Below are 112,045 nucleotides of genomic sequence, written 5' to 3'. Positions count from 1 at the left end.
GCGAGGAACTGCGCGACCAGCCCAGCACGGCCCGCACGCAAACCCCCACAGAGACCACCCCACAGGGGCGCGGGGAACTGCGCTACCGGCCCAGGGCGCATCATGGGTTCATGCGCGCCGCCCGGCTGATCAAGATGGTGCTGCTCCTTCAGGCACACCCCACCCTCACCGCCCCCGAGCTGGCCCGGGAGCTGGAGGTGTCCGAGCGGACCGTCACCCGGGACGCCCAGGCCCTGGCCGAGGCCGGGGTTCCGGTGTACGCGGACCGGGGCCGGGCCGGCGGCTACCGGCTGGTCGGCGGGTACCGGACGCGTCTGACGGGGCTCGCCCGCTCCGAGGCCGAGGCCCTGTTCCTGTCCGGGGTGCCGGGCGCGCTGCGCGGCATGGGCCTGGAAGACGCCGCCTCCGCCGCCCGCCTGAAGGTGTCGGCGGCCCTGCTCCCCTCCCTCAAGGACGCCCCCTCCTCCGCCGCCCGGCGCTTCCACCTGGACGCCCCCGGCTGGTGGCAGGAGCCCGAGACCCCCGAGCTGCTGCCCTCCGTGGCCGAGGCGGTGTGGGACGACCGGCGGGTACGGGTCGGCTACCGCCGCCCGGGCCGCGCCACCGTGGAGCGGGACCTGGAACCGTACGGCCTGGTCCTGAAGGCGGGCGTCTGGTACCTGTGCGCACGGGCCACGGGCGAGCCCGGCAGCGGGGACGAGGACAGGGCCGAGGGCGGCGAGAGCGCGTTCCGGGTGTACCGGCTCGACCGGATCACCGCCGTCGCCTCCGGCGAGGACCGCTTCGTACGGGACGAGGCGTTCGACCTGCCGCGGTTCTGGGCGGAGCGGGCCGAGGAGTTCGCCCGGGCGGTGCTCACCGAGACCGTGGTCGTACGGGTCTCCCGGGCAGGCGCCGCCCGCCTCCCGCACGTCACCGGCGACCGGGGCCCCGTGCGCGAGGCCCTGGAGCGGGCCGGCGAGCCGGACGCCGAAGGCCGGCTCACCGTGACCGTACCGGTCGAGTCGCAGGACGTCGCCTACGCGCAACTCCTGTCGCTCGGGCCGGAGTTGGAGGTTCTGGCGCCCCCGGAACTGCGGGAGCGGTTCGCCGGGGCGGCGCGCGGGTTGCGCCAACTCTACGGCTGAGACGGCCCATTGGCGGATACTGGCAGTTCGCCGCAGACAACTCGCCGTCATTGGCAGGCCGTTGTACGCTGGCGGGGTGCCTGGAATCAGCGCTTCGACCGATGGACAGCGCCGTCCGCGGGATGTGGTCGCCGACGGCCTGCGTGCCCTCATCCGCGGCGGCGAGCTGCGGGTCGGCGAGCACCTGCCGACCCAGGCCCAGCTCAGCGAGCGGTTCTCGGTGCCGCGCGGCGCGGTCCGTGGCGCCGTCGAGCTGCTCGAACGGGAAGGCCTGATCAGGCGGGCCCAGCAGGGCACCCCGCCGACGGTGGCCCGCCCCACGCCGCTCCCGGTCCCGGCCGGCCCGCGCGAGACGTCGGAGCCGCGCCGCCAGTCCCCCCGCCCCGCCGGGGTCTTCCTGGGCGAGCGGGTGGCGCACTGCTTCCGCCAGGACGAGGTGACCATCGACGCGTACTGCCTCAATGGCGAGACGCTGGCATCGGCGCTGGCGGGCCCGTTGGTCGCCGTGCAAGCGGCGGGCGCGGGGCCGCGCCGGGTGGCGGTGCGCATCCTGCTGCCCGACGCCGAGGCCCCGCTGGCCCTGCCCCAGGTGATCGGTGACCTGGGGAACGTCCGGCCGCGCGAGCGCCTGCGCATCACCAGCAACCACATCTACGGCTCGCTGCGCCACTCGCTGCGGATGCTCAAGGTGCGCGATCTGGTCCCGGACGTGACGGTCGAGGCGCGCAAGGTGTCGATCACCCCGACGCAGAAGGTCTACATCCTCAACGGCCGCGAGGTGCTGGCCGGCCACTACCAGGTGACCGAGCGCACGGTGGACCTCGACCGGAACCCCATCGAGATCTACGACATGCTCGGCGTCGAGGGCATGCTCTTCCGGCACGCCGTGGTGGACGACGACCAGGTCACCCGCGGTTACGTGGAGCAGACCCAGCAGTGGTTCGACTCGCTGTGGAACACCATCGCCCGCCCCATGGACCCGAACTGAGCCCGGCCCATGGACCCGAACTGAGCCCGCCCCATGGACCCGAACTGAGCCCGGCCCGCTGAGCCGAACCGAGCCGGTCCGCGGTCCCGCTCAGCGGGCGGCGAGCAGCATGAGCACCAGGAGTACGGCCACCACGCACACGAGCCGGGTGCGCGGCGCGGCCGGAACGGCCGGGGTCGGCGTGCGCTCCGCGCCGCCGCCCTTGGTGAGCAGCACCCCCAGGGCGAGCACCAGCAGGCCGGACGGGCCGAGCAGGGACACCACACCCGCGTTCGACAGCAGTTCGAGGACGATCTGCACGCGCGTCTCCAGTCCCATGGAACACCTCCTCCGGTAGTCGCCGCCGCGGACCGCCCGGACGGGCGACGTCCCGCTCCTGGGCAGGCGATTGTGTTCCCTCCTCCTACCCGGACTGAATGGCTGCCATCTAAGGTCAACCGCCTGCATATTGGGCAACACGCTTCTACCAATGGGTAGTTGATCGGCCAACACGTACAACCAACCGGTCAACAGCCTGAGTTGACCGTTCGTTGCATGCATCTGTCCTGTCCTGACCGCGAGTTGTAGCCTCGGTGGGTGACGACCCACACCACCGGGGCCGACCGGGACGACGCCGGGGAGACCCCCCGCTACCGATCGGTCGCCGACACGCTGCGCCGGGACATCCAGAACGGGGTGCCGGCGCCCGGCGAGGGGCTGCCCAAGCAGGAGCAGCTCATGCGCCGTTTCCGCTGCGGCCGCGGCACCGTGCAGAAGGCCCTCCAGCTACTGCGGGACGAGCAGCTCCTGGAGGAGGGCGTACCGGGCCGGGGCGCCCGGGTGGCGCGCCAGGCTGCCATCGGGCGGCCATTGGTCCATTACGTCTCGCGCGCCTTCGACGCCCCCCACGTCTCGCTCGACGTGTGGTCGCTGCACACCGAGGAACTGTCGCGCGCCGTCCAGCAGCAGGCCGAGCTCATCCGGCTGGGTGACCGCGCGGCCCCGCGCTCGATCCGGGTCCGGGTCCTCGTACCGGATCCGGACACCGCCCACCCCTACCCGCGCAACGTCGACGACCCCCAGGACCCGCGTCCGCTCAGGCGGCTGCGCCGGGTCATCCGGATGTACGCGGAGGCCCTGCACCACTCGCTCACCCAGCTGGCCGAGGAGGGCGCCGTGGGCTCGGTGTCCGTGGAGATCCGGGGGCTGCCGACGGTGCCGGGCGAGAAGCGCTACCTCGTCAACGGCACGCAGATGCTGACCGGCTACTACGTCCTGCGCAGGACCCGCATCCTGGTGGACGCGGCGTCGATAGAGGTCCTGGAACTGCACAGCGACACCCTGTTCCCGGCCACCGTGGAGGGCAACGGCGCCCGGCCCCTGGAGCGGGCGGAGCTGCGGCAGGCGCAGACGTGGTTCGACTCGCGCTGGGAGACGGCGGCGATGCCGCTGCGCCCGCTCGACGAGTAACGGCCGACGGCGGTGCGACAGATGTGCCAGGGGTGGGACGCGGTGGCAACCGGACGAATGGCGCGACTCCGCGTGCGCCGCCCTCCCCCACCCACGATGCTGGTTCCGTGATGGACGAGACGGAGTTCTGGCAGATCGTGGACCGTTCCCGCGAGGCCGCCGACGGCGACCCCGAGGAACAGGCCGAGCTGCTCGTGGACCGGCTGCTCCAGCTCGATCCCGACGCCGTGCTCGACTTCGCCCGGCACTTCGAGGCGCGCTACAACCGGGCCTACCGCTGGGACCTGTGGGGCGCGGCCGCGGTGCTGCTCGACGGGGCGAGCGACGACGCCTTCGACTATTTCCGCTGCTGGCTCATCGGTCAGGGACGCGAAGTCTTCGAGGGCGCGCTGCACGACCCGGACGCGCTCGCCGACCTCCTCGGCGCGTTCGACGAGGAGGTCGACGGCGACGGCGAGGAGCTGGGCTACGCGGCGGACGAGGCGTACGAGCAGCTCACCGGCGTGGAGGCGCCGGACCTCGGCATCGCGTCCCCGTCGGACGAGCCGGAGGGAACGCCGCTCGACCTGGAGGACGACGCGGCGCTCGCGGCCCGCTACCCGCGCCTGTGGGAGCGCTTCGGCACCGGCTGAGCCCGGCGGCAGACGCTCAGAAGTGCGTGCCGCCGTCGATGCGGACCTCGGTGCCGGTGATGAAGCGGCCGTCGTCGCTCGCCAGCATCGCGACCACCGACGCCACCGTCTCGGGGCCCGCGAAGCCCTGGCCGATGGCCGGGGCGAGCTTCGTGAAGAGCGACAGGTCGGCGTCGGCCGGCAGGCCGGGGCCCACGCTGGAGCGGGAGGCACCGCTGCCGTCGGTCATGCCGGAGGAGATCGAGCCGGGCTGGACGGCGGTGAACCGGATGCCCCGCTTGGCGTACTCGGCGGCGAGCGCGTGCGTCATGGACTGGATGCCGCCCTTGCTGGCCGCGTACGCCGCCATGTAGGGGTGGGCGAACATCGCCGAGGTGGAGCTGAAGTTGACGACGGCGGCGCCGTTGCCTTCGAGCAGCGCCGGGATCGCCTCGCGGATCATCAGGAAGGTGCCGGTCAGGTTGACCGCGACGACCTGGTTGAACTCGGCGAGGCTCGTCTCGTGGGTGTGCGAGGAGCGCAGGATGCCGGCCGCGTTCACCAGCACGTCCAGGCCGCCGAGCGCCGAGACCGCGGCGGCGACGCCCTCGCGCACCGACGCCTCGTCGGCTATGTCGACGACGAGGGTGGTGAGCCGGCCGATGCCCGCGCCCGCCCTGTCCGCGGTGTCCTTCAGGCCGGCCGCGCTCACATCGGCCGCGACCACGTGGCCGCCCTCGGCGAGCAGGCGCAGCACGGTGGCCTGGCCGATGCCGGAGCCGCCGCCGGTGACCAGGGCGCGGCGTCCTTCGTAGCGGGCGGTGACGGTGTTCGGGCTCATCGCGGTCTAGCTTTCTCGGTGTCGGTTCCGCGGCCGGGAGACTCCCCGGCCGACGCGACGTCCACCGTACGCCTTGATGGCACGTTTTGCCATGACGTCAATCCATGCACAGTGCCTGGTCCCGGGCGTAGGCTGGCGCGGTGACCCAGCACGTTCCCTCCTCCGGTCCCCCGCCCAAGGCCTCGCTCACCGAGCGCCGCAAGGCCGCCACCCAGCTCGACATCGCCCGCGCCGCGGCCGCCCTGTTCGCCGAGCACGGGCCCGACGGCACCACCGCCGAGGCCATCGCCCGGCACGCCGGAGTGGCGCTGCGCACCTTCTACCGCTACTTCCGCTCCAAGCAGGACGCGGTGGGTCCGCTGCTCTCCGGCGGCGCGGACCGCTGGCGGGCCCTGCTGGAGGCCGCCGAGCCCGGCCCCCTCGCCAGGACGCTGGAGGCCGCCGTGCGCGAGGCACTCGCGGCGCCCGACGCGGCCGCCGCCGAACAGCTGAGGTGGACCAGGGGGCTGCTGCGCGCGGCCGAGGACGACGCGGCCCTGCGCGCCGTCTGGTACCGGGTGAACCAGGACTCCGAGGACCGGCTGCGTCCGGTGCTCGCCCGCCTCGCGGGGCCGGGGGCGGACGCCCTGGAGGTACGCCTTGCGGCGGCCGCGGCCACCGCCGCGATCCGGGTGGCCCTGGAGGCCTGGGCCACCACCGACGCCCCGGCCTCGGGCCCGGGCTCCCCCGCCGAACTCGCGGTGCGCTGTCTGCGTGAACTGACCGGCGGGACACGCCTGTTGGGCCGCTGACCCGGCCCCATCCGTCAGGCCGATGCGGCCCGATCCGTCAGGCCGATACGGCCCGGCCCGTCAGCGCAGGTCGAGCCAGGCCAGTGCGGCCGTGGTGAGCGCCGTGACACCGGTGGTCAGGGTGGGTTCGACCAGCGGGGCGAAGAACGGCGAATGGTTGGAGGGGATGTCCCTGTCGAGGGTGCCGGCGGCGAGCGCGGCGCCGAACACGGCGGGGTCCGCTCCGCCGAACAGCCAGTAGCAGACCGGGACTTCGCCGTGCGTGCCGAACAGCCCGACGTCCTCGCTGCCGGTCACCGGACCCGGGTCCATCACCCGGTCCGCGCCGAGCACCTCGCCGACCGCGGCCATCGTGCGGGCCACCGCGCCGGCGTCGTTGACCAGCACCGGGAAGGAGCCGGTCTCGGTGATGTCGGGCTCGCGCCCGGCCCCCGCCACGGCCGCCTCGCCCCGGACGATCCGCTCGACGGCGGTCAGCACCCGGGTGCGCACGTCCTCGCTGTACGTACGGATGTTGAGCTTCAGCTCCGCCTCGTCCGGGATGATGTTGTCCTTGGTCCCGGCGTTCAGCGCGCCCACCGTGACGACGGCCGTCTCGCCGCCCGGGATCTCGCGCGAGACGATCGTCTGGAGCCGCAGCACCGTGGAGGCCGCCATCACCACCGGGTCGACGGACGTCTCGGGCCGCGAACCGTGCGCCCCCTTGCCGTGCAGGACGACCTTCAGGGAGTCGCTCGCGGCGAAGGCCGGGCCCGCGTGGGCGCCGACCGTGCCGGCCGGGAACGGCCCCACGTGCTGGCCGAGCACCACGTCCGGAGTGCCGAACCGCTCGTAGAGCCCGTCGTCGATCATGGCCTGGGCACCCTGCCCCAGCTCCTCGGCGGGCTGGAAGACGCCGAGGACGGTGCCGTGCCACGTCTCGCGCGCGTCCGCGAGCAGCTTGAGCGCGCCGAGGAGACAGCTGACGTGCATGTCGTGTCCGCAGGCGTGCATGACGCCCTCGGTGGTGGAGGCGTAGTCGAGGCCGGTGCGCTCGGTGACCGGCAGGGCGTCGAAGTCGGCGCGCAGCAGCACGGTCGGTCCCGGCCCGTTGCGCAGCGCGGCGACCACCCCGGTGCGCCCCACCCCGGTCGTCACCTCGTACCCGAACTCCCCCGCCCTGCGCGCCACTTCGGCGGCCGTGCGGTGCTCGGCGAAGGACAGCTCCGGGTGGGCGTGCAGATCGCGGTAGAGCGCGGCGAGGTCGTCGCGCAGTGCGCCGAGCCCGCGCAGGGCGGTCCGTGCGGCGTCGGCCGAGGCCTGGGCGGAGGGGGCGGGACGGGACACGGTGCTGCCCTGCTTTCGGGGTTCGGTGCGGTGCCGGGTGGTCAGTCGTCGAGCAGGGTCCGCCCCATGAGCACGTCGTCCACGTAGCGGCCCTCGATGAGGAACTCGCCGGGCAGCACGCCCTCCACGGCGAAGCCCTCGGCCTCGTACAGCGCGCGGGCCGGGACGTTGTGTCCCAGCACGCGCAGGGTGATGCGGGTGGCGCCCTGGCCGCGGGCCGCGTCGTACGCCGCGTGCAGCAGGGCCCGTGCGACGCCCCGGCCGCGAGCGGCCTCGGCGACTTCGAGCCCCTGGATCTGGCGGACGTGCCGGTTGCAGTCGAGCGGGGTGGCCGCGACCAGGCGCAGGAATCCGGCCACCTCGCCGTCCAGTTCGGCGACGAGGTAGTGCGCGGGCTCGTGCCGCGCGTCGAAGAACGGCGCGTACGGCTCCGTCGGGCGCGGCTGTACGGCGTGCAGCGGCGACCAGGCGGCCCGGGTCAGCTCGCCGAGGGTCTCGCCGTCGTCGGGCCGGGCGAACCGTATGTGGGGCGGGGGTGACACGCGGGACCGGGGGTGCGACTCGGACATGCGCCCACTGTGCCACGGCGGCCCGGGGGGCGAGGATGGCTCCATGAAGATCGCGGTGACGGGTTCGACGGGTCTGATCGGTGCGGCACTGGTGCGCTCGCTGCGGGCGGACGGGCACGAGGTGCTGCGTCTGGTACGGCGCACACCTGACGGGCCGGACGAGGTGGAGTGGGACCCCGTACGCCAGTACGTGGACGCGGCGGGCCTGGCCGGCTGCGAGGCGGTGGTGCACCTGGCGGGGGCGGCGGTGGCCGGGCGGCGCTGGACCGCGGCCTACCGGAAGGAGATCCGGGACAGCCGGGTGCTCGGCACGGCGGCGCTCGCCGAGGCGCTGACCTCCCTGGACACCCCGCCGAAGGTCCTGGTCAGCGGGTCGGCGATCGGCTACTACGGCGACACGGGCGACCGCTGGGTCGACGAGTCGGCGCCGCCCGGCGACGGCTTCCTGCCCTCGGTGTGCGTGGCGTGGGAGGAGGCGGCCGCCCCCGCCGAGGAGGCCGGCATCCGGACGGTGTTCGCCCGTACGGGACTGGTGATGGCCCGCGAGGGCGGCGCCTGGGCGAAGCTGATCCCGCTGTTCCGGGCGGGGCTCGGGGGGCGGCTCGGCGACGGGCGCCAGTACATGTCCTTCATCGCGCTGCACGACGAGGTGGCGGCGCTGCGGTTCCTCATCGACACGGAGTCGGTGTCCGGGCCGGTGAACCTGACGGCGCCGTCGCCGGTGACCAACCGGGAGATGACGGCGGCGATGTCGCGGGTGCTGGGGCGGCCGGCGCTGCTCCCGGTCCCGGCGCCGGCGCTCCGGGTCGCCCTGGGCGGGGCGGCGGACGAGGTGCTGGCCGGCCAACGGGTGCGCCCGGCCCGCCTCCTGGAAGCGGGCTTCCCGTTCGCCTTCCCGACCCCCGCCACGGCGCTCAGGTCGATCCTGTAGCGCCGGCGGCGGTGCCGCGTGCGCCCGCCGTGCCTCCACGCCCACCCCCGCGCGCGCGGCCCTCCCCCGCCGGAACGTCTCTACTCTCTCCCCGAACTCCGGCATTCCGTGGCCCAGTTGGGGGCATGAGGCCTCCACTCGACCGCGCCTACCTCGGGGAGGGCCACGTGCTCAGTACCGCACACCATGCGGACGTACTCATCGTGGGGGCCGGGCTCGCGGGCCTGTCAGCGGCTCATCAGCTGACCGGCGCGGGAGTCACGGTCAGCGTCCTGGAGGCCGCCCCGTCCGTGGGCGGCCGCATGTCGACCGCCACCGTCGACGGCTTCCGGCTCGACCGGATCGGCCAGCTGCTCTCGACCTCGTACCCGGAACTGACCCGCACTCCCGGCCTGGAGGACCTGTCGCTGCGGCCGTTCTCGCCCGGTGTCCTCGTGCACAGCGAGGGCCGGCACTACCGGGCCGGCACCACAGGGAGCGCGAGGGGCGCACTGGCCGCCGCGCGCGCCCGGGCGAGCGCCCCTCGCGGCACGGTCACCCCGCTCGGCGGCGCGCTGGACCAGGCCCGGCTCGGCAAGGCGCTGGCCCGGCTCGCCGCCACCCCGGTCGGGCGCATCACCGCGCGGCGCGAACTGCCCATCGGACAGGCCCTGTTGAGCCGCGGCCTGCCCGCCCGCACCCTGGACGGATTCGTCCGCCCGCTGCTGTCGGCCCTGCTCTGCGACCCCGACCTGACCACGTCGAGCCGGTGCGCCGACCTCGCGCTGCGCGGGTTCGCCCGGGGCCGGCTGTGCGTCCCGGCGGGCGGGGCCGCGACCCTGCCGGAGCTGCTCGCCGCCGCGCTGCCGCCGGGCACGGTGCGTACCGATGTGAAGGTCACCTCGGTGGCCACCACCTCGGTCACCACCGCCGACCACGGGGTGCTCGGCTGCCGCTCGGTGGTCCTGGCCACCGACGCCCGCGCCGCCGCCCAGCTCCTGCCGGGCCTGCGCATACCCGCCTTCCACCCGCTCACCGTGCTCCACCACACGGCGCCCCGCTCCCCGCTCGCGGACCCCGCGCTGCTCCTGGACGCCGACCGCAGCGGCCCGGTGGCGTACACGACGGTGATGAGCGAGGTCGACCCGGGCCGCGCGCCGCACGGCCGGGCGCTGATCACCTCGACCGTGCTCGGCACCCCGCCCGAGGACCTGGAGCGTGCCGTACGGCGCCATCTCGCGCGCCTGTACGCCACCTCCACGGACGGCTGGGACCTGCTCGCCGTGCACCACACCCCGCAGGCCGTCCCCGCCATGCCGGCCCCGCACGACCTGCGCCGCCCGGTCCGGCTGCTCGCCGGCCTGTACGTCTGCGGGGACCACCGCGACACCAGCACGGTGCAGGGCGCCCTGTACTCGGGCCGCCGCGCCGCCCGGGCGATCCTCGCCGACCTGGGCGTCCCGTCCTGGCGGGCGACGGCGGAGGTGGTGCACCGGGCCGCCTGAGGCCGGCGCCCTCAGCCGAGCGCGGCCACCCGGTCCCGGTAGGTGCGCACGGCCGCGGCGTCCCGGTACGGCTCCAGGCGCCGCTCGAAGTCACGGACGTACTCGACCGCGCGCGCCGAGCGCATCTCGCCGGCCTGCTGCGCCGCCTCCGCGCCCAGCGCACACGCCTGGTCGAGCTCGCCGAGCCCGAGCCGGGCGGTGGCGAGCACGACCCGGCAGAACAGCCGGGAGCGCGCGTAGCCCGGGGCGCGCAGTTGCAGCGAGCGCTCGGCGTGCTGGGCGGCGGCGCGGTACTGCTGGAGGTCGCGGTGGCAGTGGCCGAACTCGTCGGCGAGCTGCGCCTCGTCGAAGGGCCGCGCCCAGTGCGGCACGTCGTCACCGGGCCGGGCGCTCTCCAGGGCCCGCTCGGCCCGCACCAGCGAGGCCGTGCACGCGCGGACCTCGCCGAGCACCCCGTGCCCGCGCGCCTCCACCGCGTTGAGCAGCGACTGCACGACCGGCGGCGCCGCCGCGCCCACGCCCTGCTGGGCGACCCGGGCCAGCTGCACCGCCTCGCGGCCGTGCCCCAGGTAGACGGCCTGCCGGCTCATGGTGACCAGCACATAACTGCCGTACGCCCGGTCGCCCGCGGCCTGGGACAGCCGCAGCGCCTGCACGAAGTACCGCTGGGCGAGCCCGTGCGCGGCGATGTCGTACGAGGTCCAGCCGGCCAGTCTGGTCAGGTCGGCCGCCGCCGCGAACAGGCGGCGCCCCACGTTCTCGCCGTAGGTGCCGCGCAGCATGGGTTCGGCCTCGTGCTCCAGATAGCGCACCAGTGCCTGGCGCGCGTGCCCGCCGCCGTAGGCGTGGTCGAGGGTGCGGAACAGCTCGCCGACCGAGCGGAGCGCCGCGATGTCCCCGCTGGTCACCCGCTGCCCGGGGCCCCGGTCGGTGGTCCGCTGGCGGGGCACCGAGGGGCGGCCCTGGGCGGGAATGCGGGTCGCGGTGCTCTGCGGGGCCGGATCACCCCGGCCCACCCGGTCGTCGGCCCGCCCGATCAGCCAGTCCCGGCTCGGGACCACCAGGCCCGCCGGGGTGAAGGCGATCTTGCGGAGTTCGGCGTGACTGCCCGAGTCCTTGCGCCAGAGGCCGCTGACGATGTCGACGGCCTCCTCGGGTGTCGCCGCGAACTCAAGACCGGCGTACACCGGCGCGCAGGCGTCGAGTCCGAGGTCCTGCGCGGAGAGCCGGCGGCCCAGCCGGCGGGTGAACACCTCGGCGATCAGTGCGGGTGTGGTGCCGCGCGGCTGCTGGCCGCGCAGCCATCGGGTCACCGAGGTCTTGTCGTAGCGCAGGTCCAGGCCGTGCTCAAGTCCGAGCTGGTCAACGCGTCGGGCGAGCCCGGCATTGGAGAACCCGGCTTCTGCGATGAGTGCGGCGAGCTGGCGGTTGGGGGTGCGCTGCGAGGGTCGTTCCGTCATCAGCTCTGCGTTCTCCTGCCTTCCGGGCCTGACGTGCAGCCCTCATGGAACGGCGAGAATTTAGCGGTCAATACGGCCGGTGCCGCCACCTTCGCCCCGCATTCATCCGATCGTGTGGTGACGTGCCGTTTCTGCCGGGCTCCGGGGGGCGTGCGGGGTCACTCGAACGCGGTCGTACAGTGAGGGAGGGCGCGTGTCCATGGCATCCGAGAAGTGCGACAGGGGAGCTGGCGTGAACGAGCTGCGATTTGTCCGGCTGGGATTCGGCGGGGACGCGGTCGAGTACCAGGAGGCCTGGGACGAGCAGCGCCGGGTGCACGCGGCCCGGTTCGCCGACGAGGTTCCGGACACCTGTCTGCTCCTCGAGCACCCCCCGGTCTACACCGCGGGCCGGCGCACCGAGGAGAGCGAGCGCCCGCTGGACGGCACTCCGGTCATCGACGTCGACCGCGGCGGCAAGATCACCTGGCACGGCCCCGGCCAGCTGGTCGGCTACCCGATCCAGAAGCTCCCGCGCCCGGTCGACGTGGTCGCCCACGTACGCCGCCTCGAAGAGGCCCTGATCCGTACCGCCGCCGACTTCGGCCTCGCCACCACCCGCATCGAGGGCCGCAGCGGCGTCTGGGTGCTCGGCGACCCGGTCGAGCAGCGCCCGAAGCTCGGCGGCCTCTCCCTCGACTTCGACCCGCGCCTGAACGACGACGAGTTCGACGCCCGCCTCAACGGCCCCGAGTACGCGCCCTCCAACGCCGGCCAGCGCCGCGAGGACCGCAAGCTGGCGGCGATCGGCATCCGCGTCGCCAAGGGCGTCACGATGCACGGCTTCTCGTTCAACGTGAACCCGGACAACACCTGGTTCGACCGGATCGTCCCGTGCGGGATCCGCGACGCGGGTGTGACCTCGCTCTCGTACGAACTGGGCCGCGAGGTGACCATCGCGGAGGTGCTGCCCGTGGTGGAGCGCCACCTCAAGGACGTCCTGGAGCACGCGGAACTCGCCCCGCGCGAGATCGAGCGGGCCACCGCCTAGGACCCGCCCCGGGAATGCCGCCGCCCCGCGCGGGGTTGGCCCCGGCGGGAGCCGCACCTCACCAAGCAAACAACGGGCGTACCCTTGGGTTCGCCGAAGAATCGAAGTCACAGGGAGCCGGACGTGTCCGCAGTCGCACCCGACGGACGCAAGATGCTGCGCCTGGAGGTCCGGAACAGCCAGACCCCCATCGAGCGCAAGCCCGAGTGGATCAAGACCCGGGCGAAGATGGGCCCCGAGTACAACCAGCTGCAGAAGCTGGTGAAGAGCGAGGGGCTGCACACGGTCTGCCAGGAGGCGGGCTGTCCCAACATCTTCGAGTGCTGGGAGGACCGCGAGGCCACCTTCCTCATCGGCGGCGACCAGTGCACCAGGCGCTGCGACTTCTGCCAGATCGACACGGGCAAGCCCGAGGCGCTCGACCGCGACGAGCCCCGCCGCGTCGGCGAGTCCGTCGTCACGATGGACCTGAACTACGCCACCATCACCGGCGTCGCCCGCGACGACCTGGCCGACGGCGGCGCGTGGCTGTACGCCGAGACCGTGCGCCAGATCCACGCCCAGACCGAGGCGCGCGCCGAGGGCCGCACCAAGGTCGAGCTCCTGGCCCCCGACTTCAACGCGGTCCCCGAGCAGCTCCAGGAGGTCTTCTCCTCCCGCCCCGAGGTGTTCGCGCACAACGTCGAGACGGTGCCGCGGATCTTCAAGCGGATCCGCCCCGGCTTCCGCTACGAGCGCTCCCTCGACGTGATCACCCAGGCCCGCGACTACGGCCTGATCACCAAGTCGAACCTGATCCTCGGCATGGGCGAGACCCGCGAGGAGGTCAGCGAGGCGCTCCAGCACCTGCACGACGCGGGTTGCGAACTCATCACGATCACGCAGTACCTGCGGCCCTCCGTGCGCCACCACCCCGTGGAGCGCTGGGTGAAGCCGCAGGAGTTCGTTGAGCTGAAGGAGGAGGCCGACGAGATCGGCTTCTCCGGTGTGATGTCGGGCCCGCTGGTCCGCTCCTCCTACCGGGCCGGCCGCCTGTACCAGCAGGCGATGGAGGCCCGGAGCGCCGCCGCCACGGCATGACGCCGGGCGCCGGGCGGGCGCACGTGAGTCCGCTCACCCGCAGCTACTGATCGGTAATGGCCTCGTCGACGCGGCTCGTACCGTCCCCGCAGGTCGGGGTACGCGTATGGGCCGCGTCAGCGTTTGCGGGGTCCGCGTCAATGTTTCATGGGGGTTTGACCGTTCGGACACGCCCTGGTAACACCAATCAGTGACTCTGGCTTTACGCACCGCACACACCCCCACGCCCACCGTCCGTTCCGACTTCCCGTCCCGAGGGGGGACCTCGACGATGCAGGCCGCTACCGCTCCGCAGACCGTGCGAGCCACCACGCTTCCGTCCGTCACCGGCGCGCTGCGCGCTATGGAGTCGCTCATCATGGGCTCCGGGCAGCGCACCGCCCGCCGCAACGCCTGGACCGCGGTCCTGGAGGACCGGCGCCGGGCCAAGGACCGCGTCGAGGCCCAGCACGTACTGGAGGCCGTGGCCACCCGCCGCCCTTAGGCCACGTAAACTTCCTGGTATGGCGAGGAAGGCAACCGCAGAGAGCGCTGCGAACGATGCGAATGCGGGGCGACTGAAGCAGATCGCCCTGACCTACAAGATGACCCGCAAGGCCGATTCCAAGATCGGACTTGTCATCGCCGGCGTGGGAATCGTCGTCCTCGGCGTCTTCCTCGCGATCGGCTTCCTGCTCGGGCACCCGGTCTATCTCGGCATCCTGGGTCTCCTGGTGGCCGTGCTCGCGATGGCGATCGTCTTCGGGCGACGGGCCGAGCGCGCGGCGTTCGGGCAGATGGAGGGCCAGCCGGGCGCCGCGGCGGCCGTGCTCCAGAACATCGGGCGCGGCTGGACCACGACCCCGGCGGTGGCGATGAACCGCAGCCAGGACGTCGTGCACCGGGCCGTGGGCCGGGCCGGCGTGGTCCTGGTGGCCGAGGGCAACCCGAACCGGGTGAAGTCCCTGCTGGCCGCCGAGAAGAAGAAGATGGCCCGCATCGTGGTGGACGTCCCCGTGCACGACGTGATCGTCGGTGACGGCGAGGGCCAGGTGCCCCTGAAGAAGGTGCGCACCACGCTCCTGAAGTTCCCCCGCGTGCTCTCCGGCCCGCAGGTGACCGCGGCCAACGACCGGCTGCGCGCCATGGGCGACCTGATGAGCAACATGCCGCTGCCGAAGGGTCCGATGCCCAAGGGCTCCCGGATGCCGCGCGGCGGAAAGATGCGCTGACCTCACCTCGTACGCATACGAAGGCGGCCCGGACCGAGTTGGTCCGGGCCGCCTTCCGACGTTGCGGGGCCGTTCCTCAGATCCTGACCTGCACCGCGCGGGCCAGACGGTCGTGCAGGCCGCGGCCGTCGCGGTCCCAGATCAGCGCCGGGATCGCCAGGCACAGCAGCACGGTGCGCACCAGGACCCGGACGATGCCGAGCCGGCCGCCCTCCTCGGCGACCACGCGCAGCCCGAGCAGCCGCTTGCCCGGGGTGAACCCGACGGTGCCGACCGTCAGCACGCCGAGTACGAAGAACACCAGGAGCGCCCAGTTGTTGGCGGCCCGCGGGTCGCCGTGGGCGATGAGCTGGTAGGCGATCAGGGCGCACAGGCCCCAGTCGATGAAGATGGCGCCGAAGCGCCGGCCGAGGGGGGCCACGGAGCCGGGCCCGTCCTTCGGCAGACCGAGCCGCTGGCCCCGGTAGCCGAAGTCGACGCCCATCTCCTCGGCGGCCGCGCGGGGCCCCGAGAGCCACGATCCCATTGCTTGCCTGTTGTCCACGGATCCCACGGTACTGCGCCCGTTTTCGATCACTTCCGCCCGGGTCGGCCTTGGCGCCGTCGCCACCTGGCCGGTTAACTTGGGCGAAACAAACGGGTCACGCTTGAGAAATCCCGTCTGCCTATGGTCGGGTCCAGCGTGTGCCCCCGCACTGGCCGCACGACCGAGCTGCAACCCCGCCCCTCCCGGGTGGGAGTAGGAGGAGTTGGATGTTCCAGAACGGCGACGACGCGAAGAAGTTCATCGCGGACAACGACGTGAAGTTCGTCGACGTCCGGTTCTGCGACCTGCCGGGCGTGATGCAGCACTTCACGATTCCCGCGAAGGCGTTCGACGCGGACGAGGAGCTGGCCTTCGACGGTTCGTCGATCCGCGGCTTCCAGGCCATCCACGAGTCCGACATGGCCCTGCGTCCGGACCTGTCCACGGCCCGCCTCGACCCCTTCCGCCGTGACAAGACGCTGAACATCAACTTCTTCATCCACGACCCGATCACGGGCGAGCAGTACAGCCGCGACCCGCGCAACATCGCCAAGAAGGCCGAGGCCTACCTCGCCTCCACCGGCATCGCGGACACCGCGTTCTTCGGTCCCGAGGCCGAGTTCTACGTCTTCGACTCGGTACGTTTCGAGACGTCCGCGAACCAGGGCTTCTACCACATCGACTCCGAGGCCGGCGCCTGGAACACCGGTGCGGAGGAGAACAACCGCGGTTACAAGGTCCGCTACAAGGGCGGCTACTTCCCGGCCCCGCCGGTCGACCACTTCGCCGATCTGCGTGCCGAGATCTCCCTGGAGCTGGAGAACTCCGGCCTCCAGGTCGAGCGCCAGCACCACGAGGTCGGCACGGCCGGCCAGGCGGAGATCAACTACAAGTTCAACACGCTGCTCGCCGCGGCCGACGACCTGATGCTCTTCAAGTACATCGTGAAGAACGTCGCCTGGCGCAACGGCAAGACCGCCACCTTCATGCCGAAGCCGATCTTCGGCGACAACGGCTCGGGCATGCACGTCCACCAGTCCCTGTGGGCCGGCGGCGACCCGCTGTTCTACGACGAGCAGGGCTACGCGGGCCTCTCGGACATGGCGCGCTACTACATCGGCGGCATCCTCAAGCACGCCCCGTCGCTGCTCGCCTTCACCAACCCGACGGTGAACTCCTACCACCGCCTGGTGCCCGGCTTCGAGGCCCCGGTCAACATGGTGTACTCGCAGCGCAACCGCTCCGCCGCGATGCGCATCCCGATCACGGGCTCCAACCCGAAGGCCAAGCGCGTCGAGTTCCGCGCCCCGGACCCGTCCTCCAACCCGTACCTGGCCTTCTCCGCGCTGCTGCTCGCGGGCCTCGACGGCATCAAGAACAAGATCGAGCCGGCCGAGCCGATCGACAAGGACCTCTACGAGCTGGCCCCCGAGGAGCACGCCAACGTCCAGCAGGTCCCGACCTCGCTGCCGGCGGTCCTCGACGCCCTGGAGGCCGACAACGAGTACCTCCAGGCCGGCGGTGTCTTCACCTCCGACCTGATCGAGACGTGGATCGACTACAAGCGCACCCACGAGATCGCCCCGATCCAGCTCCGCCCGCACCCCCACGAGTTCGAGCTGTACTTCGACCTCTAGGCCCCCCGGCCGCACGGCCCCGCGCCACCGAGCCCCGCCGCCCCTCCCCGGGCGGCGGGGCTCGCCGCGTTCCGGTTCGCTCCCCGGCGTGCTCCCTCCCACCGGGTGGACCCCCGCCCACCCCGCCCCCGCCGGACGGCATCTGCGGGAAGGTGGGGGGATTCCTAGGGCTGGGGGCGGCATGGCGGAGGTTGTCGGGGAGCGCGGGGCCGGGGAGCAACTGCGGTACCGGTCGAGCTCGTTGGAGGATTCGCGGCGGCGGCCGGTCACCACCCGGACCATGGCGCGCAGGCTGCCGCAGCTCATGCGGCGGGCGCTGGCGCTCGGCTGGCGGGTGGACCGCAGGGCGGTGGTCCTGCTGCTGTGCTGCCAGGCGTTCTCGGGGTTCTTCGAGGCCTTCGGGCTGCTCGCCACGACCCGTACCATCACCGCCCTGATCGCGAGCGGCGACATCGCGCACCGGCTGCGCGACGCACTGCCCTCGATCGCGGTACTGGCCGGAGCGGCCGGGCTGCGGGCGCTGCTCGGGATCGTGGTGGCGAACATCTCCGGCCGGCTCTCGCCCCGGATCTCCCGCGAGGCCGAGATGCAGATGCTGGCCGCCGCCGTACGGGCCGAGCTGTCGGCGTACGACGAGCCGGGGTTCAACGACAAGCGCGAGGCCGCCGACCGGGGCGCCGAGGTGGCCCAGCAGCTCCTGACCGACTCGCAGGACCTGATGGCGTGCCTGGCCTCGCTCGTCGCGGCGGCCGGCGTGGTGACCGTACTGCACCCGGCCCTGCTGCCGCTGCTGCTGCTCGCCGCGCTCCCCCAGGGCATCGCCGGCGTACGGGCCGCGCGGGTGCACTACGAGGCGTCGCGGGCGATGAGCGCCGAGCGGCGCACCCTGAGCCTGCTGCGCTGGTTCGTGATCGACAAGGACACCGCCGACCAGCTGCGGGCCGGCACGATGGCCGACTTCCTGCTCGAACGCTACCGGGCCATCGGACGCCGGGTGGACGCCGCGACCGACCGGGCCGCTCACCAGGGCGCCCGCTACTCGGTGCTCGGCGCGCTGGCGGGCGGGCTCGCCGCGGGCGTGGTGTGGGCGGCGCTGGCCTGGCTGCTCGGCTCGGGACGGATGTCGGTGGCCTCGGCCGGCACCGCGGTGTTCGCGCTGCGTACCGTGTCCTCCTCGCTGCACGGCGCCGTCGGCTACGGCACCCGGCTGTTCCGCACCGGCCTCTACCTGGACGACTGGGCGGAGTTCATCGAGGAGGCCGGCGGCCACCGGATGGCGCGCGGCACCCTCGCCCCGCCCCCGCCCGAGGTGGTGCGGGCCGAGTCGCTCACGTACCGCTATCCCGGCAGCGAGCGGCCCGCCCTGGAGAAGGTCACGCTCCAGGTGCGCAGGGGCGAGGTGCTCGCGCTCGTGGGGGAGAACGGGTCGGGCAAGACCACCCTCAGCAAGCTGCTCACCGGGCTCTACCTGCCGAGCGAGGGCGCCGTGACCTGGGACGGCGTCGCGCTGGAGGAGTGCGATCCGCTCGCCCTGTGGCGCCGGACGGCCGTGGTGCCGCAGGACTTCGCGCACTGGCCGATGTCCGCCCGTGACAACATCACGCTCGGCCAGCCGCACGGCGGCGACGCGGCGGTGACCCGGGCGGCCGTCGCCTCCGGCGCCGCGGAGGTCGTCGACGGGCTCCGCAGCGGACTCGACACGCTGCTCGCGCGGGAGTGGTTCGGGGGCGTGGAGCTGTCCGGCGGGCAGTGGCAGCGGATCGCCATCGCCCGCGCCTTCCACCGGCCCGCCGGTCTGCTCGTGATGGACGAGCCGACGAGCGCCCTGGACGCCCGCGCCGAGCACCGCATCTTCACCGGCCTGCGGGCCGTCGCCCGCGACCGTGCGGTGGTCCTGGTGACCCACCGCCTGGCCAACGTCGCCGTCGCGGACCGCATCGTGGTGCTCGACCACGGCCGGGTCGTCCAGGAGGGCACCTTCCCCCAACTCGTCGCGCGGGAGGGCCTGTTCAGGGAGCTGTGGCTGCTGCAGAACGACCGGGGCACGAACGGGGCGAACGGCACGGGCAGCACGAGCGGCGCGGGCGGCGCGGGCGGCACGGGCGGCACGAACGGCACCGGCTGAGCCCGGGGCACCCGGTGCTCAGCCCCGCCCCGCCCCGGGGCACCCCGCGCTCACACCCGTCCCGCCGCCCACTTCTGCTCGACGTTCCCCAGCCGCCAGTACGCCAGCGCCGCCGCCCACACCACCACGAAAAGACCGACGATCACGAAGCCGACGTTGTCCAGGTCAAGGGCCGCGATCCAGCCGCTCACCGGGTCGGTGAGGTCGAACTTCTCGTGCATCACGCCGACGAGTTCGATGGTGCCGATGAAGAAGGCCACCGCGATCGACAGGCCGGTGATGGTGAGGTTGTAGTAAACCTTGCGGACCGGGTTGGAGAACGCCCACTGGTAGGCGAAGTTCATGAACGTGCCGTCGAGCGTGTCGAACAGGCTCATCCCCGCCGCGAACAGCAGCGGCAGGCACAGGATCGCGTACCAGGGCAGTCCGGCGGCGGCGCCCGTGCCGGCCATCACCATCAGGGTGACCTCGGTCGCGGTGTCGAAGCCGAGACCGAAGAGGAAGCCGAGCGGGAACATCTGGCCGGGCCGCGAGATGGACTTGGTGAAGCGGCCGAGGACGCGGTTCATGAACCCTCGTGAGTCCAGGTGCGCTTCGAGCTCCTTCTCGTCGTACGCTCCCGAGCGCATCGCACGGAACACCTTCAGGATGCCGAACAGGGCGACCAGGTTGAGCGCGGCGATGAGGTAGAGGAAGGAGCCGGACGCGGTGGTTCCGACGATGCCGAGCACCTGGTGGGCGCGGGAGTCCTCGTCCATCAGGGTGCCCGCGAGCTGGGCGCCCCCGGCGACGAGGCCGGCCATGACGACGACCACGCTGGAGTGGCCGAGCGCGAACCAGAAGCCGACGGAGACCGGCCGCTTGCCGTCGGCCATCAGCTTGCGGGTGGTGTTGTCGATGGCCGCTATGTGGTCGGCGTCGAAGGCGTGCCGCATACCGAGGGTGTACGCGGTGATGCCGAGTCCGATGCCGTACGTCTTGGTGCCCACCGCGTAGTGCGCGGGGGCGACGAGCAGGAACAGGACGCCGAAGGCGACGACGTGGAGGGCGGCTATCACCGCGAGGAGGACGGCGGTGCGGAGGGTGTCCTCGCGTCGCCAGCGGAAGGAGGGCACGGCGAGGGTGCCCGGGTCGGGGGACGTGCGAACGGGCAGGGTCATGCGGGTCACGCTCCAGCACCTCGTGGATCACTTCGTGAGATGCCGCGGCCGGTCTCCTGGCTGACGGGTGGGTGCCGTCGTCCCGGCCTTCCCGGTCAGGTGGATCCTGGCCAGTGGCGCGCTGGGGGACGACCGCTCCCCGGAACCCCGGGAAACCCGATCACAGTGGCGAGGGCCGCTCCGGTTTCGCACCGGTCTTCCCGAACACCACGGCCAGCCCACCCTAGACGCAGGGGAGTTGCCCGCACAGCTGCACAGCTGTGCAGGTATCGAAGATCACACATCACCGCCTCCCGCCCTCGCGCGGGCACGGGGAACGGCGGGAGGAAGCGGGCGGGAACCGCGGGAGGAAGCGGGCACGGACCGCACCCGGCCGGGAACCGGGGGCGGGCCCTGGAAGGATGGCCGCATGCATCTCGTCCCCGCCGACCGCGCAGGCCACCGCACCATCGACGGCCACCGGGTCTGCGAAGCCATCGCGGCCATCGGCGCCCCGGACCGGGTGCGGGCCTGGGCCGACCGGTTCGCCCTGCTCGCCGACGCCAACCGGCTCGCCCTGCTGCTCGCCCTGCACCGGGCGGGCCCGCTCGCCGTCTCCGACCTGGCGGTGGCCACCGGCATGCGCGACCCCGCCGTCTCGCAGGCGCTGCGGCTGCTGCGGGCGGCCGGGACGGTGGCCGGCGAGAAGGAGGGCCGGGTGGTGCGCTACCGCATCGTCGACGGAGCGACGGCGCGGCTGCTCGACGAGTACGGCGAGCAGGGCGGGTCGGACACATGGGACGCGCTGGACGAATAGGGCAACTGCCCCAAGTGGTTTGTCGGCAACGTCAGTTGAGGTAACCCCGGGAAGAGTTGGTCAGGGGCGTACCGCGGACGCGACGGCCCGGCCGGGGCCGGACCGCCGCTCGGCACTCCTCCTCACCCGGCGACGGACGCGAAGCCGCGCCCCGCCCGGCTCAGCGGCCGTCGTAGATGAGCGCACGCACCATGCGGCACGTCGCTTCCGAGGGCGGGTGGACGCCGATCAGCGCGGCCACCGCGCGTATCGCCCGGTCCGGCGCCTGCTCGGGCCGGTAGACGCCCGTGTCGAGCAGGGCGATGGCCAGGCGCATGGCCTTCAGACGCCGGTTGTGGGACTCGTACCACGCGCGCGGACGCCCGGCGGGCAGCGGCACCTTTCGCAGGGGCTGGAGGGACAGCTGTTTCGGGGCGTGCGAGGTGAGTACGGCAGCGGTCATGGGCATCCTCCTGGGCAGTCGGGAACCCTCACTTACTGCTTCGATTTTACTGGGGGGCACTGACAATCGCCCCTGGCCAGACCGGCTTTGGGGAGCGGGCCCGGGTACCCTGGCGGCCATGGAGATCTGGATCAACCCGGCCTGCTCGAAGTGCCGCAGCGCGGTGGACCTGCTGGACGCGGAGGGCGCCCGGTACACGGTGCGCCGCTATCTGGAGGACGTGCCCTCGCCCGACGAGATCCGCGCCGTGCTCGACCGGCTCGGCCTCGAACCGTGGGACATCACGCGTACACAGGAGGCCGACGCCAAGGAGCTCGGGGTCAAGGACTGGCCGCGGGACGCGGACGCCCGCGAGCGCTGGATCTCCGCGCTCGCCGAGCACCCCAAGCTGATCCAGCGCCCGATCATCACGGCGGACGACGGCACGGCGCTGGTGGCCCGCAGCGAAGAGGCCGTCCGCGACGCACTGTCCCGCTGAGGCGGGGCGGGGCTGGGGGGCTCGGCTGGGGGTGCGGCCCGGGGCGGCGGGGTGCGGTCCTGCCCGGGCCGCCCGGTACCGGCCGCCCGCACCGGCCCCCGCCGGCCCCGCCCCTCAGCGGCCCCGGCCCCGCCCCAACTGCGCCTCCGCGTCCGCCAGAAGCTCGGTCACCCGGGCGCCGAACCGGGCGTCGCACGGGTGCGGCACCCCCGTGCGGGCCGCTTCGAGCAGGGCGTCGATGGCGCTCGCGAACGCGTCGAGCGCACCGCCCCAGCCCGGCATGACCTCGTGGCCCGCCTCGCCCAGGAGCGACACCTCGACGCCCGCGGCGGCCGGCGGCGCGGTGAAACTCAGGTCGGCCGTGCTCGACGCGCCCGAGGCGTGCCGCAGGACCAGGTGGGCGGTGTCGCCCGGGCCCGCCGCGGCCGTCAGGCCGGTGACCTCGCCGAGCACGCCGGTCAGGACGGCCAGCGCGTGCGGGCCGACGTCCCAGAGCGCGCCCTTGTCGCCGCGCCAGGGCGAGGCCGCGTAGGGGCTGCGCTCGGCGCCCGGGGTGAACAGCGACCCGTACCAGCGGGCGTGGCCGGTGAACCAGCCGCCGGCGGCGGCCTGTCGGGCCACCCAGGCCGCGGTCTCCTCGGCGAAGCGCAGCGTGAAGAAGACGACGGAGGCGACACCGGCGCGCTCGGCCGCGTCCGCCACCTCGTGGGCGCCGGCCACCGTGGTGGCGACCGGCTTGTCCAGGAGCAGCTGGCAGCCCGCCGCGGCGGCGCGCACCGCGAGCGGGGCCTGGACGTCCGGCGGCAGGGCGAACGCGACCGCGTCGCAGTCCGCGAACAGCGCGTCCGCGTCCTCGTAGACCGCCACCCCGTGCTCGCGCGCGATCACCGCCGCCGCCTCCGGCCGCCTGCCCCACACCCCTGCGAACGCGACGCCCGGATGCCTGGCGAGCGCGGGGGCGTGGGTGGCCGCGGCCCAGGGGCCGGTGCCGAGGAGACCTATGCGAGGGGTGCTGGCGGTGTGGGTCATGGGACCAGTGTGCCCCGAGTGACGTACGGGGGCGCCGACGGCGGGACGGGGCCCGCGACGTATACGAACCGCCGAGACCTCCGGTGCCGTTCTCGGACGATCCGCACAGGAACGGGCCTCCGGGCCGCTTCCCGCGGCCCCAGGTAACACCGGGTTCACATACGGGCAACGGACGGGAAATCCCGGGGTGTGAGGCTGCGGGGCATACAGCAGCGCCGCAGCGTGGCAGCGCGCAGCACTCCCAGCTCCCGCAGCTCCCCGCAAAGGATGGCTTCCGTGACGTACAAGGCCGAGTACATCTGGATCGACGGCACCGAGCCGACCGCCAAGCTCCGTTCCAAGACGAAGATCATGGCCGGTTCGCCCGTCGCCGCCGAAGAGCTGCCCGTCTGGGGCTTCGACGGGTCCAGCACCAACCAGGCCGAGGGCCACGCATCGGACCGCGTCCTGAAGCCGGTCTTCTCCTGCCCGGACCCGATCCGCGGCGGTGCGAACGTCCTGGTGCTGTGCGAGGTCTTCGACATCGACGGCACGCCCCACGCCTCCAACACCCGTGCGCTGCTGCGCCCGGTGGCCGAGCGGTTCGCCGGCCAGGAGGCGATCTTCGGCATCGAGCAGGAGTACACCTTCTTCGACGGCGCCCGCCCGCTCGGCTTCCCCGTGGGCGGCTTCCCGGCCGCGCAGGGCGGCTACTACTGCGGCGTCGGCGCGGACGAGATCTTCGGCCGCGAGATCGTCGAGAAGCACCTCGACCACTGCCTGGCCGCGGGTCTGAGCATCTCCGGCATCAACGCCGAGGTCATGCCGGGCCAGTGGGAGTTCCAGGTCGGCCCGGTGGGCCCCCTCGAGGTCTCCGACCAGCTGTGGATCGCGCGCTGGCTGCTCTACCGCACCGCCGAGGACTTCAACGTCTCGGCCACCCTGGACCCCAAGCCGGTCAAGGGCGACTGGAACGGCGCGGGCGCGCACACCAACTTCTCCACGAAGGCGATGCGCGAGGGCTACGACGCGATCATCACCGCGTGCGAGGCGCTCGGCGAGGGCTCCAAGCCGATGGACCACGTCAAGAACTACGGCGCGGGCATCGACGACCGCCTGACCGGTCTGCACGAGACGGCGCCCTGGGACCAGTACAAGTACGGCGTCTCGGACCGCGGCGCCTCGGTGCGCATCCCCTGGCAGGTCGAGGTGGACAAGAAGGGGTACATCGAGGACCGGCGTCCCAACGCCAACGTCGACCCGTACGTGGTGACCCGCCTCATCGTCGACACCTGCTGCACCGGTCTGGAAAAGGCCGGCCAGGTCTGATCCGGAGCCCCAACTTCCGCAAGGGCGCCCGCCGTTGCCCGGCGGGCGCCCTTCGGCATGCCGGCGCCGGGGCGGGGGCGGATTCCGGTCACGCTGCGCCAGGAGTCCGTACCAGTCCGTGGGAGGGGGCTGCTGCGCCGGACGGATCGTCTGGTTGAATGGGGACATGACCAGCCTCCAGAGCCCCGCGACAGGTCGCACCGACCTCGAGCCGTTCTGGCCGTCCCGTCAGGACCACGACTTCGACCGGGTGTGTTGCCGCGCGACGAACGCGCCGGCCCTCTAACGCCTCGATCCACTCCAGGCCTTCGGCCCGCGCGCCACGACGTACGTCCCCGACGACTTCCTCGCGCGAAAGAGCTGACCCCTCATGGCGAACACCCGTACCCTCCCGACGCCCGACGCCACCACCCCCCTGCCCCTGGGCCGCAACCGGCTGCGAGCCGTGGACCGCGACGAGGTGGCCCGGCCGGCCGCCCCCCGCGTCGTCGACTTCCTGCCGCCGGGCGCCACCTGGCTGCCCGCCCCGCAGCACACCCTGCCCGCCGTGCCGGGCCGCCCCGCGATGGTGGGCTACCTGGTCCTGGTCCCCGCCGACCAGCAGCCCCCGCTGCTCGCCGCGGCCCCCGAACCCCTGACGCCCGTGCCGGTCGGGCCGGGACCGCAGGAGCCCGGCGCGAACGGCGGTGACGCGCTCGTACGGATCGACACCGTGCGCCGCACCGCCGAGGTGGACGGCGCGCGGCTCGACCTCACGTACCTCGAATTCGAGCTGCTGGCCCATCTGGTCGCCCACCCGCACCGGGTGCACACCCGCGACCAGCTGGTCACCACCGTGTGGGGCTACGGCCACGTCGGCGACGGCCGCACCGTGGACGTCCATGTGGCGCGCCTTCGCCGCAAGCTGGGCGCCCGGCACCGCGGCGCGATCCAGACCGTGCGCCGCGTGGGCTACAAGTACGCGCCCTGACACGGGAGTTGGCGGCGCGGGCGGGGCCGACTCGTCCGATCCCCCGCCGCGTGCCCTCCCCTCGCGCCGTGCGGCCCGCGCTCACGGGGTGTCGCCGGCACCACCCCCGGCCCGGGGGCGGAGCCCAGTGACCGCGGGCGCCGGGCCCGGCGACACTGGAGGCCGGCCACCGGCAGCGAGGAGACGGGGAAACCAATGAAGGCGACCAAGGCGCGGGAAGCGCTCCTGGCGGGTGCGCGGGGCCTGGCCCTCGCACCCGTCGCGATCACCGGCTCCGTCCTGCTGTTCACGCTGACCGTCGTCTCGATCGCCCTGGTCCCGGTCGGCGTCGGTGTGCTCGCGGCGCCGCTGGCCATCGAACGGGTCCGCGTCTACGCCGACCACCGGCGCTCGCTGGCCCTGCGCTGGAGCGGGGTGCGGATCGTCCCCGGCTACCGGCCGGTGCCGCGCGGGGCGGGCCTGGCCGGCTGGGCGGGGCGCTTCACCACGCTGCTGCGCGACCCGGCCACCTGGCGCGACCTGCGCTGGCTGTTCGTCGACATGTCGGCGGGCTTCGTCACCGCGCTCCTGCCGGCCGTCCTGCTCGCCTATCTCGCGTACGGCTGGGTCCTCGCGCTCGGCGTGTGGCGGCCGGTCGCTGCCGCGGGCGGCAACTGGTTCCTGTTCGTCAACGTCACCAGCCAGGGCAGCGCGATCGCCGCCGCGGCGCTCGGCACCGCACTGTTCGTGCTCGGCCTGTACGTGAATCCGGGCCTGCTGCGTGCCCACTTCCTCCTCGCCCGCACGCTCATGTCCCCTTCCCGCGAGGCCGAGTTGACCCGGCGCGTCGACCGCCTCACCCAGACCCGGCACGACGCGGTGGACACCTCGGCGGCCGAACTGCGCCGCATCGAGCGGGACCTGCACGACGGGGCGCAGGCCCGCCTGGTCGCCATGGGCATGAACCTCGGCACCATCGAGGCCCTCGTCGAGAAGGACCCGGCGCAGGCCAAGAAGCTCCTGGCGACGGCACGCGCCTCCTCCGCCGAGGCCCTGACCGAGCTGCGCGACCTGGTGCGCGGCATCCACCCCCCGGTGCTGGCCGAACGCGGACTCGCCGACGCGGTACGGGCGTTGGCGCTGCGCCTGCCGGTGCCGACCGAGGTCTCGGTGGACCTGCCGGACCGGGCGCGCGCCGATGCCCCCGTCGAGTCGGCGGCCTACTTCGCGGTGAGCGAGCTGCTCACCAACGCGGTCAAGCACGCGGCGGCGGACAGCATCTGGGTCGACCTGTCGTACGGGGCGGGCGCGCTGCGGGCCTCCGTCGGCGACAACGGCAGGGGCGGTGCGAGCACCGGGGCGGGCACCGGCCTGAGCGGCGTCGAGCGGCGGCTCGGTACATTCGACGGCGTCCTGGCCGTCAGCAGCCCCGTGGGCGGCCCCACCCTGGTCACCCTGGAGATCCCTTGCGAGTTGTCCTAGCCGAGGACCTGTTCCTGCTCCGCGACGGCCTGGTCAGGATGCTGGAGGCGTTCGACTTCGAGATCCTGGCCGCCGTGGAGAGCGGGCCCGAGCTGACCCGGGCCTTCGCCGAACTCGACCCGGACGTCGCGATCGTCGACGTCCGGCTCCCGCCGTCGCACACCGACGAGGGCCTGCAGTGCGCGCTCGCCGCCCGCCGCGCCCGGCCGGGCCTGCCGGTCCTGGTCCTGTCCCAGCACGTGGAGCAGCTGTACGCGCGCGAGCTCCTGGCGGACGGCGACGGCGGGGTGGGCTATCTGCTCAAGGACCGGGTGTTCGACGCGGCGCAGTTCATCGACGCGGTACGGCGGGTGGCGGGCGGCGGCACCGCGATGGACCCCCAGGTGATCCAGCAGCTGCTCTCGCGCAAGGCCAAGGACAAGCCGCTCGGCGGGCTCACCCCGCGCGAGCTCGAAGTGATGGAGCTGATGGCGCAGGGCCGCTCCAACACCGCGATCGCGGAGCGTCTGGTCGTCACGGAGCGGGCGATCGGCAAGCACACCTCCAACATCTTCGCCAAGCTCGGCCTGCCGGTCTCCGACGACGACAACCGCCGGGTCCTTGCGGTGCTCGCCTATCTCGACCGGGGCTGAGCGGGTTCGGCCTGCCGGGGTTCGGGCGGGGTTCGGGCGGGCCCGGGCCGCGCGGCGGCGGGCCGGCGGGCTGGGGCGGTCGTGGCGGGGCAGGCGGCGGGCGGGCCGGGGCGGGCGTGGCGGGGCGCGGGCGCCGTTTCGGGTTAGCCTGGCGGCAATGAACCGCATGACCACGCCCTGGGGCGAGCACCACCTGACCCGATTCCCCGAAGACCCCCGCGACCCGCTGCGGGCCTGGGACGCCGCCGACGAATATCTGCTGCGCCACCTCGCGGAGACCGGGGACGTGGACCTCTCGGGGACCGTCGTCGTCACCGGCGACCGCTGGGGCGCGCTCGCGACCGCGCTCGCGGAGCACCGGCCCGTCCAGATCAGCGACTCGTTCCTGGCCCAGGAGGCGACCCGGGCCAATCTGGCCCGCGCGGGCGCCGCGGCCGGCTCCGTCCCCCTCCTGTCGACCCGGGACGAGGTGCCCGGGCGCGTGGACGTGCTGCTCGTGCGGGTGCCCAAGAGCCTCGGGCTCCTGGAGGACCAGCTGCACCGGCTCGCGCCGTCGCTGCACGCGGGCACGGTCGTGGTGGGCACCGGCATGGTCAAGGAGATCCACACCTCGACCCTGAACCTGTTCGAGCGGATCCTCGGCCCGACCAAGACCTCGCTGGCCGAGAAGAAGGCCCGCCTGATCTTCACGACGCCCGACCCGGACCTCGTACGGCCCGCCAACCCCTGGCCGCTGACGTACTCCCTCGAGCTGGGCATCGGCCCCGCCTCCGGGCTCGCGGTGACCAACCACGCCGGGGTGTTCTGCGCCGACCGCCTCGACATGGGCACCCGCTTCCTGCTCCAGCACCTGCCCGAGCGCACCGGTCCGGACCGCGTGGTGGACCTGGGCTGCGGCAACGGCATCGTCGGCACCGCGGCGGCCCTCGCCAACCCCGAGGCCCACATCACCTTCGCCGACGAGTCGCACCCGGCGATGGCCTCGGCCGAGGCCACCTTCCGGATGTGCGCCGGATCCGCGCGCGAGGCCGACTTCCGGCTCGGCGACGGCCTGGCGGACTTCCCGCCCGGCACGGCCGACCTGGTCCTCAACAACCCGCCGTTCCACACCCACCAGGCGACGACGGACCGCACCTCCTCGCGCATGTTCGCGGACGCCCGCGCGGCGCTGCGCGAGGGCGGCGAGCTGTGGGTGGTCGGCAACCGCCACCTGGGCTATCACGAGAAGCTCCGCCGGATGTTCGGCAGCTGCGAACTCAAGGCGTCAGACCCGAAGTTCGTGGTGCTGCGCGCGGTGAAGCAGTCCCGCTGACCGGCGGTACGGGGCTCATCGGCCGCTCGGCCGGGGGCCCAACTCCCTTCAATCTCTTCGGGCGTTGAACGTCCCACCCTCCCCCTCCGTATGGAACTGCGCGCTTCTAGCGAAGGAGTTCCATGGGACGCAACGCACGCTCACCCCGAAAACGGCCGGCCCTCCCCCGCCGGATGACGCTGGCCGCGGCCGCCCTGCTCCTCGGCGGAGGGGGGCTCGCCGCGGTCAATGTCTACGCCTCCGCCAGCGAGGGCGGCCCGGACGGCCACGGCTCCGGGCACGACATGGCACAGATGCGGATGCTGTCGACCATCGACTGCCCGGACGTGGGCAACTCCCTTTCCACGGTGCCCGATACGGCGAAACCGCGGGTCGACCGGCAGCTGGCCGACCTCGATACCCAGATCACCGACGCGTATACGAAGTTCGCCGACAACAAGGACCGGATCGAGCGCGATCCGGGCCTCGCCGACTCGATGGTCCTGGATCCGCTGAAGCGGCTGCGCACCGATTCCATCGGCCGGATCGCGGACGCGACCGGGCAGCCGGACCTCAAGGCCGCGAACCTCGCGCCCTGCACGATGCGCGCCGCCGACGCCCCGTCGCCCGCCGACCAGAGCGACGGCCGGGGAAGCGACGGCCAGGCGGCCGGTGACCAGGGGGCCGATGACCAGGGCGGAGGCCAGGCCGACGCCCGGGGCCTGGGCGGTGACCGGGTCGCGGCCGCCTCCGCGGCCCGGCCCGCCCGCGGCGACTTCGTCGACATCCGCACCGTACGGCCGAACGTCGCCGCCCCCGCCCCCCGGCGGGGCGCCTCCACCGGCAGCTTCACCAGCGACTGCGGCCGCAACCAGAACGGCAAGCGCAACCCCGACAACGTGATCGTGGCGCCGGGCGTGGGCAATGGCGCCCACCACATGCACGACTACGTCGGCAACCAGGCAACGGACGCCTTCTCCAGCGACGCCGACCTCGCCCGCGGCCGCACGAGCTGCCGCGACCAGGGCGACAAATCCACCTACTACTGGCCGGTCGTGCGGGTCCTGAACCAGGGCAACGACAACGACGCCAGGGCGGACGGCGGCGGCAAGGACCTCAACGTCGGAAAGATCCAGACGCCCGTCCAGGCGACCATCCGGTTCGTCGGGAGTCCGGTCGGCAAGGTCACCGCGATGCCGCGGTTCCTGCGGATCATCACCGGGGACGCCAAGGCGTTCACCAATGGCAATGCCAACGCCAACGCGTCCTGGAGCTGCACCGGCTTCGAGAACCGCCAGCTCAAGGACAAGTACCCGCTGTGTCCGCAGGGCAGCAAAGTGGTGCGCACCTTCATGTTCCAGAGCTGCTGGGACGGCCGGAACACCGACAGCGCCAACCACCGCACCCACGTCGCCTTCGCGGACCGGCGGGGTGCGTGCCCCGCCGGGTTCAAGGCGATTCCCCAGCTCGTGCAGCGCATCGTCTACGACGTCCCGGCCAAGGCCGGCGCGTTCGCCGTGGACTCGTTCCCCGAGCAGCTCCACAAGCCCGTCACCGATCACGGTGACTTCATCGACGTCTTCAGCGATCAGCTGATGAGGAAGGCGGTGGACTGCATCAACACGGGGCGCTCCTGCGCCTGACCTCCGCGCCCGAGCGAGCGCGAGGAGGCACCTGCCGCTGCGCGGCCGACCCGATCAGTGTCCGGAATGCATGGTCCCGGTCTCGACACTGCCACCCAGCCGGCCGCGCAGTGCCGTGACCACCGGCTGCTCGCCGACCGCCACCCACTTGCGGCCCACCAGGTAGACGCCGCCGTAGTCCTTCGCCTCGTTGATCCACTCCCGCTGGCCGCGGTCGGTGGCGAAGGTGGCGAGTACGTAACGGCCGTCCTTCGTCGTGCAGTTGGCCCGGCGCAGTTCGGCCGAGTCCGTCGAGAGGACCGGGGTGCAGTCGGCCCGCGCGGCCAGCTGCTCCAGGCTGCCGCTCGCGGTCGCGGGCTCGTGCGGGGCGGACGCTCCGCAGCCGGTCGCCACCGCGATCGTCACTACCACCCCGAGGACCACTCGTGCATCGTTGCGCATCACCCCATCATCCACCCAACTCCCCTACGAATAAAGGTAGTTGGCGTTTCCATACCAGCCGCCACGCACACCGGCCCGGCATGCTGGATCATGGGCACATGCCTGTCCCCGTCCTCGCCCCCGCCTATGTCGGCGGCGTCCAGCTCCTCGCGTACGCGAGCCGCCGGCTGCTCGGCGACGCGGCCCGCCGGGACGTGCTGCGCGCGTGCTCGACCAATGTCGACAACCTCGCCGCGGGACGCCTGTCGACCCTGGCGACCAGCGCGCTGATGGTCGAGGAGCCCATGGAGCTGCCATACGCGCTGCTGCTGCTCGCCGTCCTCGGACACGCCGAGTACGCCCACGGCGCCTGGTGGGCGGCGGGGGTGTTCCTGTTCGGGCACGCGGGCGCCACGCTCCTGGTGTACGGCGGGCTGCGCGCCACCCGCCCGTCGCCCGCCACCCGGGCCGCACTCGACGTGGGCACCAGCTACGGCTTCTACGCGGTGCTCGGCGCCGTGACCTCGGCACTGCCGCGCGGCCCGCTGCGCTCCGGCGCCCGTCTCGCGCTGCTCGCGCAGGCGGTGCGACCGCTGCTCGGGCGCGGGCGCACCTTCACGGACGCCGGGCACCTGGCGGCACTGGGACTCGGTCTCGGGGTGGCGTGCGCGGTGGACTACCGTTCGGTTCCAAACCGGTAGATTCCCCCCGCCCAGGAGCCGCCCGCACATGATCGCGATCCCCGCCACCACCGTCGCCAACCTGCGCGACCTCGGCACCACCCCGCTCGCCGGCGGCCGCACGGTCCGTACGGGCCTGGTCTTCCGGGCCGGCCAGCTCGACCGCATGGACCCGGCCGCCGACCCGGCGGTGGCCGCGCTCGGCCTGCGCACGGTCCTGGACCTGCGCACCGACGCCGAGCGCGCCGACCACCCCGACCGGGTGCCGGACGGCGTCCGGCTGCTGATCGCCGACGCGCTCGCGGACAAGCTGTCCGGGGCCGGGGCGCCCGCCGCCGCCCAGCTCAAGCACGTCCTGGCCGACCCGGTCCTGGCCGAGCAGCACCTCGGCGGCGGCAAGGCGCAGGCCCTGTTCGCCGACACCTACCGCGCCCTGGTCTCCACCGGCTCGGCCCGCGCCGCCTACCGCACCCTGCTGACCGAACTCGCCGCGGAGGACGCGGGCCCGCTGCTCTTCCACTGCACCGCGGGCAAGGACCGCACGGGCTGGGGCGCGACGGTCGTCCTGGCGCTGCTCGGCGCGGGCGAGGAGACGCTGCGCGAGGCCTATCTGTCCGTCAATCCGGCGGTGCGCGCGGCCTTCGCCCCGCTGATCGAGGGCTTCGTCGCCCAGGGGGGTGACCCCGAGATCGCGCTCGCCGTCATCGGGGTGGTCCCGGAGTACCTGGCGGCGGCCCTGGACGAGGTCGACTCGGTGTACGGCTCGATGGAGAAGTACGTCCGCGAGGGGCTCGGGGTGCCGGACGAGGCGGTGGCGCGGCTGCGCGAACGGCTCATCGCGTGACCGGCCGTCGCCGGTGTCAACTCCCCTGAGCGACGCGCGGGTTGGGTCCGGGGTGACCATCTCCACATTCGCTCGTTTTGCTGAACGTGGCCCCAGAGCAGGACATCCTCAACCCACCCGCCCCCTCCGTCGGCGTCGAGCAGGCCGAGGCCGCGCTCGTCGAGCACTATCCGCGACTGGTGCGGCTCGCCTATCTCGTGCTCCCGCCGTCGCTCGGGCGCAACCGCCGGGTGCTGACCGCGCACGCGATCGTGCAGCGCTCGCTGCCGCGCGGGCGCGGCGGCCCCGGCGACGGCGCCGACCGCGGGCTGATCCCCGGGGCGAGGCGGCCCGGTGCCGGGGTCGACCCGGGGTATGTGTACGTGCGGCGGCGGGTGCTGCGCCAGGCGCTCGATGCGGGGCTCCCGCTGCGCCGGCGCGCCTGGCCCAAGCGGGCCCAGCTCCCGCCGCTGCTGCCGCAGGTGTGGGGGCTCAGGCTCTTCCCGCGCTCGGGCGGCGCCGATGAACTCGCCCTGGACCAGCGCCTTTCCGCCCTGTCCGGGGCGGCGCGCGCGGCCTGCGTGCTGCGCGGTCTGGAACGGCTCGGGGACGACGAGGTGTGCGCGGAGCTGACCGCGGCCGGGGTCACCGGGGCGCGCCAGGCACTCGCCGAGGCGAACGGCGTCGAGGCGGGCCGGGACCTCCTCGAATCCGCCGAGTTCGACCCCTGCTCGCTCCAGGCACGGCCCACCGATCTGATGCGCCGGCGCCAGCACGGCCGGGCCGCGCTCGCCGCCGTCGCGGCCCTCGTGGTGTGCGGGGCCCTGATCGGCCTGCCGGGCGACGGCTGGGGGCCCGACGGCGCGGCGGCCCCGTCCTACGCGCAGAACCCGGCGGCCCGCGCCGCGCTCGACCCGGGGCACCTGCTGCGGGTGGAGCCGACGGCCTGGACGACCGCGACGCGCACCGACTTCTCGGTGTGGCCGGCCCGGGGCGACCTGCTCGGCGACACCGGACTGTTGCGGCGGGCGCTCGCCGTGTGGGCGCGGCCAGGCCCGTCCGTGCAGGTCTCGGCGACGCCGGGCACACCGTCCGGTCCCCCGATGGGGGCGCCCCAGCTGCTGTTCGCCGGTGAGGTGGACCGGGCAAGGGTGGTGCTGCTCTACGACGGTCTGCGCGTCGCGCGCTACGCCGAGCCGCGCACCGGCACCGCGGGCGCGGCCCTGGACTTCGCGCGGGTCGACGCGGCGGACGCCGCGTCCGCGAGCGCGCTGGTGGTGGGCCGCACCGACGGCAATGTGCGCTATCTGACGGCGCCCTGGGTGCGGGAGGCCTCGGTGCGCGACCTGTTGACGCCCACCGCCCCGGCGCGACCGCTCGACCGCGACAGGTACGGGGTGAGCGCCCCGGTCGTGTCGCCCTCGCAGGCGCGCCAGTGCACCTCGTGGGAGGCGCTCGAATTCAAGGACGACAGCGGGGTGCGCCTGGTCACCGACCTCGGCGAGCTGGCCCCGGCCCGGCTGACCTGGGGTCCGCCCTCGGACCCGCGCGACGTCGGGGACCGCACGGCGCGCGAGGGCTGGGCGCGCACCGCCTGTCTGCTGCCCACCGTCCGCTCGCACGGGGTGCGCTCCGTCAACGACTGGCGCTTCGCGCAGCAGCCGCTGCCCGAGAACAACGGCACGGCCGACTGGATCTGCACCCGGGCCGAGACCTGGCGGGGCGCGGGCAGCCGGGTGTTCGCCCAGTTCCAAGCGCCGTCCACGCGGCTCGCGCCGGGCGCCATCGCGGCCCGCGCCGAGAACTCGGCGTCCTGCGGCGTCCGCGAGGCGCGGGTGCTCGCCGGGGTGCTGTGGAAGTCGCGCGTCGGCACGTGGTTCGTGCTCGCGGCGGGCAGCGGGCAGGTCTCGACGGTGACGCTCTCCGGCGGGATGTCCGCCACCGAGAAGGGCAATCTGCTCGCCGTGCGGGCCAAGGAGGGCGCACGCGCCGAGCTCAACGGACGGCTCGCGGACGGGAGTCCGATCGCCACCCTGCGCTGAGCGGTCCGCCGGGCCGCTCGGCGAACAAGTGGCTGCGGACCCCTGTCGCTGCGGCGTACCCGTCAGTACATTGACGCCATGTCTAATACGCCGCAGCCCGCTCCGGTCGCGGAGGAGCGCATCGAGCTCAAGGCCCGGAACGTCTCGTTCGCCTGGGAGAAGACGCCCCTGCACTGGATACCGGGCGACCCGTTCTCCGGCCACACCATCAATGTGCTGCACCTGTTGCTGCCGGCCGGTGAGCGCTGGTTCGTACACGTCTACCAGCAGGCGCTCCCGTACATCACGGACGACCGGCTGCGCGAGGACGTCATCGGCTTCATCGGGCAGGAGGCCATGCACTCCGCCGCCCACGACGACGTGCTGCCCCATCTCAAGGAGCTCGGCCTCGACCCGACGCCGTACACCGCGCAGGTGGACTGGCTGTTCGAGAAGCTGCTCGGCGACCGCACGCTGCCGCCCGGCCGGGCGCGCCAGTGGTGGCTGATGGAGCGGGTCGCCACGATCGCGGCGATCGAGCACTACACCGCCTTCCTCGGCGACTGGATCCTGAACGCCGAGACGCTGGACGAGCGCGGCGCCGACCCGATGATGCTGGACCTGCTGCGCTGGCACGGCGCCGAGGAGGTCGAGCACCGCTCGGTGGCCTTCGAGCTGTTCACGCACCTCGACGGCGGCTACCGGCGCCGGGTGCGCACCTGGGCGACCGCGTTCACCGCACTCGTCTTCCTGTGGCAGCGCGGGGCGCGGTTCTTCATGGACAACGACCCGACGCCCGGGGTCGGCAGGGCGAGCCTCGGGCAGTTCTACCGCGCGGGCCGCGCGGGGCTGCTGCCGTCCACGCCCGCCATGCTCAAGTCCATCCCGCGCTATCTCAGCCGCGCCTACCACCCCTCGCAGGAGGGCAGCACGGCGCAGGCGGTGGCCTATCTGGCCGGCTCGCCCGGCGCCAACGGAGGCCGCTGACATGCGCCGCGCCACCACCGTCGTACTGGCCGCCGGGGCCGCGCTGCTCACCCGGCGCGCCCTGCGGCGCCGTATCGAGGCCTCGCCGCTGTGGCCGATGCCCGCGCTCGAAGAGCCCGTGTCGGGGCGCGGGGCCCGCCGTTCCACCGTGACCCGCAGGCTCACCGTCACCGCCCGCACCGAGCCCGCCGAGGGCGTCGTGGCCCTGCGCCTCGCGGCGCTCGACGGCGCCGAACTGCCCGCGTGGGAGCCCGGCGCGCACCTCGATCTGGTGCTGCCCTCCGGGCTCGTACGGCAGTACTCGCTGTGCGGGGATCCGGCCGACCGCACCTCCTACACCGTGGCCACCCGGCTCATCGAGGACGGGCGGGGCGGTTCGCGGGAGGTGCACGAGCAGCTCAAGGAGTCCGCCGAACTCTCCGTGCGCGGCCCGCGCAACCGCTTCCCCCTGGTGGCGAGCGCGTCCTACGTGTTCGTCGCGGGCGGCATCGGGATCACCCCCGTCTTGCCGATGATCAGGACGGTCGAGGCCGCGGGCGTCCCGTGGCGGCTGCTCTACGGCGGGCGCTCCCGGGCCACCATGCCCTTCCTGGACGAGGTCGAGCGGTTCGGCGAGCGGGTCACCGTGGTCGCCGAGGACGAGTCGGGCCTGCCGGACCTCGCCGCGTACCTCGCCAACTCCCCCGGTGACGCGGCCGTTTACTGCTGCGGGCCCGAGCCGCTGATGCGGGCGGTGACCGCCGCGCTCGGGCCGGAGCGCACCGCGCACCTGGAGCGCTTCGCGCCCGGCGCGGCCGGGGTGGGCGCCGGATTCGAGGTGGAGCTGCGCCGTTCGGGGCGCACCCTCGCCGTCCCGGCGGACCGGTCGCTGCTCTCGGTGCTGCGGGCGCAGGTGCCGGGCGTGCCCTACTCGTGCGAGCAGGGCTTCTGCGGCACCTGTCAACAGCGGGTCCTGGAGGGCGAGATCGATCACCGCGACGAGCTGCTCACGGACGCGGAGCGCGACGGCTCGATGCTGATCTGTGTATCGCGCTGCCTCGGCAAGAAGCTGGTGCTCGACCTATAGGTACTCTGTTCGCATGACGACCGGGGTACGGCGCAGGATGGGCGTCGACGAGCGCAGGCAGCAGTTGATCGGGGTCGCCCTCGAACTGTTCAGCCACCGCTCGCCCGACGACGTGTCCATCGACGAAATAGCGGCGGCCGCGGGGATTTCACGGCCGCTGGTCTATCACTACTTCCCCGGCAAGCAGAGCCTGTACGAGGCGGCCCTGCGCCGGGCGGCGGACGAGCTCGCGGCCCGTTTCCAGGAGCCGCACGAGGGCCCGCTCGGCGCCCGGCTCCTGCGGGTGATGGGCCGGTTCTTCGACTTCGTCGACGATCACGGGCCCGGTTTCTCGGCACTGATGCGCGGCGGCCCGGCCGTCGGCTCGTCCACCGCGAACGCCATGATCGACGAGGTGCGCGACGCCGCCCGGCTACAGATCCTCGCGCACCTCGGCGTCCAACAGCCGCCCGCGCGCCTTGAGTTGGTGGTCAGGTCCTGGGTCTCGCTCGCCGAGTCGACGGCGTTGATCTGGCTGGACGGGCGCCGCATTCCCCGCGCCGAGCTGGAGTTGCAGCTGGTGCACGACTTCGCGGCGCTGGCCGCGGTGAGCGCGGCCCACGACCAGGAGATGGCCGCGATCGTGCTGCGGATGCTCGCGGACGAGCCGGCCGACGGCCCGTTCGGCGAGCTGCTGGACCGCCTGGGCGCCCTGCTCCCGCTGATCCCCTCGCCCCGCGTGGGCTGAGCCCCGCGTGGGCCGAGCCCCGCGGCACGGTCCCCGCGGCACGGCCCCCGCACCGCGAGGCCCGGGGCTCACTTCGACGGCGAGGACCACCGGCCCGCGCTGAGCCGGAGCGCGAGCAGGGCCACGTCGTCGTCCGGGTCGCCGCCGAAGCGGGCGAGCAGGCTGTCGCAGAGCGCCCCGGTCCCCGCGGGGGCGGCTGCCGCGGCACGCCTGAGCAGTTCCAGGGAGACGTCGAGGTCGGTGCCGCGCCGCTCGATGAGCCCGTCGGTGACCATCAACAGACCGTCGTGCGGCTCCAGTTGGATTCTGGTCGAGGGCGGGTGGGGCAGGCCGAGGCCGAGCAGCGGGCCCTGGGAGTCGACGTAACGGGCGCCGCCCCGGCCGGGGAGCAGCAGCGGTGGCAGGTGTCCGGCGTTGGCGATGCGGGCGGCGCCGGTGGCCGGATCGATGAGGGCCAGGCACAGCGTCGCGGTGGCCTCCGGGTGGTAGAGCTGGAGCATGCCGTCCAGGCGGCGCACTAGGGCGGCCGGTTCGTGCTGGTCGGTCGCGTACGCCCGTAAGGCGTGCCGGAGTTCGACCATGACGGTGGCCGCCTCCAGGGAGTGCCCCACGACATCGCCGACGCCGACGAGCAGACCGGCCGGGGTGGTGAGCGCGGTGTAGAAGTCGCCGCCGATCTCGGCGCGGCTGGAGGCCGGGACGTAGCGGAGCGCGATGTCGGCGCCGGGCAGCCGGGGCGCGCTGTGCGGCAGGAAGCTGTGCTGCAGGGTGAGCGCGATGTGGCGTTCCTCCGCATGGGTGCGCAGCGACTCGGCGGCGACGGCGAGGGACTGGGCGAGCCGGGAGAGCAGCGCCTCGGTCTCCCGGCCCCGGGCCAGCCTGGCCGGGACGGCCAGACACACCGGGGGCTGGTCGCCCGGGCCGCGCGCGAGCAGCAGCCGGGCCCCCTCCGGGCCGCAGAGTTCGGCCGGCCACAGCGGGGCGGGGGCGAGCACGGAGCGCACCCCGGTGCGGCCCGCCATGGCGCGGCGCAGCAGCACGGCGAGCGCGGGCACCTCGGCGGTCAGGCCCGGGCGGGCCGCGCCGCCCGCGTGCAGCAGGCCGTCCGCGCCGAACACGAAGGCGATGACGGGACCGGAGGTGAGCGGGATGGCCGCGGCTGCCGCCGCGTCCGCGAGTTCCTGCGGGCAGCGGGCCTCGTGCAGGGCGGTGGTCGCCTCGGCCAGGCGGCTGAGCCGGCCCGCCCGGGCGGCCGACTCCTCGCGCAGCCGGGCGCCGCGCAGGGCGGCCCGGATGACGGCCTGGATCTCCTCGGGTTCGACCGGCACGGTGAGGTAGGCCTCGGCGCCCGCGTCCAGGCCTCGGCTGCGGTCGCGCGGGGTGATGGAGGCGGCCGAGAAGTGCACGACGGGCATGGGGGCGATGCCGGGGTGGGCCTTGAGACGGCGGCACAGTTCGAAGCCGTCCATGTCGGGCAGGCCCACGTCGAGGACGGCGGCGTCCGGCAGGGTGCCCGCGCGCAGCCGGGTGTCGAGTTCGGCGAGTGCGGCGGAGGCGGTGGCCAGCGGGACGACGCGGTGCCCGGCCCGGCTCAGGACGGCGCCCATCGCACAGCGGTTGGCGTCCACGTCGTCCACCACCAGGACGGTCGTGTCCCAGGATCCGAACATGCCCGCGCTCACCGCCGTTCGTCCGCGGGGCCCACCCCCGGCCGGTCACTCCGCGAGAGCGACCCGTCGCCCACCGTAGCGTCGCACGGTGGCCGGGGGTGGTCACATGCCGTTTTCGTCAACTCCGCGCCGCGAAACCACTCTTGAGGGGAGCGGCGGTCCGTCGTCGCGACCGCTTCAGTCGCGACCGCTTCAGCGCCGCTGGAAGACCGCCACGGTGCGGGCGGGGACCGTGAAGCCTCCCGAAGCGCGGTCGTAGGCGGCTTCCTTGACCACGGGATCGGCTCCGCTCGCCTGCCGCGGGTGCAGCGAGTAGGCGGTGCCCGCGAGGGCGGCGACCCGCTGCGTCTGCGCCGCCGGTGTCGCGTTGAAGACCACGACGAGATCGCCGAGCCGCATGGTGATCACCCCGGGGGTCTCCCCCGCCCCCGACAGCGGGAAGGACAGCTGTGCCTGCACCTGCCCCGCGGTGGTGAGCCGGAAGGCGCTCTCCTCGGCGTGGATCGCCAGGAGGTCCTGGTAGGCGGCGGAGGTCCGCTTGATCTCCGTGCAGCCCGGGGTGAGCTGCGGAGCCGTCAACAGGGGCTTGGCGTAGGCCCACTTGGCGTGGTTGTCGGCGGCCGGGGGAAGCCCGCGCCCGAAGCCGTTGCCCGCCCGGCAGTCCCAGTGCAGCGCGTTGAACCAGTCGCCGCTGTCGAAGGAGTTGCGGTCGAGCGACTTGGAGCGCAGCAGGTCGCTCCCGGCCTGGGAGAGCGCCGGGCCCTGCGAGAGGGCGGCGGTGGCGAGCGCGAGGACCTGCATGCGGGAGCGGTCGGCGGGCGAGGTGCGCGCGGGCAGCTTGTAGGCGAGCGCGTCGTACAGCGACTCGTTGTCGTGGGCGTCCGCGTAGGCGAGCGCGTCGCCGGGGGCGACGGCGTACCCGGCGGGAGCGCCGTTGTAGTCGACGTCGGAGCCCTTGACGGTGCGGCCCGCGCTGTCGGTGAACGTGTAGCCGGCCAGATTTCCGCTCAGGCCCACCTTGAGGAGGTCCTGGTAGTGCAGGAGCCGGGCCTTCTGCTCGGCCGGAGTGCCGTTCGCCGCCGAGGAGTTGGGGTCGGTGTAGAGGCCGGAGGCGAAGCCCTGCACGCCCGGGTCGTCGTCGAAGGGCCCTCCCCCGCGCACCGCGTCGCGGGCCCGGTCGGAGAAGGTGGCGATCCCGGTGCCCGCCATGTTCGTCTGGGTGGCCTGCACGAAGCGGGCGTCGTCGGCGACCTCGCCGAAGTTCCAGCCCTCCCCGTACAGGACGATCTTCTTGCCGTCCACGCCGTCCCTGGCCGGGGTCAGCGCGTCGAGCGCCCTGCGCACGGCCAGGATGTTGGCCTTCGGGTGGTGGCCCATGAGGTCGAAGCGGAATCCGTCGACCTTGTACTGCTTGGCCCAGGTCACCACCGAGTCCACGACGAGCCGGCCCATCATGGCGTTCTCGGGGGCGGTGTTGGCGCAGCAGGTGGAGTTGGCGACGCTGCCGTCCGCGAGGAGCCGCTGGTAGTAGCCGGGCACGATCTTGTCGAGGACGGAGTCGTCCGCCTGGCCGCTCGCCGCGGTGTGGTTGTAGACGACGTCCATGACGGTGCGCAGCCCCGCCCCGTTGAGCCCCTGCACCATCTGCCGGAACTCGACGGTGCGCCGGGTCCCGTCCGGGTCGGAGGCGTAGGAGCCCTCGGGGACGGTGTAGTGCAGCGGGTCGTAGCCCCAGTTGTACGCGTCCTTCGCGGCGGAGCGGGCCACACAGGCCTGCTGCTCCTCGGAGTCCGGGGCGTACACCTTCAAGTCACAGGCAGGGGTGGCCTGTTGGCCGCGGCGCTCGGGGATGCCCGCGATGTCGAAGGCGGGCAGCAGATGGACGTAGGAGGTGCCGGACCTCGCCAGGTCGGCCAGGTGGCGCATGCCGTCGGACGCGGTGTCGGTGAAGGCCAGGTACTGGCCCGGGTGGTGCGACGTGGGGTCCGCGATGGAGAAGTCGCGGATGTGCAGCTCCTGGATGCGGGCCTGGCCGAGCGGCACGGCGGGCGGCTTCTTCAGGCCCGCCCAGCCCCGGGGGGCGAGCTTCGGATCGGCGAGGTCCACCACGAGGCTGCGGGCCGAGTCGGTGGTGAGGGCGGTGGAGTACGGATCGGTGACCAGGTTGGTGACCACGCGCCCCGCGCCCGGCGCCCACACCCGCACGGCGTACCGGTAGGGCTTGCCCGACCAGGAGGCGGGCCCGGTGACCGACCAGACGCCGGAGGCGTCGTCGCGGCGCATGGCGACGGTGCGTCCGTCGAGTTCCAGGGAGACCTGCCGCGCGGTCGGCGCCCATACGGACAGCGTGGGCCGGCCGTGGGTGAAGACGGGGCCGAGCGGGGCGCGGCCGGCGGCGCCGGCGTACAGGTCGTCGAGGACGCCCTGCGTCTGGACACCGGTCGCGGCGAGCAGGGCTCCGTTCGCGGCGCGCTGGGTGGCGATGAGCTGCCCGCGCAGGGACGCGCGGACGCGGGAGCGGTCGCGGGCGTCCACGGTGAACGCCGGATAGTCCTTCAGCTGGGGGTACTTGGCCTTCTGCGCCTCGGTGAGGGCGCCCGGCGCGAGCCGCAGCCACTGGCCCTCGGTGGACAGGGCGCCGTCCTTGACGGTGATGCCGCCGTCGGGTGCGTACACGAGCTGCTGGCTGGTGGCGGCGGTCGCCTTGACCTTCCAGACGACGGTGTCGCGGTCGATCCACTGCGCCTCGGACTTGCCGAGGTCGAGCGAGACGCCCGAGCCGGTCTGCGGCAGCAGGTACGGGGCGGCTCCGGCCAGCAGCCACGTCTCGTGCCCGAAGGTGGCGAGGTCGAGGGACTGGTCGTTGGGCAGGTCCTTCTGGTCGCCGTTGTGCAGGATGTAGCTGAGCGAGGTCGCGCCGGGGGCGAGCGGCACCTCGAAGGTCACCCCGTAGGCGTCGCGTCCGGTCGGCCGCAGCGGCTTGGCCCAGTCGGTGGGCGCGGCCGCCCCGGTCCAGGTGTGCAGGCCCCAGCCGTCGTAGTCGCCGTCGGGCCGGTAGTAGTGCAGCACCGCCTTGGAGGTGTCCTGCGGCGGGTAGGCACCGGCCGGGGCCCGGTCCAGCTGGCCGTCCTTGCCGGCCTCGACCCACACCTCTCCGGTGCGGCCGAGGTCGATGGTGCGCTGCGGGCCGTCGGCGCCGTCGCCCTTGGCGACCGTGTAGGCGAGGGAGCCGGCGCCCTGCGCGACCTTGACCCAGGCGAAGGCGCCGTAGGCGTCACGGCCGGTGAACGCCGCGCTCCGGCCCGCCGACTTCAGCTGCCAGCCGTCGTAGTCGCCGCCGGGGCGCCGGTAGTGCACGACGGCGTAGTCCCGTTCGACCGCCGTGGGCGGAGCGGGCACGGGGGTGGCGCCCGCCGTGGTCGCGGCGAGCGCGCTCGCGGTGCGGCCGAGGCTGTCGACCACAACGGCCTTGTAGCGCACGGGAGTTCCGGCCTTGAGGTCCAGGTACTGGGTGACCTTGTACGGGGCGTGGTCGGCGGAGCCGAGCGTCTGCCAGGCTCCGTTGCCGCTCTGCGCGGCGAAGACGACGCGGTCGAGCTGTCCACCGCTGACGTCGGCGGAGATCTCGACGGTGCCGGTGGCGCCGGCCTCGGGGGCCTTCAGGGTGAGGGCCGGCCGGGTGGCGGGGGCGGCCATCGGCGCGGACGCCTTGAGGACGAGGGAGGACAGGGCGGGCACGGTCACCGTGACGCGGCCGTCCGAGCTGCTGCGCACGGCACCCGATCCGCCGTACAGCACCGTGTAGCCGGCGTCGGCGGAGCCGACCGGAACGGACACCCGCGTCGCCTCGGTCGCGCTGTTCGCGGCCACGAGGTACTCGGTGCGCGTCCTGGCGTCGGTGCGCGAGAAGGCGTAGACGGAGTCCTTGGCGTAGCGCTCGGTCTGGACGCCGTCGCGCAGCGCGGGGTTGGCCCCGACCAGGCGGGAGAGGCCGGCGATGGCGCGGTAGAGTGGGTGGGTCTGGTCGTAGGCGTCGGCCGCGTGGGTGCGGTCGGTGCCCAGTTCGTCGTCGTCCAGGTAGTCCGCGACCTTGGAGGCGAACATCGTCTGGCGGGCGTCCTTGTCGCCGCCCGCGCCGGTGAAGCCCTGTTCGTCGCCGTAGTAGACGACCGGGTTGCCCCGGCTGAAGAACATCAACTCGTTCGCCAGCAGGTCGCGTTGGAGCAGCTCGGCCTCGCTCGCCTGCGGGTGGTCCTGCCGGAGGAAGGCGCCGATGCGGCCCATGTCGTGGTTGCCGAGGAAAGTGACCTGCTCGTAGGCGTTGGCCTTGTCGGTGGTGTAGCGGTAGTCGTCCGCGAACAGGGCGGCGAGCTTGGCGGCCGGGGCGCCCTGGGAGGCGAACTGGCGGGCCGCGTCCTGGAAGGGGAAGTCCAGGGTCGCGTCCAGCCGGCCCCGGGTGACGTACGGGGAGGTGACGGCGGGGTCGGCGGAGTAGGTCTCGCCGAACAGGAAGAAGTCCGGCCTCCCCCGCTTCTTGGCGTACGCGTCGAGCGCGGTGGCCCACTGGGTCCAGAAGTCCAGGTCGACGTTCTTGACGGTGTCGATGCGGAAGCCGTCCACGTCGAAGTCGCGGACCCAGCGCTCGTAGATCCGCTCCATGCCGGAGACGACCTCGGGGCGTTCGGTCCACAGGTCGTCGAGGCCGGAGAAGTCGCCGTATTCGCCGCTCTCGCCCGCGAACGTGGAATCGCCCCGGTTGTGGTACATCGTCGGGTCGTTGAGCCAGGCCGGGACCTTCTTCTCCTTCACGACGGGCGTGTAGGGGAAGGAGTTCGCGTCGACCTTGCGCACACCGGCGCGGTCGTCGAAGGGCCGGCCCTCGGTGTCGAGGTAGGGATAGGCACCCTTGGGCCGGTAGCCGTACTGCCGCTCGGCGTAGTCGACGGTGTCGGCGGTGTGGTTGGTGATGACGTCGAAGAAGACCTTCATGCCCTTGGCGTGGGCCCCGGCTATCAGCCGGGTGAGGTCGGCGTTGGTGCCGAAGTGCGGGTCGACCTGGGTGAAGTCGGTGATCCAGTACCCGTGGTATCCGGCGGAGGCGTTGTCGCCGGTGCCCTGGACGGGCTTGTTCTTGAAGATCGGGGCGAGCCAGATGGCGGTGGTGCCGAGGCCCTTGATGTAGTCGAGCTTCTGGGTGATCCCCTTGAGGTCGCCGCCCTGGTAGAAGCCCTTGTCCGTCGGGTCGTACCCGGTCTCCAGGCGCGAACCGGTCAGGCCGCCCCGGTTGTTGGAGCTGTCCCCGTCGGCGAACCGGTCCGGGAGCACGAAGTAGAACTGCTCGCGCGTCGCGTCGTGCCGGGCCGGTTCGGCGGCCAGCCGCGCGTCACCGGGCGGCGCGGGCGGCTTGGGCGCCGCGGTGGCGGGCAGCGCGGGGACGAGCGCCGCACACAGGGCGGCCGCGAGCGCGACCGCCATTCTTCGCAGGGGGATCACCGGGGGCTCCTCGGTCGTACCGACGCGGCTGAATGTTCTTGCTGCAAACTTGCAAGCGCTTCTCAGCAGGTGACCGTAGGAGGGAGGGCGGGATCCGGTCAACGGTTCGGGCGGAATCCGGCACGGTTGACGGTGAATCTGCAAGCAATTGCGAGGTGATGCGAGGTGATGGGCGCGAACGTCAGGCGGGCGCGTAGCCGCGCTCGCGCACCAGCTCCTCGGCGATCCGGGTGAACGCGCGGGCGGCGGCGCTGCGGTAGGCGCTGTCGCGCCGCAGCAGGACGACCGTGCGCGCGGGCAGCGACGGTTCGAGCGGGACGGGCACGAGGTGGGGGTGGTCGTGCGTGACGGCGTCGGGCAGGACGGTGGCGAGCGGGGTGCGGCGCATGATCTCGGTCAGGGCGTGGACGGAGTTGGCCTCGACGGCGATGCGCGGGGTCACCCGATGGCGTTCGAGGTAGGCGTCGATGTGCCCCCGGGTCGCGAAGTCGCCGTCGAGCAGAGCCAGTTGACGCTCGCCCAGCTCTCGCACGTCAAGCGGCGCGGGCCGGCCGTCCCCGGCGGCGGCGACGAGGGCGAGCGTCTCGGTGTAGAGGGGCGTCGCGTGGATGCCGGGCAGATGCGGCCGGGCAAAGGCGATGCCGAGGTCGAGCTCGTCGGCGAGCAGCTCCGACTCGATGCGGTCCTGCGCCGACTCCCGTACGTCCAGGGCGATATGGGGATGGCGGGAGTACAGCTCACCGGCGAGGGGGCCGACCAGGTACGCGGTGAAGGTCGGGGTCACCGCGAGGCGCAGGCTCCCGCGCGAGAGGTCGGCGACGTCCTGGAGCGCGCGTTCGGCCGCGGCGAGGTCGCGCAGGGCGCGCCGGGCGTAGTGCGCGTAGGTCTCCCCCGCGTCCGTGAGCCGCACGGCGCGTCCGCCGCGATCGAGCAGTTGCGCGCCGACGGCCCGCTCCAGCTGCTTGATCTGCTGGGAGAGGGTGGGCTGCGAGACTCGCAGCTCCTCGGCGGCGCGGGTGAAGTTGCCCTGCTCGGCGACGGCGAGCAGATAGCGCAGATGACGCAGTTCCGGGGCCATGACGTCGACTATAGGCGAGAGCTATAGCAGATATGGGCAGCGCGTCTTGGACGCTATAGGTGCTGTTCGTGCAGGGTGGATCTCGCCGGGCCGACCCCACGGTCCGGCAGCACACCGAGGGAGAAGCGACCCATGCCAGACACCCCGCACGTCCTCGCGGAAGGCGTCGAGCGCTTCCGGCGCGGCGCCTTTCCCGCCCGGGCGGACCTCTTCACCCGGCTCGCCACCACCCACCGGCCGGGCACGCTGTTCATCGGCTGCTCCGACGCCCGGGTGGTGCCCGAGCTGATCACCCAGAGCGAGCCGGGCGAGCTGTTCGTCATCCGCACGGCCGGGAACCTGGTGCCCGCTCACACGCCGGGCGCGGACGGCGTCGCGGCGAGCGTCGAGTACGCCGTCGCCGTCCTCGGAGTCGGGGACATCGTGGTGTGCGGCCACTCGGCCTGCGGCGCGATGACCGCGATCGCCGAGCGGCACGATCTCGGGGCGGCGCCCGCGGTGGCCGCATGGCTGCGGCATGCGGACGCGGCCCCGGCCCACGCGGACACCACGGACCTGGCCGCCCTGGTACGCGGCAACGTACGGGCCCAGCTGGCGAACCTGGCCACGCATCCCTCGGTGGCCCGCGCCGTGGCCCGGCGGCGTCTGACCCTGCACGGCTGGGTCTACGACATCCCGACCGGCACGGTCGAGGACGTCACCCCCTGATCCACCCCGCCCCCCTCAACTCACCCCATATACAAGGGAGTTACTCCATGATCCAGTCCCAGTTCGACACCACCGCCCGCCAGGACCTCGCCACCGCCGCCGTCGCGGCCAAGCTCCGCGAGGACCTGTCGTGGCAGCAGATCGCGGACGCGGCGGGCCTCTCCGTCGCCTTCGTCACCGCGGCCGTGCTCGGCCAGCACGCGCTGCCCGCCGACTCGGCGCGGGCGGTCGCGGCCCTACTGGGCCTCGACGACGACGCGGCGCTGCTCCTGACGACGGTCCCGAGCCGCGGCTCGATCCCGGGCGGCGTCCCCACCGACCCCACGATCTACCGCTTCTACGAGATGCTCCAGGTGTACGGCACGACGCTGAAGGCCCTGGTGCACGAGGAGTTCGGGGACGGGATCATCAGCGCGATCAACTTCCGGCTGGACGTGAAGAAGGTCGCCGACCCCGAAGGCGGCGAGCGCGCCGTGATCACCCTGGACGGCAAGTACCTGCCGACCAAGCCGTTCTGAGCGGCGGCGGGGCGGCCCCGCGGCCGCCCCGCGCCCTCAGCCCCGTACCGCCGCCGTGGACCCCCGCACCACCAGCTCCGGCTGGAAGACGAACTCCGTTCGCTGCACGGGGGTTCCGGCTATCTCCTCCAGGAGGGCCGAGACCGCCGCGGTCGCCATCGCCTGGACCGGCTGGCGGACCGTCGTCAGGGGCGGGTCGGTGAAGGCGATGAGCTGGGAGTCGTCGAAGCCGACAACCGAGACGTCCGCCGGCACCGCGAAGCCGCGCTCACGGGCGGCGCGGACCACCCCGAGCGCCATCATGTCGCTGCCGCACACGATGCCGGTGCAGCCCTGGTCCAACAGGGCGCCGGCCGCCACCTGCCCGCCCTCCACGCTGAACAGGGTGGGGCGGATGAGGGCCGCCGCCTCGGCCTCGCGCAGGCCGAGCCGTTCACCGAGCGCCGCGGTGAAGCCCTCGGCCTTGCGGCGCGACGGCACGTAGCGCAGCGGGCCGATCGCGAGGCCGATCCGGGTGTGGCCGAGGTCGGCCAGGTGGCCCACCGCCATCCGCATCGCCGCATGGTCGTCCGGCGAGACGAACGGGCCGCGCACGGCGTCGTTGTAGCCGTTGACCAGGACGTAGGGGACGCCCCGTTCGGCCAGGGCCAGGTAGCGGGACGGGTCGGTGGAGGTGTCGGCGTGCAGGCCGGAGAGGAACACGATGCCGTTGACGCCGCGCTCCTCCAGCTGCTCGACGAGTTCGTCCTCCGTTGCCCCGCCCGGCAGTTGGGTGCACAGCACGGGGGTGTAGCCGTGGCCGGCCAGGACCTGCTCCACCGCCTGGGCGAACGCGGGGAAGATCGGATTGGTGAGCTCGGGGGTGAGCAGTCCGATCAGGCCCTCGCTGCGCCGGCGGAGCCGGGCCGGGCGCTCCCAGCCGAGCACGTCGAGCGCCGCGAGCACCCGCTGGCGGGTGGCGTCGGCGACGCCGGGCCTGCCGTTGAGCACCCTGCTGACGGTGGCCTCGCTGACGGCGGCCTGGGCCGCTATGTCGGCGAGGCGCGGCCCGGCCGGCTGCACGGCATGGCTCACACCGTCCACCACACCGTCGTGTCACCGGGCAGCTCGAACACGTCGCCGTCCACCGCGAAGGGGGCGCTGGACAGGACGGCCCGGCCGGGCACCGGGAGCGACACCAGGCGGCCGGTCAGGTTGACCGTGCACACGAAGCCGTCGCGGGCGAAGGCGAGCACGCCGTCGGGGGCTTCCAGCCACCTCACGTCGTCCCCGGCACCCAGGCCCGGGTGGGCGCGGCGGGCCGCGATGGCCCGGCGGTAGAGCTCCAGGGTGGAGTCGGCGTCGCCGGTCTGCGCCTCGACGCTGAGCGCGCCCCAGCCGTCGGGCTGCGGGAGCCAGCTGCCGCCGCTGCCGAAGCCGTACGAACTGCCCCCGGACGTCCACGGGATCGGCACCCGGCAGCCGTCGCGGAAGCCGTCCTGGCCGGCCGCGCGGAAGAACGACGGGTCCTGGCGCACCTCGTCGGGCAGGTCGGTGACGTCCGGCAGGCCGAGCTCCTCGCCCTGGTAGACGTAGGCGGAGCCGGGCAGGGCCAGCATCAGGAGGGTGGCCGCGCGGGCCCGGCGCAGGCCGAGCTCGCGGTCGCCCGGGGTGCGCAGCTGGGTGCCGAGGCCGGGCGGGTTGGCGAAGCGGGTGGCGTGCCGGGTGACGTCGTGGTTGGACAGGACCCAGGTGGCCGGGGCCCCGACCGGGCGCATCGCGGCGAGCGAGGTGTCGATCACCTCGCGCAGCGCCTTGGCGTCCCAAGGGGCGCCCAGGTACTGGAAGTTGAAGGCCTGGTGCAGTTCGTCGGGGCGTACGTAGTTCGCGGTCCGCTCGACCGTCGGGGTCCACGCCTCGGCGACCGCGATGCGCTCGCCGTCGTACTCGTCGAGGATCGTCCGCCAGGAGCGGTAGATCTCGTGCACGCCGTCCTGGTCGAAGAACGGCATGACGTCCTGGCCGAGCAGCTTGAGCTGGTCGTGGCCGCCGATGTCGGGCAGGCCCGGTGCCTTGACGAGGCCGTGGGCGACGTCGATGCGGAAGCCGTCCACGCCCATGTCGAGCCAGAAGCGCAGGATGGAGCGGAACTCGTCGGCGACGGCCGGATGGTCCCAGTTGAAGTCGGGCTGCTCGGGGGCGAACAGGTGCAGGTACCACTCTCCGTCGGCGGTACGGGTCCAGGCGGGGCCGCCGAAGATGGACTCCCAGTCGTTGGGCGGCAGTTCACCGCTCTCGCCCCGGCCGGGGCGGAAGTGGTAGCGGGCCCGCAGCGGTGAGCCGGGGCCTTCGGCCAGGGCTCGCTTGAACCACTCGTGCTGGTCGGAGGAGTGGTTGGGCACGAGGTCGACGATGATGCGCAGGCCCAGTTCGTGCGCGTCGCGGATCAGCGCGTCCGCGTCGTGCAGGGTGCCGAACATCGGGTCGATGGCCCGGTAGTCGGCCACGTCGTAGCCGGCGTCGGCCTGCGGGGAGGCGTAGAAGGGCGAGAGCCAGACCGCGTCGACACCGAGGTCGCGCAGATAGGGCAGCCGGGCGCGGACGCCGTCGAGGTCGCCCATGCCGTCGCCGTTGCCGTCGGCGAAGCTGCGCGGATAGACCTGGTAGATCACGGCGTCCCGCCACCACTGGGTACCGGTCGTCCCGGTGAGGCGGTCGGGGGCGGTGAAGTGCTGGGTCATGTCGTCCTTAAGAGGAGGGTCCGAAGGCGGGTGCCCCCGGGCCTGTGCTGTTCCGGGGCCGGGCCGCAGCCCGGCTCAGCCCTTGGTGGCACCCGCGGTCATGCCGGTGACCAGGTGCTTCTGCACCAGGTAGAACACGGCCGATACGGGGATGGCGATGAGGACCGCGGTGGCGGCCATGTAGTTCCACTGGGCGTCGTGCTGGCTGACGAAGCTGGAGAGGCCCACGGCGAGCGTGTACTTGCCGTCGTCGAGCATGAAGGTGGAGGCGAAGGCCACCTCGCCCCACGCGGTGAGGCAGGTGTAGAACGCGGCGACCGCGAGGCCCGGCCGGGCGAGCGGCAGGATGAGGCGGAAGAAGGTGCCGAAGGGGGTGAGCCCGTCGACCCGTCCCGCCTCGTCGATCTCGATCGGGATGGAGTCGAAGTACCCCTTGAGCATCCACGCGCAGTACGGCACCGCGGTGGAGCAGTACACCAGGATCAGACCGCCGTAGGTGTCGATGAGGCCGAGGTCGCCGAGGATCTGGTACATCGGCACGATCAGCACGGCGATCGGGAACATCTGGGTGACGAGCAGCACCCACATCAGCTTGCGGTAGCCCGGGAAGCGCATCCGCGAGACGGCGTACCCGGTGGTGGCCGCGAACATCACGCCGATGACGCAGGTGGCGACCGCGATCAGGGCGGTGTTGCCGAGCCAGGTGAAGAACTTGGTGTGCTCGGTGACGAACGCGTAGTTGGAGAACGACATCGTGGACCAGATGCGGCCCGGGTGGAGGTAGTCGTCCTTGGCGGGCCCGAGCGAGAGGAAGACCAGCCAGGCGATCGGGAAGACGGCGACGAGGGATGCGACGCCCAGGGCCAGGTGCGACAGGACGGCGGTGCGGCGCCGGGTGTGGTCCCGGGAGACGGCCTTGGTAGTCATGAAGGCATCAGACCTGTTCATTGCGGGCCAGCCAGCGCCGGTAGAAGGAGGTGAAGACGATCAGGATGGAGAGCAGCAGCACGCCGTAGGTGGCGGACTGCGCGAAGTCGCGGGGCTGCTGTCCGAAGCCGAGGCGGTAGGCCCAGGTGACGAGGATCTGGGCGTCGGGGGCGCCGCCGTTGCCGAACAGCAGGAAGATGATCACGAACTGGTTGAACGTCCAGATGATGCCGAGCAGGACCACCGTGGCGCTGACCGGGCGCAGGCCCGGCAGGGTGACGTGGCGGAAGCGCTGCCAGGCGCTCGCGCCGTCCATCTCGGCGGCCTCGTACAGGTCGGCGGAGATCGACTGGAGCCCGCCGAGCAGCGACACCATCATGAAGGGGACGCCGACCCAGGTGTTGACGAGGATCGCAGCGAGCTGCTGGAAGTGCGGCTGCTCCAGCCACTCGGGCTGCGGCAGGTGGAGCGAGCCGAGCACGGTGTTCACGATGCCGGTGTCGCTGAGCATCAGGCGCCAGGAGAAGACGGTGACGAAGCTGGGCACCGCCCACGGCAGGATCAGCATCATCCGGTAGAAGGTGCGTCCGCGCAGCTTCTGGTTGAGCAGCAGCGCGAGCGCGAGCCCGATCACGTAGTGCAGGGTCACACAGGCGGCCGTCCACACGATGGTCCACAGGAAGTGCGACCAGAACCGGTCCCAGGCGGTCGGGCCCCACAGGATGTCCGCGTAGTTGTGCAGCCCGACGAACTCGTAGGTGGCGTCGATGTGGTTGGCGCCGATGGTGCGCGCCGAGTTGAGGCTGTTGGCGTCGGTGAGCGTGTAGTAGATGCCCTGGGCGAGCGGATAGAGCACCAGGGCGCCGAGCACCACGACGATCGGGGCGACCATCGCGTACGCGTACCAGTGCTTCTGCCAGGACCGCCTGAGGCGCTCCAGCGGCCCTTGGCGCGCGGTGGACGCGCTCTTCGGGGCCGCGCCATCGACGGCAACGGTCATCTCGACACCTTTTCCGGGAAGTTCGGCGGACGTGCGTGCGGCCGGGCCGCCCCCTGGGAGGAACGGCCCGGCTGCGGGGCTCACTTGGTGAAGTCGGGGACCAGCTTGGCCATGTCCTGCTGAAGGCTCTTGGTGGCGTCGGCGACGGACTCCTTGCCGTCGGCGACCTTCGGCAGGGTGGTGTCCATCGGGGTCCACAGCGAGCTGTACTCGGGCAGCTCGGGCCGCGGCTGGGCGGCGGCGAGCACGCCCTGGTAGCCGGCGATGCCCGGGTCGGCCTTGACCTGCGCGGTGTAGGCGTCCTCGCGGGTGGGCAGCGTGGAGTTCTTCAGGGCGATGGACTCCTGGCTCTTGGCCGAGGTCATGAAGTTCACGAACTTCATCGCGGCGGCCGCGTGCGCCTTGTCGGAGCCCGCGTACACGGACAGGTTGTGGCCGCCGGTCGGGGCGCCCGCCTTGCCGGCCGAGCCGGCCGGGACGGTGGCGATGCCGAGGTTGGCCTTGTCCTTGAACGCGGAACCCTTGTAGAAGTTGGTGATCTCCCACGGGCCCTGGATGATCGCGGCGACCTTGCCGTTGACGAAGGCGTCCTGGATGTGGGCGTAGGCGTCGGCGGTGACGTCCGCCTTGTGCAGGCCCGGGCCGTCGAACAGGCCCTTCCAGGTCTCAAGTCCCTTGACGGCGGGGGCACTTGCGATGGTGACCTTCTTGGCGGCCGCGTCCACCGTGTCGGTACCCTCGCCGTACAGGAACGGCTGGGCGTAGTAGCCGGCGGTGGAGCCCCAGTAGCCGTCGACGCCGGCCTTCTGCTTGACGAGCGCGGCGTCCGCCTTCAGCTCGTCCCAGGTGACCGGCGCCTTGGTGATGCCGGCCTGGGCGAACAGGGCCTTGTTGTAGACGAGCGCGAGGGTGTCGGTGACCAGCGGCACGCCGTAGGTCTTGCCCTCGAACTGGGCCTGCTTGATCAGGTTGGGCCGGAACTTGGCCTGGTCGGCGAGGGCCTCGGTGCCGTCCAGCGGCAGGAAGTAGCCCTTCTTGGCGAAGGCCGGCGTCCAGCCGACCTCGGCGCGCAGTACGTCCGGGGCGCCCTTGGCGCCGGCGGCGGTGTCGAACTTGTTCTGCGCCTGGTCGAAGGGGACGTTGACGTACTTGACCTTGATCGTCGGGTTCGCCTTCTCGAACTCCGTGACCAGCGCCTGGTACGTGGGTGCCTCGTTCGTGGCGTTCGAGGTGTCCCACCAGGTGATGGTGACGGGGCCGTCCGCCTTGCCGCCGTCACTGTCGCTGCCACCGCAGGCCGTCGCCGCGAGCGCGAGGGTCGCCGCGAGCGCGGTGGCCGCTATGCCACGTCGCATGAGAACTCCTTCACTGGGTGCCGTTCCATCACGGCGCCGGATCGCCAGGAACGTAACAAGGATGAAAGGCGACCGAAAGACCTTGCGAAGAATTTCTGCAAGCTCAGCCGATCGTTACATCAGTGTGTCCGCACGGTTGCCGTTGTGCGCCTTGTCAAAGGGGGTGCGCCCGGGCCATGGGCCCCCGGAGACCCGCTGCAAGGGTTCCGCAAGAGCTTGCAGGACGGTTACTTTCGGGAGCCATCGGCGTTGATCGGCACAGACGCAGGGTTTTCGAGAGGGACCACACATGACGCAGGAGCTGACGACGACGGCCACCACCGGGGAGCCCACTCCTTCCCGGCCCGGCTGGTGGCGCGAAGCGGTGATCTACCAGGTGTACGTGCGCTCCTTCGCGGACGGCGACGGCGACGGGATCGGGGACCTGCCCGGCATCCGCGCCCGGCTGCCGTACGTCAAGGAGCTCGGCGCCGACGCGGTCTGGCTCACCCCCTTCTACCTCTCCCCGCAGGCCGACGGCGGCTACGACGTCGCGGACTACCGCAGGGTCGACCCGCTCTTCGGCTCACTGTCCGACGCCGACGAGCTGGTGCGCGAGGCCCACCGGCTCGGCCTGCGGGTGATCGTCGACATCGTCCCCAACCACACCTCCGACCAGCACCCCTGGTTCCGCGCGGCGCTGGCCGGCGGCCCCGAGCGCGAGCGCTACCACTTCCGCCCGGGCCGGGGGGCGCGCGGCCAACTCCCGCCCAACGACTGGGAGTCGGTGTTCGGCGGCCCGGCCTGGACACGTGCCCCGGGCGGAGACTGGTACCTGCACCTGTTCGCCCCCGAGCAGCCCGACCTCGACTGGGACCACCCGGCGGTGCGGGCCGAGTTCGACTCGGTGCTGCGCTTCTGGCTCGACCTCGGCGTGGACGGCTTCCGCGTCGACGTCGCGCACGGCATGGTCAAGGCGGCGGGGCTGCCGGACATCGGGGCGAGCGAGCAGGCCAGCCTCATCGGCAGCCAGGTGCTCCCCTTCTTCGACCAGGACGGCGTCCACGAGATCCACCGCTCCTGGCGGACCCTGCTCGACTCCTACGGCGGTGAGCGCATCGCGGTCGCCGAGGCATGGGCCCCCTCCGCCGAGCGCCTGGCCCTGTACGTACGCCCCGACGAGCTGCACCAGGCCTTCAACTTCCAGTTCCTGACGTGCGATTGGGACGCGGAGGCGATGCGCGCCACGGTCGACGCCTCGCTCGCGGCGACCGGCGCGGTCGGCGCCCCCACCACCTGGGTGCTCTCCAACCACGACGTCGTGCGCCATGTGACCCGCTACGGCGGCGGCGCCCGGGGCCTGCGCCGGGCCCGCGCGGCGGCCCTGTTCACGCTGGCGCTGCCCGGCTCCGCCTACCTCTACCAGGGCGAGGAGCTGGGCCTTCCCGAGGTCACCGACCTGCCCGACGAGGTGCGCCAGGACCCGGCCTTCCACCGCGCGGCGGGCCAGGACGGCTTCCGCGACGGCTGCCGGGTGCCGATCCCCTGGACCCCCGACGAGCCGTCGTACGGGTTCGGCGGCGCGCGGCCGTGGCTGCCGCAGCCCGCGTCCTGGCGCCGGCTGAGCGTCGCCTCCCAGTCGGGCGACCCGCACTCGACGCTGGAGCTGTACCGCGCGGCCCTCGCCCTGCGCCGCGAGCTGCCGGGGCTCGGCGACGGCACGATGAGCTGGCTCCCCGCGCCCGAGGGCGTGCTCGCCTTCGCCAGGCCGGGCTTCGCGTGCACGGTCAACACCCTGGACCGCGCGGTCCAATTCCCCCTTCCGGGCCGGTTGTTGCTCGCCACCACGGCCGTCGAGTGCGGCGCGCGTGGCGTCCTGCTGCCCAGGGAATCCGCGGTCTGGTGGGCAATCTGACGTGCGACCGGTACAGTCCAATCCCGTGACCGCACGGCTCGCCGACATCGCAGCCCAGGCGGGGGTCAGCGAAGCCACAGTCAGCCGCGTGCTCAACGGCAAGCCCGGTGTGGCCGCGGGCACCCGTGAATCCGTTCTCGCCGCACTCGACGTGCTGGGGTACGAGCGGCCCGTACGACTGCGCCGCCGCAGCGCGGGGCTCGTCGGCCTGATAACGCCGGAGCTGGAGAACCCGATCTTCCCCGCCCTCGCCCAGGTCATCGGGCAGTCGCTGACGCGGCAGGGCTACACCCCGGTGCTCGCCACCCAGACCCCGGGCGGGTCCACCGAGGACGAGCTCACCGAGATGCTGGTGGACCGGGGCGTCGCGGGGATCATCTTCGTCTCCGGGCTGCACGCGGACACCACCGCCGACATGGAGCGCTACGAGCAGCTGCGCGCCCAGGGCGTCCCGTACGTCCTGGTGGACGGTTTCTCGCCCAAGGTGCAGGCGCCCTTCATCTCGCCCGACGACCGGGCCGCGATGCGGCTCGCGGTGACCCATCTCGCGGCCCTCGGCCACACCCGGATCGGCCTCGCGGTCGGCCCCAAGCGCTTCGTGCCGGTGCTGCGCAAGATCGAGGGGTTCACGGCCGGCATGCAGGACCGCCTCGGCCTGAGCCCCGCCGAGGCCGAGTCACTGATCCAGCACTCGCTGTACACCCTGGAGGGCGGTCAGGCCGCGGCCACCGCGCTCATCGCCCAGGGCTGCACCGCGGTGGTGTGCGCCAGCGACATGATGGCGCTCGGCGCGATCCGGGCCGCCCGCCAGGCGGGCCTCGACGTTCCGCGTGATGTCTCTGTGGTGGGCTTCGACGACTCTCCGTTGATAGCGTTCACCGACCCACCGCTGACCACGATCCGCAAGCCGGTGACGGCGATGGGCCAGGCCGCGGTCCGCGCACTGCTCGAAGAGGTGGGGGGAACCCCGGCTCCGCACAGCGAGTTCGTCTTCATGCCCGAACTGGTCGTCCGTGGTTCGACCTCGGGCGCCCGACCCCGAAGCCGACCCTGACCCACGCCGAAAAGCCTCGTCCTTGAGGACTAGCGGGTGCGCGGTGGACCCGACCGGAGGATGATCGGCGGGGGGTACGGGCATCTGGCAGACTCTCTTCCTATGGGTGACATGACCGTGAAGACTCTGGAAGGCCGGACGGCCGCTCCGACCAACGAGCCGTCGGCCACACCCTCCGCCACCGAACCGAAACGCAGCGCATGGGCCGCCCGGTTGCGGCGGGTACGCATGCCGCGCCGCCCGCGCATCTGGTTCGAAGTGCTTCTGATCGCGGTGAGTTACTGGGTGTACTCACTGATCCGCAACGCGGTGCCCGAGCAGAAGGCGCAGGCGCTCAAGAACGCCGACTGGATCTGGAGCGTCGAGCACCACCTCGGCATCGCGGTGGAGCAGTCGGTCAACCACGCCGTGAATTCGGTGACATGGCTCATCGTCGGCATGAACTACTACTACGCGACGCTGCACTTCATCATCACCATCAGTGTTCTCGTGTGGCTGTTCCGTAGTCACCCCGGGCGCTATGCCGCGTCACGCCTGGTGCTCTTCGCCACGACGGGCGTGGCCCTCGTCGGCTACTACTTCTTTCCGCTCGCCCCGCCCCGCCTGATGAACGGCGGGGGCTTCATCGACACGGTCCTGGTGCACCACACCTGGGGCTCGATGGCGTCGGGCGACCTGAAGAACATGTCGAACCAGTACGCGGCGATGCCGTCCATGCACATCGGGTGGTCGACCTGGTGCGGCCTGACGATATTCGCCCTCTCCTCCGCGCCCTGGGCCAAGATCCTCGGCCTGCTGTATCCGACGGCCACCCTGGTCGTGATCGTCTCCACGGCCAACCACTTCTGGCTGGACGCGGTGGGCGGGCTGCTGTGCCTCACCTTCGGCGTCCTGGTCTCCCGCACCTGGTACGGCAGCCTCCCGTACCAGCTGCCGAGGCTCGTGGAGTCCAGTCGCCCGGGGGCCGCCGCGCGCTAGAGGTGCGCCCCGTAGAACAGCTCCTCCACGATCCCCCGCGCCCTGCGCGTGAGGCGCCGGTAGTCCTCCAGCATGTCCCCGACGTGCCCCGGCTCGTACCCGAGGTACCGTCCGACCGCGGCCAGCTCTCGGCCGTCGGAGGGGAAGGTGTCCCCGGCCCGGCCGCGCACCAGCATGACCCCGTTGCGCACCCGCGTCGCCAGCACCCACGCCTCGTCCAGTATCGAGGCGTCCTCCGTGCTCACCAGCCCCGCCGCGTGGGCCGCGGCCAGCGCCCGGCGGGTCCGGGTGGTCCGCAGGCCCGGCACCTCCCAGCCGTGCCGCATCTGCATCAGCTGGACCGTCCACTCCACGTCCGACAGGCCGCCGCGGCCCAGCTTGGTGTGCAGGGTCGGATCCGCCCCGCGCGGCATCCGCTCGGACTCCATGCGGGCCTTGAGGCGGCGGATCTCGCGCACCGCGTCCTCGCCGAGACCCTCCGCGGGGTAGCGCAGCGGGTCGATGAGCGCGAGGAAGCGCTCGCCCAGCTCCGCGTCGCCCGCCATCACCTCGGCGCGCAGCAGCGCCTGGCTCTCCCAGACCAGCGACCAGCGCCGGTAGTACGCCTCGTACGACTTCAGGGTGCGCGCCATCGGGCCCGACTTGCCCTCCGGGCGCAGATCCGCGTCGATGATCAACGGCGGGTCCGCGGTGGGGAGTTGGAGCAGCCGGCGCATCTCGGTGACGACCCGGTTGGCGGCCCGGGCCGCCTCCTGCTCGTCGACGCCCGCGCGGGGCTCGTGCACGAACAGGACGTCGGCGTCCGAGCCGTAGCCCAGCTCGCGGCCGCCGAAGCGGCCCATGCCGATGACCGCGAACCGGGTCGGCAGGGTCTCGCCCCACTCGGCCCGTACGGCGGCGCGCAGGGCGCCCGCGATGGTGGCCGCGGTCAGATCGGTGAGCGCGTCGCCGACCCGGTCGACGAGCGCCCCCGGGTCCTCCTCGGCGGGGCTGTCCTCGGTGCCGTACGAGCCGATGATGTCGCCGGCGGTGGTGCGGAACAGCTCGCGGCGGCGCACGCCACGGGCCGCGGCGACCGCGCCCTCGGCGGTCTCGGCGCGGCCGACCGCTGCGAGCACCTCCTGCTCCAGGTGGTCCTGGCCGCGCGGCGTCAGCCCGTCCGGGTCGCCGAGGATGGCGACCGCCTCGGGGGCGCGGAGCAGCAGGTCCGGGGCGAGGCGCCCGGCCGACAGGACCCGGGCCAGGTTCTCGGCGGCGGCGCCCTCGTCGCGCAGCAGCCGCAGGTACCAGGGGGTCTTGCCGAGCGCGTCGGAGACCTTGCGGAAGCCGAGGAGGCCCGCGTCCGGGTCGGCCGAGTCCGCGAACCAGCCGAGCAGCACGGGCAGCAGGGTGCGCTGGATGGCGGCCTTGCGGCTCACGCCGGAGGACAGCGCCTCCAGGTGGCGCAGGGCGGCGGCCGGGTCGGCGTAGCCGAGCGCTTCGAGGCGGTGGGCGGCGGCGCGGGCGCTGAGCCGCGTCTCGCCGGGTGCGAGCTGGGCGACGGCGTCCAGGAGCGGGCGGTAGAAGAGCTTCTCGTGCAGCCGGCGCACGACGGAGGCGTGCCGCTTCCACTCCTTGTTCAGGCTGACCACGGGTTCGGTGCGCAGCCCGAGCGAGCGGCCGAGGCGGCGCAGGTCCGCCTCGTCCTCGGGCACCAGGTGGGTGCGGCGCAGCCGGTAGAGCTGGATGCGGTGCTCCATGGCCCGCAGGAACCGGTACGCCTCGTCCAGCTGAGCGGCGTCCGCGCGGCCCACGTAACCGCCGGCGGCGAGGGCGGCCAGCGCGTCCAGGGTGGTGCCGCTGTGCAGGGTCGCGTCACTGCGTCCGTGCACCAACTGCAGGAGCTGGACGGCGAATTCGACGTCGCGCAGCCCGCCGGGGCCGAGCTTCAGCTCGCGCTCCACCTGGGCGGCGGGGATGTTGTCGACGACCCTGCGCCGCATCTTCTGCACGTCGGCGACGAAGTTGTCCCGCTCGGCGGCCTGCCACACCAGGGGTGAGACGGCCTCCACGTAGGCCCGGCCGAGCTCCGGGTCGCCCGCCACCGGGCGGGCCTTGAGCAGCGCCTGGAACTCCCAGGTCTTGGCCCAGCGCTGGTAGTAGGCGAGGTGGCTGGAGAGGGTGCGCACCAGCGGGCCGTTGCGGCCCTCGGGGCGCAGGTTGGCGTCCACCGGCCAGATGACGCCCTCGACGGTGGTCTCCGAGCAGATCCGCATGAGGTGGGCGGCGAGCCGGCCCGCGGCCTGCATCGCCTTACCCTCCTCGAAGCCGTCGGCCGGCTCGGCCACGAAGATCACGTCGACGTCCGAGACGTAGTTGAGTTCGTGGCCGCCGCACTTGCCCATCGCGATCACCGCGAGCCGGCACTGGGCGGCGTCGGCGGGGGCCTCGGCGCGGGCGATGGCGAGGGCCGCGCGCAGGGTCGCGGTCGCGAGGTCGGCGAGCTCGGCGGCGCTCTCGGCCATGTCGGTGGTGCCGCACACGTCACGGGCCGCTATGGCCAGCAGGCAGCGCCGGTAGGCGATGCGCAGCGACACCGGGTCGGTGGCGTCCGCCAGGCACCGCTCGAACTCGGCGACCCCCGGGTGCAGGTCCGCCGCCTCGTAGGTGACCAGGGCGTGCCAGTCGTGCGGGTGGCGGGCCAGGTGGTCGCCGAGCGCCTCGGACGCGCCGAGCACCCCGAGCAGCCGGTCCCGCAGCGGCTTGGCGCCGATCAGCGTGTCCAGGAGGGTCCGGCGCTCGTCGGCGTCCTGCGCCTCGACGATGCGGACGAGGCCGGCGAGGGCCAGATCGGGGTCGGCGGTGGCGCCGAGCGCGTCCAGCAGCACCGGGTCGGACCGTACGGGTGCGAGCTCGGGCACCTCCAGGAGGCGCTCGGCCGCCGAGGGGTCGGTGAAGCCGTGCCGCACCAGCCGAGTGAAGGTGCTGCTCCTGCGCCCCGGCACGGTCATCTGGCCGCCTCCCGCTTCGTCCGTACACCCGCACGCCCGTCCGGGCGGCTTCCGCGGCCGACCGCCCGGCCAGGCCCCGAATTCCGAGCCTATCCGCACTCCGACCCCCCGGCCCCGCCGAGGGTTGGCGTGCGGCCGGAAGGGGGCGGGCCGAAGCCCTCCGGCACAGACCGGCACCGGCCCCGCCAGGGGCGCGGGGAACTGCGCGAGAAGCGGGCACGGTCCGCAGGCGACCGAGAGGACAGCGGCTCGGGGCACCCCACCCAGCCCGAGCGCAGATCAACCCCCCAGGGGCGCGGGGAACTGCGCGAACAGCGGGGGGCCCGCGCCCCGAACTCTCCTCACCCCACCCCCACTTCACACCACATATGCCGGACTTCTCCCGATATAGCGCCAATTCGGGGTGATCAAGGCCACATGATTTGCCCGGCCGCCCAAATGAACCCGATTATGGGACCTTTCGTCTTCCTTGCCGACCAGGCTCTGACCAGCGCTGATCGAGCCACTCACGACCGGGCCCGGCGCGGACGTGCTCACGCACCCTCCGGCCGCCCAGTCCGCCCGTACCGAAAGACCGCACTCATGATGTCCAGGATGCCGCTGCGCTCCGCGCTGCTCTCCCGCCGTGGCGCCGTCGCCGGCTCCGCGCTCGTCACCGCCCTCGTCCTGGGTGGTGTCTTCGCCGAGTTCGCCCTGTCCGACACCGAGGGCCAGGACGTCCCCGGTCACGCGACCGGCGCCCCGGCATCGGTCGCGTCGGGGCCGGTGCGGCCGGAGACCGGCTCCGTGATGCAGGTCATCGCGCACCCGGACGACGACCTCTTCTTCATGAACCCGGACACCGGCCAGTCGCTCCGCTCGGGCCGCCCCATGACCTCGGTCTACGTCACCGCGGGCGAGGCGGACGGCGTGAACGCCCCGCCGTCGAAGAAGCCCGGCGCACCCAAGCCCCTGGTCGACAAGGCCAAGTACTCCGAGGCCCGCCAGAACGGCATACGCGGGGCCTACGCGCAGATGGCGACCGGCGACCGGGCGAGCGCGTGGACCCGCTCCACCGTGCCCACCGCCGGCGGCGGCACCGCCGAGGTCGACACCCTCGACGCCCGCCCCGACATCCACCTCGTCTGGGTGCAGCTGCGCGAGGCCGGCTCGATCAACGGCAACCAGCCGCACAGCCTGCGCGGCCTGTGGAACGGCCAGGTCACGGCGCTCACCTCGGAGATCGCCTCCGGCAGCCCGGCCAAGCCCTTCACGTACACCAAGGACCAGGTCGTCAAGACGCTGGCCGGTCTGATGGAACGCTTCCGCCCGACCCATGTGCGCACCCTCGACCCGACCCCGGGCAAGGAGGGCAAGCTGCACCGCATCGTGGACCACCAGGACCACATCTACAGCGCCCGCTTCGCGCAGGCCGCCCTCCAGCTGTACGCGAAGTCCGCGAACCACCCGAACTTCAGCGTGCAGACCTACTTCGGCTACAACACCAGCTACCTGCCGCACACCTTCGCCAAGCCGGCCGCCGACGCCAAGGCCGACATCGTCAAGACGTACGCCTGGATGAACCCGAAGGACAACTACTGCGCCAGCGCGGCCGGCTGCGGCGACCGCAAGGTGTCGGTCCGCCCGTACGGCAACGGCTGGGCCCAGTCGGTCCGCTACGCCCGCACCAACTCCACCTCGTGGCTGCAGGCCGGCCGGGACGGGAGCCTGTGGGCGTTCGGCGTGCTCGACCAGCGGCTCGCCGTGTGGCACAAGGCGCCGGGCGCGGACGGCGCCTGGAGCGCGCCCAAGCTGCTGCCCGGCGACGGCATGGACTCCGGCGTGAGCGCGACCCGGCTGCCCGACGGCCGCCTCGCGGTGGTCGGCTCCCGCACCCTGTTCGGCGCGGGGCTCACCGACTACCACCGCGAGGTCGTGGTCTCGGTGCAGTCCGCCCCGGGCGGCTCCTTCGGCCCCTGGCGTTCGCTCGGCTCGCCCGACCACAGCGGCACCGACGGCGTCTTCGACATGTCCACGCCCAGTGCGGCGGTGGACGGCTCCAACAGGCTGTCGGTGTTCGTGCGCGGCGGCGACCGCCGGCTGCACTCCTCGTCCCTGGACGCGGCCGGCGCGTGGACCCCCTGGTCCGCGCACGGCGGCGCCGACATGGCGGGCGACCCGGTGGCCGCCACGGACGGCGCGGGCCGCGTCCACGTCTTCTCCAGCACCCCCAAGACCGTCCTCACCTGGGTGCAGCCCAAGGCCGGCGCCCCGCTGCCGGCCCGCGCCGAGGACACCAAGCTGCCCCCGAACACGACGAGCCTGTCGGCCCGTCCGGAGGGCACCGGGGTGCGGGTCTACTACCGCAAGGTGAACTCGGGCAACGTCCAGAGCGTGCTGTTCACCGGCGCGCGCCCCTCCGCGGTCACCGACCTCGGCGACACCTCCGGTTACGGCACGGTCGGCGCGGCGGGCCCGCTCCTGACCGGCCGCACCGCCTCCGGCGCGCTCGCCACCCTGGAGCCGGACGCCGAGGCCCCGCAGTGGAAGGCCGCGGGCATCCTGTTCACCGGCGCGCCCGCGGCCGTCCTCGACGGGCACGACACCGCCGCCGCGGTGATCGGCCTGGACGGCCGGCTGTACTGGACGCGGACGGCGGGCGCCGACGGCGCCGCCGCGCCGTGGACACCCGCCGGGAACTGACCGGGCCGGGCCCGGCGCCGCTCAGCGCGCCAGGGTCTTCTCCCGCTCCGCGGCGACCGTGGGCACGCCGGGGAGCGCGCCCACCGGCGGCGCGGGCACCAGCCTGCGCGGCATGCGCGGCTCCACCAGGGGCCGCAGCACCGCGCGCGCCGGCGGCGTGGACAGCAGCACGACCACGGCCACCGCGAGCCCGCTGAACACCAGCTGCCCCGCGAATCCCGAGACGCGTACGGCGTGCACGAGCCCGTAGTGCTCGGCCAGGCGGATCAGGATGCCGTGCACCAGGTACGGGTAGAGGGTGGCCGCGCCCAGCGCCGTGATCCACAGCCGGCGGCCCGGCACCAGCGCGAGGAACGACGCCACCAGCAGCGCGCTCACCGCGAACAGGGCCATCCTGAGCAGCAGGTAGCGCATCAGCGACACGTGCAGCACGCCGTGGCCGACGTCCATCGAGAGCCAGTCGTCGCTCGGGGCGGGCGACAGCCGGTAGGCGAGCGCGAAGGCGGCGACGAAGACCGGCACGGCCACCCGCCGCGCCGCCCGGGTGCGCAGCCGCGCGAAGTGCTCCGGCCGCAGCCGCAGGCCCAGCACGAACCAGGGCAGGAACATCAGGACGCGGGGCAGCGCCAGGTCCTCCCCGATCACGGTGGTTCCGGCGGCCAGCGAGATGACGACGGCGATGGGCACCGGGTGGCGCACCGCGTTCCAGATCGGGGTGGTCAGCCGCCAGACGAACAGGGCGATGAGGAACCACAGGAGATAGGTGGGCGACGTCGGCGTGATGGCGAACTCGGCGCCGCGCACCCAGTGGTAGACCAGCGTGTAGAGCGTCTCGAAGATCAGATAGGGCGCCAGCACCCCCGTGAGCAGCCGCCGGATCTGGTCGGGCCGTCCGGTGAAGCTGCGGGAGAAGTAGCCGGAGAGCAGGATGAAGGCCGGCATGTGGAAGCCGTAGACCAGGTTGTGCAGGGCTCTGAGCCCGTGCGTGTGCGGGGAGAACAACTGCTCCCAGCTGTGGCCGAGGGCGACCAGCACGATCAGCAGGAACTTGGCGTTGTCGAAGAACGGGCTGCGGTCAGCGGTGCGGGGGCTGCCGGGGCCGGAGTGAGGGGTGACGCTGATCATTCGATCCAACTTAGGGGATGGAACAGAATTTCGCAGGCACCTCCGTCTCCGGCACGGGACGTTCCCCGGGTCTTCACCCGCTTTCACCTTCCCGGTTGACATGGACACCCCTACTCTCCTGGGTGCACCACCCGGCCGGGTCCCCGCCCGTCGTCCCCCTCACCCCGGAGGTAGCCGTGTCCGGCGAGCCGAAACGCCGCTCCCGCACCGCCCTGTTGTCCGCCCTCGGCCTCGCGGCCGCGTCCGCAGGTCTGTGGGCCGGGCTCGGCGGCACATCAGCCGCGCAGAGCACGGCGAGCGTGCCCACCCCCGACCACGTGGTGGTCGTGGTCTTCGAGAACCACGCCTACAACCAGGTCATCGGCAGCTCCAGCGCCCCGTACATCAACGCGCTGAAGTCCGGCGGCGCGAGCCTGACGGCCTCGTACGCCGAGACGCACCCGAGCCAGCCGAACTACTACGCCCTCTTCTCCGGCTCGACGCAGGGCGTCACCGACGACAGCTGTGTGAAGGTCGGCTTCTCCTCCGCCCCCAACCTCGCCTCCGAACTCATCGCGGCCGGCAAGACGTGGGCGAGCTACAACGAGACGCTGCCCAGCCAGGGCTCCACCAAGTGCACCAGCGGCAAGTACGCGCAGAAGCACAACCCGTGGTTCGGCTTCTCCAACGTGCCGACCTCGTCGGCGTACACCTTCGCCCAGTTCCCCAGCGACTTCACCCGGCTGCCCCAGGTCTCCTTCGTCACCCCGAACCTGTGCAGCGACATGCACGACTGCTCGGTCTCCTCGGGCGACACCTGGCTCAAGAACAACCTGGGGGCCTACGCCACCTGGGCCAAGACCCACAAGAGCCTGCTCGTCATCACCTTCGACGAGGACAACCGGCTGGCCGGCAACAAGATCCCGACGGTCCTGTACGGCCAGCAGGTGACCCCGGGCGCGACCTCCTCGACCACGTACAACCACTACAACCTGCTGCGCACGATCGAGGACATGCACGGCACCGCGCACGCCGGCCAGGCCGCCAACTCCGCCGCCATCACGGGGATCTGGGCCAACTGACGTGTACGTGGCGGACAGTCGCGGCACTCCGGCCGCCCCCGCCGACGCCGCCCGGGCCCCCGGGCGGCGTTCGGCCGTCGCACCCACCGTGTTCGCCCTGGGCACGGTCAGCCTCATCACGGACGTCTCCTCGGAGATGGTCACCGCCGTGCTGCCGCTGTACCTGGTCACGGGCCTCGGCCTGTCCCCGCTCGGCTTCGGCCTGCTCGACGGGGTCTACAACGGGTTCAGCGCGCTGGTCCGGCTCGTCGGCGGCCACCTCGCCGACCGGGGCGGGCGGCACAAGGCGGTCGCGGTGCTGGGCTACGGGGTGTCCGCACTGTGCAAACCCCTGCTCCTGATCGCCGGTTCGCTCCCGGTGATCGGCGCGGTGCTCGCCGCGGACCGCACCGGCAAGGGCCTGCGCACCGCCCCGCGCGACGCCCTCATCTCCCTCGCCTCGGCGCCCGAGTCGCGCGGGCGGGCGTTCGGGGTGCACCGGGCGATGGACACGGCGGGCGCCATGCTCGGCCCGCTCACCGCGTTCCTGATTTTGCGTCAGGCGGCGGACGGCTATGACGCGGTGTTCACCGTGAGCTTCTGCGTGGCGGCCGTCGGCGTGCTCGTGCTCCTCCTCTTCGTCCCCTCCCGCACTCCCCTGGCCCCACCGGTGGAGGGCGCCCCGCGCGCCTCCCTGCGGGCCGCGCTCGCGCTGCTGCGGATCCGGGACGTCCGCCAACTCACGCTCTGCGCCTTCCTGTTGGGGCTCGCGACGGTGAGCGACTCCTTCGTCTACCTGCTCCTCCAGCACCGGCTCGGGGTGCCCGACCGCTGGTTCGCCCTGCTGCCGCTCGGCACGGCCGCCGCCTTCCTGGTCCTGGCCGTCCCGCTGGGGCGGCTCGCCGACCGGGTGGGGCGCCGCCGGGTGTTCCTCGGCGGCCACCTGGCCCTGCTCCTGGCGTACGCCCTGCTCCTGACCGGGTGGCACGGCGCGGCGCTGCCCTTCCTCGTGCTGGCCCTGCACGGCGGGTTCTACGCGGCCACCGACGGCGTCCTGATGGCCGCCGCCGCCGGGTCCGTTCCGGCCGCGCTCCGCTCCTCCGGGCTCGCCCTCCTCCAGACCGCCCAGGCGCTCGCCCGCTTCGCCTGCTCCCTCGCCTTCGGCGCCGCCTGGACGGCGTGGGGCGACCGGACCGCCCTCGGCACGGCAGCCGCCACCCTGACCGTGTGCGCGGCCGTCGCGTTCCTGCTCCGTCCCGTCAACTCCCCCGAGGTGGAACGGCCTTGACCCTGCGCAACAAGATCCTGGTGCTGTGCGCGGCCCTCGCGGTGCTCGCCTCCGTAGCCGCCGCGTCCGTGCTGCACGCGGCGGGCCGGGAGGACCGCAGGAACCAGGTCCAGGACGGCGGGCCCGAGGTGAACTCCGGGACCGTCTCGCTGGCTCCGGGCGGCAGCGCGCGCATCGTGTTCCGCACCATGGCGTGGGGCCCGCACCGAGACGAGCTGGCCACGGTGCCGGCCGCCGACCCGGCGGGTCCGCGCACCGCGTCCGGCGTCCACTGCCTGCGCTTCTACGCGGCGGCCGGCACCGGCATCTGCCTCCAGGCCGAGCGCGGCGCCATGACGGACACCTACCGCGCGGTCGTCCTCGACGCCGGCCTCAGGGAACGCGCCCACTACGCCCTCCCCGGCATCCCGACCCGCGCCAGGGTCTCGCCGAGCGGGCGCTGGGTGGCCTGGACGGTGTTCGTGGGCGGCGACTCGTACGCGGGCACCAACTTCTCCACCCGCACCGCGGTCCTCGACACCCGCACCGGCCGGCTCACCGCGTCCCTGGAGGACTTCACGGCGTACCTGGACGGCAAGGAGCACCACGCCGCCGACACCAACTACTGGGGCGTGACCTTCGCCGCCGACGACCGGCTCTTCTACGCCACGATGGCGACGGGCGGCCACACCCACCTCGTCCGCGGCGACCTCGCGGCGCGCACCGTGACCGCGCTGCACACCAACGTCGAGTGCCCCTCCCTGTCCCCCGACGGCACCCGGATCGTCTACAAGAAGCGGGTCGCCGGGCTGCCCGCGGACGCCCCGTGGCGGCTGTACGCGCTGGACCTGGCGACCGGGCGCGAGACTCCGCTCGCCGAGCCGCGCAGCGTGGACGACCAGGCGGTCTGGCAGGACGACCACACGGTGGTGTACGCCCTGCCCGGCGACTACGGCAGCGACCTGTACACCGTCCCGGCCGACGGCACGGGAAAGCCCCGCCGCCTGCTGACGGCGGGGCTCGCCCCGGCCTACCTGCGCTGACCCGCGCCGGGCGTCACTCCTTGTGGGCGCGGTAGAAGTCCCGCTCGATCTCGCGGGACTCGACCAGGACGTGCAGGCGCCGCCCCTCGGCCCCGCTCACATGCTTGCGGGCGATCTCCAGGACCGTCTCGGTCAGCACCTCGATGGCCCTCGGGGTGCGGCCCGAGGCGATGGCGACCTCGATGAACACGGCGTCGAGATCGTCCTCGGCGGCGCCGAAGTACGACTCCTCGATGCGGCGGAACCGGGTCTTGAAGGCCTCCGTCGAGGCGTTGATCAGCGCGGGCGCCACCTCGTGCACCTCATGAGCGAAGGCCCGCCGGTCGAAGGTGGCGGCGAGCCGCTCGGAGTACTCCACGGTGACGAAAGGCATGTCGATTCCCTTGCTGGGTGGGCGGATTGGCCTGGGGGCGGGGTGACCGGTGGGGCGGGTCGGCCGGTGCTCCGGTAGGCCGATGGGCGGTGCCCGGGCCGGTCGGTGCTCAGGGGGCGGGTCGGCCGGGGGGCGGATCGGCCGGGCTCTTGCGTGAGGCGTAGTGGCGGGCGGCGCGCACGCGGTTGCCGCACTTGGTGGTGCACCAGCGGCGGGCCGCGTGGGAGCGCAGGAACCAGCGGGTGCACCCCTGGGCGCCGCAGGGCGCGAGCCGTCCGGCGTCGGCCCCGGTGAGCAGTTCGGCACCGTCCTCGGCGAGCGCGCCGAGAGCGGCGCCGACCGGGTTCGCGGCGTCGGGCTCGTCGGCGCGGCGCGGTTCACGGCCGCTCCAGTCGAGCCGGGGCGTGGGGGGTGCGGCGGCGAGCGCCGCGTTGACCGTGTCCAGGGCGGCCGCCGGCGGCGCGGTGCCGGCCGCCCGCGCGGCGAAGAGCTCCCGCAGCGCCTCGCGCAGCGCGCGCAGCCGCGCGATGTGACGCCCCGTCAATTTCGTGCGATCCGGCAGCAGTTCGTGACGGACGAGCCAGAGGTGTGCGGCGCCCGGGTCCTCCAGGAGGTCGACCTGGCCATGACTGAGCGCGTACCGGGTGTTCACCAGCGCGAGGCAGAGGAAGCGTTCCTCGCCGGGCACCGGCTGCTGATGGAGGGAGTGGGGCGCGTCATGATCCACGTCCTCATGCTAACGCTTGCCGACAACCGTGAGAACCCTTACCGTCTCCTCACGGCAAATGAAATCATTTCGCGTGAGAGACGACAGGGGCGGGCCGACCATGAACACACCGAAGGACCTAGCAGGAGCCACCCACACGGCGAGCCTGGACGTGGAGCGGATCCGGGCGGACTTCCCGATCCTGGAGCGAACGCTCGACAGCGGGGCGCGCCTCGTCTACCTGGACTCGGGAGCCACGACGCACAAGCCCCTCCCCGTGCTGGACGCGGAGCGGGACTTCTATCTGCGCCACAACGCCGCCGTGCACCGCGGCGCCCACCAGCTCTCGGTGGAGGCGACCGACGCGTACGAGGGGGCGCGCCGCACGATCGCCTCGTTCATCGGCGCGGCCGACGACGAGATCGTCTTCACCAAGAACACGACGGAGGGCATCAACCTGGTCGCGTACGGGCTGGGCCACGCGGGGCGCGTCGGCCCCGGGGACACGATCGTGGTGACCGAGATGGAGCACCACGCGAACCTGGTGCCCTGGCAGCAGCTCGCCGAGCGGACCGGGGCGCGGCTCGCCTGGTTCGGCCTGACCGATGACGGCCGGCTGGACCTGAGCGGCCTGGACGAGCTGGTGGACGAGTCGACCAAGGTGGTCGCCCTGACCCACCAGTCGAACGTGCTCGGCACCCTCAATCCGGTCCGCGCCATTGCCGACCGGGCGCATGCGGTGGGGGCGCTCGTGGTGGTGGACGGCGCCCAGTCGGTGCCCCACCGCCCGGTCGACGTAGGGGAGTTGGGCGCGGACTTCGTCGCCTTCTCGGGCCACAAGATGCTGGGCCCGAGCGGCGTCGGGGTGCTGTGGGGCCGCGCGGCCCTGATGGAGGCGCTGCCGCCGTTCCTGACGGGCGGCTCGATGATCGAGGTGGTGGAGATGGAGCGCTCGACGTTCCTGCCCCCGCCGCAGCGCTTCGAGGCCGGCGTCCCGATGACCGCCCAGGCGGTGGGCCTCGCGGCGGCGGTCGACTACCTCCAGGCCCTCGGCATGCCTGCGGTCGCCGCCCACGAACACCGCCTGACCGAGCTGGCCCTCGGCCTCCTGGGCGAGATCGAGGGCGTACGCGTCATCGGCCCCGCCGACCTCACGGACCGGGGCTCGGCGGTGTCGTTCGTGGTGGACGGCATCCACCCGCACGACGTGGGCCAGATCCTGGACGACCGAGGGGTGGCCGTCCGCACCGGCCACCACTGCGCCCGCCCGCTGTCCCGCCGCTACGCCGTCCCGGCGACGACGCGGGCGAGCTTCTACGTCTACACCACGGAGGCCGAGGTGCACGCGCTGGCCGAGGGCGTACGGGCGGCCCAGCGCTACTTCGCTTGACCCCCGCGCACCCGGGCCGGCACTTGGCCCGCCAACTCCCTTACAGCACCGGCAGGTTCTTCCGCAGCTCGAACGCGGTGACCTCCGACCGGTACTCCTCCCACTCCTGCTTCTTGTTGCGCAGGAAGAAGTCGAAGACGTGCTCCCCCAGCGTCTCCGCCACCAGTTCGCTGCGCTCCATCAGGGCGATCGCCTCGCCCAGGTTCTGCGGGAGGGGCTCGATGCCCATCGCGCGGCGTTCTGCGTCGGTCAGGGCCCAGACGTCGTCGTCGGCGCCCGCCGGGAGTTCGTAGCCCTCCTCGATGCCCTTGAGGCCGGCCGCCAGGAGCAGGGCGTAGGCGAGGTAGGGGTTGCAGCCCGAGTCCAGGGAGCGGACCTCGATGCGCGAGGAGCCGGTCTTGCCGGGCTTGTACATCGGGACGCGGATGAGGGCCGAGCGGTTGTTGTGGCCCCAGCAGATGTACGAGGGGGCCTCGCCGCCCGCGCCGGCGGTGCGCTCCGAGCCGCCCCAGATGCGCTTGTAGGAGTTGACCCACTGGTTGGTGACCGCGGCGATCTCGGCGGCGTGCTTGAGCAGGCCGGCGATGAAGGAGCGGCCCACCTTGGAGAGCTGGTACTCGGCGCCCGATTCGTAGAACGCGTTGCGGTCGCCCTCGAAGAGGGAGAGGTGGGTGTGCATGCCCGAGCCCGGGTACTCCGAGAACGGCTTCGGCATGAACGTGGCCTGGACGCCCTGTTCGAGCGCGACCTGCTTCATGACCAGGCGGAACGTCATGATGTTGTCGGCCGTCGAGAGCGCGTCCGCGTACCGCAGGTCGATCTCCTGCTGGCCCGGCGCCCCCTCGTGGTGGCTGAACTCGACCGAGATGCCCATCGATTCGAGCATCGTGATCGCCTGGCGGCGGAAGTCCATGCCCACGTTCTGCGGGGTGTGGTCGAAGTAGCCCGAGTTGTCGGCCGGGACCGGGCGGGTGCCGTCGAGCGGCTTGTCCTTCAGGAGGAAGAACTCGATCTCGGGGTGGGTGTAGAAGGTGAACCCGAGGTCGGACGTCTTGGCCAGGATGCGCTTGAGGACGAAGCGGGGGTCGGCGAAGGACGGGGAGCCGTCGGGCATCCGGATGTCGCAGAACATCCGGGCCGTGCCGGGGGCCTCGGCGCGCCAGGGCAGGATCTGGAAGGTCGACGGGTCCGGGCGGGCGATCATGTCGGACTCGTAGACCCGGGCGAAGCCCTCGATGGCCGAGCCGTCGAAGCCGATCCCCTCGTCGAACGCCTGCTCCAGCTCGGCCGGGGCGACCGCCACCGACTTCAGGAAGCCCAGCACATCGGTGAACCACAGGCGCACGAACCGGATGTCGCGCTCCTCTAGAGTCCGGAGCACGAACTCCTGCTGCTTGTCCATAGCCACATCCTTGCAGTTCAGACGGCCTGTGCACCGCAACCCCGTCAGGAACGGGGACGGCGGGGGAATCCTCAGTATCGAGGCGCGGGATTACCTCCACATTACGCACCCGGTATGACCTGCGGCACGTCCCCTCCCCGCGGGTTCCCGCCGGATCGCGCCGCACCCGCCGCCACCCGGGCCGGCGTGTGTCCGCCCCCTCGTTCCGCTGCCCGCGGGCCCCCTTTCCGGCCGGTGTGCCACCCGGCCCGCCGTACACCGCGCCCTCTCGCCTACGATCGGCGCCCATGGGGGACTGCGCCTCTCGTGCATCACGTGTCCCATGGCTCCGCCGAGCGCCAGGGCGACGCCGCTCGCCGGCATGCGGGACGTCCGTGCCGCGGCGCTCCTCGCGGCGTCGGTATCCGTACGCGCCCGGTCTCCCCTCAGCAGAAGGACGTCGAGGACACATGACTTTCCAGAGCGATCCCACCCGCACGCCCAGAACCCACCTGGACGAGCTGCGCCGCGTCGAGGACGCCCGCCGCAGGCGCGGCCGGATCGTGGTGATCACCTCCGTCACGGCCGCCGCCGTCGCGCTCGCGGGCCTGGTCGGCTTCGGGGTGTACGAGTTCAGCGGGTCCGGCGACAACGGCGGGGGCACGCGCACGCAGGCCGCCGACGCCCCCGACCCCGGCGCGCCGATAGCGGGCGAGAAGGACTGGGACGCCCGGAAGCTGACCCGCAATCATGTGACGACCGAGGTCGCCTACCCGATGAAGCCCCCGGTCGGCGGCGACCACGCCCCGGTGTGGATGAACTGCGGCGGCGCCGTCTACGCCAAACCGGTCCCGGACGTGAACGCCGTGCACTCGCTGGAGCATGGCGCGGTGTGGGTGACGTACACCGGCAAGGCGTCCGCCGCCGATGTGCGGAAGCTGGCGGCCAAGGTGTCGACGACCCCGTACGCGCTGATGAGCCCGTACCAGGGCCAGACCGGTGCCATCGTCCTGAGCGCCTGGGGCAGGCAGGTCACGGTGGACGGCGCGGACGACCCCCGGGTCGACCAGTTCTTCACCCGGTACGTGCAGGGCCCGCAGACCCCCGAGCCGGGCGCCCCGTGCACGGGCGGGCTCGATCAGTGAGCCGGCGCTCCTGGGGGCTCGTCGCGGCGCTCGCGCTCGCGCTGGTCTGCGCGGCGGCGGCCGTGCTCGTGGCGGCGGGCGGCGACCGGGCCACCGCCGAGCCCAACTCCCGTACGCCGACGGCCGGTTCGCCGGACGCGGGGTTCGCGCGGGACATGGCGGCGCACCACCAACAGGCGGTGGAGATGTCCTTCGTCGTGCGGGACCGCACCTCCGACGAGGACGTGCGGCGGCTCGCCTACGACATCGCCAACACCCAGGCCAACCAGCGGGGCATGCTGCTCGGCTGGCTCGACCTGTGGGGGCTGCCGAAGAACGAGGCGGCGCGGCTGCCCATGGCCTGGATGGGCATGGGTACGGAGCCCGGCACCGACGGCGCCACGATGCCGGGCATGGCCACCCGCGCCGACCTGGACCGGCTGCGCGGGCTCAGCGGCAAGGACGCCGAGGTGCTCTACCTCCAGCTGATGACCGCCCACCACCGGGGCGGCATCCACATGGCCGAGGGCTGTGCGCGGCTGTGCACGGTGGGTCCGGAGAAGCGGCTCGCCCAGGGGATGGTCGACGCACAGCGGTCCGAAATCGACCTGATGGCACAAATGCTGAAGAAACGGGGTGCCGCGCCGCGTCCCAACTGAGCACGGGTAAACGCTCTTTGGCGTTTCTTGGTGATCACATGCCCCCCGCATGAACCGTTCCTGACAAGAGTGACGCCATACATGCGCGCATCAGACAGCGTGTGTACAGCAGGCGAAGACCTCACGCAGGGGGTTACATGACAACCAGCCGCGCCAGGCGGCGCGCCGGTGTGAGCATGGCAGCGACACTGCCTTTGCTCGCCGGCGCGCTCGCCCTCGGCATACCGTCCGCCCAGGCGGCCGATCCGGTCCCGAGCGGACGGGCGGCCCTCGCGGGCACCCAACCCGTATGGGCCACCGGCTCCGCCGACCAGGGCGCCACCGCCGCATCCGCCCAGGTCAACGCCCGGGTGTACCTCGCCGGGCGGGACGCGAAGGGCCTCGACGCATACGCCGCGGCCGTGTCCGACCCGCACTCGGCGTCGTACGGCAAGTACCTCAGCGCCGCTCAGGCGCAGCAGCGCTTCGGCGCGACCAAGGAGCAGATCGACGCGGTCACCCAGTGGCTGAAGTCGTCCGGACTGACCATCACGGGCTCCAACCAGCACTACATCTCGGTGTCGGGTGACGTTGCGGCGGCGCAGAAGGCGTTCGCCACGCAGCTGCACAACTACCGCAAGAGCGGCCGCACTTACCGGGCCCCGGCCAAGAACGCCTCCGCGCCGAACGCGCTCGCGGGCGCCGTGCTGACGGTGACCGGCCTGGACAACGCGCCCCACCGCTCGACGCACCAGGACACCCTTCCGGGTCCGGGCGCCGGCTTCCGCAACGCGGGCCCGTTCTCCACGTACTACGGCTCGAACATCGCCAAGAAGCTGCCGGACGCGTACGGCACGAAGGTTCCGTACGCCGTGCACGGCTACACCGGCGAGCAGCTGCGCGCCGCGTACGGCGCGGGCAAGTACACCGGCAAGGGCGTGACGGTGGCGATCACCGACGCGTACGCCTCGCCGACCATGGCGTCGGACGCCGCCAAGTACGCCAAGCGCAACGGCGACAAGGCCTACAAGACGGGCCAGTACACCGAGGTGCTCCCGACGGACTACAACAGCACGGAGGCGTGTGACGCGTCCGGCTGGTACGGCGAGGAGTCCCTCGACGTCGAGGCCGTGCACGCGGTCGCGCCCGACGCGAACATCGTGTACGTCGGCGGCGCGTCCTGCAACGACCCGGATCTGCTCGACGCCCTCAACAAGGTGGTCGACCGGCACCTGGCCGACATCGTCTCCAACTCGTGGGGCGACATCGAGGCCAACGAGACCCCGGAGATCGCGGCCGCGTACGACCAGACGTTCAAGCTCGGCGCGATCGAGGGCATCGGCTTCTACTTCTCCTCCGGCGACAACGGCGACGAGGTCGCCAACACCGGCAAGAAGCAGGTCGACACCCCGGCCAACTCGGCGTGGGTGACGGCGGTCGGCGGTACCTCGCTGGCGGTCGGCAAGCACGACAAGTACGAGTTCGAGACCGGCTGGGGCACCCAGAAGGCCGCCCTGTCCGCGGACGGCAAGAGCTGGACGAACTTCCCGGGCGCCTACACCGGCGGCGCGGGCGGCGGCACCAGCTCCACGGTGAAGCAGCCGTACTACCAGCGCGGCGTCGTGCCGGACTCGCTGGCGAAGGCGAACGGTGCGACCCGGATGCGTACGGTTCCGGACATCGCGGCCGTGGCCGACCCCAACACCGGGTTCCTGGTCGGCCAGACGCAGTCCTGGCCCGACAAGTCGGTGAAGTACGACGAGTACCGCATCGGCGGCACCTCGCTGGCCGCGCCGGTCACCGCGGGGATCCAGGCGCTGGCCCAGCAGGCCAAGCGCTCCCCGATCGGGTTCGCGAACCCGTCGATCTACGAGCGCTTCGACTCGCGCCTCTACCACGACGTGACGGACCACCCGCTGGGTGCGAGCCGTGACCTCGCGGTCGCCCGGGTCGACTTCGCCAACAGTGTGGACGCGTCCGGCGGGCTGCTGACTTCGGTCCGGTCCCTCGGGAAGGATGCCTCGCTGAAGGCGACGCGTGGTTACGACGACGTGACGGGCGTGGGCACGCCCGCCCCCGGCTACGTCGCCTCGTACACCAACCCGTTCCGCCGCTGACCCTCGCGGCCCCGCCCCGCCCCTGGGCCACCCTGGCCGGGGGCGGGGCACTTTCGTGCCGGGGCCGGGTTCTGGGCCCACCCGCAGTACTGTCCCGGCCTGGCCCCGGTCTGGCCCGGCCCCGGCCCGCGGTCTGGCCCCGGCCTGATCGTCTGCGGGCCGTGGTCGCTTCTCGCGCAGTTCCCCGCGCCCCTGGCGGTGCTGGGGGTGCTCGGGGTTTGCGCTGTTCCCCGCGCCCCTCAACCCCTCGGCCGTCTGCGGACCGTGCCCGCTTGCTCGCGCAGTTCCCCGCGCCCCTGGCAGGGTTGGTGCCGGCCCGCATGCGCATCCCAGCCTGCCTCGCGCAGTTCCCCGCGCCCCTTAGCCGGAACGGTGCTGGTCCGCACGCATACCCCAGCCTGCCTCGCGCAGTTCCCCGCGCCCCCAACCCGTCGGTCGTGTGCGGGCCGTGGTCGCTTCTCGCGCAGTTCCCCGCGCCCCTTAACTGCACCGGTGCCGGCCCGCGCTGGCCACCTCAGCCCGTCCGGCGATTGAGGACGAGCGCCGTTCAGGCGCGAAAGGGGGGTCCGGGGGCGCAGCCCCCGAAAGGGGTGCAGGGGACGCAGTCCCCGCCGGGGCCCGAGGGGCGGAGCCCCTCAGCGGGTCTGGGGCGCAGCCCCAGGGCTCAGCCGGTACAACCCGCTGCACGGGCGGGCGGGTGGGCAAACCCGCCGGGGTTCGAGGGGCGGAGCCCCTCAGCGGGTCTGGGGCGCAGCCCCAGGGCCAGGCACCCTCCAACCCCCGTCACGGGCGGGTGGGTGGGCAGCATCCTCGGGGTCTGGGGCGGAGCCCCAGGGGCCGGGCCCGTCCAACCCCCCGCACGGGCGGGCGGGTGGGCAAACGCCCCGGGGGTGCAGGGGGCGGAGCCCCCGCTCGGGGCCCGGGGGCCAAGCCCCGCTCGGGGCCCGGGGGCCGAGCCCCGCTCGGGGGCCCGGGGCTAGATGGTGGTGGCCAGGGCTGATGGGGCGTCCAGCATCAGGAGGTGGCCCGCATCCGGCACCAGCCGAAAATCCACCCCCAGCACCCCCGCAAGCCCCCGCTGCCGAGCAACCCAGCACCCCCCACCCGCCCCACCCGCCACCACCACCCCACAGGCATCAAGCACCCCCAACTCCCCTCGCAGCGCGAGCAGTTCCGCCGCCAACGCACCGTACGCCGCGTTCTCCAGGAGCAGCCCCCGCAGCACCCGCGACGTCCCGTACACCCGCCGTACCAGGTCCCGGGGCGCCGGATCCCCTCCCCCCGTGCGCGCGCCCCGCACCATGGCACGGCGTGCCGCGGGCCCGAGCGCGGCCGGCACCCCCGCGCGGCCGAGCAGCACCCCCGCCGCCCGGGCGAGCGCGAGCCGGGGCGCGAGGCCGACCGGGGGCCGGGCGTGTTCCTCGACGCTGGAGTCGACCAGGACGAGCCGCGCCGTGCGCCCCGGGTACAGCCGCGCGAAGGCCTCCGCGTGGAACCCCGCGATGGAGTGGCCGACCACCGTCACCGGTCCCGGCAGCCCCAGCGCGTCGAGGATCCCCGCGATCCGCCCCGCCTCCCCCGCGGCGGTCGGCGCCGCGAGCGCGGGCCCGGAGAGGCCGTGCCCGGGCCGGTCGAAGCGGACCACGGTGCGGCGCGGGGCGAGCAGCGCGGCGACCGGGTCCCAGTCGAACCAGCTCATGCCGAGCCCGGCGCTGAGCACCACCACGGGCCCGGCCCCCTCGACCACGACGTGGTGGACCACCCCGCCCACCCGCAGATACGTCCTCACGCCCGCTCCTCCCGCGCCACGCTCCACGCCAGCACCCCGAGCCAGAGCGCGACGAGCAGGACCTGAAGGCGCTGGCCCGCGCCGAGCGCCCAGGTGCCGCGGCCGGCCTGGAACGCGGCGACCGCGCTCAACGTCCAGGCGGTGGCGAGCAGTTCGAGGCCGACGAGAACGGACCCCACGCGCCCCGACAGCCCCGGCCACCAGCCGTGACGTCGGGCCGCCACGGTCAGGGCGACGACGCCCACGAGCGCCCCCAGCATCGCGAGACTGCTGCTCACCGCGTGCGCGGTATGCGTCGCCGGCACCAGCCCCGCCGTCTCACGCGCCGCGCACACCGGGTCGGCGGTGGGGGCGCAGCTCAGCGGGAGCCGGGAGTCCACGGCCGTCGCGGCGCCGAAGAGCGCGAGCCCGGCCCAGCCGGTGAGCGACCAGCGGCGCCGGTCGCAGCGCAGGAGGGCACACACCGCGGCGGCCAGGACCAGCAGACCCGCGGCCAGGTCGGTGGCGCGGAAGAGACCGCCCAACGGCTGGTCGGCGGCGGCCAGTTCACTCACGTACGCCTGGACGGGATCGAGTCCGGTCCGGAGGAGCAGCTCAAGGACCCAGGCCGTGTACGCCAGGGCGCCGAGCGCGAGGAGGACGGCCACGGGCCGGGTTCGCACACCACTGCGGGACATAGTGGGGTCAAGGGTACGGGGACGCGCCCCGGTCACCGGAGGTCCGGACGCAGCCCGCCGGCCCGGCGGAGCCTCAGGAGGCCGGGCGGGGCCGGCGGTTCGGGGGCGGGCGGCCCGCCGCCGGCCCCCGGACCGGGCGCCGGGTCGATCACCCGGACGGACCCTAGATCTGCAGCCGCGCCGCGATCGGCAGATGGTCGCTGTCGGTCCTCGGCAGCGTCCACGACGACTTGGGCTGGATGCCCTTGACCATGATCTGGTCGATGCGGGCCATCGGGAACCCGGCGGGCCAGCTGAAGCCGAAGCCGCTGCCGGCCGCGCCCTGCGTGGAGCGCATCTGGGCGGTGATGTTGGTCAGGGAGCGGTCGTTCATCGTGCCGTTGAGGTCGCCGAGCAGGACGACCTTCTGGAGCGGCTCGGCGGAGATGGCCTCGCCGAGGATGTAGGCGCTGTTGTCGCGCTGGCCCGCGGTGAACCCGGCGTTCAGCTTGACCCGTACCGAGGGCATGTGGGCGACGTACACCGCCACGTCCCCTTCGGGGGTCCGCACCGTGGAGCGCATCGCGCGCGGCCAGCCCATCTTGATGTCGACCGCGCGGCTGTCACTGAGCCGGTACTTGGACCACAGGCCGACCGTGCCCTGCACCGAGTGGTACGGGTACAGGTCGGCCAGCGCCCTCTTGTAGGTGTCGACCTCGTCGCCCGGGATCTCCTCCAGGGCGAGCACCTGGGCGCCGGAGGCCGCGACCTTGCGGGCGGTGCCCACCGGGTCGGGGTTCTCCGCGTTCACGTTGTGGGTCGCCACGACCAGGTTGCCGCCCAAGCCCTGCTTGTCGGTGAGGAGGCCGCCGAACATGTTGAGCCAGACGATCAGCGGCAGCAGCACCGCGACGAGCGCGCTCGCCGAGCGGCGCCACAGGGCGATGCCGAACAGGACCGGCAGGAACACGCCGAGCCACGGCAGGAAGGTCTCGGAGAGCGAGCCGAGGTTGCCGACCGAGTTGGGGATCCGCGAGTGCAGCACCATCACCAGGGTGATGAGGACGCAGAGTCCGGCCGGCACCAGTCCGCGGCGCCAGATGGTGCGGTCGTTGCGCAGCCGGTCGGCCAGGCGCCGGAACCGGGACCCGCCGCGCTCGCCCTCCGCGCTGCCGTCGCCCGTCTCCGTCATGTACGCCCGCGCCATACCGCTGTCCTCACTGCCTGTTGCACACACCGTCGGTCCCGCCCTGTTCGACCCTAGGCGAAAACGTCCGGCTTTCCCTGCCGTCGTTCGTCTCGTACGAACCTGTCTACGGTGAGCAGGACGACCGGGCGCGTCGGCGGGTTCCTGAGCGGGGGGCCGGACGGGGGCGCTGTGACACAACGCGCATATTCGGCGGGCGGGGTGAAGGACCCCGTCATCGGGCCGGGCGCAGCCCTTCGAGGACGGCGTCCACGATCTGTTCGGCGAGCTCGGGGCCGGGCAGTTCGGTGTCCGGGCGCATCATGGTGCGCACCAGCATGGGAGCCACGAACAGGTCGCCGGCCATGTCGAGGTCGAGCCCGGCGCGCAGTTCGCCGTTCTCGATGCCCCGCCGCAGCACCACGTCCAGGAGTTCGCGGCGGGGATCGATGACCAGGCTGTGGTACTTGGACCAGAGTCTGGGATAACTCTGCATCTGGGCGAAGACGTTGTGCAGCAGCGCGGAGGACCGCTTGGCGAGGCTGCGCACGCGCACGTTGTCCACCATGGCGATCAGGTCGTCCCGCAGGGACGTGCCGGGCAAGGGCGGGGTGGGCGACTCCATGGACCGGACGACCTCGACGTACAGCTCCTCCTTGCCCGACCAGCGCCGGTAGATGGTGGCCTTGCCGACGCCGGCGGTGCGGGCGATGCGTTCGATGGAGAGGTCGGCGAGCGGGACGCCTTCCTCCAGGAGCTTGATCACGGCTTCCAGGATCTGCCGGTCCGCGGCCTCGGAGCGGGGCCGTCCGCGCCGGGGTTCACCGTCCCTCTCCCGCTTGTCCATCAGGGTCACGCCCGCTCCGCTCTTTTCGCCGACCCGCCGATTGTCCCGGAGCCGGGCCGGCTATCCGCGGGCGGCCTCGGTGGGCCGGTCCTGCGCCGTGGGGGCGGGGCTCGCGGGCGGCTTGCCGGGCAGGAACAGGACGACGACGAGCGCGCCGAGCAGCGCGACGCCCGCCGAGGCGAACGCGGTCACGTGCATGGCATGCAGGAAGGCGTCGTCGGCCGGGCCGATCAGGGCCTTGCCCGCCGGGCCCATCCGCTCGGCGATGCCGAGGGTGGCCTCGATGGATTCGCCGGCCGCCTTGCGCGCCCCTTCGGGGACCGCGTCGAGGTGGCCCTCGATGTCGCCGCGGTAGACGGTGGAGAGGACCGAGCCGAGCACCGCGACGCCGAGCGCCCCGCCGACCTGGCGGAAGGTGTTGTTGACGGCCGAGCCCGAGCCGGCCTTCTCCCGGGGCAGCGACTGCATGATCGAGACGGTGACCGGCGGCATGATGTGCGCCATCCCGGCGCCCTGGAGGAAGAAGACGACCTCCAGGACCCAGATCGGGGTGTCCTTCTCGAACAGGCCGAAGGCGGCAAGCCCGATCGCCACCACGACCAGGCCCGCGGTGCAGACCGCGCGGGCGCCGAAGCGGTCGACGACGAGCCGGGCGCGCGGCGCGAAGATCATCTGGGCGACGGCGAGCGGCAGGATGAGCAGGCCCGACTGCAGCGCGCTGTAGCCGCGCACGCTCTGCATGTAGAAGACCGAGAAGAAGGTGACGCCCATCAGCGCGAAGAAGGTCAGCGCGATGGCCACGACCGCCGCCGAGAAGGCGGGCTTCCTGAAGTAGTTGACGTCGAGCGCCGGGTGGTCGCTGCGCTTCTCGTACACCACGAAGCCGACCAGGACCGCGACGCCGCCGAGGGTGGTGGCGAGCACCTTGGCATCGGTGAAGTCCGCCAGCTCGCCGCCGTGGATGATGCCGTACACCAGCAGGACCAGGCCCACCACGGAGAGCAGCACGCCCACCGGGTCGAGCTTGCCGGGGTTGGGGTCCTTGGAGTCGGGGACGAGCACGACCATGGCGATCAGCGCGATGAGCACGACCGGCACGTTGACCAGGAAGACCGAGCCCCACCAGAAGTGCTGGAGCAGGACGCCGCCGGTGATCGGGCCGATCGCGATGGCCAGGCCGACGCCGCCGGCCCAGATGCCGATCGCCTTCGGCTGCTCCTCGCGCTCGAAGACGTTCATCAGCACGGCGAGGGTGGCCGGCATCACGAAGGCGCCGCCGAGGCCCATCAGGGCGCGGAAGGCGATGAGCTGGTCGGGCGAGCCGGAGAACGCGGCGAGCACCGAGCCGAGACCGAAGACCGTGATGCCGAAGAGCAGGATCTTCTTGCGGCCGAGCCGGTCACCGAGGAGGCCCGAGGTGAACAGGAGCCCGGCGAAGACGAGCGTGTAGGAGTTGATCGCCCATTCCAGCTCGCTCTGGGTGGCGCCGAGGCCGGTGGGGGCGGGGCTGGCGATCGTCTTGACGGCGACGTTCAGGATCGAGTTGTCGAGGACGACGATCAGCAGGCTGAGCATCAGGACGGCGAGGATCGCCCAGCGTCGGCGGTGGACGGCTTCGGGTATCCGGGGTGCGGCCGGGGCACCGGACGCGGGCGGCGTGGTTGACATGCCGTCCAGCCTAGAGCCTTTTCGATACGAGACCGTCTCGTAATGGAATGACTTTACTTTTCGGACACCGATCCGTGTTCGTGGCCCGATATGGCTTCCCGTCACACCCACTTCCCGGCAGGGGGCACGGGATGCCACCATGGATGTGGTCCGGAGACGCCGTGAGGGCGCTTCGAGATGACGAACAGGAGCCGTTGCGATGACGCAACATCTTCAGGCTGCCCCGAAGCAGAACACCCCCGACAGCAGCGACCCCAAGGCGCTGTACGGAGGCAAGGGCACCCGGCGCATCACCGTGCACGACATCGCCGCCGCCAAGGCGCGCGGTGAGAAGTGGCCCATGCTCACCGCCTACGACGCGATGACCGCCTCCGTCTTCGACGAAGCCGGCATCCCGGTCCTGCTGGTCGGCGACTCGATGGGCAACTGCCACCTCGGCTACGAGACGACCGTCCCGGTCACCCTCGACGAGATCACCATGCTGTCCGCGGCCGTCGTACGGGGCACCTCGCGCGCCCTGATCGTCGGCGACCTGCCGTTCGGCTCCTACCAGGAGGGTCCGGTGCAGGCGCTGCGCACCGCGATGCGCCTGGTCAAGGACGCGGGCGTCGGGGCGGTGAAGCTGGAGGGCGGCGAGCGCAGCCATGAGCAGATCCGGCTGCTCGTCGATTCCGGCATCCCGGTCATGGGTCACATCGGCCTCACCCCGCAGTCCGTGAACACCCTGGGCTACCGGGTGCAGGGCCGCGGCGACGAGGCGGCGCACCAGCTGCTGCGCGACGCCAAGGCCGTGCAGGACGCGGGCGCCTTCGCCATCGTCCTCGAACTGGTCCCGGCCGAGCTGGCCGCCGAGGTCACCCGCACCCTGCACATCCCGACGGTGGGCATCGGCGCGGGCGCCGGGTGCGATGCCCAGGTGCTCGTCTACACCGACATGGTGGGTCTGACCCCGGGCCGGACGCCCCGCTTCACCAAGCAGTACATGAACCTGCGCGCCTCCCTCGGGGACGCGGCCAAGGCCTTCGCCGGTGAGGTCGTCGGCGGGTCCTTCCCCGCCGAGGAGCACACCTTCCACTGATCACCGCGCGTGCGGCCGCCGCACGCGCGGCGGCCGTACGCCCCCAAGCCACTGCGGTCACGACGACAGTCCGCCGACTTCCCCCATCGGCGGGCTGTCCGTCGTCGTGGCCCCTTGCCGCGGTCTCCTACAGACCGTCGGCGGGCCGGACCGGGGCTGTCGGCGGCCTGTCGGTGGATTGTCGGTGGGGCCTGGCACCTTGGTGCCCATGACGCGAATCGACAAGAAGCCCGACCGCAGCGGGGCCGGCATCGCCGTCTCCGTACGGGGGCTGGTGAAGCACTTCGGCGACACCAAGGCGCTGGACGGCGTCGACCTGGACGTACGCGAAGGCACCGTGCTCGGTGTCCTCGGCCCCAACGGCGCCGGCAAGACCACGCTGGTGCGCTGCCTGTCCACCCTGCTCGCGCCGGACGCGGGCACCGCGGTCGTCGCCGGGTACGACGTGGTGCGCCAGCCCCGGCAGCTGCGCCGCACCATCGGCCTGACCGGCCAGTACGCCTCGGTCGACGAGAAGCTCTCCGGCCGCGAGAACCTGTACATGATCGGCCGGCTGCTCGACCTGTCCCGCAAGGACGCCCGCTCCCGCGCGGACGAGCTCCTGGAGCGCTTCTCGCTCACCGACGCCGCCCGGCGCCCCGCGATGACGTACTCCGGCGGCATGCGCCGCAGGCTCGACCTGGCCGCCTCCATGATCGGCCACCCGTCCGTCCTGTACCTGGACGAGCCGACCACCGGCCTCGACCCGCGCACCCGCAACGAGGTGTGGGACGAGGTGCGCCGCATGGTCGCCGAGGGCGCCACGGTGCTGCTGACCACGCAGTACATGGAGGAGGCCGAGCAGCTCGCGAGCGAGCTCACCGTCATCGACCGCGGCCGGGTCATCGCCAACGGCGAGGTCGACGAGCTGAAGGCACGTGTCGGCGGGCGCACCCTGCAGATCCGGCCGGTCGACCCGGAGCAGCTGGGCCCGATGGCGCGGGCCGTCACCGAGGCGGGCCTCGACGGGGTCGCGGGCACCCAGGTCGTCCCCGACGAGGGCGTGCTCAACGTGCCGATCCTCAGCGACGAGCAACTGACCGCCGTAGTCGGCCTGTTGGGGGCGCGCGGCTTCGGCATCGCCCACATAGGCACCCACCTTCCCAGCCTGGACGAGGTGTTCCTGGCCATCACCGGCCAGAAGACCGCCGACTCCCAGGACGCCACCCGCACGACCGAGGAGGTCGCGGCATGAGCACCACCACCGCTGTCAACACGCCTGCCCAGCAGACCCCTTCGGCCCCGCGGCGCGCCTCCGGCGCCGGATCCGGCTCCGACGACGCACGCATCGGAGTGCGGGCGAACCTGCGCCACATCGGCGCCCTGGCGCGCCGCAACATGCTCCAGATCAAGGCCGACCCGGAGTCGATGTTCGACGCCGTGCTGATGCCGATCATCTTCGTGCTGCTCTTCGTGTACGTCTTCGGCGGCGCGATGTTCGGCGACGGCAACCGCGGCCAGTACGTCAACTACCTGGTGCCGGGCCTGATGGCGATGATGGGCCTCAACATCGCGATGGCGGTCGGCACCGGCGTCAACGACGACTTCAAGAAGGGGGTGATGGACCGCTTCCGCACGATGCCCATCGCGCGGTCGTCCGTCCTCATCGCCAAGATGGTCGTCGAGGTCGGCCGCATGATGGTGGCCACCACGATCCTGCTGGTCATGGGCTTCATCCTGGGCTTCACCGTCAGCACGTCGGTGTGGGGCCTGTTCGCCGCCATCGGCCTTTCGCTGGTGTTCGGCGCGTCCCTGATGTGGATCTTCATCCTGCTCGGACTCACCATGAAGACGGCCCAGGCCGTCCAGGGAGTGGCCATGCTCGTGCTGATGCCGCTGCAGTTCGGTTCGTCCATCTTCGCCAAGCCGACCACGATGCCGGGCTGGCTGCAGTCCTTCACGGACTACAACCCGCTGTCCAACCTGGCGGACGCGGCCCGCGGTCTGATCACCGGCGGCCCCGTCGCCCACTCCGTGCTGATGACCCTGGCCTGGTCGGCCGGCATCACGCTGGTGATGGCGCCGCTCGCGGTCGCCAAGTTCCGCAAGCGCACCTGAGATTGACGGTACGTCAGTCCTTGCGATCGCGTCGCACCAGGGCGGCGGCCTCCTCCGCGGAGAGGCCGCCGCCCTCGGCGTACGCGGCCTCGTAGGCGGCCCCGTCGAGCAGGGCGCGCGCGGCGGACTCGGCCACCCGGCGCTGCTCCACCTCGACGGGCGAGGCGTGGTGGCCGGGCGGCACCAGCGCGTCGTGCGCGCCGATCAGCCGGGCCGCGTCCCGGCCGCCGCCCACGCCGCCGAGCCCCGCCAGCGCCCGGGCCGCGGTGATCAGGTGGAGGGCCACCATCTCCGGCGCCACCATCCGCGCCAGCGGCTCCTGGGCCCGGTCGAGCGCGATCACCGCACCGGGCAGCGCCTCGGCGAAGCGGCCCTGTTCGTTGTCCAGCCAGGCCCTGATACCGAGCACGAACCCCTCGAACAGCATGAGGTTGGCGGAGTGGAACTCCCGCAGCATCACCTCGATCTGCTCGCGCGCCTCCTCGAACCGGCGGGTCCGCCCCAGCCACATGGTGAGGAAGAGCCGGGCCGCGGGGCGCGCCTCGACGCCGGCGCGGTGCCCGTCGGCGAGGATCTCGCGCAGCATCGCCTCGCCGCGCTCCTCCTGCCCCGTCTCCAGGAGCGCCGAGGCCAGCCGGGCCCGCAGGAGGGACACCTGGGCCTGGGCGCCGAGCCGTTCGGCGTAGCCGACGGCGGACGCGAAGTCGTCCGCGGCCAGGGCGAATTCACCCCGCTTCTCACGGGCCTCGCCCCGCGCGCCCAGCGCCTCGGCGGCGCCCCAGGCATCGCCGAGCCGCTGGAACATCCGCAGGCTCTCGTCGGCGTCGGCCGCCGCGTCGCCCGACCACTCGGCCCGGTTCGCCAGCACGTTGGCGCGCATCTGGAGGGCGGCGGCCAGCTCCCACTCGTGGCCGAGTTCCTGGCACGCGGCCACCGTGGCGTCCAGAACCTCCTGCAGGAGCCCCTGGTCGCCGGTGAGGACGACGGGGAAGAACCAGAGCGAGCCCGGCATGCAGCAGGTCTGCGGCAGCCCGGGCCGGTAGGTGGCGACGATCGCGCGCAGCCGCTCCAGGGCGTCGGGAGTGGTCCACAGGTCCAAGTCGTGGTCCATGGAGGCTAGTTGGACCAGATGCACGCCGCGCCGCGCCTCCTGGAGCACCTCGGGCGGATAGGGCGGCGGCGCGTCGGTGCAGCGGGTGTGCACGGGCGGCGCGGGCGTGACGGGCCGCGCGAAGGGGTCGGGCCCGAGCGCGGCGACCTCGCGCCCCCAGTACCGGGAGTCGACCCGCAGGTCGCGCATCTGCCAGTACCAGAGCAGGGCGTGCACCAGGCAGAGCGCCTCCTGCTCGTCGCGCAGCGCGACCGCCCGGCGCAGCGCGGTGCGCAGGTTCTCGTACTCCCGCTCGAAGGTGTCGATGGCGGCGCGCTGCCCGGGGCCGCGCAGCAGGGCGTCGGTGCGGCGGGCGAGTTCGCGGTAGTGCGTGAGGTGGCGCCGTTCGGCCGCGCCGCGCTCCCCCGCGTCGTCGAGGCGCTGTCCGGCGTACTCGGCGACGGTTTCGAGCAGCCGGTAGCGCATCTCGCCGGTGGCGTCGGGGGCGGCCACTACGAGCGACTTGTCGACGAGCGAGCCGAGCACGTCGGCGACATCGGGCGCGCCGACCGCCCCGGCCGGGCCGTCGTCGCCGCAGACCGCCTCGGCCGCCGCCAGGTCGCAGCCGCGGGCGAAGACCGCGAGCCGGCCGAGCACCGCGCGCTCGCCGGTCTCCAGGAGGTCCCAGGACCAGTCGACGACGGCCCGCAGGGTCTGCTGGCGCGGCAGTACGGTGCGGCTGCCGCTGGTCAGCAGGCGGAACCGGTCGTCGAGGCGGTCCGCGATCTGACGTGGGGTCAGCATGCGCAGCCGGGCGGCGGCCAGCTCGATGGCGAGCGGGAGACCGTCGAGGCGGCGGCAGATCTCGGCGGCGGCCTCCGGATCGTCGGCGACGCTGAAGCCGGGCCGCGCGGAGGCGCCCCGATCGGCGAGGAGGCGCAGCGCGAGGGGCGCGGGCAGCGGCTCGACGGGACGCACCAACTCCCCCGGTACACCCAGCGGTTCCCGGCTGGTGGCGAGGATCGTGAGGCCGGGGCAGCGGGCCAGGAGGTGGTCGGCGAGTGCGGCGGCGGCGCCGATCACGTGCTCGCAGTTGTCCAGAAGGAGCAGCATGCGGCGCGGCGCGCAGTACTCGACGAGCCGGGCCAGGGGTTCGTCCGCGTGCGGGTCGGCGGCCCTGAAGTCCTCGGCGCCGGCCGCGTGCAGCACCGTCTTGCGGGCGCCGACGGCGGTCAGTACGGCGGCGGACACCCCCGACGGGTCCTGCACCGGGGCGAGTTCGGCCAGCCACACCCCGTCCGGCCACGAGGCCGCGGCGCCTTCGGCGGCCTCCTGCGAAAGACGCGTCTTGCCGGCCCCGCCGGGCCCGAGCAGCGTGACCAGGCGGGCCCGCTCCAAGTCGCCCCCGACGGCGGCGAGTTCATCGTCTCGGCCGACGAACGAGGTGAGACGGGCCCGCAGGTTGCCGTGCGGCGGGGCGGCGGCGCGCGGCGGGGCGGCGCCCGGGCTCAGCAACTCGGCGTGCAGGGCGCGCAGTTCGGGGCCGGGGTCGGCGCCGAGCCGGTCGGCGAGGGTGGCGCGCACGTCCTCGTACGCGGCGAGCGCCTCGGCGGGGCGGCCCGCGGCCCGCAGCGCCCGGATGCGCAGGGCGTGCAGGGGCTCGTCCAGGGGGTGGCCCTCGCACAGGGCGGCGAGTTCGGCCAGCGACTGCTCGGCGCGGCCGAGCGCGAGGGCCGCGCCCAGCCGCAGCCGCCGGGCGTCCAGACGGCGGGCCCCGGCGCGGGCGGCGAGCGGGCCGGGGTCGGGCAGGTCGGCGAGCGCGGGGCCGGCCCACAGCGCGAGCGCGTCGTCGAGCAGGGCCGCGGCCTTGGCCGCGTCGCCCTCCTCCAGGGCACGGGCGCCGTCGGCGGTCAGCCGCTCGAAGCGGTGCAGGTCGATGTCGTCGGGTTCGGCGGCGAGGCCGTATCCGCCGCTGTCGGCCGAGAAGACCGCCTCGTGGCCGAGCACCCGGCGCAGCCGCCCGACCAGCGCCTGGAGCGCCGCGGGCGCGTCGGCGGGCGGCGCGTCGCCCCACACCTCGTCGACGAGCACCCCGACGGGCGCGGCCCGGCCCGGCCGCAGCGCGAGCACCGTCACCAGGGCGCGCAGCCGCGCGCCGCCGAGGGCGAGGGGGGTGCCGTCGGGGCGGTGGGCCTGGGTGTTGCCGAGAATCCGGTAGCGCACGCCCCCATTCTCATCGACGCGGCCCCGCGCCGGGCCGTGGCCCGGAACTCGCACCGGTTCCCCGGACGTTCGACGCTCGGTCCCTGTACGGTCGGGCGCGTTCGGTCCGACCCGGTCCGGCACCCGCAGGGCCGCTCATCGCAGCGCCGGGCCGCCCGTCCCACCAGCACTGGAGTCCCCCGCATGGCCACCGCAGCCTCCCGTCACCACGACCGGCGGATCAGTCCCGTCTTCCTCGGGATCGTCGCCGTGATGGCGGTCTCCGGCTGGGCGGTGTGGACGGGCTACGCCGCCTCGCCCGGTGTCGCCGTGTTCCTGTTCGTGACCGCCGCGTGGGTGGTCTCGCTGTGCCTGCACGAGTACGCGCACGCCCGCACCGCGCTGCACAGCGGTGACATCACGGTCGGCGCCAAGGGCTATCTGACGCTCAACCCGCTGAAGTACACGCACGCACTGCTCTCGGTGGTGCTGCCCGTCATCTTCGTGATCATGGGCGGCATCGGCCTGCCCGGCGGGGCCGTCTTCATCGAGCGCGGCCGGATCAGGAGCCGCTGGCGCAACAGCCTCATCTCGGCGGCGGGTCCGCTCACCAACGTGCTGTTCGCCGTCGTGTGCACGGCCCCGTTCTGGCTGGACGGGCTCGACGGGGTGCCGGAGGACTTCCGCGACGCGCTGGCGTTCCTCGCGCTGCTCCAGGTGTCGGCGGCGGTCCTGAACTTCCTGCCGGTGCCCGGGCTCGACGGGTACGGGATCATCGAGCCGTGGCTGTCGCACGCCGCGCGGCGCCAGGTCGAGCCGTTCGCCCCGTTCGGGCTGCTCGCGGTGTTCGGCCTGCTGTGGATCCCCGAGATCAACCAGGAGTTCTTCCGGCTGATCTACGCGGTCCTCGACGTGCTCGGCGTCTCCGACGTCGCCGCCGCGACCGGCCGCGCCCTCTACCAGTTCTGGCCGGACCTCACGCTCACTCCGCAGGGCTAGCCGCGCGGCCCCGGCGCAGGTAGTACCAGGCCATGTTGGACGAGAGGCCGACCAGCAGCACCCAGATGATTCCGAGCCAGCTGCCCTGGACGAAGGAGACCACGGCCGCGACGAGGGCGAGGACACAGACGACGAGGGCGTACAGAGCGAGGCGGGGCATGGGGGTCGGCTCCTGTCGGGTACGGCTGCTGTGCGGCACTGCGGTCGAGCGGGACGAAAGGGACGGGCGGGCGCCCGGCGCCCGCCCGTCCAGTGTCCCTCATCGCCGCCCGCGCCCCGGACCGCGGGGCACCCGGGGGCCGTGGGCCGGGGCAGCCCGGTCGGGGCGCGGCCCGGCGTTGGTGCGGCTCAGACGTCCGTGACGCGCAGCCCGGCGTGCGCCTTGTAGCGGCGGTTCACCGAGATCAGGTTGGCGACGAGCGACTCGACCTGGTGGGCGTTGCGCAACCGCCCGGCGAACACCCCGCGCATGCCGGGGATGCGGGCCGCGAGCGCCTGCACGAGGTCGGTGTCGGCGCGCACCTCGCCGAGGACCATCACATCGGTGTCGATCTCCTCGACCGAGGCGTCCTGGAGCAGCACCGCCGACAGGTGGTGGAAGGCCGCCGTCACCCGCGAGTCCGGCAGCAGGGCGGCGGCCTGCTGGGCGGCGCTGCCCTCCTCCGGCTCAAGGGCGTACGCGCCCTGCTTGTCGAAGCCGAGCGGATTGACGCAGTCGACGACGAGCTTGCCGACGAGCTCCTCGCGCAGCGACGTCAGGGTCTTGGCGTGGCCGTCCCACGGCACCGCCACGATCACGATGTCGCTGCGCCGCGCGCACTCGGCGTTGTCGGCGCCCTCGACGCCGAACCCGAGTTCCCCGGCCGCCGCCTCGGCGCGCTCGGCGGCGCGCGAGCCGATGATCACCTTCTGGCCCGCCCGGGCGAGCCGGTAGGCCAGGCCCCGGCCCTGGTCCCCAGTGCCGCCGAGGACACCGACGACGAGGCCGGACACGTCCGGCAGCTCCCAGGGGTCCTTCGCGGCGGGCTTCGCGGCGTTCGCGGCGTTGTCAGTGGAAGTCATGGGGCGACCTTACTCGTCCGTAGCGGGACCCTTCGTTCGGATGACGGCGCCGGGTTTTGGCCCCTGGGCGCACGGGATGCGGCACCCTTTCGGCATGGATGCCGTACGGGTCGCACTGCTGCGGGAAGTGCTCGCGGGGACGGAGTGGCTGCGGGCCACCCGCCGCTTCGCGGGCGTGCTGCGCTCCTCGGTCGTGCCGCACGGCGGCGGGCTCCTCCTGGTCGGCACCGAGGCGTACGAACCGTGGCACCTTGCGGCGCACCTCACCGACGAGGCGGCCTGGTCGGGGCTGCCCGAGCTGAGTCCGACGCTGGTGCGCCACCGCACCGGGCCGGGCGGGCCCCCGCACCTGTCGGTCGGGCTCGGCCGCCTGGAGGCGGCGCGGCGCGGCGAGACCCTGCTGCTGGTGGCGCCGGAGCGACCCGCCGACGGGCTGCTCGAACGGGTCCACGACGCGCGCCGGGCGGGGGCGACCGTGCTCGCCCTGGACGGCGGCGACCGCGAGGTGCGCGGGCTCGTGCACGAGTGCCTGACCGTCGGCCCTGACTCGGAGCTCGACTTGGACACCGTGCAACACCTGGTCAGTGCCGCCGCCGGCGAGAACGTCCTTCCCCCGCAGCGCGGTCCGCGCCGCTTCCGCGACCGGCTTGCCCGCCTCGCCGACCAGCTGACCGCGCCACCGCCGGGACGCTGGTGAACCGCTGTGGCCGGGCGCCGGCGCACCGGTAATTCGGTTGCCTCCGGCATCGGGAGGGCGGAGCATGGCCGCTCGTGTCCGATGAACCCCCCGCCTCTGAACCACCCGCCTCCCGGCTCCGTTCGATCCTGCCCGACCTCGCCCCCTGGCGGGCCTCGGCCGATTTCCGGCTGCTCTGGGTGCAGGGCCTGATCACCAACTTCGGCAGCTTCATGGCGATGGTCGCGCTGCCGCTCCAGATCAAGGAGCTGACCGACTCACCGCTCGCGGTGGGTGCGATGGGCGCGGTGGAGCTGGTGCCGCTGGTCGTCTTCGGCCTGTACGGCGGCGCGCTCGCGGACGCCGCCGACCGCCGCAAGGTGATCCTCGCGACCGAGGCCGGCCTCGGCCTGCTCGCGCTGATCCTGCTGGTCAACGCGCTGCTGCCGCACCCGATGCTGTGGCCGCTGTACGTGGTGGCCGCGGGCGTCTCGGCGCTGGCCGGACTGCAGCGCCCGGCGCTGGACTCGCTGCTGGCCCGGATCGTCCCGCACGACCAGCTGACGGCCGCCGCCGCGCTCAACGCGCTGCGCTGGCAGCTCGGCGCGATCGCCGGCCCCTCGCTCGCCGGTCTGGTCGTGGCGTACGCGGGCACGGCCACGGCGTACGCCACGACGATCGGCACCTTCACGGTCTCGGTGGTGATGTGCGCCCGGCTGACTCCGGCGCCCCCGGCCCACGACGCCCGAAAGCCCTCGCTGCGCGGCATCGCGGAGGGCGCGCGGTACGCGTGGTCGCGGCCGGTGCTGCTCGGGACGTACGCGATCGATCTGGCGGCGATGTTCTTCGCGTTCCCCAACGCGATCTTCCCGTTCCTCGCCGACAGCCTGGACGCCGACTGGTCGCTGGGCCTGATGTACGCGGCGGGCTCTGCCGGATCGGTGCTGCTCAGCCTGACCAGCGGCTGGACCTCGCGGGTGCGCCGCCACGGCCTGTTCGTGGTGGTCGGCGCGATCGTCTGGGGCGCGGCCATGGCGGGGGCGGGGCTGCTCGGCAACGTGTGGCTGGTGCTGGGCTGCCTCGCGGTGGCGGGCGCGGGCGACATGCTGAGCGGACTCGGCCGCTCCACGATCTGGAACCAGACGATCCCCGAGGAACTGCGCGGCCGGCTGGCCGGGATAGAGGTGCTCTCGTACAGCGTGGGGCCCCAGCTCGGCCAGGTCCGGGCGGGCGCGATGGCCGGCTGGACGGGGACGAGGACGGCGGTCTGGTCGGGCGGTGTGGCCTGTGTGGCGGCGGTGGGGCTGCTGGCCGCGGCGCTGCCGAAGCTGGTCACCTACGACGCGGCGACCGACGAGGACGCGGCGCGCCGGCGCGCGGCCAAGGAGCCCACCACCACGGCGGCCTAGGCACCGGGTCCGGCCCGGCCCGCGCGGGCCGGGCCCGCGCGGTGCCGCAGGTCCGCTACGCGGTGCCGCCGTCCTGCGGCGCCGACTTGTCGTGCCACTTCGGGTCGTTCTCCCACTCCAGGTTCCGCTCCTGGGCGTTCTGCATCGCGTGCTCGGCCTCCTCCCGTGTGGTGTACGGGCCGAAGCGGTCCTTGGCCGGGCACTCCGGGCCCTCCTCGACCTTCTGGTGGACCAGGCAGTAGAACCACTCACCGGGTTTGCCGGCGGTGCGCTTCTTGAACAGAGCCATGGGTGCCTCTTTCCCTGGGACGTTGGCGGGGACCTCAAAGCCATGCTGCCCCACACCCGCTGGATAGACTCGCCGGCATGTCTGGCCAGCCGAAGTCGCAGTCCCTGCTCGTGCCCGGGGAGATCTCTCCGGCCCGTTCCGTGCCGGGTCGCATCCCGCGTCCCGAGTACGTCGGGAAGCCCATGCCCACGCCGTACACCGGCCCCGAAGTGCAGACCCCCGAAACCATCGAGCTGATGCGGACCGCGGGCCGGATCGCGGCGCAGGCGATGGAGGAGGCGGCCAAGCACATCGCCCCCGGGGTGACCACGGACGAGCTCGACCGGGTCGCGCACGAGTTCATGTGCGACCACGGCGCTTACCCCTCGACCCTGGGCTACCGCGGCTTCCCCAAGTCGCTGTGCTCCTCGGTCAACGAGGTGATCTGCCACGGCATCCCCGACTCCACCGTCCTCAAGGACGGCGACATCGTGAACCTGGACGTCACCGCGTACATCGGCGGGGTGCACGGCGACAACAACGCCACCTACTTCTGCGGCGACGTCGACGACGAGTCGAGGCTGCTCGTCGAGCGGACCCGCGAGTCCCTGGAGCGCGCCATCAAGGCGGTCCGCCCGGGCCGCCAGATCAACATCATCGGCCGGGTCATCGAGTCGTACGCCAAGCGCTTCGGGTACGGCGTGGTGCGGGACTTCACGGGGCACGGGATCAGCACCGCCTTCCACTCCGGCCTGATCGTGCCGCACTACGACGCGCCGCACGCCACGACCGTGATCAAGCCGGGCATGACGTTCACCATCGAGCCGATGCTGACCCTGGGCACCCATGAGTACGACATGTGGGAGGACGGCTGGACGGTCGTCACCAAGGACCGCCGGCGCACGGCCCAGTTCGAGCACACGCTGGTGGTCACCGAGACCGGCGCGGAGATCCTGACCCTGCCGTAGCGCGCGGCGTCCGCGACAGGGCGTGGCCCGGCTCCGGCCTCTGCGGCGCCGGGCACCCTGCCGGATTTCTTTCGATCATGTGTCCCCGCGTGGCCGAGTGGGTACGTTTTTACCGACAGGACGTCGGGAACCGATTGACTTAGGTAAACCTAACCTGAGACGATCCAGCTGGTTCCCGCACCCCTCGGTCCCCGGAGGCCCGCCTTGACCACGCCCGTGACCACGCCGTTCTCCGCGCTGATCCGCACCGCGTCGCACGAGCAGCACACGGAGGCCGAGACCTCGACGTTCATGGCGGACCTGCTCGGCGGCCGGCTCGGCGTCGAGGCGTACGCCCGCTACACCGAGCAGCTCTGGTTCGTGTACCGCGCCCTGGAGGAGGGCGCCGCCGCACTGGCCGACGACCCGGTGGCCGGGCCGTTCATCCAGCCCGAGCTGATGCGGACGGCGGCCCTCGAACGCGACCTCGCGCATCTGCGCGGGGCGGGCTGGCGCGAGGGCGCGGCCGCGCTGCCCGCGACGGCCGCGTACGCCGAGCGCGTCGCCCTGTGCGCGCGGTCGTGGCCCGGGGGGTACGTGGCGCACCACTACACCCGGTACCTGGGGGATCTGTCGGGCGGCCAGATCATCCGCGACAAGGCCGAGCGCACCTGGGGGTTCGCCCACAAGGGCGACGGGGTGCGGTTCTACGTCTTCGAGCAGATCGGGAACCCGGCGGCGTTCAAGCGGGGGTATCGCGAGCGGCTCGACGGGATTGGGGGGGACGGGGTTGAGCGGGGGCGGATCGTGGACGAGTGCAAGCGGGCCTTCTCCTTGAACACGGCTGTGTTCAGGGAGCTTGGCGAGGAGTTCGCGCTCCGGGCGTGATCGTTGCCCTCCGCGCAGTTCCCCGCGCCCCTTCAACTCGCTTTCAGCTGCGGGGGGTTGGGGGTTCTTGCGCAGTTCCCCGCGCCCCTGAATCCCGTTCGACTGCGGGTCGCGGGGGGTTGCTCGCGCCGTTCCTCGCGCCCCTAAACCCCCGGTCGGCTGCCGGTCGTTGGGGGCTGCTCGCGCCGTTCCCCGCGCCCCTGAATACCCGGTCGGCTGCGGGTCGTTGGGTGGTTGCTCGCGCCGTTCCCCGCGCCCCTGAACACCCGGTCGGCTGCGGGTCGTTGGGTGGTTGCTCGCGCAGTTCCTCGCGCCCCTGAACACCCGGTCGGCTGCCGGTCGTTGGGGGCTGCTCGCGCCGTTCCTCGCGCCCCTGCCCCCTGCCCTCGCGGTGTTAACTGCCGTACGGCTGCGGGGTGTTTGTCAGCGTTACTCGGCCTGCCAGGTCGATGGTTTCTGTTGGGCCGGGGGCCGTCAGGAGTTGGGAGCCCCTGCCCTGGGTGATGTTCAGGGCCCTGCCCAGGGAGTGGGTGAGGAGGAGGGCCGCCGCTCCGGTGGCCTCGTCCTCGTCGATGCCGTCGCCCCGGCCGGGGAAGCCCCGCGCGCGGACGCGGCCGGCCGCCTCGTCCTGCCAGGCCCACGCGTACACCCACTCCCCCGGCTCGGGCACGTCGAGCGCCTCGACCTCCGCGGCCGAGCCGTACTGCCGCAACGTACGCGGCGGCACCCACGCGGCCTCGGCGGTGATCCAGGTGAACTCCCCGTCCTGGCGGGCCAGTACGTCGCCCACGGGCAGTTCGAGGACCTCCAGGTCGAGCAGCCAGGCCACCCCCACCAGAGGGTGCCCGGCGAACGGCAGACGCGTACCCGGGGTGTAGATCTCGACGACGCCGCGCTCGGGGTCGTCCACGAAGACCGTCTCGCTGAAGCCGAGCTGGCAGGCGAGCGCCTGGCGCGCCGTCTCGCCGGGCACGGCCGCCCCCTCCCGCACCACGCCGAGCCGGTTGCCGTGCCGGCCGTCGGGGCCGCAGAAGACCCTGAGCACATCGACCGGCACCGGGAGCGTGTTCGCCGCGTTCGCTTCACTCACGCAGGCATTCAAGCAGCCGGAAGAGCAGCCCTCCCGCCCCAGGGGTGCGGCCCGGGCCCCACGGCGCCCCGGCGCGAGCCGTGACCCCGGCGTGACCGCGATGTGACCGGTGAGAGCTGAATCACGCACCCAGTGGGTATCGGTCAGGTAAGGCTCGGTTAAGTTAGGTCCGCCTCAGTCGACCTGTCGACCCTGAACCCAGCGTGGAGCCCGCATGCGACCCGTCCGTACCACCGTAGTCACCGCCGCCGCCGCCGTCGCGGCCCTGACCGCCGTCACGGGCTGTGCCGACAAGAGCGACGCCAAGGCCGACGGCGCCGCGGGCTCCGTCCAGATCACCGCCACCGACAGCTCCTGCAAGCTGTCGAAGACGGACATCCCGGCCGGCCACGTCAAGTTCGACATCCAGAACAAGGGCTCCAAGGTCACCGAGGTCTACCTGCTCTTCCCGGACGACCGCATCGTCGCCGAGCGCGAGAACATAGGCCCCGGCCTCAAGCAGCAGCTCACCGCCGAGGTCAAGGCCGGCTCGTACGAGGTCGCCTGCAAGCCCGGCATGAAGGGCGACGGCATCCGCCAGAAGGTCAGCGTCACCGGCGGCGCCGCCGTCAAGCGCAACCCGCAGCTGGACGGCGCCGTGGCCGCGTACCGCAAGTACGCGCAGGAGCAGGCGGACCAGACGCTGCCCAAGGTCAAGGTCTTCACCGACGCCGTGCGGGCCGGTGACGTGGAGGGCGCCAAGAAGGCGTTCGCCCCCTCCCGCCTCGGCTGGGAGCGCACCGAGCCGGTCGCGGAGTCCTTCGGTGACATCGACCCGCTGACCGACACCCGCGAGGACGGCCTGGAGAAGGGCCAGAAGTGGACCGGCTGGCACCGCCTGGAGAAGTCCCTCTGGGTCGACGGGAAGATCGGCCAGGAGGAGAAGGACCTCGCCACCCAGCTGGACAAGGACCTGACCGACTGGCAGAAGCGCGTCGGCACCGCCGAGATCACCCCGACCTCGATGGCCAACGGCGCCAAGGAACTCCTCGACGAGGTCGCCACCGGCAAGATCACCGGCGAGGAGGACCGCTACAGCCACACCGACCTGTCCGACTTCAAGGGCAACGTCGAGGGCGCGCAGCAGGCCTACGAGCTGCTGAAGCCGGTCGCCGCCAAGAACGACCCGGCGCTCGCCGCCGACCTGGACAAGCAGTTCGCCTCCCTGAACACCCTTCTCGACAAGTACCGCTCGGACAAGACCTCTTACGATTTCACTTCGTACGACAAGGTGAGCGAAGGTGACCGCAAGCAGCTCTCGGACGCCGTGAACGCGCTCGCCGAGCCGCTCTCCAAGCTCGCCGCGGCCGTCGCGAAGTAACCCAGCATCCAGGAGGAGACCACCATGAGCGACACGACCGAGGCCACGGGGACCGGCAGGTCCCCCTCACGCCGGGCCCTGCTCGGCTGGGGCGGGGCGGGGCTCGCGCTGGGCGCGGCCGCCGCGGGTGGCACGGTCGCCGTCGTGAAGGGCTCGGGCAGCGACGCGGTGCCCGCCGCCGACGCGGGCGCCGCGGTGCCGTTCCACGGCGCCCACCAGGCCGGCATAGCCACCGCCGTCCAGGACCGGCTGCACTTCGCCTCGTTCGACGTGACGACGAAGGACCGCGCCGAGCTGGTGCGGCTCCTCAAGGACTGGACGGCGGCGGCCGCCGCGATGACCGAGGGCAAGCCCGTCGGCGAGGGCGCCTACGGCGGTCTCGCCGAGGCGCCGCCGGACGACACGGGCGAGGCGCTCGGCCTCAAGCCGTGCCGGCTGACCCTGACCTTCGGCGTCGGCCCCTCCCTCTTCGCCAAGGACCGCTTCGGCCTGGAGGCCAGGCGGCCCGAGGCCCTGGTGGACATCGAGCAGTTCCCGGGCGACAACCTCGACCCGGCGCGCAGCGGCGGCGACCTGTGCGTGCAGGCCTGCGCCGACGACCCGCAGGTCGCGGTGCACGCGATCCGCAACCTGGCCCGCATCGGCATGGGCAAGGTCGCCATCCGCTGGTCGCAGCTCGGCTTCGGCAAGACGTCCTCGACGACGCCGGACGCCCAGACGCCGCGCAACATGATGGGCTTCAAGGACGGCACGCGGAACGTCGCGGGCACCGACACCAAGGCGCTCGACGAGCACGTCTGGGTCGGCGCCAAGGACGGCTCCGACTGGATGACCGGCGGCTCCTACCTGGTCGCCCGCCGCATCCGGATGCACATCGAGACCTGGGACCGCACCTCCCTCCAGGAGCAGGAGGACGTCTTCGGCCGCGACAAGGGCGAGGGCGCCCCGGTCGGCAAGGCCAAGGAGCGCGACGAGCCGTTCCTGAAAGCGATGAAGCCGACCGCGCACGTGCGCCTCGCGCACCCCGACTCCAACGACGGCGCACGGATCCTGCGCCGCGGCTACTCCTTCACGGACGGCACGGACGGCCTCGGCCGCCTGGACGCGGGCCTGTTCTTCCTGGCCTACCAGCGCGACGTGCGCAAGGGATTCCTGCCCGTCCAGCGCGCGCTGGCCCGCCACGACGCGCTCAACGAATACATCCAGCACGTGGGTTCGGCGATTTTCGCGATCCCGCCGGGCGTCCGTGACAAGGGCGACTGGTGGGGCCGGGGACTCTTCGGCTGAGAGGAAGACATGTTCGCCAACTATCTGATCGGCCTGCGCGAGGGGCTCGAAGCGAGCCTGGTCGTCTGCATCCTCATCGCCTACCTGGTCAAGACCGGCCGCAGGGACGCCCTGAAGCCGGTGTGGACCGGCGTCGCGGTGGCCGTGATCGTCGCGTTCGCCTTCGGTGCCGGACTCGAGTTCGGCTCCCAGGAGATGACCTTCAAGGCCCAGGAGGCGCTCGGCGGTTCGCTGTCGATCGTCGCCGTCGGCCTGGTCACCTGGATGGTCTTCTGGATGCGGCGCACCGCGCGGCACCTGAAGCGCGAGCTGCACGGCAAGTTGGACTCGGCGCTGCGCATGGGCACCGGCGCGCTCGTGGCCACCGCGTTCCTCGCGGTCGGCCGCGAGGGCCTGGAGACGGCCCTCTTCGTGTGGACGTCGGTGCACGCGGCCGGCTCCGAGAACGGCACCGTGCAGCCGATGGCGGGCGCCCTGCTCGGCCTCGCCACCGCGGTGTTCCTCGGCTGGCTGTTCTACCGCGGCGCCCTGCGGATCAACCTGGCCAAGTTCTTCACGTGGACCGGCCGCATGCTGGTGGTCGTGGCGGCGGGCGTCCTCGCGTACGGAGTGCACGACCTCCAGGAGGCGGACTTCCTCCCGGGCATCAACTCCCTTGCCTTCGACATCAGTTCGACGATCGCGCCGGACAGCTGGTACGGCACGCTCCTCAAGGGCGTCTTCAACTTCCAGCCCGACCCGACGGTCGTCCAGGTCACGGTCTGGGCCCTGTACCTGATCCCCACGCTCGTCCTGTTCTTCGCCCCGGTAGGGTTCCGGAAGTCCGAGGGGACGACGAGGGTCGAGGGGCAGAAGGCGGTCCATGAGCAGGGTGAGTCGGCTGATGGCGGGGCTCGCGACGGTGACCGTACTGACGGTGACCGCGAGCGGCTGCGTGACGGTGCACGGGGAGCGGGAAGTCGTACCGTCGGCGACGAAGGCTGAGGCCGCCCGGGCCCTCACCGAGTTCACCGACGCCTACAACAAGGCCGACAAGGCGTACGACCCGGCCCTGGACGCGGGCCGGGTCACCGGCCCGTTCGGCGCCACGACCCAGGCGGGCTTCACGGCCCGCCACGTGACGAGCCCGGCGGGCAACGCCCAGCATTCGGCGCTGGCCCTGACCGACGCGGCCTACACCATCCCCAAGCAGGCGGGCTGGCCGCGCTGGTTCGTGGCCGACACCGACTCCAACCGCGACCAGGACGACAAGGGCCCCGGCGACACCCGCTGGCTGCTGCTGTTCATACGCTCCGGCCCCGAACAGGACTGGAAGCTGGCCTACTTGTCGATCCTGGGCGTCAAGGAGGTTCCCGCCTTCAAGACGGACAAGGACGGCTGGGCGGAGCCGGTACGCCCCGACGACCCCTCCCTCGCGGTCGCCCCCAAGGACCTGAGCGCCCGGTACGCCTCCTACCTCCAGGACGGCACACCGGCGGTGTTCGCGACCGGTGACCACACCAGCGGCTGGCGCGAGGCGCGCCGCAAGAACGCGGTACGGTCCGGCCGCATCAGCCAGTTCATCGACCAGCCGCTGACCGACGGCGACTACGCCCCCCTGGGCCTGCGCACCGCCGACGGCCGCGCCCTGATCTTCTTCAGCGCCCGCCACTTCGAGCGCCAGACGGTGGCGAAGGGGGTGCGCCTTGACATCTCCCCCGACGAGCGGGCACTCCTGTCGGGCCAGGTGAACGCGTCCCTGACCCGCGAGTGGATCTCGAACGAGCTGGCGCTGGTGCCGGCGAAGGGGGATGTGGTGGTGGCGAACCGTGTGCAGGGCCTGATAGCCCTGAAGGGCGAGTAGCCCCCACCCCGAGCCACCCGGGCCCCGGCCCCGGCCCCGGCCCACACCCTGCCCCCGGCGGGGCCCGCGCCCCTGGCGGTGCTGGTGCGGGACGGGCTGTTTCCGTGGGCCGGAGCCCATGCGGGGCTCGGTCGGGTGCGGGTCGTGGTCGCTTCTCGCGCAGTTCCCCGCGCCCCTGACAGGGCTGGCGCGGGAGGGGCTTGTGCCTGTGGCCGGGGCCTTGCGGGGCTCGGTCGGGTGCGGGTCGCGGTTGCTTCTCGCGCAGTTCCCCGCGCCCCTGGCAGGGCTGGTGCGGGACGGGCTTGTGTCTGTGGCCGGAGCCCATGCGGGGCTCGGTCGGGTGCGGGTCGTGGACGCTTCTCGCGCAGTTCCCCGCGCCCCTTGGCGGGACCGGTGCTGGCCCGCACGGGCAACCTCAGCCCGTCCGGCGATTGAGGACGAGCGCCGTTCAGGCGCGAAAGGGGGGTTCGGGGGCGCAGCCCCTGAGCAGGGGTGCAGGGGGCGAAGTCCCCGCGCGGGGGTGCAGGGGGCGGAGCCCCCGCCGGGGTCCGAGGGGCGGAGCCCCTCAGCGGGTCTGGGGCGCAGCCCCAGGGCCGGGCACCCTTCAACCCCCTTCACGGGCGGGCGGGTAAGACAAGCACGCCAGGGGGTCTGGGGCGCAGCCCCGGAAAGACCTACCTGCCCAGCGGCCAGGCAGCCGCATGCTCCCCCGCGTACCGAGCACACGCATCAGTCAACGCCTCAAGCAAGGTAAGCGGATCCGGAAGCCCCAGCTCAACCCCCCGAACCCACCCCACCCCAAGCCCCCCCGGCAACCGCGCAGGCGGCACAAGCACATAGCTCCCCCGACAGTGCCACCGCAGCCCCGGATGCTCGTCCATCGTCTCGGGATGGCAGTCGAGCTCGCAGGGCCACCACTCGTCCTCGTCCTCGGGCGTCCCGCGCGTAGCGGTGAAGAACAGCATCCGCCCGTGGTCCCCGTCCCCGGCCGCCTCGGCGACCGGCCCGACGTCGACCCCTTCCGAGAGCAGCCGCGCCAACGCCTCGCGCCCCGCTTCGAGCGGTACGTCGAGCACGTCATGGACCATCCCGGTCGCGGTGATGAAGTTCGCCTCGGGCTGCCCGAGCGCCCAGCGCTCGATCTGTCCGCGGTCGGTGGTGGACTGGGTCTGCCAGGCGAAGGAGACGGGGTGGCGGGCGGGCGTGGGACACCCGACGCGGTCGCAGGAACACCGGTAGCCGACGGGATACGCGGCGGGCGCGAGGGGCATTCCGGCGGCGGCCACGGCCAGGAGCAGCGAGAGCCGGCCCTCGTCCGCGCCCGGAGCGTCCTTGGGCCGCCTGCGCAGCCATCGGGACAGTTTGCTCTCCTCGCCGCGCGAACGGCCGAACTCAGCGCCCATCTATCCCCTCACCTCACCGTCGACCCCGGGGACTCCCGTCCACGGGGAACATCGTCCCACCATCCTGCTCCCCGGGTGACCGGAGCGGACATCCGGGGGGTGTGAGATGACCCGCCCATGACCATCGGACACCGCCCCGGTGATCAGCGGGGGGCGATTCCGCGCAGGGCGTACTCGACGAGGCTGTCCGCGTAGGCGTGGCTGAGCGGCAGGGTGCGCAGCAGCCAGCGGTGGGTGAGCGGCCCGACGAACAGCTCGACCGCGACCCGGGCGTCGACCCCGGCCGCGACCTGGCCCGCCTCCTGCGCCGCGCGGAGCCGGTCGACGTACAGCTGGAGCGAGGGTTCGAGCAGCCGGCTCACGAACCGGGCGCCCAGCTCGGGGTTGATGACCCCCTCGGCCGCCAGCGCGCGGTAGGGCGCCTCGAAGCCGGGGTCGGTGAGTTCGTCGACGGTGAGGCGGAGCACCTGCTTGAGGTCGGCCGCCAGATCGCCGGTGTCGGGGAGCGCGGGGTCGCTCACGGCCTCGGCGGCCTGCTCGCCCCGGGCGAGGAACGCCTCCAGGAGGACCTCGGCCTTGGAGGGCCACCAGCGGTAGATCGTCTGCTTGCCGACACCCGCGCGCGCCGCGATGCCCTCGATGGTCGTCCTGCCGTACCCCGCCTCGCCCACGAGCGCGAGCGCGGCGTCGTAGATCGCGCGGCGCGAGCGCTCGCTGCGGCGGGTGGAATCGGGTGCCCTGGTCTCTGCCATGCGCCGAGTCTAACCCTTCGCGAGGCGAGACGTATCGTCTCCTGACAAGACGAGTCGTCTCGTTCACACTCAAGTCATGAGGCGAGACGGATCGTCTCGCTACAGCTTGGGCCTCACCCACGAGGCACCGACGGAAGAGGAGTTGTGTCATGACCCGAGGTGGAGCAGGAAACATGCTGGGCGTCGGCGGCACCCGGAGCCGGCTCTCGCGCAAGGCGCTGCGCGGTGCGGGCGGCGGCGCCCACGGCCCGGGCGGCGGCCCGATGGATCCGATGGCCCAAAAGCGCGAGCTGCTGCGGAAGTTGAAGGAGGGACGCACGGCACCGGAAGAGCCGTGAGCGTGCGAATGAACCGTACGGGCCAGGCGAAAAACACCCGGACGGTGCACTGCGCGGACGCTCCGCACGGCGGACCATGGGCTGCACGCGGTTGCGCGCCCGCGCAGCCCAAGTCGCCCGTGAGGAGCCCTCATTGCCTCGTGCACCCCGTGACCTCCGCACCCGGAGAACCGCCCGACCCCGGCGCTATCTGATGTGCCCACCGGCACACTTCAAGGTCACGTACTCCATCAACCCCTGGATGGACCCGGAAAAGCCGGTCGACCTGCCGCTGGCGCTCGCCCAGTGGGAGGACCTGCGCGACCGCTACCGCGCGCTCGGCCACACCGTCGAGCTGCTCGACCCCCGCCCCGACCTGCCCGACATGGTCTTCGCCGCCAACGGAGCCACCGTGATCGACAGCCGGGTGCTCGGCGCCCGCTTCGCGCATCCGGAACGCGCGGCGGAGGCCGGGGTCCATCTGGACTGGTTCCGTGCCCACGGTTTCACCACCGTCCACGAGCCCGCCCACATCAACGAGGGCGAGGGCGACTTCGCCGTCACGGCCTCCTATCTGCTCGCCGGGCGCGGCTTCCGCTCCAGCCCGCTGTCGCACGACGAGGCCCAGGAGTTCTTCGGCCGCCCGGTCATCGGCCTCGACCTGGTCGACCCGCGCTACTACCACCTGGACACGGCCCTGTGCGTCCTGGACGACGAGGCCGACGAGATCATGTACTACCCGCCGGCCTTCTCGCCGGGCAGCCGGGCCGTCCTGTCCCGCCTGTTTCCGCACGCCCTGATCGCCGAGGAGCCGGACGCGGCGGCCCTCGGGCTCAACGCCGTGAGCGACGGTCTGCACGTCCTGCTCCCCCAGGGTGCCGTCGGCCTCTACGACCCGCTGCGCGCGCGGGGCTACGAGCCGATCGGCATGGACCTGGGCGAGCTGCTCAAGGGAGGCGGCAGCGTGAAGTGCTGCACCCAGGAACTGCGTTCCTGACCGGACGGGACCGGCCGGGCGCCTGCGGGTCAGGAGTCAGGAGCCCGGCTCTGCGGGGTGGGACGGCCACGGGTCGCCCCACTCGGCATCCCGGGCCTCCCGGTACAGCGCCCCGTGCCGCTTGCTGACCGTCTCGCGGCGCAGCTGCTCCTCGGCCGTGCACAGGTCGAGCAGCACCTGGCCCTTGCGGATCTGGGGCCGCCGGATGATCCGCGCGGAGGCGGGCCCGGGGGCGAACCGGGTCGCCGCGACGTAGCTGAACTTCTCGTCCTCGTAGGCCAGGGAGCCGCCCTTGACCTGGCGGTGCAGCGAGGAGCGGCTGACCCGGGCCGAGAAGTGGCACCAGTCGGTGCCGGGTTCGATGGGGCAGGCGGCGCTGTGCGGGCAGGGCGCCGCGATGTGCAGACCGGCCGCGACGAGCCGGTCGCGCGCCTCGATGACGCGGGCGTAACCGTCGGGGGTGCCGGGCTCCACCACCACGACGGCGCCGGTCGCGGCGCCGGCCGCCGCGTCCACCAGGGAGCGGCGGTCCTCGGGGGTGAGTTCGTTCAGGACGTAGGAGACGGTGACGAGGTCGGCGCCGTCCAGGGCGAGGGCCGGGCCGATGCGGGCGCGTTCCCAGCGGGCGGAGCGCAGGCCCGGGAGCCCGGAGGCTTCGGCGAGTTGACGGCCGACGGCGAGCGCGGGCTCCGCCCAGTCGAGGACGGTCGTGGCGACGGGGACCTCCGCGTCCTCCCAGGCCTCGGCCACCGCCCAGCTCGCCGCGCCCGTGCCGCCGCCGACGTCGGTGTGCGTGGCGGGCGTCCACTCTCCGGTCGCGTCCCGGAGCGCGCCGAGCGCGGAGCGCACCGCCTCGAAGGTGGCGGGCATCCGGTAGGCGGCGTAGGCGGCGACGTCGGAGCGGTCGCGCAGTACCGGGGCGTGGGTGGGGACGACACCGCGGTAATGGCTGATCAGCCGGTCGACGGCGCGGGTGGTCTGTGAGGGCGGCAGCCCGTCGAGCAGTCCGGCCAGGGCCGAGCGCAGGGCGTCCGGGACGGGGAGGGAGTGGTTCACCGGCAGGAGTCTACTTTTGCGGCGCCGGGTCGCCGGCCGCGCCGATGAGCGGCTCGTGCCCACGCTGCCAGGGCCGGCACAGCAGCAGGAAGCAGAGCAGGGCGGCGACGGCGGACGCCAGCTGGACCACCGCCATGGGCACCGCGGTCGCCTCGCCCGCGATGCCGACCAGCGGGGAGGCGATCGCTCCGACCAGGAAGGAGGAGGTGCCGAGCAGCGCGGAGGCGGAGCCCGCGGCGTTCGGGGTGCGCATCAGGGCCTGGGCGTTGGTGTTGGGCATCGCGAGGCCCATCGCCGACATGAGGACGAACAGACCGGCCGCGACGGGCGCGAGGCCCACGTCGCCGAAGACCCCGGAGGTCATCAGGAGCAGGGCCGTCGCCGCCAGGGCGATGACGGCGAGGCCGAAGCCGAGCGCCTTGTCGAGGCTGACCCGGCCGATGAGCACCTTGCCGTTGATCTGCCCGACGACGACCAGGCCCACGGAGTTGAGGCCGAACAGCAGCGAGAAGGTCTGCGGCGAGGCGCCGTAGATCTCCTGAACCACGAAGGGGGAGGCCGATATGTAGGCGAAGAGCGCCGCGAAGGCGAGGCCGCCCGCGAGCATGTAACCGGTGAACACCCGGTCCTTGAGCAGCCCGCCCATGGTGCGCAGGGCCTCTCCGACGCCGCCGGAGTGGCGCCGCTCCGGCGGCAGCGTCTCGTGCAGCCTCTTGAACACGACGGCGGTGAGCAGCACGCCGATCACGGTCAGCACGGCGAAGACACCGCGCCAGTCGGTCAGCCGCAGCACCTGCCCGCCGATCAGCGGGGCGACGACGGGGGCGACGCCGGAGATCAGCATCAGGGTGGAGAAGAAGCGGGCCATCTCCACGCCGTCATAGAGGTCGCGCACCACCGCCCGCGCGATCACGATGCCCGCGGCGCCGGCCAGGCCCTGCAACAGGCGGAAGGAGATGAGGAGTTCGGCATTGGGAGCGAAGGCGCAGACCGCGGTGGCCAGGACGTAGACGACCATGCCGATGAGGAGGGGCCGGCGGCGTCCCCACTTGTCGCTCATGGGCCCCACCACGAGCTGCCCGAGCGCCATGCCGGCGAGGCAGGCGGTGAGGGTGAGCTGGACGGTCGCGGCCGGGGAGTTCAGCGCGTCGGTGACCTGGGGCAGCGCCGGCAGGTACATGTCCATGGACAGTGGCGGCAGCGCGGTGAGCCCGCCGAGGACGAGCGTGACCAGAAGGCTCGTGCGCCGCAGGGCGGCGGTGGCGACGGCCTCGGGAGCCCGCGCACCGGCCGCGCTCGCCGCACTCGCTATGGGGCCCTGACTGTCGTCCCGGGCGTCCCGGGTCTCCTGGCCGCCGCTCTCCGGCATCGGTTTCACTCCCGCACGTTGAATCGAACAACCATGTTCTCAGCCCGAACCCGGCGGCGGGACCATCCGGGCGGCACAGGAAAGGAGGAACGGGTCACACCGGGCGGGGGGGGCGACTCTCACCCGGCGGTCGGCGGCCGGCCTTGCCCTGTCGGTCCCTCCAGTGACCGGCGGCACGGGCTGCCCCGGTGATCGACGGCCGACCGTACGGCACGGACCCCGCGGGTGGTCGATGGCCGACCGTACGGCGAGGGCTCCGACGGGCTCGGGCAGCCGGCCCGACAGCCGTGGCCGAATGGTGGACATGTCGTCTCACCAGGCGGTTGCTCCCGTACGCTCCGGGCTCATGGACATCACCTCGCAGAAGTCGGCTGTCGTGACCGGTGCCGGGTCCGGCATCGGCCGTTCCGTGGCGCTGGAGCTGGCCGGCGCGGGCTGGTCGGTGACGCTGGCCGGGCGCCGGGCCCAGGCCCTGGAGGAGACCGCGGCGCTGGCGGGGGCCGACGCCCGGGTGCTGTGCGTGCCCACGGACGTGACCTCGCCCGACGAGGTCGGCGCCCTGTTCGCGGCGGCCGGGGCGGCCCACGGCCGGGTGGACCTGCTGTTCAACAACGCGGGGACGTTCGGGCCGGGCGGGGTGGCGGTGGAGGACCTGTCGTACGAGGCGTGGCGCTCGGTGGTCGATGTGAACCTGACCGGCTCGTTCCTGTGTGCGCAGGCCGCGTTCCGGATCATGAAGGAGCAGGCGCCGCAGGGTGGCCGGATCATCAACAACGGGTCGATCTCGGCGCACGCGCCGCGGCCGAACTCGGTGGCGTACACGGCGACCAAGCACGCGATGACCGGGCTCACCAAGTCGCTGTCCCTGGACGGGCGTCCGTACCGGATCGCGGTCGGGCAGATCGACATCGGCAACGCGGCCACCGAGATGACCCAGCGGATGCAGACCGGTATCGCGCAGGCCAACGGGGAGCTGGCGGTGGAGCCGGTGATGGACGCGCGGGACGTGGCGCGCACGGTGCGGCACATGGCGGAGCTGCCGCTCGATGCGAACGTCCAGTTCGCCACGGTCCTGGCGACGGCCATGCCCTACATCGGCCGAGGCTGACCCCCCTCGGCCCGGCTCCGCCCCGCCCCGCCCGGCCCGGCCGCCCGGAATACCGCCGCCCGTAAGCCAGTTGGGCCTGATCATGATGACCAGTGAGGGAACACAGCCCGAGATCCTCCGCTACACCGCGTTCTCCAGCGACCCCGCCGGTGGCAACCCGGCAGGGGTCGTCCTGGACGCCTCGGGGCTCGACGACGCGGCGATGCTGGGGATCGCGGCCGAACTCGGCTACAGCGAGTCGGCGTTCCTGACGGCGCCGCCGGAGGGGCTCGGGAAGCCGGGGCGGGCGTTCACGCTGCGGTTCTTCAGCCCGAAGGCCGAGGTTCCGTTCTGCGGGCACGCCACCGTGGCGACGGCGATCGCGCTCGGCGAGCGGATCGGAACAGGGGAGCTGACGTTCGCGACCCCGGCCGGCACGGTCCCGGTGACCGTCGCCGAGGATGCGGCGAGCGGCGGCCTGCGGGCCACGCTAACCAGCGTCGAGCCGCACTCGGAGCCCGTCGACGACGAGGACCTCACCGAAGCGCTGGCCGCCCTGGACTGGCCGGCCGGGGATCTGGACGCCGCGATCCCGCCCCGGATCGCGTTCGCCGGGGCCCGCCATCTGGTTCTCGGCGCGGCGACCCGCGAGCGCCTGGCGGACCTGGCGTACGACTTCGACCGGCTCACCGCGCTGATGCACCGCCTCGACCTCACCACCGTCCAACTGGTGTGGCGCGCCTCGGAGTCGGTGTTCCATGTGCGCGACCCGTTCCCGGTCGGCGGGGTCGTGGAGGACCCGGCGACGGGCGCCGCGGCCGCGGCCTTCGGGGCGTACGCGCGTGAACTCGGCCTGGTCGCCGAGGAGTCGGTCCTGACCCTGCACCAGGGCGATGACCTCGGGCGCCCCGGAGTGCTCACCGTAACGCTGCGCGCGGGCGATGCGCGGGTGCGGGTGAGCGGCACCGGGACCGTCATCCCCGCCACCGTCCCCGCCTGAGGCCGAACACCGGGCGCAGTCGAACACCGGGAGCAGCCGGGGTCCGGAAGCAGCCGGGGTCCGGGGCCCCGAGGGGCCGAGGGGCCGAGGGGCCGAGGGGCCGAGGGGCCGAACGCCAGGGGCCCCTTGGGCTCCCCTGGGGCTCAGGCCTGGCCGGTCTCGAAGCGGCTGACCCTGCCGCCGTCGACGGTGAAGCGCCAGGAGGTGCGCATCTCGCCCCAGGTGTCGTTGCGGTAGTTGGCGACGAGGCCGAGCCCGTCGCGCGTCTGCTTCTCGATGTCCATGTGGCCGCCGGAGGAGAAGATCTCGCGCTCGGTCCAGTCGGTGACATCGCGGTCCGAACCGTCGTCGGACATGGTGGCGCCGGGCGCCAGGGCGGCGGCGAAGGCCTCGCGGTCACCGGAGTTGAGGGCGCCGACGAAGGCGCGGACGGCCGGATCGGTCAGCTTGTCGAGGGCGATGGTCACGGTCTCTCCTGGTCGGTGGGCAGGGGGAACGTGCGGGAACAGGTGTCCCCCGGGACACCCCCAGGACACCCCAGGTGCCGGTACGGCGCCACTGGTGCGCTGCCGGATGGCACCGTGGCCCCATGGACGAGACCCCCTGGAACTCCCCCTGGCCCACGGTGACCGCGCTGCACGCCTGGCTGACCGAGCGCAGCCCCGTACCCGCCGAGCAGCAGACGCTGCTGCGCATGCTCAAGCTGTCGGAGGAGGTGGGCGAGGTCGCCGAGGCCGTCATCGGGGCGACCGGGCAGAACCCGCGCAAGGGGGTCTCGCACAGCTGGCAGGACGTGCAGTCCGAGCTGTGCGACGTGATCGTCACCGCGATGGTCGCGCTGACCACCCTCACTCCGGACGCGGAGGCGGTGTTCGACGCCCACCTCGCGAAGGTGGCCCGGCGCTCACTCGGCGACGACTAGACGGCGGGGCCCCAGGCACGGGGCACAGCAGCCGACTCCGCCACCCGCCCGCTCAGCCGAGTTGTCCGAGCATGCCGGTGACGGAGTTGAGCGCGGTGTGCAGCGAGGGGGCCACCGCCGTGTCGGCGAGGTAGAAGCCGAACCCGGCGCAGATCAGCGCGTGGGACAGCTTGGTGCCGCCTTTGCGCCAGAGGAAGAAGGCTCCCGCCGCGAGGGCGAGCATCACGGGAAAGTGCAGGGAAGGCACGGCGTTTCACCTCGTGTGTCCCCGAGTGGGCCAGTGCGGCACCACCGCCGCCCGGGTCGGAGCGCGGGCTTCCGGTCGGTACCGCAGATCACGCTACGACCCCGGTGGGCATTGCGCCACACGGAGGATGAACGAACGGCCACGAAGAGTTATATGTGCAGTTCACGAGCGCTTAAGGGCAACCCGGGGGGTGGGGCAGACGAGTCGGGCTGTACGCCGGGTTCTGTACCCCGGGACCTCGCGGTCGTCGGGGCGACGGCCATCCATCTAGGACCGACGTTGCCGCCGGCCTCGTGCGGTCTACCCGCGGACTCGGGCAGGCTGCCCTCGAACGTCCGCGCAGAAGCACCGAGGTGCTCCCTCTTGACCTTGCTCCGGGTGGGGTTTACCTAGCCGCCTGAGTCACCTCAGGCGCTGGTGGTCTCTTACACCACCGTTTCACCCTTACCGGGGACCGAAGCCCCCGGCGGTCTGTTTTCTGTGGCACTGTCCCGCGGGTCACCCCGGGTGGCCGTTGGCCACCACCCTGCCTTGTGGAGCCCGGACGTTCCTCGGGAAGATCGAGATCTTCACGCGGCCGTCCGCCCGGCTCGTCTGCCGTGCCGCCCATGCTACCCGTCGCACGGCGCCCCACCGGCCGCGCCCCCGCGCCGGACGATCAAGGGCAGCCGCGCTTGACCCTGCCGCAGCGTCAACGTTTCTAATGAGCCCATGCGGATCTCGGAGCTTGCCGCGCTGGTAGGGGTGACCACGCGGGCCGTCAGGCACTACCACCACCTCGGACTGCTGCCGGAACCGGCCCGGCTGGCCAACGGCTACCGGCAGTACTCGGTCCGGGACGCCGTCGCGCTCGCCCGCATCCGACGGCTGACCGAGCTGGGTCTCGGCCTCGACGAGGTGCGGGACGTGATCGCCGACGACGCGGGGCACGAACTCGCGGACGTCCTGCGGGAGTTGGACGCCGACCTCGCCCGCCAGGAGGCGGCGATCCACGCCCGCCGGATGCGGCTCGCCACGCTGCTCACCCGGGCCGAGGGGGGCCGGCTGACCGCCGGCGACGAACTGTCCCCCGAACTGGCCGACTTCTTCGCCGAGTTGGGGCAGGAGCCGACAGATTCCGCGATGGCCGCCAAGGACCGCGAACTGCTCGCCCTGATGGAGACCGCCGCGGCTCCCGAGGACCGCGACCAGCTGATGTCCGCGCTGCGCTCCGCCACCACTGCACCGGGGGCCGCGGAGCGGGCGCGGCGGGTGTACGCGCTGCTCGACGATCTCGTGGACGCCGACCCGGCGGACCCCCGGGTCGACACGGCCGCGCGGGCGCTCGCCGACTGTCTGCCGCCCGAGCTGACGGCCGGAACCGCGGCGACGGCCGGTCCAGGCCCCGCCGACCAGGGTTTCCTCAAGGCCTTCCTCGCCGACTTCGCGCCCGCGCAGGCCGAGGCGGTGCGCCGGGCGCTGCTCAACGCCTCCGCACCCAACGGGGAGAAAACATGAAACAGGACGAGGGAGCGCTGCGACGGCTGGCCGCCCATGAGGGACGGGTGCTGCGGAGCTTCGGGCTCTGGCTCGGGCGCCGTCGCCCTCAAGTCGGTCCGGACGGGCGGGCGTTCGGTTACGCGAGCCCCCAGGCGGCGACGGTGTACGGGCTCGCCTTCGTCTGTGTCGTCGAGACGGTCGGGGTGTCGTTCCTGGTGCGCCAGTGGCCGGTGGTGCATGCGGTGCTGTTCGTCCTGGACCTCTACACGGTGGTCCTGGTGCTCGGCCTGCAGGCCGCCGCCGTGACCCGGCCGCACGTGCTCACCCCCGATGCGCTGCGGCTGCGCGCGGGCGCCCGGGTGGATCTGCTCGTCCCGCTGGACCTCCTGGCCTCGATCCGGCGGGAGCTGCGGTTCCAGGGCGCGGGCGGCGAGACGCCGGACCATGTGCTCGAACTCGCCGTCGGCTCCCAGACCTCCGTCACCATGGAGCTGACCCGGCCCGTCACCCACGTCCCGCTCCTGGGCCCGGCGCGCGAGGTGAGCGTCGTGCGGTTCCACGCGGACGAGGCCGGCGAGCTGGTCCGGGCGCTGCGGGCGGCCGTGGCCCCGTAGGGCGCGCTCAGGCCGGCGCGAACAGGACCTTCGCGGTGCCGGGGTCGGCCTGGGTGAGCCGGACGCGCAGCCGTTCACCGAGCGGGAGGGCGCCGCCGCCCTCGATGCGGGCGACCACGGCGGGCTCGCTCACATGGACGGTGCCGACGGTCGGCCGGTCCTCCTTGACGTCGATCACCATCGCGTCGAACAGCTCGCCCACGCGGTCCTTGAGCAGCGCCGCCTCGACGATGTCCACGCACTCGCGCTCCACGGTGTTGGCGCGGCTCGTGCCCTGCGCCATCTCCTTCGGCAGCTCGGCGAGCACGGCCGTCACCCACTCCGGCGGGTCCTGCCCCGCCACCGCCGCCAGACACAGCTCGCCCGCGTACCGGTCGACGAGACGGCGCAGCGGGGCGGTGCAGTGGGTGTACGGGGCGGCCACCGCGGCGTGCACGGCGAGTTCGGGGGCGGCGCCGCCGCTGAACACGGTGTACCCGGCGCCGCGCAGCAGCGAGGTGCACTCCTGGAGGAAGGCGGCGTGGTTCGGCTCGCGCGGGTCGAGGGAGCGGACGACCGCCGCGTACGGGACGTGGTGGGGCCAGTCGATGTGCAGCGCCTGTGCGCAACGGCGCAGCCGGGCGACGGCGCCGTCCGGGGCGCTGGGCAGGGTGCGCAGGACGCCGGTGCCGTACGCGAGCATCAGCTGGGCGCCCGCGATGCCGGTGAGCAGGGAGATCTGGGCGTTCCACCCGTCGGCCGGCAGGGGCGCGCGGTAGGTGAGGCCGTAACGCCCGTCGCGCTCGACGATCTCCTGCTCGGGGACGTTGAGCGAGATGCCGCCGCGGGCGACCTCCTGCTGCTCGCGCAGGGTGCCGATCTCGCGCAGCAGGGCGAGCGCCTCCGGCGCGGTGCCGGTGTCGATCTGCTTCTGCACGCCCTCGTAGTCGAGCTTGGCGCGGCTGCGGACCAGGGCGCGGCGCACGTCGGTGGCGGTGGGCGCGCCGTCGGCGTCCAGGTCGATCCGCCACAGCAGGGCGGGGCGCGTCCGGCCGGGGAGCAGGCTGGCCGCGCCCTCGGAGAGCACGGTGGGGTGCAGCGGGGTCTTCTCGTCGGGGAAGTAGAGCGTGGCCACCCGGCGGTGGGCCTCGGCGTCCAGGGCGCCGCCCGGCGTGACGAACGCGGCGACGTCCGCGATCGCGTAGTACACCCGGTAGCCGCCGCCCGCCCGGCGCTCCAGGTGCATGGCCTGGTCGAGGTCGGTGGAGGTGGGCGGGTCGATGGTGAAGAGCTCGATGCCGGTCGCGTCGTACGCGGGCAGCCGCGGACCGGCGGCGGCCCGCTCGGCCTCGGCGAGGGCCTCCGGCGGGAAGGTGGGGGGTACGTCGAGCTGGGTGCGGAGTGCGGTGAAGGCGGTGTGCAGGGGGGTTTCTGTGCGGGGGCGCAGGTGGAGCCGACGACGGGGCATGCCCCGAGCGTAGATCCGCCCGCCCCCCACGGCACGCCGTACCTCCGGGGCCGCGCCCCGGGCGGTACTGGGTGCCCGGGGCATGCGCAGTTCCCCGCGCCCCTTGCCCCCACGGTCGCCTGCGGACCGTGCCCGCTTCTCGCGCAGTTCCCCGCGCCCCTAACTGCGCCGGTGCGGGCCAGCATGCGCATCCTCAGCCCGTCCGGCGATTGAGGACGAGCGCCCTTTAGGCGCGAAGGGGGGTGCAGGGGGCGCAGCCCCCGCCGGGGTCCGAGGGGCGGAGCCCCTCAGCGGGTCTGGGGCGCAGCTCCAGGGCTCAGCCGGGTCAACCCGCTGCACGGGCGGGCGGGTGGGCAAACCCGCCGGGTCCGAGGGGCGGAGCCCCTCGGGGGGTCTGGGGCGCAGCCCCAGGGGCCGGCACCCTCCAACCCCCTGCACGGGCGGGCGGGTGGGCAAACCCGCCGGGGTCCGAGGGGCGGAGCCCCTCAGCGGGTCTGGGGCGCAGCCCCAGGGCTCAGCCGG

At 72.9% G+C, this 112,045-nt stretch carries 99 protein-coding genes, 1 other RNA gene and 1 riboswitch; of the genes, 59 read left to right on the top strand and 41 right to left on the bottom strand.

Annotated features, from left to right (window positions below; genetic code table 11):
* Positions 1–110 precede the first annotated feature (110 nt).
* Together ACGF3I_RS17770 and ACGF3I_RS17765 are read left to right on the top strand one after the other, a co-directional pair.
* Positions 111–1,127 (top strand): helix-turn-helix transcriptional regulator, encoded by a 1,017-nt coding sequence (locus ACGF3I_RS17770; RefSeq protein ID WP_393132971.1) that lies wholly within the window; start codon positions 111–113, stop codon positions 1,125–1,127.
* 76 nt (positions 1,128–1,203) lie between these two features.
* Positions 1,204–2,115: a winged helix-turn-helix domain-containing protein gene (locus tag ACGF3I_RS17765; protein WP_393132970.1), complete on the top strand. Its 912-nt coding sequence runs from the start codon at positions 1,204–1,206 to the stop codon at positions 2,113–2,115.
* 90 nt (positions 2,116–2,205) lie between these two features.
* On the opposite strand, the gene ACGF3I_RS17760 is transcribed toward ACGF3I_RS17765, so the two are convergent.
* On the bottom strand, positions 2,206–2,433 hold the full coding sequence (locus ACGF3I_RS17760) for a hypothetical protein (protein WP_393132968.1): 228 nt from the start codon (positions 2,431–2,433) through the stop codon (positions 2,206–2,208).
* A 258-nt stretch (positions 2,434–2,691) separates the two neighbouring features.
* Here ACGF3I_RS17760 and ACGF3I_RS17755 point away from each other — a divergent pair, with 258 nt between their 5' ends.
* Both ACGF3I_RS17755 and ACGF3I_RS17750 read left to right on the top strand, forming a co-directional pair.
* Positions 2,692–3,564, top strand: a complete 873-nt coding sequence (locus tag ACGF3I_RS17755; RefSeq protein WP_393132966.1) for a winged helix-turn-helix domain-containing protein — start codon at positions 2,692–2,694, stop codon at positions 3,562–3,564.
* A gap of 110 nt (positions 3,565–3,674) precedes the next feature.
* Positions 3,675–4,196: a DUF4240 domain-containing protein gene (locus ACGF3I_RS17750; protein WP_393133186.1), complete on the top strand. Its 522-nt coding sequence runs from the start codon at positions 3,675–3,677 to the stop codon at positions 4,194–4,196.
* A 16-nt stretch (positions 4,197–4,212) separates the two neighbouring features.
* Here the strand turns inward: ACGF3I_RS17750 and ACGF3I_RS17745 are convergent, their stop codons facing one another.
* Positions 4,213–5,016 carry an SDR family NAD(P)-dependent oxidoreductase gene (locus ACGF3I_RS17745; RefSeq protein ID WP_393132964.1) on the bottom strand — a complete coding sequence of 268 codons (804 nt, stop codon included), beginning with the start codon at positions 5,014–5,016 and terminating at the stop codon, positions 4,213–4,215.
* A 140-nt stretch (positions 5,017–5,156) separates the two neighbouring features.
* On the opposite strand from ACGF3I_RS17745, the gene ACGF3I_RS17740 reads away from it, so the two are divergent.
* Positions 5,157–5,807, top strand: a complete 651-nt coding sequence (locus ACGF3I_RS17740) for a TetR/AcrR family transcriptional regulator (protein ID WP_393132962.1) — start codon at positions 5,157–5,159, stop codon at positions 5,805–5,807.
* Positions 5,808–5,867: 60 nt separating this feature from the next.
* On the opposite strand, the gene ACGF3I_RS17735 is transcribed toward ACGF3I_RS17740, so the two are convergent.
* Together ACGF3I_RS17735 and ACGF3I_RS17730 are read right to left on the bottom strand one after the other, a co-directional pair.
* Positions 5,868–7,133 (bottom strand): amidohydrolase, encoded by a 1,266-nt coding sequence (locus ACGF3I_RS17735; RefSeq protein ID WP_393132960.1) that lies wholly within the window; start codon positions 7,131–7,133, stop codon positions 5,868–5,870.
* Positions 7,134–7,174: 41 nt separating this feature from the next.
* Positions 7,175–7,702 (bottom strand): GNAT family N-acetyltransferase, encoded by a 528-nt coding sequence (locus ACGF3I_RS17730; protein WP_393132958.1) that lies wholly within the window; start codon positions 7,700–7,702, stop codon positions 7,175–7,177.
* 43 nt (positions 7,703–7,745) lie between these two features.
* Here ACGF3I_RS17730 and ACGF3I_RS17725 point away from each other — a divergent pair, with 43 nt between their 5' ends.
* Positions 7,746–8,633: a TIGR01777 family oxidoreductase gene (locus tag ACGF3I_RS17725; RefSeq protein WP_393132956.1), complete on the top strand. Its 888-nt coding sequence runs from the start codon at positions 7,746–7,748 to the stop codon at positions 8,631–8,633.
* Positions 8,634–8,800: 167 nt separating this feature from the next.
* Positions 8,801–10,117, top strand: a complete 1,317-nt coding sequence (locus ACGF3I_RS17720) for an NAD(P)/FAD-dependent oxidoreductase (RefSeq protein WP_393133184.1) — start codon at positions 8,801–8,803, stop codon at positions 10,115–10,117.
* Positions 10,118–10,128: 11 nt separating this feature from the next.
* Here the strand turns inward: ACGF3I_RS17720 and ACGF3I_RS17715 are convergent, their stop codons facing one another.
* On the bottom strand, positions 10,129–11,577 hold the full coding sequence (locus tag ACGF3I_RS17715) for a regulator (RefSeq protein ID WP_393132954.1): 1,449 nt from the start codon (positions 11,575–11,577) through the stop codon (positions 10,129–10,131).
* A 232-nt stretch (positions 11,578–11,809) separates the two neighbouring features.
* Here ACGF3I_RS17715 and lipB point away from each other — a divergent pair, with 232 nt between their 5' ends.
* The 4 genes from lipB (at position 11,810) to ACGF3I_RS17695 (ending at position 14,898) form a co-directional block, all read left to right on the top strand.
* The gene (gene lipB / locus ACGF3I_RS17710; protein ID WP_393132952.1) at positions 11,810–12,607 is read left to right on the top strand and encodes a lipoyl(octanoyl) transferase LipB; all 798 of its coding nucleotides are present in this window, start codon (positions 11,810–11,812) and stop codon (positions 12,605–12,607) included.
* 123 nt (positions 12,608–12,730) lie between these two features.
* The gene (gene lipA / locus ACGF3I_RS17705; protein WP_393132950.1) at positions 12,731–13,687 is read left to right on the top strand and encodes a lipoyl synthase; all 957 of its coding nucleotides are present in this window, start codon (positions 12,731–12,733) and stop codon (positions 13,685–13,687) included.
* Positions 13,688–13,958: 271 nt separating this feature from the next.
* The gene (locus ACGF3I_RS17700; RefSeq protein ID WP_393132948.1) at positions 13,959–14,171 is read left to right on the top strand and encodes a hypothetical protein; all 213 of its coding nucleotides are present in this window, start codon (positions 13,959–13,961) and stop codon (positions 14,169–14,171) included.
* A gap of 19 nt (positions 14,172–14,190) precedes the next feature.
* Positions 14,191–14,898 carry a DUF4191 domain-containing protein gene (locus tag ACGF3I_RS17695; RefSeq protein WP_393132947.1) on the top strand — a complete coding sequence of 236 codons (708 nt, stop codon included), beginning with the start codon at positions 14,191–14,193 and terminating at the stop codon, positions 14,896–14,898.
* A gap of 76 nt (positions 14,899–14,974) precedes the next feature.
* Here ACGF3I_RS17695 and ACGF3I_RS17690 read toward each other — a convergent pair whose 3' ends face one another.
* Positions 14,975–15,442, bottom strand: a complete 468-nt coding sequence (locus ACGF3I_RS17690) for an RDD family protein (protein WP_393132945.1) — start codon at positions 15,440–15,442, stop codon at positions 14,975–14,977.
* A 209-nt stretch (positions 15,443–15,651) separates the two neighbouring features.
* Here ACGF3I_RS17690 and glnA point away from each other — a divergent pair, with 209 nt between their 5' ends.
* Both glnA and ACGF3I_RS17680 read left to right on the top strand, forming a co-directional pair.
* Entirely contained in the window at positions 15,652–17,061 is a 1,410-nt protein-coding gene (gene glnA / locus ACGF3I_RS17685; RefSeq protein WP_393132943.1) for a type I glutamate--ammonia ligase, read from the top strand.
* Positions 17,062–17,242: 181 nt separating this feature from the next.
* A complete protein-coding gene (locus ACGF3I_RS17680) occupies positions 17,243–19,186 on the top strand; it encodes an ABC transporter ATP-binding protein (protein WP_393132941.1) in 1,944 nt (647 codons plus the stop codon).
* A 50-nt stretch (positions 19,187–19,236) separates the two neighbouring features.
* Here the strand turns inward: ACGF3I_RS17680 and ACGF3I_RS17675 are convergent, their stop codons facing one another.
* Entirely contained in the window at positions 19,237–20,346 is a 1,110-nt protein-coding gene (locus ACGF3I_RS17675; RefSeq protein WP_393132938.1) for a HoxN/HupN/NixA family nickel/cobalt transporter, read from the bottom strand.
* Between the two features lie 28 nt (positions 20,347–20,374).
* A riboswitch (cobalamin riboswitch) is annotated at positions 20,375–20,573 on the bottom strand.
* Positions 20,574–20,755: 182 nt separating this feature from the next.
* Between ACGF3I_RS17675 and ACGF3I_RS17670 the strand changes: the two genes are divergently transcribed.
* Positions 20,756–21,142: an ArsR/SmtB family transcription factor gene (locus ACGF3I_RS17670; protein ID WP_393132936.1), complete on the top strand. Its 387-nt coding sequence runs from the start codon at positions 20,756–20,758 to the stop codon at positions 21,140–21,142.
* A 160-nt stretch (positions 21,143–21,302) separates the two neighbouring features.
* Here the strand turns inward: ACGF3I_RS17670 and ACGF3I_RS17665 are convergent, their stop codons facing one another.
* Positions 21,303–21,584, bottom strand: a complete 282-nt coding sequence (locus ACGF3I_RS17665; RefSeq protein WP_393132934.1) for a hypothetical protein — start codon at positions 21,582–21,584, stop codon at positions 21,303–21,305.
* A 118-nt stretch (positions 21,585–21,702) separates the two neighbouring features.
* On the opposite strand from ACGF3I_RS17665, the gene ACGF3I_RS17660 reads away from it, so the two are divergent.
* Positions 21,703–22,062: an ArsC/Spx/MgsR family protein gene (locus ACGF3I_RS17660; protein WP_393132931.1), complete on the top strand. Its 360-nt coding sequence runs from the start codon at positions 21,703–21,705 to the stop codon at positions 22,060–22,062.
* Positions 22,063–22,176: 114 nt separating this feature from the next.
* On the opposite strand, the gene ACGF3I_RS17655 is transcribed toward ACGF3I_RS17660, so the two are convergent.
* Positions 22,177–23,091 (bottom strand): Gfo/Idh/MocA family protein, encoded by a 915-nt coding sequence (locus ACGF3I_RS17655; RefSeq protein WP_393132929.1) that lies wholly within the window; start codon positions 23,089–23,091, stop codon positions 22,177–22,179.
* Positions 23,092–23,367: 276 nt separating this feature from the next.
* Here ACGF3I_RS17655 and glnII point away from each other — a divergent pair, with 276 nt between their 5' ends.
* From glnII to ACGF3I_RS17625, 6 genes are all read left to right on the top strand, one after another.
* On the top strand, positions 23,368–24,399 hold the full coding sequence (gene glnII, locus ACGF3I_RS17650; RefSeq protein ID WP_393132926.1) for a glutamine synthetase: 1,032 nt from the start codon (positions 23,368–23,370) through the stop codon (positions 24,397–24,399).
* A 370-nt stretch (positions 24,400–24,769) separates the two neighbouring features.
* Positions 24,770–25,369 carry a winged helix-turn-helix domain-containing protein gene (locus tag ACGF3I_RS17645; protein WP_393132924.1) on the top strand — a complete coding sequence of 200 codons (600 nt, stop codon included), beginning with the start codon at positions 24,770–24,772 and terminating at the stop codon, positions 25,367–25,369.
* A gap of 195 nt (positions 25,370–25,564) precedes the next feature.
* Positions 25,565–26,830, top strand: coding sequence for a sensor histidine kinase (locus tag ACGF3I_RS17640; RefSeq protein WP_393132922.1), 1,266 nt, complete (start codon positions 25,565–25,567; stop codon positions 26,828–26,830).
* Positions 26,815–27,462: a LuxR C-terminal-related transcriptional regulator gene (locus tag ACGF3I_RS17635; RefSeq protein ID WP_393132919.1), complete on the top strand. Its 648-nt coding sequence runs from the start codon at positions 26,815–26,817 to the stop codon at positions 27,460–27,462. Before ACGF3I_RS17640 ends, ACGF3I_RS17635 begins: the two co-directional genes overlap by 16 nt.
* A 166-nt stretch (positions 27,463–27,628) precedes the next feature.
* Entirely contained in the window at positions 27,629–28,774 is a 1,146-nt protein-coding gene (locus ACGF3I_RS17630; protein WP_393133182.1) for a methyltransferase, read from the top strand.
* A 122-nt stretch (positions 28,775–28,896) separates the two neighbouring features.
* Positions 28,897–30,396 (top strand): DUF1996 domain-containing protein, encoded by a 1,500-nt coding sequence (locus tag ACGF3I_RS17625; RefSeq protein WP_393132917.1) that lies wholly within the window; start codon positions 28,897–28,899, stop codon positions 30,394–30,396.
* A gap of 54 nt (positions 30,397–30,450) precedes the next feature.
* Here ACGF3I_RS17625 and ACGF3I_RS17620 read toward each other — a convergent pair whose 3' ends face one another.
* Positions 30,451–30,837, bottom strand: a complete 387-nt coding sequence (locus ACGF3I_RS17620; RefSeq protein ID WP_393132915.1) for a hypothetical protein — start codon at positions 30,835–30,837, stop codon at positions 30,451–30,453.
* Between the two features lie 98 nt (positions 30,838–30,935).
* Here ACGF3I_RS17620 and ACGF3I_RS17615 point away from each other — a divergent pair, with 98 nt between their 5' ends.
* The 6 genes from ACGF3I_RS17615 to ACGF3I_RS17590 all read left to right on the top strand — a co-directional run bounded on the left by ACGF3I_RS17615 (position 30,936) and on the right by ACGF3I_RS17590 (position 37,120).
* Complete coding sequence (locus ACGF3I_RS17615; RefSeq protein WP_393132913.1) at positions 30,936–31,517, top strand: rhomboid-like protein; 582 nt, start codon at positions 30,936–30,938, stop codon at positions 31,515–31,517.
* Positions 31,518–31,545: 28 nt separating this feature from the next.
* Positions 31,546–32,340: a tyrosine-protein phosphatase gene (locus tag ACGF3I_RS17610; protein ID WP_393132910.1), complete on the top strand. Its 795-nt coding sequence runs from the start codon at positions 31,546–31,548 to the stop codon at positions 32,338–32,340.
* 77 nt (positions 32,341–32,417) lie between these two features.
* The gene (locus ACGF3I_RS17605; protein WP_393132908.1) at positions 32,418–34,361 is read left to right on the top strand and encodes a hypothetical protein; all 1,944 of its coding nucleotides are present in this window, start codon (positions 32,418–32,420) and stop codon (positions 34,359–34,361) included.
* Between the two features lie 78 nt (positions 34,362–34,439).
* Positions 34,440–35,327 carry a metal-dependent hydrolase gene (locus ACGF3I_RS17600; protein ID WP_393132906.1) on the top strand — a complete coding sequence of 296 codons (888 nt, stop codon included), beginning with the start codon at positions 34,440–34,442 and terminating at the stop codon, positions 35,325–35,327.
* Between the two features lies 1 nt (position 35,328).
* The gene (locus tag ACGF3I_RS17595) at positions 35,329–36,393 is read left to right on the top strand and encodes a PDR/VanB family oxidoreductase (RefSeq protein WP_393132903.1); all 1,065 of its coding nucleotides are present in this window, start codon (positions 35,329–35,331) and stop codon (positions 36,391–36,393) included.
* 13 nt (positions 36,394–36,406) lie between these two features.
* A complete protein-coding gene (locus tag ACGF3I_RS17590; protein ID WP_393132901.1) occupies positions 36,407–37,120 on the top strand; it encodes a TetR/AcrR family transcriptional regulator in 714 nt (237 codons plus the stop codon).
* Between the two features lie 68 nt (positions 37,121–37,188).
* Here the strand turns inward: ACGF3I_RS17590 and ACGF3I_RS17585 are convergent, their stop codons facing one another.
* The 3 genes from ACGF3I_RS17585 to cynR all read right to left on the bottom strand — a co-directional run bounded on the left by ACGF3I_RS17585 (position 37,189) and on the right by cynR (position 45,361).
* Entirely contained in the window at positions 37,189–38,790 is a 1,602-nt protein-coding gene (locus ACGF3I_RS17585) for a SpoIIE family protein phosphatase (protein WP_393132900.1), read from the bottom strand.
* 192 nt (positions 38,791–38,982) lie between these two features.
* Positions 38,983–44,265 carry a pullulanase-type alpha-1,6-glucosidase gene (pulA, locus tag ACGF3I_RS17580; RefSeq protein WP_393133180.1) on the bottom strand — a complete coding sequence of 1,761 codons (5,283 nt, stop codon included), beginning with the start codon at positions 44,263–44,265 and terminating at the stop codon, positions 38,983–38,985.
* A gap of 199 nt (positions 44,266–44,464) precedes the next feature.
* Entirely contained in the window at positions 44,465–45,361 is an 897-nt protein-coding gene (cynR, locus tag ACGF3I_RS17575) for a transcriptional regulator CynR (protein ID WP_393132897.1), read from the bottom strand.
* 132 nt (positions 45,362–45,493) lie between these two features.
* Between cynR and ACGF3I_RS17570 the strand changes: the two genes are divergently transcribed.
* Both ACGF3I_RS17570 and cynS read left to right on the top strand, forming a co-directional pair.
* The gene (locus tag ACGF3I_RS17570; protein ID WP_393132895.1) at positions 45,494–46,069 is read left to right on the top strand and encodes a carbonic anhydrase; all 576 of its coding nucleotides are present in this window, start codon (positions 45,494–45,496) and stop codon (positions 46,067–46,069) included.
* A gap of 47 nt (positions 46,070–46,116) precedes the next feature.
* The gene (gene cynS / locus ACGF3I_RS17565; RefSeq protein ID WP_393132893.1) at positions 46,117–46,587 is read left to right on the top strand and encodes a cyanase; all 471 of its coding nucleotides are present in this window, start codon (positions 46,117–46,119) and stop codon (positions 46,585–46,587) included.
* A 36-nt stretch (positions 46,588–46,623) separates the two neighbouring features.
* Here the strand turns inward: cynS and ACGF3I_RS17560 are convergent, their stop codons facing one another.
* The 5 genes from ACGF3I_RS17560 to ACGF3I_RS17540 form a co-directional block, all read right to left on the bottom strand.
* Complete coding sequence (locus tag ACGF3I_RS17560; RefSeq protein ID WP_393132890.1) at positions 46,624–47,673, bottom strand: LacI family DNA-binding transcriptional regulator; 1,050 nt, start codon at positions 47,671–47,673, stop codon at positions 46,624–46,626.
* Positions 47,658–49,307 carry a glycoside hydrolase family 13 protein gene (locus tag ACGF3I_RS17555; protein ID WP_393132888.1) on the bottom strand — a complete coding sequence of 550 codons (1,650 nt, stop codon included), beginning with the start codon at positions 49,305–49,307 and terminating at the stop codon, positions 47,658–47,660. Before ACGF3I_RS17555 ends, ACGF3I_RS17560 begins: the two co-directional genes overlap by 16 nt.
* 75 nt (positions 49,308–49,382) lie before the next feature.
* Positions 49,383–50,234, bottom strand: a complete 852-nt coding sequence (locus ACGF3I_RS17550; protein ID WP_393132885.1) for a sugar ABC transporter permease — start codon at positions 50,232–50,234, stop codon at positions 49,383–49,385.
* Between the two features lie 7 nt (positions 50,235–50,241).
* Positions 50,242–51,234 carry a carbohydrate ABC transporter permease gene (locus ACGF3I_RS17545; RefSeq protein WP_393132883.1) on the bottom strand — a complete coding sequence of 331 codons (993 nt, stop codon included), beginning with the start codon at positions 51,232–51,234 and terminating at the stop codon, positions 50,242–50,244.
* Positions 51,235–51,314: 80 nt separating this feature from the next.
* On the bottom strand, positions 51,315–52,589 hold the full coding sequence (locus ACGF3I_RS17540) for an extracellular solute-binding protein (RefSeq protein ID WP_393132881.1): 1,275 nt from the start codon (positions 52,587–52,589) through the stop codon (positions 51,315–51,317).
* A 289-nt stretch (positions 52,590–52,878) separates the two neighbouring features.
* Here ACGF3I_RS17540 and ACGF3I_RS17535 point away from each other — a divergent pair, with 289 nt between their 5' ends.
* The 3 genes from ACGF3I_RS17535 to ACGF3I_RS17525 all read left to right on the top strand — a co-directional run bounded on the left by ACGF3I_RS17535 (position 52,879) and on the right by ACGF3I_RS17525 (position 56,515).
* Positions 52,879–54,483 carry a glycoside hydrolase family 13 protein gene (locus ACGF3I_RS17535; protein ID WP_393132879.1) on the top strand — a complete coding sequence of 535 codons (1,605 nt, stop codon included), beginning with the start codon at positions 52,879–52,881 and terminating at the stop codon, positions 54,481–54,483.
* A 25-nt stretch (positions 54,484–54,508) separates the two neighbouring features.
* Positions 54,509–55,537 (top strand): LacI family DNA-binding transcriptional regulator, encoded by a 1,029-nt coding sequence (locus ACGF3I_RS17530; RefSeq protein WP_393132877.1) that lies wholly within the window; start codon positions 54,509–54,511, stop codon positions 55,535–55,537.
* Positions 55,538–55,639: 102 nt separating this feature from the next.
* Positions 55,640–56,515, top strand: a complete 876-nt coding sequence (locus ACGF3I_RS17525) for a phosphatase PAP2 family protein (RefSeq protein ID WP_393132875.1) — start codon at positions 55,640–55,642, stop codon at positions 56,513–56,515.
* Here the strand turns inward: ACGF3I_RS17525 and ACGF3I_RS17520 are convergent.
* The gene (locus ACGF3I_RS17520) at positions 56,512–59,505 is read right to left on the bottom strand and encodes a bifunctional [glutamine synthetase] adenylyltransferase/[glutamine synthetase]-adenylyl-L-tyrosine phosphorylase (protein WP_393132873.1); all 2,994 of its coding nucleotides are present in this window, start codon (positions 59,503–59,505) and stop codon (positions 56,512–56,514) included. The genes ACGF3I_RS17525 and ACGF3I_RS17520 overlap by 4 nt on opposite strands.
* Positions 59,506–60,099: 594 nt before the next feature.
* On the opposite strand from ACGF3I_RS17520, the gene ACGF3I_RS17515 reads away from it, so the two are divergent.
* Positions 60,100–62,187, top strand: a complete 2,088-nt coding sequence (locus tag ACGF3I_RS17515) for a PIG-L family deacetylase (RefSeq protein ID WP_393132871.1) — start codon at positions 60,100–60,102, stop codon at positions 62,185–62,187.
* Between the two features lie 21 nt (positions 62,188–62,208).
* Here ACGF3I_RS17515 and ACGF3I_RS17510 read toward each other — a convergent pair whose 3' ends face one another.
* On the bottom strand, positions 62,209–63,312 hold the full coding sequence (locus ACGF3I_RS17510) for an acyltransferase family protein (RefSeq protein WP_393132869.1): 1,104 nt from the start codon (positions 63,310–63,312) through the stop codon (positions 62,209–62,211).
* Positions 63,313–63,488: 176 nt separating this feature from the next.
* Here ACGF3I_RS17510 and ACGF3I_RS17505 point away from each other — a divergent pair, with 176 nt between their 5' ends.
* The 3 genes from ACGF3I_RS17505 to ACGF3I_RS17495 are packed head-to-tail and all read left to right on the top strand — an operon-like array spanning position 63,489 to position 66,662.
* Positions 63,489–64,373 carry an alkaline phosphatase family protein gene (locus ACGF3I_RS17505; RefSeq protein ID WP_393132867.1) on the top strand — a complete coding sequence of 295 codons (885 nt, stop codon included), beginning with the start codon at positions 63,489–63,491 and terminating at the stop codon, positions 64,371–64,373.
* A 1-nt stretch (position 64,374) separates the two neighbouring features.
* Positions 64,375–65,640, top strand: a complete 1,266-nt coding sequence (locus tag ACGF3I_RS17500) for an MFS transporter (RefSeq protein WP_393132864.1) — start codon at positions 64,375–64,377, stop codon at positions 65,638–65,640.
* Positions 65,637–66,662 carry a TolB family protein gene (locus ACGF3I_RS17495; RefSeq protein WP_393132862.1) on the top strand — a complete coding sequence of 342 codons (1,026 nt, stop codon included), beginning with the start codon at positions 65,637–65,639 and terminating at the stop codon, positions 66,660–66,662. Before ACGF3I_RS17500 ends, ACGF3I_RS17495 begins: the two co-directional genes overlap by 4 nt.
* Before the next feature lie 13 nt (positions 66,663–66,675).
* On the opposite strand, the gene ACGF3I_RS17490 is transcribed toward ACGF3I_RS17495, so the two are convergent.
* Positions 66,676–67,035 (bottom strand): 5-carboxymethyl-2-hydroxymuconate Delta-isomerase, encoded by a 360-nt coding sequence (locus ACGF3I_RS17490; RefSeq protein ID WP_393132860.1) that lies wholly within the window; start codon positions 67,033–67,035, stop codon positions 66,676–66,678.
* 109 nt (positions 67,036–67,144) lie between these two features.
* Entirely contained in the window at positions 67,145–67,762 is a 618-nt protein-coding gene (locus ACGF3I_RS17485) for a CGNR zinc finger domain-containing protein (protein ID WP_393132858.1), read from the bottom strand.
* A 100-nt stretch (positions 67,763–67,862) separates the two neighbouring features.
* Here ACGF3I_RS17485 and ACGF3I_RS17480 point away from each other — a divergent pair, with 100 nt between their 5' ends.
* On the top strand, positions 67,863–69,131 hold the full coding sequence (locus tag ACGF3I_RS17480; RefSeq protein WP_393132856.1) for a cysteine desulfurase: 1,269 nt from the start codon (positions 67,863–67,865) through the stop codon (positions 69,129–69,131).
* A gap of 40 nt (positions 69,132–69,171) precedes the next feature.
* Here ACGF3I_RS17480 and ACGF3I_RS17475 read toward each other — a convergent pair whose 3' ends face one another.
* The gene (locus ACGF3I_RS17475) at positions 69,172–70,533 is read right to left on the bottom strand and encodes a glutamine synthetase family protein (RefSeq protein ID WP_189960966.1); all 1,362 of its coding nucleotides are present in this window, start codon (positions 70,531–70,533) and stop codon (positions 69,172–69,174) included.
* 449 nt (positions 70,534–70,982) lie between these two features.
* Between ACGF3I_RS17475 and ACGF3I_RS17470 the strand changes: the two genes are divergently transcribed.
* The 3 genes from ACGF3I_RS17470 (at position 70,983) to ACGF3I_RS17460 (ending at position 74,391) form a co-directional block, all read left to right on the top strand.
* Positions 70,983–71,657, top strand: a complete 675-nt coding sequence (locus ACGF3I_RS17470; RefSeq protein WP_393132854.1) for a DUF3105 domain-containing protein — start codon at positions 70,983–70,985, stop codon at positions 71,655–71,657.
* Positions 71,654–72,295 (top strand): DUF305 domain-containing protein, encoded by a 642-nt coding sequence (locus tag ACGF3I_RS17465; protein ID WP_393132852.1) that lies wholly within the window; start codon positions 71,654–71,656, stop codon positions 72,293–72,295. Before ACGF3I_RS17470 ends, ACGF3I_RS17465 begins: the two co-directional genes overlap by 4 nt.
* 176 nt (positions 72,296–72,471) lie before the next feature.
* On the top strand, positions 72,472–74,391 hold the full coding sequence (locus tag ACGF3I_RS17460; RefSeq protein ID WP_393132850.1) for a protease pro-enzyme activation domain-containing protein: 1,920 nt from the start codon (positions 72,472–72,474) through the stop codon (positions 74,389–74,391).
* A gap of 976 nt (positions 74,392–75,367) precedes the next feature.
* Here ACGF3I_RS17460 and ACGF3I_RS17455 read toward each other — a convergent pair.
* The 5 genes from ACGF3I_RS17455 to ACGF3I_RS17435 all read right to left on the bottom strand — a co-directional run bounded on the left by ACGF3I_RS17455 (position 75,368) and on the right by ACGF3I_RS17435 (position 80,537).
* Positions 75,368–76,180, bottom strand: a complete 813-nt coding sequence (locus tag ACGF3I_RS17455; RefSeq protein WP_393132848.1) for an alpha/beta fold hydrolase — start codon at positions 76,178–76,180, stop codon at positions 75,368–75,370.
* Positions 76,177–76,857 carry a DUF998 domain-containing protein gene (locus ACGF3I_RS17450; protein ID WP_393132846.1) on the bottom strand — a complete coding sequence of 227 codons (681 nt, stop codon included), beginning with the start codon at positions 76,855–76,857 and terminating at the stop codon, positions 76,177–76,179. Before ACGF3I_RS17450 ends, ACGF3I_RS17455 begins: the two co-directional genes overlap by 4 nt.
* A 163-nt stretch (positions 76,858–77,020) precedes the next feature.
* Positions 77,021–78,043, bottom strand: a complete 1,023-nt coding sequence (locus ACGF3I_RS17445) for an endonuclease/exonuclease/phosphatase family protein (RefSeq protein ID WP_393132844.1) — start codon at positions 78,041–78,043, stop codon at positions 77,021–77,023.
* Between the two features lie 214 nt (positions 78,044–78,257).
* Positions 78,258–78,869: a TetR/AcrR family transcriptional regulator gene (locus tag ACGF3I_RS17440; protein WP_393133178.1), complete on the bottom strand. Its 612-nt coding sequence runs from the start codon at positions 78,867–78,869 to the stop codon at positions 78,258–78,260.
* 60 nt (positions 78,870–78,929) lie between these two features.
* The gene (locus tag ACGF3I_RS17435) at positions 78,930–80,537 is read right to left on the bottom strand and encodes an MFS transporter (protein ID WP_393132842.1); all 1,608 of its coding nucleotides are present in this window, start codon (positions 80,535–80,537) and stop codon (positions 78,930–78,932) included.
* Positions 80,538–80,736: 199 nt separating this feature from the next.
* Between ACGF3I_RS17435 and panB the strand changes: the two genes are divergently transcribed.
* The 3 genes from panB to ACGF3I_RS17420 all read left to right on the top strand — a co-directional run bounded on the left by panB (position 80,737) and on the right by ACGF3I_RS17420 (position 83,712).
* Complete coding sequence (gene panB / locus ACGF3I_RS17430) at positions 80,737–81,615, top strand: 3-methyl-2-oxobutanoate hydroxymethyltransferase (protein WP_393132840.1); 879 nt, start codon at positions 80,737–80,739, stop codon at positions 81,613–81,615.
* Positions 81,616–81,823: 208 nt separating this feature from the next.
* Entirely contained in the window at positions 81,824–82,849 is a 1,026-nt protein-coding gene (locus ACGF3I_RS17425) for an ATP-binding cassette domain-containing protein (protein WP_393132838.1), read from the top strand.
* Complete coding sequence (locus tag ACGF3I_RS17420; protein WP_393132836.1) at positions 82,846–83,712, top strand: ABC transporter permease; 867 nt, start codon at positions 82,846–82,848, stop codon at positions 83,710–83,712. Before ACGF3I_RS17425 ends, ACGF3I_RS17420 begins: the two co-directional genes overlap by 4 nt.
* A gap of 13 nt (positions 83,713–83,725) precedes the next feature.
* Here ACGF3I_RS17420 and ACGF3I_RS17415 read toward each other — a convergent pair whose 3' ends face one another.
* Positions 83,726–87,025, bottom strand: coding sequence for a BTAD domain-containing putative transcriptional regulator (locus tag ACGF3I_RS17415; RefSeq protein WP_393132834.1), 3,300 nt, complete (start codon positions 87,023–87,025; stop codon positions 83,726–83,728).
* A gap of 183 nt (positions 87,026–87,208) precedes the next feature.
* On the opposite strand from ACGF3I_RS17415, the gene ACGF3I_RS17410 reads away from it, so the two are divergent.
* Positions 87,209–88,003: a site-2 protease family protein gene (locus tag ACGF3I_RS17410; protein ID WP_393132831.1), complete on the top strand. Its 795-nt coding sequence runs from the start codon at positions 87,209–87,211 to the stop codon at positions 88,001–88,003.
* Here ACGF3I_RS17410 and ACGF3I_RS17405 read toward each other — a convergent pair.
* Together ACGF3I_RS17405 and npdG are read right to left on the bottom strand one after the other, a co-directional pair.
* Positions 87,987–88,163: a hypothetical protein gene (locus ACGF3I_RS17405; protein WP_393132829.1), complete on the bottom strand. Its 177-nt coding sequence runs from the start codon at positions 88,161–88,163 to the stop codon at positions 87,987–87,989. The genes ACGF3I_RS17410 and ACGF3I_RS17405 overlap by 17 nt on opposite strands.
* 188 nt (positions 88,164–88,351) lie before the next feature.
* The gene (gene npdG / locus ACGF3I_RS17400) at positions 88,352–89,065 is read right to left on the bottom strand and encodes an NADPH-dependent F420 reductase (protein WP_393132828.1); all 714 of its coding nucleotides are present in this window, start codon (positions 89,063–89,065) and stop codon (positions 88,352–88,354) included.
* A gap of 94 nt (positions 89,066–89,159) precedes the next feature.
* Between npdG and ACGF3I_RS17395 the strand changes: the two genes are divergently transcribed.
* Both ACGF3I_RS17395 and ACGF3I_RS17390 read left to right on the top strand, forming a co-directional pair.
* Entirely contained in the window at positions 89,160–89,762 is a 603-nt protein-coding gene (locus ACGF3I_RS17395) for a hypothetical protein (protein WP_393132826.1), read from the top strand.
* A gap of 74 nt (positions 89,763–89,836) precedes the next feature.
* Positions 89,837–91,150 (top strand): MFS transporter, encoded by a 1,314-nt coding sequence (locus tag ACGF3I_RS17390; RefSeq protein ID WP_393132824.1) that lies wholly within the window; start codon positions 89,837–89,839, stop codon positions 91,148–91,150.
* A gap of 55 nt (positions 91,151–91,205) precedes the next feature.
* Here the strand turns inward: ACGF3I_RS17390 and ACGF3I_RS17385 are convergent, their stop codons facing one another.
* On the bottom strand, positions 91,206–91,439 hold the full coding sequence (locus tag ACGF3I_RS17385; RefSeq protein WP_393132822.1) for a hypothetical protein: 234 nt from the start codon (positions 91,437–91,439) through the stop codon (positions 91,206–91,208).
* A gap of 77 nt (positions 91,440–91,516) precedes the next feature.
* Between ACGF3I_RS17385 and map the strand changes: the two genes are divergently transcribed.
* Complete coding sequence (map, locus tag ACGF3I_RS17380; protein ID WP_393132820.1) at positions 91,517–92,386, top strand: type I methionyl aminopeptidase; 870 nt, start codon at positions 91,517–91,519, stop codon at positions 92,384–92,386.
* 204 nt (positions 92,387–92,590) lie between these two features.
* Positions 92,591–93,253 carry a heme oxygenase (biliverdin-producing) gene (locus ACGF3I_RS17375; protein ID WP_393132818.1) on the top strand — a complete coding sequence of 221 codons (663 nt, stop codon included), beginning with the start codon at positions 92,591–92,593 and terminating at the stop codon, positions 93,251–93,253.
* A 394-nt stretch (positions 93,254–93,647) separates the two neighbouring features.
* On the opposite strand, the gene ACGF3I_RS17370 is transcribed toward ACGF3I_RS17375, so the two are convergent.
* Positions 93,648–94,343 (bottom strand): PhzF family phenazine biosynthesis protein, encoded by a 696-nt coding sequence (locus tag ACGF3I_RS17370; RefSeq protein WP_393132816.1) that lies wholly within the window; start codon positions 94,341–94,343, stop codon positions 93,648–93,650.
* 214 nt (positions 94,344–94,557) lie between these two features.
* Here ACGF3I_RS17370 and efeO point away from each other — a divergent pair, with 214 nt between their 5' ends.
* From efeO to ACGF3I_RS17350, 4 genes are read left to right on the top strand one after another with little or no spacing between them, the layout of a single operon-like run.
* Positions 94,558–95,703 (top strand): iron uptake system protein EfeO, encoded by a 1,146-nt coding sequence (gene efeO / locus ACGF3I_RS17365; protein ID WP_393132813.1) that lies wholly within the window; start codon positions 94,558–94,560, stop codon positions 95,701–95,703.
* Positions 95,704–95,727: 24 nt separating this feature from the next.
* Positions 95,728–96,990, top strand: coding sequence for an iron uptake transporter deferrochelatase/peroxidase subunit (gene efeB, locus ACGF3I_RS17360; protein ID WP_393132811.1), 1,263 nt, complete (start codon positions 95,728–95,730; stop codon positions 96,988–96,990).
* A 9-nt stretch (positions 96,991–96,999) separates the two neighbouring features.
* Positions 97,000–97,974 carry an iron uptake transporter permease EfeU gene (gene efeU / locus ACGF3I_RS17355; protein ID WP_393132809.1) on the top strand — a complete coding sequence of 325 codons (975 nt, stop codon included), beginning with the start codon at positions 97,000–97,002 and terminating at the stop codon, positions 97,972–97,974.
* Positions 97,874–98,833 carry a hypothetical protein gene (locus tag ACGF3I_RS17350; RefSeq protein ID WP_393133176.1) on the top strand — a complete coding sequence of 320 codons (960 nt, stop codon included), beginning with the start codon at positions 97,874–97,876 and terminating at the stop codon, positions 98,831–98,833. The genes efeU and ACGF3I_RS17350 overlap by 101 nt, the downstream gene beginning before the upstream one ends.
* A gap of 674 nt (positions 98,834–99,507) precedes the next feature.
* Here ACGF3I_RS17350 and ACGF3I_RS17345 read toward each other — a convergent pair.
* Both ACGF3I_RS17345 and ACGF3I_RS17340 read right to left on the bottom strand, forming a co-directional pair.
* Positions 99,508–100,236, bottom strand: a complete 729-nt coding sequence (locus tag ACGF3I_RS17345; protein ID WP_393132807.1) for a bifunctional DNA primase/polymerase — start codon at positions 100,234–100,236, stop codon at positions 99,508–99,510.
* A gap of 143 nt (positions 100,237–100,379) precedes the next feature.
* Positions 100,380–100,988, bottom strand: a complete 609-nt coding sequence (locus tag ACGF3I_RS17340; RefSeq protein WP_393132805.1) for a TetR/AcrR family transcriptional regulator — start codon at positions 100,986–100,988, stop codon at positions 100,380–100,382.
* Positions 100,989–101,137: 149 nt separating this feature from the next.
* Between ACGF3I_RS17340 and ACGF3I_RS17335 the strand changes: the two genes are divergently transcribed.
* Positions 101,138–101,326 (top strand): DUF6243 family protein, encoded by a 189-nt coding sequence (locus ACGF3I_RS17335; RefSeq protein ID WP_393132803.1) that lies wholly within the window; start codon positions 101,138–101,140, stop codon positions 101,324–101,326.
* A gap of 76 nt (positions 101,327–101,402) precedes the next feature.
* The gene (ddaH, locus tag ACGF3I_RS17330) at positions 101,403–102,302 is read left to right on the top strand and encodes a dimethylargininase (protein WP_393132801.1); all 900 of its coding nucleotides are present in this window, start codon (positions 101,403–101,405) and stop codon (positions 102,300–102,302) included.
* A gap of 36 nt (positions 102,303–102,338) precedes the next feature.
* Here ddaH and ACGF3I_RS17325 read toward each other — a convergent pair whose 3' ends face one another.
* Both ACGF3I_RS17325 and ACGF3I_RS17320 read right to left on the bottom strand, forming a co-directional pair.
* Positions 102,339–103,358, bottom strand: coding sequence for a small ribosomal subunit Rsm22 family protein (locus ACGF3I_RS17325; protein ID WP_393132799.1), 1,020 nt, complete (start codon positions 103,356–103,358; stop codon positions 102,339–102,341).
* Between the two features lie 10 nt (positions 103,359–103,368).
* On the bottom strand, positions 103,369–104,727 hold the full coding sequence (locus ACGF3I_RS17320; protein WP_393132797.1) for a Bcr/CflA family multidrug efflux MFS transporter: 1,359 nt from the start codon (positions 104,725–104,727) through the stop codon (positions 103,369–103,371).
* Between the two features lie 346 nt (positions 104,728–105,073).
* Here ACGF3I_RS17320 and ACGF3I_RS17315 point away from each other — a divergent pair, with 346 nt between their 5' ends.
* Positions 105,074–105,835, top strand: a complete 762-nt coding sequence (locus tag ACGF3I_RS17315) for an SDR family oxidoreductase (protein ID WP_393132795.1) — start codon at positions 105,074–105,076, stop codon at positions 105,833–105,835.
* An 85-nt stretch (positions 105,836–105,920) separates the two neighbouring features.
* Entirely contained in the window at positions 105,921–106,814 is an 894-nt protein-coding gene (locus ACGF3I_RS17310; RefSeq protein ID WP_393133174.1) for a PhzF family phenazine biosynthesis protein, read from the top strand.
* A 143-nt stretch (positions 106,815–106,957) separates the two neighbouring features.
* Here the strand turns inward: ACGF3I_RS17310 and ACGF3I_RS17305 are convergent, their stop codons facing one another.
* Positions 106,958–107,281: a nuclear transport factor 2 family protein gene (locus tag ACGF3I_RS17305; protein ID WP_393132793.1), complete on the bottom strand. Its 324-nt coding sequence runs from the start codon at positions 107,279–107,281 to the stop codon at positions 106,958–106,960.
* 122 nt (positions 107,282–107,403) lie between these two features.
* On the opposite strand from ACGF3I_RS17305, the gene ACGF3I_RS17300 reads away from it, so the two are divergent.
* The gene (locus ACGF3I_RS17300; RefSeq protein WP_393132791.1) at positions 107,404–107,736 is read left to right on the top strand and encodes a MazG-like family protein; all 333 of its coding nucleotides are present in this window, start codon (positions 107,404–107,406) and stop codon (positions 107,734–107,736) included.
* Between the two features lie 52 nt (positions 107,737–107,788).
* Here ACGF3I_RS17300 and ACGF3I_RS17295 read toward each other — a convergent pair whose 3' ends face one another.
* Complete coding sequence (locus tag ACGF3I_RS17295) at positions 107,789–107,983, bottom strand: hypothetical protein (protein ID WP_267055658.1); 195 nt, start codon at positions 107,981–107,983, stop codon at positions 107,789–107,791.
* Positions 107,984–108,179: 196 nt separating this feature from the next.
* Positions 108,180–108,576: RNase P RNA component class A (rnpB, locus tag ACGF3I_RS17290), an RNA gene on the bottom strand.
* 118 nt (positions 108,577–108,694) lie between these two features.
* Here rnpB and ACGF3I_RS17285 point away from each other — a divergent pair.
* Both ACGF3I_RS17285 and ACGF3I_RS17280 read left to right on the top strand, forming a co-directional pair.
* Positions 108,695–109,480: a MerR family transcriptional regulator gene (locus ACGF3I_RS17285; RefSeq protein WP_393132789.1), complete on the top strand. Its 786-nt coding sequence runs from the start codon at positions 108,695–108,697 to the stop codon at positions 109,478–109,480.
* Positions 109,477–110,076: a hypothetical protein gene (locus tag ACGF3I_RS17280; protein WP_393132787.1), complete on the top strand. Its 600-nt coding sequence runs from the start codon at positions 109,477–109,479 to the stop codon at positions 110,074–110,076. Before ACGF3I_RS17285 ends, ACGF3I_RS17280 begins: the two co-directional genes overlap by 4 nt.
* A gap of 7 nt (positions 110,077–110,083) precedes the next feature.
* Here the strand turns inward: ACGF3I_RS17280 and ACGF3I_RS17275 are convergent, their stop codons facing one another.
* Positions 110,084–111,523: an RNB domain-containing ribonuclease gene (locus tag ACGF3I_RS17275; protein ID WP_393132785.1), complete on the bottom strand. Its 1,440-nt coding sequence runs from the start codon at positions 111,521–111,523 to the stop codon at positions 110,084–110,086.
* Positions 111,524–112,045: the final 522 nt, after the last annotated feature.

Origin of the sequence: Streptomyces sp. NPDC048111 (assembly GCF_043202815.1) — a bacterium.
Taxonomy (GTDB): domain Bacteria; phylum Actinomycetota; class Actinomycetes; order Streptomycetales; family Streptomycetaceae; genus Streptomyces.
The sequence above is the reverse complement of the archived record's forward strand: the minus strand, read 5'-3'. Positions and strand labels throughout refer to the sequence as shown.

What these genes read in the sequence shown, in the direction of transcription:
- ACGF3I_RS17595 (WP_393132903.1), top strand. Translation starts at nt 35,329, where the DNA reads ATGCGCCGCGCCACCACCGTCGTACTGGCCGCCGGGGCCGCGCTGCTC.
- cynS (WP_393132893.1), top strand. Translation starts at nt 46,117, where the DNA reads ATGATCCAGTCCCAGTTCGACACCACCGCCCGCCAGGACCTCGCCACC.
- ACGF3I_RS17335 (WP_393132803.1), top strand. Translation starts at nt 101,138, where the DNA reads ATGACCCGAGGTGGAGCAGGAAACATGCTGGGCGTCGGCGGCACCCGG.
- ACGF3I_RS17770 (WP_393132971.1), top strand. Translation starts at nt 111, where the DNA reads ATGCGCGCCGCCCGGCTGATCAAGATGGTGCTGCTCCTTCAGGCACAC.
- ACGF3I_RS17460 (WP_393132850.1), top strand. Translation starts at nt 72,472, where the DNA reads ATGGCAGCGACACTGCCTTTGCTCGCCGGCGCGCTCGCCCTCGGCATA.
- ACGF3I_RS17555 (WP_393132888.1), bottom strand. Translation starts at nt 49,307, where the DNA reads ATGACCCAGCACTTCACCGCCCCCGACCGCCTCACCGGGACGACCGGT.
- efeO (WP_393132813.1), top strand. Translation starts at nt 94,558, where the DNA reads ATGCGACCCGTCCGTACCACCGTAGTCACCGCCGCCGCCGCCGTCGCG.
- ACGF3I_RS17750 (WP_393133186.1), top strand. Translation starts at nt 3,675, where the DNA reads ATGGACGAGACGGAGTTCTGGCAGATCGTGGACCGTTCCCGCGAGGCC.
- cynR (WP_393132897.1), bottom strand. Translation starts at nt 45,361, where the DNA reads ATGGCCCCGGAACTGCGTCATCTGCGCTATCTGCTCGCCGTCGCCGAG.
- ACGF3I_RS17700 (WP_393132948.1), top strand. Translation starts at nt 13,959, where the DNA reads ATGCAGGCCGCTACCGCTCCGCAGACCGTGCGAGCCACCACGCTTCCG.
- ACGF3I_RS17625 (WP_393132917.1), top strand. Translation starts at nt 28,897, where the DNA reads ATGGGACGCAACGCACGCTCACCCCGAAAACGGCCGGCCCTCCCCCGC.
- efeB (WP_393132811.1), top strand. Translation starts at nt 95,728, where the DNA reads ATGAGCGACACGACCGAGGCCACGGGGACCGGCAGGTCCCCCTCACGC.
- ACGF3I_RS17585 (WP_393132900.1), bottom strand. Translation starts at nt 38,790, where the DNA reads ATGTTCGGATCCTGGGACACGACCGTCCTGGTGGTGGACGACGTGGAC.
- ACGF3I_RS17645 (WP_393132924.1), top strand. Translation starts at nt 24,770, where the DNA reads ATGGCGAACACCCGTACCCTCCCGACGCCCGACGCCACCACCCCCCTG.
- ACGF3I_RS17590 (WP_393132901.1), top strand. Translation starts at nt 36,407, where the DNA reads ATGACGACCGGGGTACGGCGCAGGATGGGCGTCGACGAGCGCAGGCAG.
- ACGF3I_RS17725 (WP_393132956.1), top strand. Translation starts at nt 7,746, where the DNA reads ATGAAGATCGCGGTGACGGGTTCGACGGGTCTGATCGGTGCGGCACTG.
- ACGF3I_RS17480 (WP_393132856.1), top strand. Translation starts at nt 67,863, where the DNA reads ATGAACACACCGAAGGACCTAGCAGGAGCCACCCACACGGCGAGCCTG.
- ACGF3I_RS17695 (WP_393132947.1), top strand. Translation starts at nt 14,191, where the DNA reads ATGGCGAGGAAGGCAACCGCAGAGAGCGCTGCGAACGATGCGAATGCG.
- ACGF3I_RS17300 (WP_393132791.1), top strand. Translation starts at nt 107,404, where the DNA reads ATGGACGAGACCCCCTGGAACTCCCCCTGGCCCACGGTGACCGCGCTG.
- ACGF3I_RS17545 (WP_393132883.1), bottom strand. Translation starts at nt 51,234, where the DNA reads ATGACCGTTGCCGTCGATGGCGCGGCCCCGAAGAGCGCGTCCACCGCG.
- ACGF3I_RS17420 (WP_393132836.1), top strand. Translation starts at nt 82,846, where the DNA reads ATGAGCACCACCACCGCTGTCAACACGCCTGCCCAGCAGACCCCTTCG.
- ACGF3I_RS17640 (WP_393132922.1), top strand. Translation starts at nt 25,565, where the DNA reads ATGAAGGCGACCAAGGCGCGGGAAGCGCTCCTGGCGGGTGCGCGGGGC.
- ACGF3I_RS17410 (WP_393132831.1), top strand. Translation starts at nt 87,209, where the DNA reads ATGGCCACCGCAGCCTCCCGTCACCACGACCGGCGGATCAGTCCCGTC.
- ACGF3I_RS17630 (WP_393133182.1), top strand. Translation starts at nt 27,629, where the DNA reads ATGACCACGCCCTGGGGCGAGCACCACCTGACCCGATTCCCCGAAGAC.
- ACGF3I_RS17320 (WP_393132797.1), bottom strand. Translation starts at nt 104,727, where the DNA reads ATGCCGGAGAGCGGCGGCCAGGAGACCCGGGACGCCCGGGACGACAGT.
- ACGF3I_RS17515 (WP_393132871.1), top strand. Translation starts at nt 60,100, where the DNA reads ATGCCGCTGCGCTCCGCGCTGCTCTCCCGCCGTGGCGCCGTCGCCGGC.
- map (WP_393132820.1), top strand. Translation starts at nt 91,517, where the DNA reads ATGTCTGGCCAGCCGAAGTCGCAGTCCCTGCTCGTGCCCGGGGAGATC.
- ACGF3I_RS17315 (WP_393132795.1), top strand. Translation starts at nt 105,074, where the DNA reads ATGGACATCACCTCGCAGAAGTCGGCTGTCGTGACCGGTGCCGGGTCC.
- ACGF3I_RS17655 (WP_393132929.1), bottom strand. Translation starts at nt 23,091, where the DNA reads ATGACCCACACCGCCAGCACCCCTCGCATAGGTCTCCTCGGCACCGGC.
- ACGF3I_RS17660 (WP_393132931.1), top strand. Translation starts at nt 21,703, where the DNA reads ATGGAGATCTGGATCAACCCGGCCTGCTCGAAGTGCCGCAGCGCGGTG.
- ACGF3I_RS17615 (WP_393132913.1), top strand. Translation starts at nt 30,936, where the DNA reads ATGCCTGTCCCCGTCCTCGCCCCCGCCTATGTCGGCGGCGTCCAGCTC.
- ACGF3I_RS17345 (WP_393132807.1), bottom strand. Translation starts at nt 100,236, where the DNA reads ATGGGCGCTGAGTTCGGCCGTTCGCGCGGCGAGGAGAGCAAACTGTCC.
- ACGF3I_RS17490 (WP_393132860.1), bottom strand. Translation starts at nt 67,035, where the DNA reads ATGCCTTTCGTCACCGTGGAGTACTCCGAGCGGCTCGCCGCCACCTTC.
- ACGF3I_RS17405 (WP_393132829.1), bottom strand. Translation starts at nt 88,163, where the DNA reads ATGCCCCGCCTCGCTCTGTACGCCCTCGTCGTCTGTGTCCTCGCCCTC.
- ACGF3I_RS17450 (WP_393132846.1), bottom strand. Translation starts at nt 76,857, where the DNA reads ATGTCCCGCAGTGGTGTGCGAACCCGGCCCGTGGCCGTCCTCCTCGCG.
- ACGF3I_RS17570 (WP_393132895.1), top strand. Translation starts at nt 45,494, where the DNA reads ATGCCAGACACCCCGCACGTCCTCGCGGAAGGCGTCGAGCGCTTCCGG.
- ACGF3I_RS17525 (WP_393132875.1), top strand. Translation starts at nt 55,640, where the DNA reads ATGGGTGACATGACCGTGAAGACTCTGGAAGGCCGGACGGCCGCTCCG.
- ACGF3I_RS17350 (WP_393133176.1), top strand. Translation starts at nt 97,874, where the DNA reads ATGGCGGGGCTCGCGACGGTGACCGTACTGACGGTGACCGCGAGCGGC.
- ACGF3I_RS17520 (WP_393132873.1), bottom strand. Translation starts at nt 59,505, where the DNA reads ATGACCGTGCCGGGGCGCAGGAGCAGCACCTTCACTCGGCTGGTGCGG.
- ACGF3I_RS17540 (WP_393132881.1), bottom strand. Translation starts at nt 52,589, where the DNA reads ATGCGACGTGGCATAGCGGCCACCGCGCTCGCGGCGACCCTCGCGCTC.
- ACGF3I_RS17535 (WP_393132879.1), top strand. Translation starts at nt 52,879, where the DNA reads ATGACGCAGGAGCTGACGACGACGGCCACCACCGGGGAGCCCACTCCT.
- panB (WP_393132840.1), top strand. Translation starts at nt 80,737, where the DNA reads ATGACGCAACATCTTCAGGCTGCCCCGAAGCAGAACACCCCCGACAGC.
- ACGF3I_RS17715 (WP_393132954.1), bottom strand. Translation starts at nt 11,577, where the DNA reads ATGACGGAACGACCCTCGCAGCGCACCCCCAACCGCCAGCTCGCCGCA.
- efeU (WP_393132809.1), top strand. Translation starts at nt 97,000, where the DNA reads ATGTTCGCCAACTATCTGATCGGCCTGCGCGAGGGGCTCGAAGCGAGC.
- pulA (WP_393133180.1), bottom strand. Translation starts at nt 44,265, where the DNA reads ATGGCGGTCGCGCTCGCGGCCGCCCTGTGTGCGGCGCTCGTCCCCGCG.
- ACGF3I_RS17435 (WP_393132842.1), bottom strand. Translation starts at nt 80,537, where the DNA reads ATGTCAACCACGCCGCCCGCGTCCGGTGCCCCGGCCGCACCCCGGATA.
- ACGF3I_RS17675 (WP_393132938.1), bottom strand. Translation starts at nt 20,346, where the DNA reads ATGACCCTGCCCGTTCGCACGTCCCCCGACCCGGGCACCCTCGCCGTG.
- ACGF3I_RS17395 (WP_393132826.1), top strand. Translation starts at nt 89,160, where the DNA reads ATGGATGCCGTACGGGTCGCACTGCTGCGGGAAGTGCTCGCGGGGACG.
- ACGF3I_RS17510 (WP_393132869.1), bottom strand. Translation starts at nt 63,312, where the DNA reads ATGATCAGCGTCACCCCTCACTCCGGCCCCGGCAGCCCCCGCACCGCT.
- ACGF3I_RS17445 (WP_393132844.1), bottom strand. Translation starts at nt 78,043, where the DNA reads ATGGCGCGGGCGTACATGACGGAGACGGGCGACGGCAGCGCGGAGGGC.
- ACGF3I_RS17285 (WP_393132789.1), top strand. Translation starts at nt 108,695, where the DNA reads ATGCGGATCTCGGAGCTTGCCGCGCTGGTAGGGGTGACCACGCGGGCC.
- ACGF3I_RS17550 (WP_393132885.1), bottom strand. Translation starts at nt 50,234, where the DNA reads ATGACTACCAAGGCCGTCTCCCGGGACCACACCCGGCGCCGCACCGCC.
- ACGF3I_RS17730 (WP_393132958.1), bottom strand. Translation starts at nt 7,702, where the DNA reads ATGTCCGAGTCGCACCCCCGGTCCCGCGTGTCACCCCCGCCCCACATA.
- ACGF3I_RS17600 (WP_393132906.1), top strand. Translation starts at nt 34,440, where the DNA reads ATGTCTAATACGCCGCAGCCCGCTCCGGTCGCGGAGGAGCGCATCGAG.
- ACGF3I_RS17620 (WP_393132915.1), bottom strand. Translation starts at nt 30,837, where the DNA reads ATGCGCAACGATGCACGAGTGGTCCTCGGGGTGGTAGTGACGATCGCG.
- ACGF3I_RS17385 (WP_393132822.1), bottom strand. Translation starts at nt 91,439, where the DNA reads ATGGCTCTGTTCAAGAAGCGCACCGCCGGCAAACCCGGTGAGTGGTTC.
- ACGF3I_RS17425 (WP_393132838.1), top strand. Translation starts at nt 81,824, where the DNA reads ATGACGCGAATCGACAAGAAGCCCGACCGCAGCGGGGCCGGCATCGCC.
- ACGF3I_RS17680 (WP_393132941.1), top strand. Translation starts at nt 17,243, where the DNA reads ATGGCGGAGGTTGTCGGGGAGCGCGGGGCCGGGGAGCAACTGCGGTAC.
- ddaH (WP_393132801.1), top strand. Translation starts at nt 101,403, where the DNA reads ATGGGCTGCACGCGGTTGCGCGCCCGCGCAGCCCAAGTCGCCCGTGAG.
- ACGF3I_RS17280 (WP_393132787.1), top strand. Translation starts at nt 109,477, where the DNA reads ATGAAACAGGACGAGGGAGCGCTGCGACGGCTGGCCGCCCATGAGGGA.
- ACGF3I_RS17475 (WP_189960966.1), bottom strand. Translation starts at nt 70,533, where the DNA reads ATGGACAAGCAGCAGGAGTTCGTGCTCCGGACTCTAGAGGAGCGCGAC.
- ACGF3I_RS17275 (WP_393132785.1), bottom strand. Translation starts at nt 111,523, where the DNA reads ATGCCCCGTCGTCGGCTCCACCTGCGCCCCCGCACAGAAACCCCCCTG.
- ACGF3I_RS17760 (WP_393132968.1), bottom strand. Translation starts at nt 2,433, where the DNA reads ATGGGACTGGAGACGCGCGTGCAGATCGTCCTCGAACTGCTGTCGAAC.
- ACGF3I_RS17610 (WP_393132910.1), top strand. Translation starts at nt 31,546, where the DNA reads ATGATCGCGATCCCCGCCACCACCGTCGCCAACCTGCGCGACCTCGGC.
- ACGF3I_RS17310 (WP_393133174.1), top strand. Translation starts at nt 105,921, where the DNA reads ATGACCAGTGAGGGAACACAGCCCGAGATCCTCCGCTACACCGCGTTC.
- glnA (WP_393132943.1), top strand. Translation starts at nt 15,652, where the DNA reads ATGTTCCAGAACGGCGACGACGCGAAGAAGTTCATCGCGGACAACGAC.
- ACGF3I_RS17340 (WP_393132805.1), bottom strand. Translation starts at nt 100,988, where the DNA reads ATGGCAGAGACCAGGGCACCCGATTCCACCCGCCGCAGCGAGCGCTCG.
- ACGF3I_RS17470 (WP_393132854.1), top strand. Translation starts at nt 70,983, where the DNA reads ATGACTTTCCAGAGCGATCCCACCCGCACGCCCAGAACCCACCTGGAC.
- ACGF3I_RS17665 (WP_393132934.1), bottom strand. Translation starts at nt 21,584, where the DNA reads ATGACCGCTGCCGTACTCACCTCGCACGCCCCGAAACAGCTGTCCCTC.
- ACGF3I_RS17670 (WP_393132936.1), top strand. Translation starts at nt 20,756, where the DNA reads ATGCATCTCGTCCCCGCCGACCGCGCAGGCCACCGCACCATCGACGGC.
- ACGF3I_RS17440 (WP_393133178.1), bottom strand. Translation starts at nt 78,869, where the DNA reads ATGGACAAGCGGGAGAGGGACGGTGAACCCCGGCGCGGACGGCCCCGC.
- npdG (WP_393132828.1), bottom strand. Translation starts at nt 89,065, where the DNA reads ATGACTTCCACTGACAACGCCGCGAACGCCGCGAAGCCCGCCGCGAAG.
- ACGF3I_RS17745 (WP_393132964.1), bottom strand. Translation starts at nt 5,016, where the DNA reads ATGAGCCCGAACACCGTCACCGCCCGCTACGAAGGACGCCGCGCCCTG.